A 115,343-nucleotide genomic window follows, 5' to 3' on the forward strand; every position below is an offset into this window, starting at 1 on the left:
GCTGATAATTCATGGTAGTACTGCTTGTTTCTTTGGCGAGAAGAGCGTACCACTTTCAGCAGTTGGCTTCCTCTTCTACACCTTTCCATGAATGTCGCACTTATTATCTGAAATCGGGAGTTTACACTGACTATAACAAGTTAACCACACAATCAAAGATTTGTTGGTAGCGTTAGGTGGACACTTCAAATTATTGCGTAGTGTTTTGGTTATAACCATCTCGTAAGGCTTCAAAGTTAATTTCTTGCCACTTTATCCGGCGTTTATCTAACTCCTTCAAAAATGAACGCTTCAGTCGCGATAAATTGGCACTTTGCCACTCAGAGCTTCGCTCAAAACGGCACTTATCAAAATCGATAATCCATACCTTATCTTTGTCGTCGATCAAGATATTGTGGATATTCAAATCGGTATGGTTAACGCCAACCTGATGCATCTTGGCAATTTCTTGCCCTATTTTCTGATACATTTCTACCGATAAAGACTGTTCTTGCAAGATACTAACCAGATCTCTGGCGTTTGGGATTCGCTCACTTAATAAATCAGCTTGATAGAAGAGTCCTGACTTTACGGCTCTTGCTGCAATAGGACAAGGAACGTGCACCCCAGCCTCAATTAGCGCCAACAAAAGCTGAAACTCTTGCGCACAACGGGTATTATCCCAGCCAGAGAACCAATAATAATCGTTAACTAACTTCCCAAACAAACCGCCACGACGGTAATGACGTAGTGCCGCTTGCATGTTCTCTAGTTGGATAAACCATGTCGTACCTCGCCCCGTCGCACTGCCAACCACCTTGTCGGAGGACTGCCAGTATTCCGCATCAAATATCGGTTGGCTAGGGTCTGTAATGACCTCGTCATCAAACCAGATCACTTGGTTGTTGTTTTTATACTGTTGAGTCATACGCTCACCCTCTAGCCTAAATACCGGCTGGCTAATATATACAACCAAGTAAATGCAGCAAACGCCAAAGCAACCATAACGGCAGCAGAGCCTATATCTTTAGCTCGACCACTGAGTTCATGCCGTTCAATACCGATACGATCCACTACCGCCTCAATCGCTGAGTTTACAAGCTCTACAATCAAGACTAATACCACGACTCCGATCATTAAGATACGCTCAACTATGCCGACATCCATTAGCCAAGCCAAAATCACGGCGATACTCAACAAAGCCAACTCTTGTCGAATGGCAGCTTCATGCTTAAAAGCCGCTTTTAATCCTTGGATCGAATAACCCGTCGCTTTAACGATGCGCTTTAGTCCGGTATTACCCGGCTTACCAGATTCTTGCGATTGATGTGGTGTTGTCTTTGACATTGCAGAACACTTATCAGTACTTAGCTATATTCGAGCCGTGTATTTTACATTTATTGGGGATGTCTGCATAATTTACCTGCCTCTATTCATCGAATCAGACAATAATTATGTTCACTTCTGCCCCATCGTCACTATGCGTCTTGCGTTTGTCCGCTATTGGAGACGTTTGCAACACTATCGCCACCGTTCAAGCTATTCAGAAACACTGGCCTTCGACCCAGATTACTTGGATAACGGGTAAACTTGAAGCCCAGTTATTAGCCGCCATCGATGGTGTAGAAGTGATTGTTTTTGATAAAAAAGCGGGACTTGATGGCTACAAGTCGCTTTGGCGACAGCTGAAAGGCAGAGAGTTTGATGCGCTATTGCATATGCAGTACGCGATTCGAGCTAGTGTCGCAACGTTAGGTATTAAAGCAAAATACAAACTTGGTTTCTCTTCTGATAGAAGCCAGGACTTTCAAACGCTATTTACCAATGTCAAAGTGCCTTCCCCACAATCTCTGCATGTTGCAGATGGCTTAATGGCCTTTGCCCATCAAATTGGGATACCAAAGGCTAAACTAGACTGGGTACTTTCTTATTCAGACCACGACCAAGCTTGGGCAGAGTCTCATATTTCTCGTAGTAAACCTAACCTGCTGATTGTGCCTGGTGCGAGCAAAGCTTATAAAAACTGGAACGCGGAAGGTTATGTGGATGTGATTCATCACGCCAGAGCAAAAGGCTGGAACGTGATTCTGGCAGGCAGCCCTGCTCAGGTAGAATTGGATCTGGCAGAGGCCATTCAATCTCGCTTGGAAGAACCGTGCCTAAATTTAGTGGGACAAAGTTCAATTCTGCAAATGCTTGCGTTAATAGATAAGGTTGAAATGGTCATCGCCCCCGATACCGGACCAGCACACATGGCGAATGCAATGAAAACGCCAATCATCGGGCTCTATGCACACCATAATCCGCTGCGAGTGGGACCTTACCGTTATCTAAAATACGTTGTCTCGGTGTATGAAGAAACGATCTTTGCGGAAACAGGTAAAAACAGTAACGAGTTAAGCTGGCGAACTCGCGCTAAAGATGAAACGGCAATGAACCGCATTACTAACACTCAAGTAATGAGCATGTTCGATCAAGTCTTAGAAGATTTGTATCCTCAATACCAGTAAACTTACTGTCTTGATTTGTTAAGAAGGAAATGACCTTGTCCAAACCAACCTTAGCCGTTGCCTTAATTGTAAAAAATGAAGAGAAGCACTTACAAGCTTGTCTAGACACAGTAAAAGATTGGGTCGATGAGATTGTCCTTCTAGACTCGGGCAGCACTGATCGCACTGAAGAAATCGCCCGACAATACACAGATAAGTTTTACACCAACCTAGATTGGCCAGGATTCGGTAAACAGCGCCAACTGGCGCAGCAATACGTTACGGCAGACTACGTTTTGTGGCTTGATGCGGACGAACAAGTCACTCCAGAGCTAAAAGAAAGTATCTTACACGCGGTATCAGCCAATAAGCCGAACGTTTTATACAAACTTAATCGACTAAGCTCAGCGTTTGGTAAGTTCATCTACCATTCTGGTTGGTCTCCAGACTGGATTGTGCGCTTATATCGCACCGAATATACACAATATAATGATTCGCTCGTTCATGAAAAAGTTGATGAGAAAAACTATCAAACTGAAAAACTGGATGGTCGACTGCATCACTACACTTACGAGCACCTTCATCATTACATCAATAAAACCACTGGCTACCTCAAGGCCTGGACGGATGAACGTGAAGGTAAAAAGAAAGCGGGTTTAACGACCGCTATCGTTCACGCTCTTGCTAGCTTTTTGAAGATGTATGTTCTCAAACGAGGCTTCCTTGATGGCAAACATGGCTTCATTCTAGCTTGGCTAAGCATGCACTCTACTTTTGTAAAATATATCGATCTCTACTTACGTGAACAGGCAAGAAAATCATGAAAACGACTTTAATTATCACCACTTACAACTGGAAAGAAGCATTAAAAGCGGTGTTAGAAAGCGTGAAACGTCAAACCGTTTTGCCTGACGAAGTCATTGTTGCAGATGACGGTTCTCGAGACGATACCAAAGCAATGATCGACCAACTGCGTGACGGCTTTCCAGTACCACTTATTCATAGCTGGCACGAAGATAATGGCTTTCAACTTTCAATGAGCCGCAACCGTGCGATCGCAAAAGCATCAGGTGACTACCTCATCATGATTGATGGCGACATGGTGTTGTCTCAAACGTTTATTGAATCACATAAGCAAGTCGCAAAGCCAAATTGGTTTGTGCAGGGTGGACGTGTGTTAACGGATGAAAACTGCAGCAAGGCCATCATGGAAAACGGCTTAGTGCCTTCCATTTTCAGCAAAGGCATTCGCAATCGTAAAAACTGCATCACCAACGCCTTGCTATCGAAATGGTTCTCTTACGAGCGGAATAACGATAAAGCCACTCGCGGTTGCAACATGGCATTTTGGCGACAAGATGTCATCGAGGTGAATGGCTTCAACCAAGATTTTGTTGGATGGGGACGCGAAGACAGCGAGTTTGTTCATCGCATGTTGAATGCGGGTAAGTCACGTCTTTACCTAAAATTTGCAGGTGTAGGCTACCACTTGTACCACGTAGAAAACTCTCGCGCGTCACTCGGAAAAAATGACGAGATTTTAGAAAACACCATTAAAAACAAGCTTAAACGCTGTGAGAATGGTGTTGATCAATTTCTAGAAGCTTAAGATTATAAAAAGGGGCGTTTCGCCCCTTTTTTATTGTTGCTGAGATAAAGCGAAGTACTTATCGGCAACCATCAATGAGATCAAACGCTCTTTACGTTTATCTTTGAACTGCTCAACCCACTGGTGCGCATTTTCAATGATCGCTAATGCTTCTTGCTCATTCGCTAGGTAATAATCCATCTTTTCGGGCAAATCCGAATAGTCATCCTTCACTTCAACATAGTGGACGCCTGCCTTTAACTTACCTTCCATAAACCAAGTCTCATATTTTGGCTTTGACATAATAACCAAGGAGTTAGACGACATAGCCCACTTAAGGTTGGTGGCTACATCATTGCCTTCTATACAGAGCAAAAACTTATACTGCAGTTGCTCTTCAATACTCATAAAGCCCTTTTCCCATGGTTTCCCTTCTACCGGGCGGGTCTGGCCAATATTGCATAGCGGATGGTTATAAAACGCATGAATCACCTTTTTACGATGCGGCTGAAAACCCACGCCGCGCCACGCTACCATGTCCTTTTTATCTTGATAGCGAACAGGATCATCAATAAATTTAAAATGACGAACTTGATTAAGTTTCAACACCACTGAATTTTGGTTGTTACCAAAAATAGGGCGGCTTTTTATAAAGCTCGGTACATTGGGGATGTGTGTAACATCGCCGTTGATGTAGTTAAACGCAAAACTGGAAGGGAAATAGCGTACAACTTGGCGAAGATCGAAAAAATACGTCCAACCTTTCGTTTTTTTGAATGTATCGACAGTACCGTAACTTTGTTCTCGGCTATCGACTGAAAACGGCGTTTCACACTTGTTGTAATAGTTCACCCGCTCAAGGCAGCGTTGCTTCTCGGCTTCAGTTAAATTCGAAAGTAAACGCTTTGCTTGTGCTCGATATACAAAACGAGGGATAAGTATCGAGAGAGCGTTTGAGAAATAATAAGGGAACTTACTGTCTTTCATTCAGTTTTTCCCCAATCGCGATGGCTACTGGCTTGGGAACGAACTGATCGATACTTCCGCCATGAATCGCTACTTCTCTCACGATAGTCGACGATAGAAATGCAAACTCTTCTTCAGGAGTCAAAAATACACTTTCGATACCTGGTAATAGCTTTCGGTACATGTTGGTTAGTCCAAACTCGTATTCAAAGTCTACCGTTGTTCGTAAACCACGAATAAGAACCTTAGCTTTCTCATTTCTCGCGAAATCCACTAATAACCCGGAGAACCCCTTTACCGTCACACCAGGTAAATGCGCTACAACGTCCTGCATCAGCGCAACGCGCTCTTCCAATGAAAACATGGTGTTCTTCGATGGGCTTGCGGCTACGCCAATTACTACCTCATCAAACATTTCGTGAGTACGCTCTATTAGATTGAGGTGACCATTAGTCACTGGATCAAAAGTGCCCGGATAAATGACTTTCATATAATTTACTAAGTTATTCGAAACTGATTGAATTATTGAGGCTCGAGCGCAAGATTACAACAACTTAAGCTCGATAATAGCTCGACTTACTTCTGACACTCACCACAAAAGAAGGTATTACGTTGGCCAATCTTTAGCTCTTGAAGTCGTTCACCGCACTCTGGGCATGGCTCTCCGGCTTTTCCGTAAACCAATAACTCTTGTGCAAAGTAACCCGGCTTTCCATCGGCTTGCGCAAAGTCTTTCAGCGTAGTCCCACCTTGCTGAATCGCGATTTCTAACGTGGCTTTGATGTTCTCCACCAGTAATCGCCACTCTTTCTTAGTTAGTTTTCCTGCTGGGCGAGTTGGGTGAATGCGGGTTTTGAACAAAGACTCATTGGCGTAGATATTCCCAACGCCAACCACCACTTTATTGTCCATAATGAACTGTTTAACCGCAACACGCTTACCTTTGGCTTTGTCTGCCATATATACAGCGTTGAACTCCTCGGTTAAAGGCTCAGGTCCCATATGATCTAACACGGTGTGAGACTCATTAGGAGCGCTCCAAAGCCAAGCACCAAAACGACGCGGGTCGTTGTAGCGTAACACTTTGCCATTGGTGAGTTTAAGGTCAACATGATCGTGCTTTGCCGCAGGGAAGTCAGCGTCGAGTACACGCAATGATCCAGACATGCCAAGGTGAACAATCGCTGTACCTTGGTCAGTATCAATCAATAAGTACTTGGCACGACGACGAATATTACGAATAACCTGCCCTTCCAAAAGCTTAAGCTCTTGAGGAATATCCCAACGTAGCTTCGGAGTACGAAAAACAAATGCCTTGATCGTCTGCCCAATCATATGAGGGCTGATCCCCATTCTGCTTACTTCAACTTCTGGTAATTCAGGCATTTGACTCTCCTTAACAGCGTCAGAAACAACATTAGTGAGCGCTTAGCATAATTGAAAAGCAGTATGACAAACACAGTTTCAGCGAAAGGTTATTACGCAACTTTTACTTAGGCATGATGTAGTTACCATCAACAGAAATCGCGATCCACTTGTCTTGCCAATTTTTAAATAGCCAAAAATCGTCAAGGCGGTAAAAAGTGATACGTTGTGGCTCTTCCAAACCTTGATACCAGACTTCGATGCTTTCCGGCGGTGAAAGGCGAGGCTTTAACTGTTCATACTGCTGAGAGTTCAGTTCTGTGCCTTCAAGTGATTGCCAGCGAGTCACTATTTCTTGTACGGGGATATTGGCTTTAATGTTGGATTGCCACTGTCCATTTTGCTTGTCTAATTCCCAACCAGCATAGTAAATGGCACTGACATTATGATCGGAGCGTAACAAGTTTGGATACGGATCCACTTGTTCATCGATAAGATAGTTTTTGATCCAAGTTGGCGCATTAAGGATCACCATGAACACGATGATGCCTAAGATTAGAATATTGTTCCAACGGCGGCGGTGCACCTTTTTAGACATAATTCACCTCATCGCTTAAATCAGCAGCAGCTTAACCAAGCTGCTGCTGATTTAGAAAATCTACATTAAATTATGATTGAATCGGATCATCTTTTAACGTATTTAGCGGAACCAATTTACCTTCTCCATTATTCACTTCCGGCACATCCGCATGTGAAGAGAAGAAAGAAGGTAATGCATCCAACCTCTGACTAGAGACACCCATCAATTCAGAGATTGCTTTGATCATTGTGAAGCCATTACGTGGATAATCAACTACTTTTCGTTCATTGAAATCCGAACCAATGACAAACAAAGGCACTTCGTAGGATTGTTTTACCGATGGATCATGACGCAAGTTTTCACCACTATTACGATGCCCAAGTCCGTGATCGGAAACATAAATCAAGTTGTATGGAAGCGACTGCTTCCCTGCAAGTTGGGTAATTTTCTCTAGCATTGTGTCTGTTTGCTTTATCGACTCAATGTAACAAGAGATCTTGCTGCCATTGAAGTTAAACTCAACATCACCTTCCACACGATCACAGAAACCTGGGTGTGAGCCAATTAAGTGGATCACAATCAATTTTGATTTATCGTCACTCGACAGCGCTTTTTGAATGCTTGGCAGCAGTGTGCTGTCATAAACGTTCGAGTCTCTAAAGCTACCGCTGCGTGTAAAGGAAACATGCTCAGCATAGTTAGCAATTGAACTGATTCCGGTATCGAATTCTCCCATTCGACCTTGGTTAGAAACCCAATAGGTTTCCACACCAGCCATTTGCGCTAAGGTGTTGATGTTGTTATTCAGCTCAATATCAATACCATCATTCATTGTGACGTAGCGCATTACCGAGGTGAACGTGTTCGGACCTGGGGACAAAAAGTTTGTCCAAAGTTGCCCTTTGGCCGTCGACATAAACGGCGTATTTTCCATCGGCAGACCATACGCATTCATGTAGTCTTTTCGTACGCTTTCACCAATCACAAAAATGGTGTTCTTAGCCTCGCTTGGTGTTTTAGTGATTTTCCAAGAGGCTGGGATTTTACGCTGAGCCATGATCTCTGCGTTGTACTGATAGTACATGTTGTACGAATCAAACCAATCAAAAATAAATCGAATCGGCGGATAACGCATGTAAGAGAGCAATGCATGTATGTAGTCACTATTAACATTGCGATCTTTAATGGTGCGAATAGGTTTGTCCAGGAGTAAAAACGAAAACAAGATCAAACAGAATACTGATGCTTTACGACCTTTAAGTTGTGGCACATATTTGAACAGATAAAAGGACACTACAGCGAAAAGTGCCGCGACTGCCAACGTTCTGAGCTCCAAATCATTAAAGAACTCAAGCGCTTCTGAAGGGTTGGTCTCAATCAATGAAGAAATGATGGTCAAATTAGGATGACCATAATTCCAAGAAATAGGAATATAGAAAGTCGCAATCACAGCTAACAGGGCATATACCCAGTGACCAATACGATGAGCTTTAAGAAAAGCGAGCGTAATCGACATTAAGATAAGACAGTCCGCTTTTATTTCATAACCCAACGCGGCACTAAACATCACAGCTAAGATAATTAATGCAACAAACTTTAAGGCTTGTAACCCTAAATGCATCCTTTTTTGGCTCCTATAACTAAAGCAAATAATAAAAAACCCAACTCGAAAGTTGGGTTTTTCAATTCATCAAAGAGACTGAAACCAATTATTTGATTTTTGCTTCTTTGTACATAACGTGCTGGCGAACTACTGGATCAAACTTTTTGATCTCAAATTTGCCTGGCATGTTACGCTTGTTCTTATCAGTTGTGTAGAAGTGGCCTGTACCTGCAGAAGATACTAGACGGATTTTCTCACGAACGCCTTTCTTTGCCATTGCTTATTTCCTCTTAAACGTTTTCGCCACGTGCACGCATGTCTGCAAGAACAGTATCAATACCTTTCTTGTCGATGATGCGCATACCTTTAGCAGATAGACGTAGTTTAACAAAACGTTTTTCGCTCTCTACCCAGAAACGATGAGTTTGTAGGTTCGGCAGAAAACGACGCTTAGTAGCATTTCGTGCGTGTGAACGGTTGTTACCCGTTACTGGACGCTTACCAGTTACTTGGCATACTCGTGACATGAATGTCTTCTCCAAAATCGTTTCAGCTCGATATCAACCTTGGTGGCCGAACCTCTCTATCTCTCGAAAAGAAGTTAGAGGTTAAGAACCGCTATGGAAAATCCATACAAGGCTATCAAAGGTCGCGCATTATACTAACTTGATATGCATTGCTCAAGACCCGAACAGATCCTTTTTACAGGTTTTCGTGATCTTTTTTTAGACAGCAGATTTTTTTAGCAGTCCAAGCTGAATTCAGTTAAAAATTTAGTGGCGTGGATGATAGCAGATTTTTAGCAACTAACAACCTAAAAAACGCACAGTTATATCCAGCCTCTTTCAGCAAAAGAGACACTTTCCCCATCTCCGATGACGAAATGGTCCAAAATACGAATATCCACCAATGCTAATGCGTCGGTGAGACGCCTTGTAATCCTTCTGTCAGCTTGGCTCGGCTCAGCGACGCCTGAAGGATGATTGTGCGCTAGAATCAAAGCCGCCGCGTTATGATGCAGAGCACGCTTGACGACTTCTCTCGGATACACCGACGCTGCATCCAACGTTCCTTCAAATAAAATTTCATCTTTTATCACTCGGTGCTGGTTATCGAGAAAAAGAATATAAAAAGCCTCTCTTTGCCGATCCCTTAAAATAGAAGACAGATATAACTTAGTTTGGTCGGGGCTGGTTAAGGCATCACCACGCTTTAGCGTCTCCGCCAAGTAACGTTGTGTCATTTCTAGTACCGCTTGCAACTGAACATACTTGGCTTGCCCCAATCCTTTGTGATGACAAAACTCTTGCTCTGATGCTGAAAATAGTTGTCTGAGCGAACCAAAGTCTTGAATAAGGAAGTCTGCAAGCTCAATCACGTTCATTCCGCGGGTGCCTGTGCGCAAGAAGATGGCCAGTAGCTCAGCATCGGTCAAAGCTTGCGGCCCTCGTTGCAGTAGCTTCTCTCTGGGCATGGACTCATTTGGCAAAGCTTTCAGTATCATCTGATGTCTCTTTATATGGAAAGTGTCCCTATTCCACAAAACAAAAAGCGAAAGTCGAGTATGACTTTCGCTTTCTTCGTACTATCAGTGTTTTCCATGCAACTTAACAGTTCATCAGAGTTTAAAGTTGCCAACCAAGCCGTGAATTTCTGTTCCAGACTGTGATAGCTGCGTGCTGATTGACTCGGCATGCTGCAACGTCTCATTAATGTTGTTCACGATCTGTTGAATAGCCACTAAGTTTTGGTTGATGTCTTCTGCAACCGCGCTTTGTTCTTCTGCGGCAGACGCGGTTTGAATACCCATATCTCGAATTGTTCCGATAGAATGATGAACACCAGAAAGAGATTGCTGAATGAGCGCAGATTCTTCCGCCGTTTTGACACCTCGTTTTTGGCTCACCGACATTGTACTGACCGCTCTTGATACACCATTTTGTAGCTGCTTGAGCATGTCGCCAATTTCATGAGTACTATTTTGCGTACGACTGGCTAACGAACGCACTTCATCCGCAACGACGGCAAACCCTCGACCTTGCTCACCGGCTCTAGCCGCTTCAATCGCCGCATTTAGGGCCAACAAATTCGTTTGCTCGGCTATCTCGCCAATCACATCCAGCACTTTGGTTATTTTTTCGGTCTGTAAACTCAACTCAGAAATTGCATCTGACGTGCTGTCTATCTCCGTCACGAGTTCGGTAATGCCTTCTATTGCTTGCTCGACCTCATGCTGAGCGGCGGTGACTTGACTGTTGGCATCGTCAATTGCCTGCGCGGTCGCATTAGTATTGCTGGCTACTTCTTTGGCAGTCATGCTCATTTGCGTCACTGCCGTCACGACTTTGTCCGTCTCTAAACAGTGATCCTGCATTTGACCGCTCGCTTGGCTGGTCTGAGTGTTCAGGCTTTGAGAAACGGTCTGTACTGTCGTCGCAGAGCGATGAATGTCCTGCATCAGTGGATGCAGCTTATCCATAAACTCATTAAACGCGGCCGCCACTTCACCGACTTCATCCTGACTTTCGACTTTTAAACGAGCCGTTAAGTCACCGCCGCCTGCAGCAACATCTTTTAATGAAGCCGCGACATGTTGTAATGGCTGAATGCCTTTAGACACCACGATACTGGTGAGAACACTGGTAATGATCAATCCAATAACGGAAATCAACACGGCAGATAACGTATGCTCTTTTAGCTCTTGAGTCTTTAACTCTCTGTGCATCGCAACTTGCTGGTCGATGTCATCAATATAAACGCCAGTACCTAAAACCCAGTCCCATTTCGATAGATATTCTGCATAGCCCAACTTAGGCGCTTGTGCATCAATGGTCGGTTTGTGCCACGAGAAATAGAGGAACCCATCCCCTTTTTGAGAAGCATCAATCAAGCCCGCAATAACTGCGACCCCATTTTCATCTTTTAAGTCGTAAAGGTTTTTACCCTCTAATGCAGGTTTGATGGCGTGCAACGTATTCACACCTTGAGAGTCGTAGGCAAAAAAGTAGCCATCGCTTTCAAAGCGCATGGCTTTCAGAATTTCTTTTGCTGCCTCTTTATTACTTCCATTTACATCCGTGTCGTATAGCGGTTTTATCGCCGTCACACCCATCATCATGTAGGCTTGTAGCTCTTTCTTCTTCGTTTCGATGAGCTCTTGTCTGTCTCTTGCTAGCTCCGCTTCCAAACTTTTACTGCTGTTGATGTAATACACCGCTGAGATCAACGTGGTGATCAACAACAGCGGAATTAGGGTTATCAGCAGCAATTTGTTTCGACTTTTCAACACCATGGTTTCCACTACCTCTTTTTCTTTTCAGACTTGCAAACTCCGCGCAACTTGTCTGTGAGGTAGGCGAGAATTTTCCCTTCCTCGGTCAGATTAATACTCTGGAGTTTGATGTGAATTATCTTCTCGTTATATATGCTCGGGCGGTCAGACTTTGAATTGTGTTAAAATCCGGCCATCAAATTGGAGATCTCACATGCAAACACTAGCAGGAAAGAAAATTCTACTCGGCATCAGTGGCGGTATTGCCGCGTATAAATGTGCGGAGCTAACCCGTCGCCTCATAGAGAGAGGAGCGCAAGTTCAAGTTGTAATGACGAAAGCCGCAAAAGAGTTCATTACCCCTTTAACCATGCAAGCCGTTTCGGGCCGTCCTGTCTCGGACAGTTTACTAGACCCAGCAGCGGAAGCCTCTATGGGCCATATTGAATTGGCCAAATGGGCAGATTTAGTGCTATTAGCGCCCGCGACCGCGGACTTAATCGCGCGCATGTCCGCAGGCATGGGGAACGATTTACTTACCACGCTCGTGCTCGCGACGGATTCCCCTGTTGCTGTTTCTCCTGCGATGAATCAACAGATGTATCGCAATATCGCAACCCAAGAGAACATCGCTACGTTAGCGCGTCGTGGTATGCACATCTGGGGCCCTGCGGCAGGAGAGCAAGCCTGTGGTGATGTGGGACCAGGTCGAATGCTGGAACCAATGCAGCTAGTACATCTATGTGAACAGTTCTTTCAACCAAAATTGCTAGAAGGTAGGTCGATACTCATTACCGCCGGACCAACTCGCGAAGCGATTGATCCAGTGCGCTACATTACGAACCATAGCTCCGGGAAAATGGGCTATGCATTGGCGAGCGCCGCAGCGCAGATGGGAGCAAAAGTCACCCTCGTGAGCGGTCCTGTCAGTTTAAATACGCCCGTAGGTGTTGAGCGCATAAATGTTTCCAGCGCACAAGAGATGCACGAAGCCGTTATGACACATGCAAACCAGCATGATGCCTTTATTAGCTGCGCTGCCGTTGCCGACTACCGCCCACAAACGATCGCGTCTCAAAAGTTGAAAAAGACAGAAGACAACGACGAAATGGTCATTAATATGGTTAAAAATCCTGATATTGTTGCATCTGTGGCAGCAATGACGGAGAAGCGTCCGTTTACCGTCGGTTTTGCGGCTGAAACCAATGATGTAGAGACCTACGCTCGAGGCAAGTTAACAAAGAAAAACCTCGATATGATCTGTGCAAACGACGTTTCGGTTGCAGGGCAAGGATTTAACAGCAACGACAACGCAATTACCCTTTACTGGCCTGAAGGTGAACTTGCGCTCGCTTTAGAATCAAAAGAAGCATTGAGCTTTAAAATTCTCGAAAAAATTCATCAATTGATGTAACTAACGTTTGAAAACCCTGCCAATTTTTTACAAAAGCTGGCATAAATTTGGTAAAAAAATGACAACTAAGGGTGTTAAATCTCCCATTCCACCCTTAGTGATCTAGTTTGAGGCGAAATAGCGTCTTATAATCCCCTCCGCTCAACTTTGTATTTTGAAAGGAAGTAACTAATGGCCGGCAGTAAAAAATCCAACCGTCGTGAAGAGATCTTACAAGCATTGGCAGAAATGCTTGAATCAACAGATGGCGCTTCACGCATTACTACGGCAAAACTGGCCAAGCAAGTCGGCGTTTCAGAAGCCGCGCTGTATCGTCATTTCCCAAGTAAAGCGCGCATGTTCGAAGGGTTGATTGAGTTCATTGAAGAAGCCTTGATGACACGTATCAACCGTATTCTAGACGACGAAAAAGATACACTAGAGCGTATTCGTATGGTGATGCACCTTATTTTGGCGTTCTCTGAGCGTAACCCAGGTCTGACACGCATTTTGTCGGGTCATGCTCTAATGTTTGAAAATGAACGCCTACGTGAACGCATCAATCAACTCTTTGAGCGTATAGAAACACAATTGCGCCAAATCCTGCGTGAACGTAAGATTCGTGAAGGGAAGTCTTTCCCTGTCGAAGAGCGCATCCTAGCCGCGCAAATTCTGGGACAAGTTGAGGGGAGCCTAAACCGCTTTGTGCGTAGCGACTTTAAATACCAGCCGACTGCAAACTTTGACGAGTACTGGGCGCTTTTGAGTGCACAAATAAAGTAAAAGACTATGAGTAAAGACAAATACACGCAGCCCGAGTTTTCTCTTTCACTTCTTCACCCTCGTAACTGGGGCGTATGGCTTGGTTTTGGTCTGTTGGCCATCCTCGTCAATATTCTTCCTTATCGGCTGCTGCTTTCATTAGGTCGTTCACTCGGTAAACTTGGCATGCGCTACGGTAAAAAGCGTGTCCACGTTGCTCAGCGTAACTTAGAATTGGCCTTTCCAGACAAAACAACTGAAGAGATTCAACATATTGTTGAAGAGAACTTCAAAAATACCGGTATGGCACTGATAGAAACCGGAATCACTTGGTTCTGGCCGACTTGGCGCTTTAAAAACCTGATCGTCGAGAAAGATCTCGGCGCACTGCGTGAAAAAGCCAAAGAAGGTAAAGGCGTCCTACTTTGTTGTGTCCATGCTCTAAATCTAGAGATCACTGCGCGTGCTTTCGCCGTGTTAGGCGTGGCCGGGTACGGCGCGTTTCGTCCGCATAATAATCCTGCTTATAACTTTATCCAGTATTGGGGACGAACACATAACGGCAATAAACTGATTGATCGTAAAGATGTAAAAAAGATGATTCGTGTATTACGCAGTGGTGAGCGTCTGTTCTATTTACCGGATCACGATTACGGTCGCAAAAAATCAGTATTTGTGCCCTTCTTTGCCGTAGACGATGCGTGTACAACAACAGGCACGAGCATTCTGGCGTATACCTCAAAATGTGCGATCATCCCAGGCTCAGGGTTTCGCAATGACGAAGGAAAATACGACATCATCGCCGATAAGTGCATTGAAGCCGACTATCCACAAAAAGACGAAGTCGCCGCTGCCGCTTATATGAACAAGTATGTGGAAGAAGTCATTCTACGCGCTCCAGAGCAATGGATGTGGCTCCATAAACGCTATAAAACCATGCAAGATGAGCATGTCGAGAAAGGCATTCGCTATAAGTAAGTGGTCAAGGCGATGAATCCAAAAACAAAAAAGGGCAGATGAATATCCATCTGCCCTTTTTACTTTTTCAGAAAAAGTAACCAATTAAATGCCGTATTCTGCGCGGTATGCTTTGACTGCTTCTAGATGCTCTTTGTCTGTGCCTTTCTCTTCAAGGAAAGTCACAAGGTCAGTCAGGCTAACGATTGAGATGATTGCACAACCAAAGTCACGCTCCACTTCTTGGATCGCAGACAACTCACCTTTGCCTTTTTCTTGGCGGTCAATCGCAACCAACACACCAGCAAGGTCTGCGCCATTTGCTTGAATGATTTCCATCGATTCACGAATCGCAGTACCTGCTGTGATTACGTCATCCACTAGCATGATGCGACCTTCAAGCGCAGAGCCTACAAGGTTACCGCCTTCGCCGTGATCTTTCGCTTCTTTACGGTTGAAGCAGTAAGGCGTGTCGACGTCATGATGATCCGCCAGCGCGACTGCTGTTGTCGTCGCGATTGGAATCCCTTTGTACGCCGGGCCAAACAGCACATCAAACTCAATGCCTGAATCAGCGAGCGCGGCTGCGTAAAAACGACCAAGACGCGCTAGGTCACGACCAGTATTGAAAAGACCAGCGTTAAAGAAGTACGGGCTTTTACGGCCAGATTTCAAAGTAAACTCACCAAACTTAAGAACTTCTTTCTCAAGTGCAAACTCAATAAATTCACGCTGGTATGCTTTCATTATTTTCTCTCTATGTCCTTGGTTTCTTGTGTCTCTTCTCGACAATCATTCATTTCTCTATTGTCGAGATAAAAAAATAGCCCCCATAATGGGAGCTATCTAAATCAATTGGCTAACGCCGCCTTCTGCGCTGCGACAATTTCCGTAATGCCGACTTTCGCCGACTCGAGCAATGCCATCAGCTGTTCGTGACTGAACGGTTCACCTTCTGCGGTGCCCTGAATTTCAATCATCTTGCCTTCTTCGGTCATTACCACGTTCATGTCTGTGTCTGCCGCTGAATCTTCAACGTATTCAAGATCACACAATACTTCGTCGCCTAGTAAGCCGACAGAAACTGCCGCTACGTGGCCTTTCATTGGGTTTGCTTTTAGCTTGCCGCTATCCACTAGGTGTTGGAATGCATCGGCCATTGCAACACTTGCGCCGCTGATAGATGCAGTGCGCGTACCACCGTCAGCTTGGATAACATCACAGTCAACGGTGATCATGAACTCACCCATGGCTTTTAGATCGACAACAGCACGTAGGCTTCGCGCGATAAGACGCTGAATTTCCATCGTACGGCCGCCTTGTTTGCCACTTGCCGCTTCACGACGAGTACGAGAATGTGTTGCTCGAGGTAGCATGCCGTATTCAGCTGTAACCCAGCCTTTACCTTGACCTTTTAGCCAACGTGGCACAGATTCTTCGACGGTCGCATTACACAACACTTTGGTGTTACCGAACTCAACTAGCACTGACCCTTCAGCGTAAGCTGTGTAGTTACGAGTAATTTTGATAGGGCGAACTTGATCCGCCTTGCGATCGTTTGGACGCATGGGCATCTACCTTAAATATGAGGAGAAGACGATTTGGTTGGGCGAAGATTATAACGGAATCGATTCCGGATTCATAGGTTACGCATCTGGTACAACATAAACAATCCATACATCCCGCGCACCTATCGACGCAGCGTGATACACTCTTGAAGTAATTTTCAAAAAATGAAGACAGGAAAATTCGATGATTTACAGTATGACAGCGTATGCACGCAAAGAAGTAAAAGGCGATTGGGGTTCTGCGGTATGGGAAATCCGCAGCGTGAACCAGCGTTATTTAGAAACATACTTCCGCATGCCAGAACAATTTCGCGGATTAGAACCCGTTTTACGCGAGCGTTTTCGTAAGCGCTTAGCGCGAGGCAAAGTAGAATGTAATCTACGTTTTGAAGCAAACCCTGCCGCAAAAGGTGAGCTTAGCATCAATGAAGCGCTTGCTAGTCAGGTAATTAAAGCCGCTGAACAAGTCATGCACATGACTGGTGAACTGAGCCGAATCAATCCATTTCAAGTCATGCAATGGCCGGGGGTAATGGAAACGCCAGAGCAAGACATGGATGCAGTAAATAAAGTGCTACTAGAAGCGTTTGATGGCGCAATGGATGAATTTATTGAAGCGCGCGCTCGTGAAGGCGAGAACATGAAAGCGCTGATTGAACAGCGTTTAGACGCCATCTCTGCAGAAGTCGTAAAAGTGCGTGCCCGCATGCCAGAAATTTTAGAATGGCAACGTGAGCGACTATTCTCGAAGTTCGAAGACGCTAAAGTGGAACTGGATCCATCTCGTATCGAGCAAGAGTTGATTTTGCTAGCGCAAAAATCGGATGTTGCTGAAGAGCTCGATCGCTTGGACTCTCACGTAAAAGAAACCACAAACATTCTGAAAAAAGGTGGCGCAGTGGGTCGCCGTCTAGATTTTATGATGCAAGAGTTCAACCGTGAATCAAACACGCTAGCGTCGAAATCCATCAGCACCGACATCACCGCATCGGGCGTTGAACTGAAAGTTCTAATTGAACAGATGCGTGAGCAGATCCAAAACATTGAATGATCTAAAAGTCATCGAGTATTGAAACAAAAAAGCCCCGCTAGTGCGGGGCTTTCTTTTACTCATCTTTTTCCAAGGTTCTGTTATCAACGTAGGGCCAATAATGGTGTCCAATTCTGATCAGCAAAGTAGCCGCAGCCAAAATAAACGCAGCCAGAGATAACCACACAACCAAAACCGCATCCAGCTCTTTCATTCCGAGAGTGATATAGCGGGCGATCGCCATCATCGCGATGTAGATAGGATAGCGTACCGGAATTTTACCGTTCATCACGAACTGCTGCACCATGGCGAGCACTTCCAGATAGATAAACATCAACAGAATATCTGTGAGTAAGACACGCTTCTCTACAAATACGTGCACAAACTCTTGCATCATGGCGTACAACGTCGCCAAGGTAATAGAGACTAATAATACCGCCTCCAAAATATGGAAGATTCTCAGGAAAGGTCGACTAAAGGATTTCGGTAAATTCGACGGCATGGTCCATTATCCAAACAAAGAAAATAGGCCTTGAGTTTAGCATGCAACGATCTTCAATCAATCAGAATAAACATCAGTGTAAATCGACTCCAAGTCCTGGCATTTGCTTATAAAAACGCTCCGCTTATTTGGCGGAGCGCTTTTGTGTTATAGGACCTGTGGCATCACTTACGCCACTTGCTGCTTTTTTTCAGCTACGCGCTTTTTCTTCCGATATTTAGGGTGAGTGATCGGAATCGCAGATAGGAGTTTTTTGGTGTATTCGTTTTGCGGGTTTGCATAAATTTCTTTAGCACTGCCTGCTTCTACCACTTTGCCAAAATACATCACGGCAACTTTGTCAGAAACATGTTTCACCACCGAGAGATCGTGAGAGATAAATATGATCGCCAAGTTCATTTCTTGTTGCAGTTGTAGCAATAGGTTCAAGATTTGCGCCTGTACCGACACATCTAACGCAGATACCGATTCATCACAAATCAGCAGTTTAGGCTTCAATGCAATCGCGCGAGCGATACCGATACGCTGCCGTTGCCCGCCTGAAAATTCATGTGGATAACGGTTTACTGCCGTTTCTGGTAATCCCACTTTGATTAAAAGCTCTTTTACCCATTGTTTACGCTCTGTTGGCGTGCCAATTTTATGAATAACAAACGGTTCTTCCAGAATCATACCGATGGTATGACGCTGATTGAGTGACTCCATTGGGTCTTGAAAGACGATTTGCATGTCTTTACGCAGCGAGCGCATCTCTTTAACAGACAGTTTAGTGATGTCTTTACCTTCAAAGAAAATCTTACCTTCTGTTGGCTCGTATAACTTTAAGATCGTGCGACCAAGGGTGCTTTTACCACAACCTGACTCACCAACTAGCCCCAGTGTTTCACCTTCAGAAACAGACAGTGAAACCCCGTCTACCGCTTTGATGGTGTAGCCTTTCTTGAACAGCCCTTTACCAGAAACAAAGTGCTGCTTAAGATTTTCAACTCTTAATACTTCTTTTGCCATAACATCCTCTTTTATGACTGGTTCACTTTGCCCAGTTAACTGGCAAACATACTGGCATCAATAGGCTTGATATCGATCATCTGCTTCGGCTCATTATCTAAGCTCGGCATCAATCCCATTAAACGCTCTGTGTAGGGGTGCTGCGGGTTATCAAACAACTCAAAAATTTCTGCTTTTTCGACAATACGCCCACCATACATCACGGCAACATCATCACACACTTCTGCCACAACTCCGAGGTCGTGAGTGATGAAGATCATTGCCATGCCTGTTTCTTCCTGAAGCTCATTCATCAGTTCAAGGATAGACGCCTGAACCGTAACATCCAACGCTGTAGTCGGTTCATCACAAATCAGAATATCCGGCTTACAGGCCAATGCCATCGCGATCATGACACGCTGGCGCATACCACCAGATAGGTTATGGGGATACTCATTCAATCGCTTCTCTGGCATTGGAATTTTTACTTTTGCCAGCATTTCAATCGAGTACGCCTCCCGCTCCTTTTTGTCGAGCTCAGGTCGATGGAGCTCAAGCACTTCACATATTTGACGACCAATGGTATGCACTGGGTTAAGCGCCGTCATTGGGTCTTGGAAGATGATCGAAATGCGATCGCCACGCATGGCGTACATCTCTTCCGCAGGCAAATCAACTAGGTTGGTGCCGCGATAATTCACTTCACCTTTAATGATGTTGCCATATGGCTTAGGTAATAGCCCCATGATCGACATTGAGGTTACGCTCTTACCACTACCTGACTCTCCCACCAGACCGAGTGTACGTCCAGCTCTCACATCAAAGTTCACACCATGCAGAACCTTCACTGGCCCATCATCGGTGGTAAATTCAACTTCGAGATCTTTAACACTTAGGATTACATCGTTTTCCATAACCAATCCTTACAGCTTATAAGTGTCATCTACGACAACAACAGGTTCAAAAGCTTTGCCTGACTTCATCGCTTGTTTCGTTTCTTTTTTGATATCACTATCAATCCAGTAAGTGCCATCGCCTATGATTGCACCACTGAACAGCGCCTCTGTCATGCGATTCATTGGCTTATCTGGAAACTTTAACCAGCGCCAGTGACCATAGCGGACATAAGGAACCATGTAGCCTGGGACGATAACGTGAGCATCAATGATGTCACGCTGAATCTCATGACCTAGCTGGATCTTTTTATCCATATCCATGCCAAAACGATACTCGATGATCTTTTCATCCAGTTCAGGCGTGCTGTAGTTTGTGAAAGAGTTAGTTTGCGGCTTGTTCGCATTGACTGAATGGAAATACTCCCAATACGTTGGGATCTCAGACGTACCCATATCTAAGAAAGCCAAATCGTGCTTTTTCTCACGTACGTATTTGAACATGGATGAGCCATCAACTAACTTGAGCTCAATATCCAGCCCTGCTAGCTTGGCTTGCTCACGCAAAAAGGCAATACGAGGAGTATGAACAGGTGTTCCGTAGGTCAGCTCGAAGCTTAAGCGCTCACCTTTATCATTGACACGAATACCATCAGAACCAATTTTGTTAAAGCCTGCGGCTTCGAATGCCTCGGCCGCTTTTGCGGGATCAAACTTCGGTGCCTTAGCATCTGGTAGGGTGTATTTACCATGACCATAGCCGGTCGGGTTCGGTTTACGGGAGTAGTCGCCACGCATGACATTCTCTATCATGCCATCAAAGTCAATCGCGTAAGTAATGCCCTTGCGAATGTTTAAATCATCCAGCAAAGGCATCGCGGTGTTCATCCATACACCACCAGCCCCAACTGGGAATTGGTTGTAACCCCAGAACTTTTGAATGTATCCCTTTTGGTAAGGTTCCGTATTCGATTTATCATGCCATAAGCTTGGTAAAACAAGACCAAATGCGTCCAGCTTCCCTTTCTCAAAGTGCTTCATCGCGATATCACTGTCGCGAATCACTGTGATGCGGATTTTGTCGACATTATAGCGATGTTGATAATACTTATTGCTGTAACCCCACCAGTCTTCACCGACATGTTTGAAGGTAACACTTTTACCTTTTTTAATGTCATCTAGGTAGTATGCACTGGTCGTTGGTTCACTTTTAAAATTGTAGTAGCGGACAAAGTTGTCATGTATACCGTCACCATTTTCATCTTTTGAAGGATTAGCATAAAAATGTGCGGGACGTGGGCGCAGCGCCCCCATTCGTAACAGCAATTCTTCCGGATTGAACTCTTTCGCCGCCTTAACAGCAAACGTATGAGTGTCGTACTTGATAACATCCGCAATCGTTTTGTTGTAGTAATCGTTGTACCAAGGTTCCAAGATGTCTTTGGAACGATAAAATTTCAGCATGAAAACGAAATCGTCGGCAGTGACAGGTTTGCCGTCCGACCATTTGGCTTCAGGGTTGAGTTTGAAATAGACCGTTTTGTTGTCACCTGCTAACGCCCACTCGTTAGCAAGCTCAGGGATAAACTCTAAAGTATCTGGGTGGCGGACCACCAAGCCTGGTGTTTCATCTAAGATAAAAGAACGTAGCCCTGCATTAGCATCTGGGCCAACACTACGTAACGTCTGCGGGAAACTTGACATAAAGGTGCGATAAGTCCCTCCACGTTTCGCTTCTGGCGAACCATATTGAGGCTCATCCCAGTTTGTTTGCCAGTTTAAGTCGGTCGGAAGCGTTGCTGACATTGCACCAAAACTCAGGGCGCTCAGCGTGGACGCTAAAAATAATTTCTTCATAAAACTTCCCTTTTTATGTTTTGCTCACAATGCTCGCTTAAACATAGCGTGTGAATTTTTTCGGGTCGAAAGCCGCTCGAATGGCTTCACCAATAAAGGTCACCATTACCAGAACCAGAACAATAGAAGTCACTACTGACGCAACAATCCATGGCGAATCTAAGTTTGACTTACCTTGTTGCAGTAGTTCACCCCAACTTGGCGTTGGTGGCATCAAGCCTAAGCCTAGGTAATCGAGAGCAGTCAGTGCTGTGATGTTAGCTGCAATAGTGAAAGGCGCTAGGGTTACAATCATCACCATCGTATTTGGCAAGATGTGATTAAACAAGATACGTCCAGTCGATGCCCCTAAAGCACGTGCCGCCATTACGTATTCTCGTGCCGCTTCTTTATAGGTCATGGTCCGCATGTACCATGTCATCCCCATCCAAGTGAAAAGCACGTTAATAGCGACAAAGAGAGCAAACGTCGGTTGAACGATTGAAACAAGAATCATAATGACGTACAAAAACGGGACCATTGACCAGATTTCGATAAGTCGCTGTACAAACAAGTCAAATTTACCGCCCCAAAAACCCATAGCACAACCGACTGCAGTACCGATCGCGTAAGAAATTGCCATCGTAAGCAACGCAAATCCCATCGCCGTTCTGAATCCGTAGACGAGTCGCGCCAAAATATCGCGACCTATCACATCTGTACCTAAATAATGCTTATTTTCGGCACTAGGTGCTGTTGGCGGGAAATCACCACTAAAATCTTGTTCGTATGGGTTCCACGGCACAAGCGGCAAAATAACAAAGTTGTCGCCCCCTTCAGCCTCAAACGCTTTTTGCAGTACACGATAATCGGCTTCACTGGATGACTCTTGGCCGAATTCGCTACCTAAACGTACGTCACTGACAACAGGAAAATAGTAGCTACCATCGTACTTGACGACTAGCGCTTTACTGTTGATCAAAAGTTCGGCGAATAGAGAAAGGATCAACATGATAGAAAGAGCAACAAACGACCAATAGCCTCGTTTGATCTCTTTAAAGTGACGAATTTTCTTTTGAGTTAATGGACTAACTTTAATCATGTTACGCTCCAAACTTCACACGTGGGTCGACTAAAGCAACACAAATATCTGAAATGATGTTACCAATGAGCAGTAACAACGCATTAATGGCGACAATACCCATAACAACAGGGTAATCACGCTCCATGATTGATTCGTAACCCAATAAGCCAATGCCATCAATATTGAAGATAACTTCAATCAGGAAGGCACCGGTCATGAAGAACAACAAAGAGTTACCAAAGTGACTCGCGATTGGAATTAAGCTGTTACGCAACGCGTGCTTACGAACTGCTTTTTTGAAAGGTAATCCTTTCGCAATTGCGGTGCGGATGTAATCTGAGGAAAGGTTTTCCATCAGGTTATTTTTCATTGTCATCGTCAGCGTGGCAAAATCACCAATGAGGTAACAGATCAAAGGCAACACCGCATGCCACATAATGTCTTTAGCGCGTTCAAAGAAGGTTTCGTAATCGTCGAAGTCATCGCCGACAAAGCCTCCCATCGGAAACCATTCCAAGTGATAACTAAATAACGTGATCAGCAATACACCCACCACATAACCTGGTAGCGCGTAGCCTACGAAAATGAGTACTGAAGAAGCGGAATCAAACACAGAACCGTGCTTGAGCGCCTTATAGTAACCAAGAGGAATCGAGATAAAATAACTAATAAAGAAGGTCATGCCGCCATAAAACAACGACACTGGCAAACGCTCTGCGATCATGTCCGAGACAGGCTCGTAGTAACGCGTCGACTCGCCAAGATCTAGCATTACCAAACGACTTAACCACTCGACGTACGCTTCCGTTACAGGTTTATCCAGGCCATAAAACGCATTCAGCTCCGCGATTTGATCGTCAGAAAGGGCCGTATTACCACCCGCAGACGTCATTGATGCGGCGCCATCTCCCTGAGACTGCATTTGTGACAACATGCGTTCAACAGGTCCGCCAGGCACGAAACGAGTGATAGCAAAGATGAGAATAGTTATCCCGAGAAACGTTGGGATAACCAACGCCAAACGGCGTAAAAAGTACGACAGCATATACAACTTGCTCCTTGTCTACTGTCCAGTTCAAACGGAGTGAAAGAGGATATTTTCCGCCCAAAATGGTGCATATTTATCTCGTAGTAACTAAAACTGTTGAAGCACACTCCCTGCGGCTCAAGAGCTAGACTTTTCTACTACTGCAATAATTTCAGCGTCATATTTATCTTGAATCCACATCAGCTTCAAGTGTTTGAAACCAAAACATGACAAACTTCCTTCGATGTCGAAAAACAGAAATGTTTTTGTAAAAAATTATAAAAAACCACAAAAATAATTCATACAGAATATCAATCTAGGCTGTTTAGAGCCAAAACCCTACATAAAAATGCACCCTACACACATAAATAGACACATAATCCAAGGTTATATTTGACCTAAAAATACGAGTGAGCCCTTTAACCGCAATGGGTATCATATTTTGATACCACCTAATAAGTTCGAGCTAACAAAGTATGGATTCGATATAAAACTCATCTCAGAACAATTCACTGGAAAAATATCTTTTTCCAGATTCAATTACCCACTAAAAAACCATAGGCAAGATAAGTCATTAAAGTTTATAAGAAACACAAAATACGGTGTTTTATTGAAATTTAATCTCGATTCATAAACCTTATTCGGTTTTTTATTCCGCCTTTTAAATAAAGCCTGGTTATTTACATCTTTTTTACATTTAAGCATCCCCGTTTACCACTGGTTTGACTTCCTTTTTTCATCTCGGTTATACATTGGCCGAACGTTAACGAAATATTAACGTCACATTTGGCCGCTATGCGGCCAGACATAGGAAATAATAATAATCGGAGCAACAAGGATGTATAAAAACACAACCGCTTTATCTGTTGCGATAAGCCTTGCTTTGGGGACAGCAGCAGTTGCAGCCCCAGCAACAGCACTGGCAGAAGAGCAGCAAGTTGAAAAACTTCAAAAGATGAAAGTTACTGGTTCGCGTATCTCCACGACGGATATGGAAGGTCCTTCACCAGTTACTGTTATTAATAGTAAAGACATTGAGTCTAAAGGCTTTAACAGCGCGCAAGACGTATTGAACAGTTTGACCCAAAACACAGGTGGTGTAATGGCTCAAACAGACTCTTTCTCGTTTACACCAGCAGCGCAGTCAGTCAACTTACGTGGCCTTGGCGCGTCACGCACATTGATTCTTATTGATGGCCGTCGTCTTCCTCAATACCCGCTAGCACAAGATGGTACATCTAACTTCCAAGATATCGGCCAAATCCCTGTCGCCGCTATTGAGCGTGTTGAAGTAATGACCGACTCAGGTTCTGCTATCTACGGCTCCGACGCAATCGGTGGTGTCGTAAACTTCATTTTAAAGAAAGACTTTGATGGCGTTTCTGTAAAAGTACGCGCGGGTGACGCGACGGATGGTGGTTACCAAAATGGTCGTTTAGACGTTGTAGCTGGCAAAAACTTTGACGACAAACGTATTCTCTTCGTTGGCCAATTTGCGGGCAACGAAATGCTAAAGCAATCTGACCGAGATGATTGGGCTGGCGATGACGGTTCTAGCCGTTCTCAGCTAAGTGGCTACTCTAGCTACGGTGCAAACTTTGAAGGCGCCAACGGAACACTTCTAACACCAGCTGATGCTGGTTCTTCCTGTAAAGAAGTCGTTGGTGATGCCGCGATTGAACGAGCGGATGGAAAGTGTGGTGTTAACCGCTCTGCATACCGAACATTAAAACCAGAAAACAAACAAGTAGACCTACTTTTACGTGGTGAAATGGACATTAACGACAATGTCACTGCCATGGCAGAAGCCCGTTTTGGCTACAAGTCTACAGAATCTGAATTCGAACCTAACCCTTACAGCGTTGAAGTTGATGCCACTCACTTCCGCGGCGAAGGCGAATACACTCGCCGTATGGTCGAATTTGGACCACGCGAAAGTAACACTGAAGCCGATTCTTTTGGCTTAACCTTAGGCTTGAACGGCCTGCTTGCTGATACGTATGATTGGGACCTATCCGCTGGTTACTCTGAGCAAAGCGTTGAAACAAGCAACCCAGCAATCTTCCTAACTCTCGACCAAGCTGTACAAAATGGTGATGTCGATCTTCTAGGGCCTATCTCTCAAGACGTTGTAGACAAATACAGCGGCACTTCAAGCAAAGAAGCTTACTCAAAGCTTTACTCTGTTAACGGCTCACTGGCTGGTGATTTGGTTGAACTTCCTGCAGGTATGTCTGGCTTTGCTGTTTATGGTGAATGGAACCGTACTGACTACAATGAGACGATTGATGCGACAACAGCAGCTGGTGGTTTCTCTGGTCTAGGTGGAACATCAGGCGGCGGTGACCGCGATCAGATTGGTCTTGGTGTTGAAGCTCTTATTCCTATCATTGAAGATTTAGAAATGACTGTCGCTGGTCGTTACGACCACTACTTCGACGACTCGGCAACTGGCGGCGCATTCACTCCTAAAGTAGCCCTAGCATACCGTCCTACTGACACCCTATTGCTACGTGGTAGCTACGGTCTAGGCTTCCGAGCTCCAGACTTGAAGCGACTATTTGGTGATCAAACTCGAGGCTTTGGTTCTGGTTTTGACCCTGTGCTTTGTGCCAACGCTGGTGGTAGCGGCCCACAAGATAAAGACAAGTACCCAGAGTGTGATACTCAGTACTTCGATACGCTTAATGGCCCTAACTCTGAGCTGAAAGAAGAAACAAGTACAAACATTAACTTGGGCCTAGCGTGGGAGCCTGTGGATGATCTTGGTGTAACTGTTGACTGGTACCACATCAAGATGGAAGACGTCGTAACAGCACCAACTTACCAAGACGTAATTAACGATCCAGGTAAATACCCAGGTACTGAAGTCGTTCGTAACCCAGATGGCACCATCAAGTCGGTATCCTATGGTCCAGTGAACCAGTCGTATGAAGAGCGTTCTGGTATTGACCTAGCGATCAAATACGCATACGACACTAATGAGTTCGGTTCATTTAACACGCGTGTTGCTGTAACGAAGATCTTGATTGCTGAATATCAAGAAAACGACAGCGAGCCTGTAACGGATGAAAGAGATTTCATGCCTGAATACACCGCAACGTTAAATCTTGGCTGGGCATATGAAGATGTCGCTATCAACCTATTTGGTAAATACCGCGACCGTATGTGTTCAAGCTACGCAAACCGTTACTACTTTGATGACTGTGATTCTGCTAAAAAAGCGGGTTACAAAGCAGAAATCGCTAGTATGACAACGTGGAACCTAACGGCTTCTTACCAATTCAACGAGAGTGGTCGTGTAACTCTTGGTGCTATCAACATGTTTGACAAAGTACCGCCTGCAGATCCTCTAAGCGATACCTCTCCATTCTATGCAACTGGGTATGACGATCCAATCGGACGTCAGCTATACGTCGAGGCATCATACGACTTCTAAAAAATATTTGGCGCGGGTTTTCCGCGCCCTTTTCGACTGACTAAAACACTGACAAGGATGCAACCATGAAATTCAAGGAATTTGGTCTCAGTGCCATAGCTGCAGCATTGCTTACTATCAGTAGTAGCTCTATAGCGGCCAACTCTGGTGCTGTCGTTTCCACACAAGCAAAAGCAAATCAATCTTCAGAAGCTTCGCAACAAAAAATCGACAATTATGCCGAAAGTACTGAAGGCATGTTGGCAGAATACAAAGGCTTACTACGTCAAATCGACAGCATGAAAGTCTACAACGAGCAAATTAATCGTATGGTTCAATCACAGCAAGGTGAATTGGACTCATTAAATAACCAAATTGCTCAGATCGATCAAACGGCAACAGAAGTAGTGCCACTAACACTTAAAATGATCGATGCACTCGATGAGTTTGTGACTCTCGATCTGCCTTTCCAGAAAAAAGAACGTAATAAACGTGTCCAAGAACTGCGTCGTCTCATGGATCGCGCCGACGTAACGACTTCTGAGAAATTCCGTAAAGTGATGGAAGCCTACCAAATTGAAGAAGGCTTCTCTCGCTCAATTGAATCTTACAAAGCTAGCCTAGATAGAAATGGGGAAACCGTGACTTACGATTTCCTACGTATTGGTCGCACGGCGCTTTTATTCCAATCTCCAGACGGTGGTGAGACAGGTATGTGGAACCAACAAACACGTCAATGGGAAACATTACCGGAAAGCTACCGCATAGCGGTACAGCAAGGCCTTCGTATCGCGAAGAAGCAAGCGCCACCAGCGCTAATCAAATTGCCTGTATATGCTGGGGAGGAATAAGAGATGAAAGGATTCAAAACTCTAGCCGCTGGTCTACTAGCGAGCTTATTTATGGCTTCAGGCGTACAAGCAGAAACGCCTAAAAACCTATCTGAACTACTCAAAAACGTAAAATCAGAAAGCATCGTTGAGTCAAAAGAGAATAAAGCCCGTGAAGCTGAGTTCAAGAACAACCGAGATAAGCAAGCGGCATTATTGCAACAGGCTCGTGAAGAGCTAGCTTCACAGCAAGCACTGGGCGATCAACTTAAAGCGACATTTGATGAAAACGATAAGCAGCTGACTGAACTAACAGAAACCTTACGTGTTCGCTCTGGTACTTTGGGCGAAATGTTTGGTGTGGTCCGCCAATATGCGGGCGAGTTTAAAGGCTTATTTGCAGCCTCTCAAAACGCAGTTCAGTTCCCAGAGCGTGACGCGCTACTAACGAAACTGGCTGAAAGCAAAGAACTGCCATCAACACAAGAGCTAGAAGCATTCTGGCATACCATTCTTCAACAAGTGGTTGCCTCAGGCGAGACAGCAACAACCCAAGCCACGGTTGTTTATGGCGAAGGTAAAGAAGCGGTTCGCGATGTTACTCTTGTCGGTGAATTTAACGCGATTGCCGATGGTAAGTACGTTACTTATGTACCTCAAACAGGTAAGTTCGAAGAACTCTCTCGACAGCCTCGCACCAATATTACGCGTCATGTTGCAGGCTTTGAGTCAGCGTCAAACAGCTATGAGCCACTGTTTATTGACCCATCCCGTGGTGTAATTCTGTCTCTACTTGTACAAAGCCCTACCGTTCAAGAACGTATTGATCAAGGTGGCATTGTAGGTTACGTCATCCTTGGTATGGGTGCAGTTGGCGCTATCATTGCTCTAGTTTGCTTCCTACGCCTTCAAGTGATTGGCGGTAAAATGCGTAAGCAAGCGAAATCAGAAACCGTGATTCCTGGTAACCCTCTGGGTGAAGTTATCCAAGCTTACCAAGAGCACAAAGGTGACAACCTTGAAGATCTGGAAGCGAAACTGGACGAAATCATCCTACGTAACGCACCGAGCATTGAACGCTTTATCAGCTCAATCAAACTGTTCGCTTCTGTAGCACCACTTCTAGGTCTACTGGGTACGGTTATGGGTATGATCGGTACGTTCCAAGCAATCACACTATTTGGTACAGGTGATCCTAAGCTAATGGCTGGCGGTATCTCTGAAGCACTTGTTACTACGATGCTTGGTCTGGTTGTCGCAATTCCTCTACTGTTCCTGTACACCATCGTACACAGTAAAGGTCGTCGTTTGGTTCAAACTCTTGAAGAACAGAGTGCAGGCTTCATCGCTCGCTATCAGGAAAAACTACATAAAGCCGAAAGCTAAGGAGGCATTATGTGGTGGTTAGTTGGAGAACTTGAATCAATTAGGCGCTTCTTGGGAATGGGTGGCGATGTACTCGTCGCCATCTTCATCCTCAGCTTTATGCTTTGGGCAGTATTGTTAGAACGTTGGTTCTATTTTGCTGCCGTCGCTCCAAAAGCCATGAAAAAAGCCGTTGGCTCATGGCAGGGGCGATCAGAGCACCAGAGCTGGAACGCTAAGATGATCCGACAAGAAATTGTTTCTCGTCAGGACATTGAGAATAAAAAGGGCCTGCCAATCGTGAAAGTGTTGATTGCGCTTTGTCCCTTACTGGGTTTGCTCGGCACCGTTGTTGGCATGATCCAAGTATTCGACATCTTAGCGGTAACAGGAACAGGAAGCCCTCGAGCAATGGCCTCGGGGATCTCAAAGGCAACAATCCCAACGTTAGCCGGGATGGTGGCTTCTCTATCAGGACTGTTCTTTAGTTCACGTCTTGATCATTTAGCCAAAGTCACAACGCAAAAGCTGGAAGATAAGCTAAAGCATATTGCCTGAGTAAATGGAATTAGAGGTATAGGTCATGAAAAGACGCTATAGCAGTGATAGCAGTGATGAAACCGCTATCGATATGACACCGATGCTCGACATCGTATTCATCATGTTGATCTTCTTTATCGTAACAACATCGTTCGTAAAAGAAGCTGGTCTAGAAGTAAACCGCCCGACGGCAAGCTCTGCGCAAACCGTGAAAAAAGGTAACATCATGGTCGCAGTTGGTGCGGCGGGTGATGTTTGGGTTGATAAACGCCGCATCGAAGTGGACGCGGTTCGCGCGAATATTGAACGTCTTCGTGCAGAAAGCCCTGATGGCGCAGTTGTTATCCAAGCCGACACAGAAGCAAATGCTGGCGTAGTCGTGAAGGTTATGGACCAGATCAAAATGGCAGGTGTAGAAAGCATCTCCATTGCCGCAACCAATAAGGATTAAGCTTATGCGGTATCTGGCCTCAATTGCACTGGCGCTCATTGTCTCCCTCGGGTTGTTCTGGGGGATGGACAAGCTAGTAAACAAAGAGCGCCACGAGTTAGTGTCGAATGATGACCTGCGTATGGTCGAGTTTATTCGCATTAAACCAGACGAAAAAATACAGGAGAAAAAACGCGAACTTCCAAAGCCACCACCGCCTAAGCGTCCGCCGCCGCCGCCAGAAATGAAAGTGACAGCGACAGTAAAACCGGTGATGGAGCAGACCCCAATGGATATGCCAAAGCTTGACCTACCCGTAAATGTTACAGGTGGTTCGGTGCTTGGACATTATAGCCAGGGTGGAGGTGCGCAACTCGCGGGTAGCGGAGGTCCAACACCTCTAGCGACATTCCAACCTCAAATGCCTAGGAAAGCTGCGAAAGCAGGAATAGAAAAAGGGGTCGTCTTATTAGAGTTTACTGTCAACGCACGTGGTGCCGTAGAGGACATCAAAGTTCTTAAAGAGCAACCACGACGCTTAGGCCTCGGTCGAGCGGCAAGAAAAACAGTCTCTAAATGGACATTTAAACCAAAATTGGTTGACGGGAAACCTGTTAGCTCGCGCCTATCGCAAGAAATAGAGTTCTCAACCAATTAAGGAGTCACGATGAAAAGTTTATGGAAAAGCAAAGTGGCTTCTTTAATTCTCTTCGTAGGAGTGGCAATGGCCGCTCCTACGATGGCAAAAGAAGCTCCTCAGTTATCAGATCGGACATTTCGAACCGTTAACAAAGTGCAAGAGTTGATCGCAACTGAAAAATATTCAGCAGCGAAAGAAAAACTAGCAAGCGCTTTAGAAAGCACAAGTTCGAAAAAATACGACCGAGCAGTTTTACTTCAGCAGACTGGCTTTTTGTATTCGCTACAAGACAATTATGTGCAAGCAGCAAAATACTTTGCCGAAGCATTACAGCTCGACGCACTTCCCGTTCCTGTTGCTCAACAAGTTCGCTACAGCTTGGCTCAGCTTTACCTAGCTGAAGAAAAGTATACGTTGTCTGTAAAAACGATGAAGGAATGGTTCAAGGTTGCAGAAACAACCAAAGAGAAGCCTCAAGCTCATGCTTATATCACGTTAGCGAGCGCTTATGTTCAGTTGGAAGATTACAAAAATGCAATCCCGCCAACCAAAAAAGCCATCGCGATGAGCAAGAGCCCAAGTGAGTCTTGGTACTTAATTCTCGTTGCATCTCACTACGAGTTAGGCCAGCTGAAAAGCGTTGCCAGTGTACTCAAAACTCTGACTTCAAAGTACCCTCAGAAAAAGCGTTACTGGATGCAACTTTCTGGTGTCTACATGGAGCTAGGTCAAGAACGCAACTCTCTAGCCACCCTAGAAATGGTTTACAAAATGGGGAAACTAGAAGGAGAGAAGGAATATTTACGCTTTGTAAACTTCTTGGCTTATCAAGGTATTCCATATAAAGCAGCCAAAACTCTTGACAAGGAAATGGCAGCTGGAAACATTGAAAAGACGAAGGAAAACTATGACCGCCTAGCCAGTTTCTGGCAGCAAGCTAAAGAGCTAGATAAATCAATTCTCGCTTATAAAAAGTCATATAACCTCGCTCCTTCTGCTAAAACGCAAATTCAGATTGCTCGCTTAATGATACAAGACAAGCAGTATTCTGAAGCAACTCGTTTTGTAGAAAGCGCGGCATCCAGTGCCTCTAAAGAGCAAAAGGCAGAACTTGAATACATTCGCGGGATGGCCTATTTCGAGCTTAAGCAACCACAAAAGGCCTTGCAGGCGATGAAAGGCGCTGCTCAATCGCCAAAATTCAGGTCAACCGTTAGCCCTTGGATAAATTTCCTAGAGTCTCAAGGATAATTCGAAGATTAAGTGTGAGTCAGTCGCACGCCTGGGGAAGTGAAAGCTTCCCCTTTTTTCCGTTTTATCTTTATTAACCCCTATTTTTAACCAGAGTCACTCACGCAAGCCAAATCGGGACTCTAAACCTAAAATCAGCACACTAAACGGTTGTAGAAATGGTTTTAATAACAGAGTGCGCGGATGGTAAGTCCTGTATCACGCTCCTTCTTCGCTGTTTAGGAACACTCTGGCGTAAGTAACTATTTCATCTGAGACGATCACAGACAGAAAGATCAACTGGTAACAAAATAGAGATCATGATACTCTTCGCCTCCATTTTTCTGGCGGGATTATCACCAATATCCACCCCTTTGGTGGTTGATTTCTCAATGCCAGTGCTATCGTTATAAGAATGTCGAACTTTCCTTCGGCACTCAATCAATCCAATCAAAAGTGGAACAGTACAATGGGCAAAGGTACTCTCTATATCGTATCTGCACCTAGCGGCGCAGGTAAATCTAGCTTGATCTCAGCGATGTTGGAACGCAACCCAACCTACGCAATGAAAGTGTCTGTGTCTCACACCACGCGCAACATGCGACCTGGTGAAGAAAATGGTGTCCACTACCATTTTGTAGCGAAAGATGAGTTTGAAGCCCTGATCGCTAAAGGTGACTTCCTAGAATACGCAGAAGTGTTTGGTAATTATTACGGCACATCTCGTGTATGGATTGAAGAAACACTAAATAAAGGTATCGACGTTTTTCTAGATATCGACTGGCAAGGCGCACGCCAAATCCGTGAACAAATGCCAGAAGCCAAAAGCATCTTCATCCTGCCACCATCAAACGGTGAGTTAGAGCGTCGCTTGAACACTCGTGGTCAAGATAGCGATGAAGTGATCGCAAAGCGTATGGCTGAAGCCAAGTCGGAAATCTCTCATTACAACGAGTACGACTACGTGATCGTAAACGACGATTTTGATACCGCTTTGATGGATTTTAAAGCTATCTTGCGTGCTGAAAGATTGAAGGAAGAAAAGCAAGCTGCTAAATATAAAGGTATGCTTGACGCGTTGTTAGCAGAGTAACTTCAAAAAAGTCACGCTGTAAAACATAAAGAATTTCCCGTTTTTTGCCCAGTGCGAAAAACACAATAAACTACCTGAGAAAGTCCACAAACGGTGGCTTGTCTAATTGCTAGTAAATAAAGTAGTTAGGTTGTATACTTTCTCGTCATTCTAAAATTTTAGTTAACTATTTGGAGTCCTCATGGCACGCGTAACTGTTCAAGACGCTGTTGAAAAAGTTGGCAACCGTTTCGACCTAGTACTGATTGCGGCTCGCCGCGCTCGTCAAATGCAAACTGGCGGTAAAGATGCACTAGTGCCAGAAGAGAACGATAAGCCAACGGTTATCGCTCTACGCGAAATCGAAGAAGGTTTAATTACTAAAGAAGTTCTAGACGCTCGTGAACGTCAAGAACAGCAAGAGCAAGAAGCGGCAGAGCTAGCGGCAGTAAGCAGCATCGCTCACAACCGTTAATTCTGACTTTAGAATTCAACAACCTCCCGGGCCTATAATTTGTATCTATTCGATAGCCTCAAAGACGTTGCCCAAGAATACCTAACAGAGCCTCAGATTGAGGCTCTGCGTCAATCTTATGTGGTAGCGAGAGATGCCCATGAAGGGCAAACCCGCTCTAGCGGTGAACCATACATCATCCACCCTGTCGCAGTGGCTCGTATCTTGGCCGAAATGCGCCTTGATATCGAAACCCTCCAAGCTGCTTTGCTGCATGACGTCATTGAAGACTGTGATGTAACTAAAGAAGATCTCGAAGAGAAATTCGGCAACACTGTCGCAGAATTGGTTGATGGTGTATCTAAACTGGACAAACTCAAATTCCGCGATAGGAAAGAGGCTCAGGCTGAGAACTTTCGTAAGATGGTTCTGGCCATGGTGCAAGATATCCGCGTCATTCTGATCAAACTGGCTGACCGCACGCACAACATGCGTACGCTTGGCGCGCTTCGACCAGATAAAAAGCGTCGTATCGCTCGTGAAACGTTAGAAATTTACGCACCCCTCGCTCATCGTCTTGGTATTCACAATATCAAAACCGAACTCGAAGAGTTGGGCTTTGAGGCGCTATATCCCAACCGCTACCGCGTACTGAAAGAAGTGGTTAAAGCCGCACGTGGTAACCGTAAAGAGATGATTCAACGCATTCACAGCGAAATAGAAGGCCGTCTGCAAGACTTCGGCTTGAATGCTCGCGTCGTTGGTCGTGAGAAAAACCTGTTCTCTATCTACAACAAGATGAAAACCAAAGAACAGCGCTTTCACACCATCATGGATATCTATGCGTTCCGAGTCGTTGTTGATACCGCTGATACTTGTTATCGCGTTTTAGGCCAAGTACACAGCTTGTATAAGCCACGTCCTGGTCGCATGAAAGATTACATCGCGGTACCAAAGGCGAACGGCTACCAATCGCTACACACTTCCATGGTTGGCCCACACGGCGTACCTGTTGAAGTTCAGATCCGTACTGAAGATATGGATCAAATGGCGGACAAAGGTGTCGCGGCGCACTGGTCTTATAAAGACAAAGGCGACAAGTCTGGCACCACTGCGCAAGTGAAAGCTCAGCGTTGGATGCAAAGCCTGTTAGAGCTACAACAAAGCGCGGGTAACTCATTCGAATTCATTGAAAACGTAAAATCCGATCTTTTCCCAGATGAGATTTACGTCTTCACACCAAAAGGTCGTATCGTTGAATTACCTTTAGGCGCAACGGCTGTCGACTTTGCCTATGCCGTACATACCGATGTAGGCAACTCTTGTGTTGGTGCTCGTGTTGATCGTAACCCTTACCCATTGAGTAAGGCATTGAAAAACGGTCAGACGGTGGAAATTATCAGTGCCCCTGGTGCGCGTCCGAATGCGGCATGGCTAAACTATGTCGTGACTTCTCGTGCCCGCACTAAGATTCGACAAGTACTGAAAACGATGCGTCGTGAAGAGTCGATTACTTTAGGTCGTCGCCTACTTAATCACGCACTTGGCCGCCACTCGATTGATTCAATTTATCCAGAAAATATCCAAGAAGTCTTGAATGATCTTCGCCTAGAAAGCATCGATGATTTATTGGCAGCTATTGGATTGGGTGAGTTGATGAGCATTGTGATCGCACGTCGTCTCCTTGGTGATACCGAAGAACTCACGACAACAAGCTCAATCCCAACGGACTCGAAGAAGAAGCTTCCGATTCGTGGCGCAGAAGGCTTATTGCTGACGTTTGCAAATTGTTGTCATCCTATCCCAGATGATCACATTATTGCTCACGTATCGCCTGGTCGTGGTTTGGTTGTTCACCGAGAAACATGTCCGAACGTTCGTGGTTATCAGAAAGAGCCAGACCGTTATATGGCTGTCGCTTGGTCTGACGACTACGACAAAGAGTTTATTGCTGAACTTAAAGTCGACATGCTGAACAACCAAGGTGCTCTTGCAGAACTGACCAACGTGATCTCGAAAACAGGGTCAAACATTCATGGTCTTTCAACGGAAGAACGTGATGGTCGTTTGTACACTGTGACTGTGCTGTTGACGACGAAAGATCGCGTCCACCTTGCAGGCATCATGCGTAAGATTAAGGCAATGCCTCAAGCAACCCGAGTCAGACGCAGAAAGAACTAACCTCTATCGCCACCTACCCTGTTAGGTGGCGATTTTTTATACCTCAATAAATATGAACCTAGAACGTTACAACCGCATTCACCAAGTCCTAAAAACTCGCCAAACTGATCTGACACTTTGTCTCGAAGAAGTACATAAGCCAAACAACGTCTCTGCCGTGATCCGTACCGCTGACGCGACAGGTTTACACAAAGTTCATGCCATTTGGCCTGACAAAATGCGTACGCTGAGCCATACCTCAGCTGGCGCGCGGAACTGGGTTGAAGTTGATACTCACGATTCCATTGAAACTGCGATTACCGAACTCAAAGCGCAAGGTATGCAGGTTTTGGTGACCAATCTTTCAGATACCGCCGTCGATTTTCGCGAGATCGACTACACCAAGCCAACGGCCATTATTTTAGGCAGCGAAAAGGTTGGCGCTTCGGAGCAAGCCAAACAGCTTGCCGATCAAGACATTATTATCCCGATGGTGGGCATGGTGCAGTCACTAAACGTATCGGTTGCCAGTGCCGTGATTTTGTATGAAGCGCAACGTCAACGTGAAGCCGCAGGCATGTACGAACGAGAAGAAAGCGCTCTGCCTAAAGAGACAATCAACCGTATTCTCTTTGAACGTGGTCACCCAGTGCTGGCAAAAGTCGCGAAACGAAAAGGACTCGCTTACCCACCACTCGATGACGAAGGCCAAATCATCGCCGATGATGCGTGGTGGCAAGAGATGCAAAGCAAGTAACAGGCTTTCGTCATCCTGAACAGCGACGAAGGAGCGTGATTCAGGATCTAATTCCCGAGTATGCTGATGCTGGTAGTGTTAACTTCAGCGACATACTTGTTGGAAATAGATTCCTGATGTCGCTAGGCTCCTCGGAATGACAGGTTATCAGTCAGATCATGACACTAACTAAAGCATGACTATTTTTTCCTGTACAAAAACACAGCTCCATGGTTAACATACTGCTATGTTAACCATTTTCTTGAGCCCTCTATGTCCGCCCAAATGTTATCTGCCGTCCCATTAACCTCCCTTTCTGGGGTTGGCGCGAAAGTCGCAGAAAAACTCGCCAAAGTTGGCTTACATAGCGTTCAAGATTTGCTGTTTCATCTTCCACTGCGCTACGAAGATCGTACCCGTATTTACCCTATTGCCAAACTGCATGCTGGCCTTTGGGCGGCCGTGCAAGGCAAGGTCATGGCAGTCGACACCATCTTCGGTAAGCGCAAAATGTTAACGGTAAAAATCAGCGACGGTAATGGCACTATTACGCTGCGCTTTTTCAACTTTACCGCGGCCATGAAGAACAATTTCACACAAGGTAAGTTAGTACATGCTTACGGTGAAATTAAGCGCGGTGGCATGGGCTTGGAAATTGTTCATCCTGACTACAAGTTTTACGTCAGCGATCAAAAGCCCGATGTAGAACAGAGCTTAACCCCTGTTTATCCCACTACAGATGGTTTACGCCAAATCACATTGCGCAACCTTACCGAACAAGCTTTAGCGCTGCTTGATAAAACCGCAGTGCAGGAATTACTTCCAGCCGGGCTGTATAACCATCAAATCACGATGTCGCAAGCGCTGCACACCATTCATCGCCCACCACCAACCATTAATTTAGATGAGTTTGACGAAGGCAAACATCCTGCTCAAATCCGCTTGATCATGGAAGAGTTGCTCGCACAAAACTTATCGATGCTGGCGGTGCGTAGCAAAGGCCAGAAGGATTCAGCGTTACCTCTCGGTCCTTGCAATAAACTAAAAACGCAGCTTTTAGCCCAACTGCCTTTCTCTCCTACGAACGCTCAAACCCGAGTAGTACAAGAGATTGAAGCCGATTTAGAAAAACCCCACCCAATGATGCGCCTAGTGCAAGGTGATGTGGGTTCGGGGAAGACGTTGGTTGCCGCTCTGGCCGCCGTTCGTGCCATTGAGCACGGCTATCAGGTGGCACTCATGGCACCAACCGAACTATTGGCTGAGCAACACGCGATCAACTTCGCCAACTGGTTTGAAACAATGGGCATTCAAGTCGGTTGGTTAGCGGGCAAACTCAAAGGTAAGGCAAAGGAAGCCGAGCTGGCTCGCATTGCCAGTGGTGAAGCACAAATGGTAGTGGGTACTCACGCGCTATTCCAAGAGCACGTTGAATTTCATCACCTTGCTTTGGTCATCATTGATGAACAGCACCGCTTCGGTGTCCATCAGCGATTAGAGTTACGTGAAAAAGGCGCAAAACAAGGCGCCTACCCACATCAGTTGATCATGACGGCAACGCCTATTCCTCGCACGTTAGCGATGACCGCATACGCTGACCTGGAAACTTCCGTGATTGACGAACTGCCTCCGGGTCGAACGCCGATTCAAACCGTCGCCATTCCTGACACAAAACGTGACGACATCGTCGAGCGTGTCCGAAATGCCTGTTTAAACGAAGGTAAGCAGGCATATTGGGTGTGTACTCTGATTGATGAGTCGGAAGTATTAGAAGCGCAAGCCGCGGCAGATACCGCTGAAGAGCTTCAACGTAAGCTACCGGACGTAAAAATTGGTCTAGTACACGGCCGAATGAAGCCGACAGAGAAACAAGCGGTGATGCAAGACTTCAAAGACAATAAACTACATTTGCTGGTCGCAACGACGGTGATTGAAGTTGGCGTGGATGTGCCAAACTCTAGCTTGATGATCATCGAGAACCCCGAACGTCTTGGTTTGGCACAATTACACCAGCTAAGAGGTCGTGTGGGCCGAGGCTCCGTTGCTAGCCATTGTGTGCTGCTGTACCACTCTCCACTGTCAAAAACCGCGCAAAAACGTCTCGGAGTACTACGTGAAAGTAACGATGGCTTCGTCATTGCACAGAAAGACCTAGAAATTCGTGGCCCGGGCGAACTCTTGGGTACAAAACAGACTGGTCTTGCTGATTTCAAAATTGCAGACTTAGTTCGAGATCAACGCCTGATTCCCGAAGTTCAGCGTATTGCGCGTCATATTCATGACAATTACCCGACTAACGCAACAGCGATTATCGATCGCTGGTTGGGTGAGCGGGATATTTACTCCAAAGCGTAATGATTGAAAGCGAGCCAAATGGCTCGTTTTTTAATACGCCAAAACTCAAGCAATCGTTTGCTTTTTAGGTAAATCTCTCTATAATCGCGCACAAATTTTTTAAGTGTGTTGCATCACACTCCACCAACCTGAGTTGACTCTGATTAACAGCAATCACAGGTAACGACGTCAACTCCACCCTGCTCTCCCATTCAGCGAGATCTGGGAATATATTGCGACTAGCGAGACAAACAATGACAACTTCAAACCGATCTTCGGAACTGGTTTATCAACTCAATGATCGACCACCTTTGCCTCAAACCATTTTTGCCGCACTTCAGCACTTATTGGCGATGTTCGTCGCGGTTATCACTCCGTCACTGATCATCTGTCAGTCTTTGGGTGTACCAGCAGACCAAACGAATACCATCATCAGCATGTCTTTATTTGCGTCAGGCGTGTCTTCGTTTATTCAAATTCGCACCTTTGGCCCAATTGGCTCTGGTTTACTCTCTGTTCAAGGCACCAGCTTTAACTTTTTAGGTCCTATTATTGGTGCAGGCCTATCGCTGAAAGCCGGTGGAGCAGACATCAGCACCATGATGGCTGCCATTTTTGGTACGATTTTAGTCGCATCATTTGCAGAAATTTTCCTATCTCGCGTATTGGAGCATGCCCGCCGAATCATCACTCCGCTCGTTTCAGGCATCGTCGTCACTCTTATCGGCCTCACACTGATTCAAGTCGGCTTAGTATCAATGGGCGGTGGCTACGCAGCATTAAATGAAGGAACCTTCGGCAGCTTAGACAAACTTGCTCTGGCTGGGACGGTACTTGGATTAATTGTGATTTTAAACCGCTCGAAAAACCCATACATCCGTGTGGCTTCAATCGTGATTGCGATGCTAGTGGGTTACATCATGGCGTATTTTATGGGGATGGTAGATACTTCTCAGCTAGGCGCAACCGAGATCGTAGCACTGCCCGTACCAATGCAATATGGCTTATCGTTTGACTGGTCTCTGTTCATTCCGCTGGTGCTGATTTTCTTTATTACCGCACTAGAAGCCATCGGCGATATTACCGCCACATCCGAAGTGTCTGGCGAGCCAGTCAAAGGCCCAGTGTACATGAAACGCATTAAGGGTGGTGTGTTAGCAGACGGCTTAAACTCTGCAATCGCAGCCGTGTTTAACAGTTTCCCGAACTCCACCTTTAGCCAGAATAACGGCATCATTATGCTAACAGGGGTTGCGAGCCGTTACGTGGGTTACTTTATTTCTGGCATGTTAGTGATTCTTGGCTTGTTTCCTGGTGTCGCTAGCTTTGTTCAGCTGATTCCTGAGCCAGTACTTGGCGGCGCAACGATTGTCATGTTTGGTACGATTGCAGCCGCTGGTGTGCGTATTATCTCTCGTGTTGAGCTCGATCGCCGCGCAATTCTGATCATGGCCTTATCCTTCTCAATGGGGCTTGGTATCGCGCAAAAACCAGAGATCCTGCAATTCATGCCAGAATTTATTAAGAGTATTTTCTCCACTGGCGTTGCTGCAGGTGGTATCACAGCGATCATTTTAAACCTACTTCTGCCAGAGAAACTGGAAGACGAAGATGAACTTCCTCAAGAAGTGAAAGAGTCTTAATAAGATTGTAGAGAAAAGCAAAGCCCAACCTGTTTAGGTTGGGCTTTTTGTTTTAAATGGTACAGTCATCGACTTACTTGGTAGGAAAGCTGATTTGAGCGATTAAACCGCCTTCACTGCGATTACGCATCACCACAGAGCCTGAGTGCTGGCTGATTATACGCTTCACTATCGCCAGCCCAAGCCCTGTACCTTCACTGCCGCGAGCTGTATCACCACGCGTAAAGGGTTCAAATAATTTTGCGATTTGAGAATGCTCGATACCCGGTCCGTTGTCTTCTACCGATATCCACACTAGCTGCTTATCTGCCGTCACACCGGTACTGATTTTGACCCAGCCATTGCCGTAACGCAGTGCATTGACAACTAAATTACTGATCGCCCGTTTAATCGCAATAGCGCTTCCTTTGGCTGGTGGCAGGTTAGGATTAAGATCCGTTTCAATTTCAGCCTCATAACCACCTTCCGAACTGGCGACATCACTGGCAATCGTACTGATATCCACAGGTTCAAACGATTCTTTGTTCACCGGTTTGAGGTAGTCCATAAACTGACTAATGATCTCATTACATTCTTCCGTATCGCTAATGATCCCTTCAGCAAGGTAGCTATCCTCGGGAGACATCATTTCTGTCGCTAAGCGAATGCGCGTCAGCGGTGTTCGCAAGTCATGGCTAATCCCCGCCATTAATAGGGCGCGATCTTCTTCGAGCTCCTGAATGCCTTTGGACATTTGATTAAACGCTCGGGTGACAGAGCGAATTTCCGATGCGCCTTTTTCTGCCAACGGTGGCGGGATTTCACCTCGACCGACGTCTTTCGCGGCTCTCTCTAAAGCCAAAAGTGGGCGGTTTTGTAAACGAATAAACAACCAACCACCAGCAATGATCAGCAGCGCCATAATCAAGCTGTTACGAAACAGCGGTGCAAAATCTTCTTCTTGCAACTCAGATAAAGGAATACGAATGATGGAGTTCGGCAACTTTTCGATGTGCATCCACAAGATGTAACTTTCATCGCCAAGCAATAAGCGCACTTCGGTGGGCGAACCTAACTCTTGGCTCATTTCTTCAGACATCAAATCAATCGACATCGCGTGATGAAATTCAACCGCTTTATCGCTGTCGAGGCTGTGAACCGTCACCCCCAGCCTTTCTAATAACTGACGTCTCAGCGGTGCATCAGATTTTAATGGCCCTTCATCATCAAGCACCAAATTAAGCTCATGGGCGAGAATTTTATTGAACTGCTGCAAACTCGGCATCAACGCGTAGTTAAAAACGGCGTAGTAAGAGAAAACTTGGCTAGCGAGAAGCAAAGAGATGAACAGCAGAATAGATTGTGTCAGTGAACTTCGGATGCGCATGGAACGTTCCTGGTGGTCCTAATCGCGAAATTTCAGCCTTCGAAGGGAAGGACTTGAAGGCTGAAGTTGCTATAGCCAAGTGCTGGCTATGGAGTGAGGAGATTACACCTCTTTGCCGTCTGGGACGAAAACGTAACCTAACCCCCACACGGTTTGAATGTAGCGTGGCTTGCTCGGATCGTCTTCTAACATGCGACGCAAACGTGAGATTTGCACGTCAATAGAACGTTCCATCGCAGAATATTCACGGCCACGTGCCATGTTCATCAATTTGTCTCGTGACATCGGCTCTCGCGCATTCGTCACGAGCGCTTTCAGGACAGCAAACTCTCCTGAGGTCAGTGGCATTGCCTCGTCACCGCGGAACATCTCGCGTGTGCCTAGATTGAGTCGGAACTCACCAAACTCCACTACTTTTTCTTCGGTGCTTGGCGCACCCGGCAACTCTACGGTTTGACGGCGTAGTACGGCTTTAATGCGAGCGAGTAATTCACGTGGGTTAAATGGTTTTGGCAAATAATCATCCGCCCCCACTTCCAGACCCACAATGCGGTCCACTTCATCACCTTTCGCGGTGAGCATTAAGATTGGCAGCATGTTGTTCGCATGGCGTAGACGACGACAAATCGACAAACCGTCTTCACCTGGCAACATTAGGTCTAGCACCATTAAATGAAAGTTTTCGCGCGTTAGTAGGCGATCCATCTGTTCACCATTGGCGACACTTCGGACCTGAAAACCTTGCTCAGAAAGGTAACGCTCCAATAGAGCACGTAAACGAGCATCGTCATCAACCACTAAAATTTTATGATTTTCTTGCATTGAAACATCCTTTCAGAAGCATCTATTGTCGAAAATGTATCACTGTTTTTCCTAACGTGCTCAAGCAAATTGTTACTCTTTTTATCTTAAGCGCTTTATTCTCTCTCTAGCAGGTATTTTCAGCACCTACTATTGGCCATAATTCCATTCCAGTTCACGTTTGGCCTCAAGTAACTCTTGTTGTGCTTCTGCCAATTTGTGACGTTTTTTCTCGATTTTGTCTGCTTTCCCTGAACGCTGCGCTTCCGCTAATTCTTGCTCACGCTCCTCAACGTCTCGCGCCTTTTCGTCCACTTCAGCTTGCAGTTCTTGACGCAGTTCACCTTCCGAACATTCATTCTGGATAGCGGTAAGTGCCTGTTCTAAGCCTTTAATTCGATGTTCATTACCTTGTGCTTTCGCATACTCAAGCTGCTGTTCTACCGCTAACTCTTTGGCGTCACAGCCTTTCACTTCATCTTGAGCAAAAACTGAGAGTGAGAATCCTATTGTTAGTGCAGCGCTACACATGACTGCTTTGTTCATTTTACTTCTCCGATAAAGGCACCATGCCTTTGTATCCAATAAGCTGACGTTGAGACTCAAGTCACTTCTAGTGAACTTCAAGAGACTTGAATCAGTGATAAAGCCTCAGTCTTCCAAGGCTGGTTTGTTGTATTCAATCGAGTTAATGAACCACTCTTTTTCACCTTCTGGGGTGCGTACCGTGAATTCTTCATCCACTTGCTTTTTCAACATCGCTCGCGCCATAGGTGAATCGATAGAGATGTAGTCTTTCGCATCTCCATAAATCTCTTCAGGCCCAACTATGCGGAACTTCTTCACCTCTCCTGCCTCATTTTCTATTTCAACCCAAGCACCAAAAAAGACTTTGCCTTCTTGCTGCGGAGAATAGTCAACGATCGTGACTTCAGGCAGAAACTTGCGAAGAAATCGAACACGACGGTCGATCTGACGAAGCAGACGTTTATTGAAGGTGTAATCCGCATTTTCTGAGCGATCGCCCAGGCTCGCCGCCCAAGTGACGATTTTGGTGATTTCAGGACGCTTTTCATTCCAAAGGTAATCATGCTCTTGTTTGAGTTTGTTATAACCTTCACGGGTAATCAGCTTAGTTTTCAAGTTAACTCCTATCTCAACTAAAAAATGCCGCTCTTGAGCAGCATTAAGGAGATGATATACCCAAAGCACTGGCTTCGTTCGGGCTTTGGGTATCAAGATAATAAGGCGGCCAGAGTGCTACTTTTCGTAATCTGGTTTTTGCGTCACAATGTAATTCGTATCACTCGAAACAACCGCGCCATGTTTTAGGAAGTTTTTACCTAAAATCATGCTGTAATGGAAGCGACCTCGGTCTTGCAAATTGACTCGGATCTTCTTCTCTAACTCGCCAAGTTTAACGTGCATTTCTACTACCGGCCGTTCGTTGGCCTTTTCTCCTTTTTTGGCCGTTATACGCATGACATCCACCACCTCACGGGTAAACGCCTTGGTCATGCCTAGATCGTTTTCATAAGTAAAGCTCACCATATCTTTACCGTCTTTTTGAAAGCGCTTGATGTCCTTGGCATTAATCGAGCTCACGTCAGCACCAGTGTCCAATTTAACAGGGAAAGACATCCCTTCCACTTCAGCCACTTCGATATGACCGGCTTTGAAAAGCGGTCTTGCATCTAGTAAATGGTCGGCGCGAGTATTCAGCAGCACACCGCCTTTGGCGATGTCATGACCAAAAACGAAAAATGGTTGCGTCTCGTCTTCATCTAGCACATCGAGTGCAAATTCCATTGATGTCTCTTTGCTACCGAAAAGGAAATCGCCATCAACAACGGGACGCACAGTGCTACCCACTTTGAGCTTTTTCACCACGGGCTTGGTAATTTTTTCTTCTTTACCCTCATCGTTCATTAAATAAAACGTGACGGATTCATCCTTACCTTTTTCTGTTACTTCAAAGCCATTTACACGCAGTAATGGCGTTTTCACCGTAAACGTGGGGTAAGCAGGAACGGTATAACCATCAATGGTGACTTGTTCTTCCGGTGAAATCACAAGGGGCTTTGACTTGAGTGCGCTCTTGAACGTTTTTTCAACACCGCCCAATAGGTTTTCTCTGTCGGTATCAATCACAAAGTGTTGGCTCGCGACATCCTGACCCAAACGAATTTGTGAACTGAACTTACTGCGGTCACGCAAATAGACTAACCAACGTTGAGTTTCGTTTTCGTCGATTTTCACTGGTAAGTAGACCAACGGACGCTCGCTTTTGGTGGTTTTCAGCATGCGTACCAAAGGTAACGTCATTGGATGGCGCTTGCCGTTTTCACCTTCTAGCGTGAAAGAAACTTCATTGTTCTTTTTATCAACCTTGATATCCAGTGCGTGAACGTTGGTGTAGCGGCTGGTGGTTGAGATGCTGATCTTGTATGGCACGCCCTCGACTTCAACCGTCTCTTTTTTGCCGATCATTTTTGCGCTTGGTTGCTCTTGAAGATAGTCGTAGCCAGCGAATACCCACGCATTGTTATCGAGATAGGTTTTACCAATCAAGATAGGAGAAGAGAATTGCGTGCGCTTGGTCAGATTCACTTCTGTATCAACGGTATGGCCTGCAATCGTCATCGGCATTTTTATCGTCGGGCGTAAAATAGGCTTTTTGCTTGTTCGACTACGAATGGCGCTCACTCGCTCCAGATCATCGGTAATCTGTATTTCTTTTCCTGTGTAAGGATGAGGAACCGTAAAGCTCACCTTCACTTGATATGGTTTAAAAGTATCGGCATCCCACTTCGCCTTCGTCCCACCTAAATCATCGACAATCGCCCACAACAACTCGTTGTCTTTCAAGTTCTGGTAGTCAGGATGAGAGCTACTGACATGGATGTTCTCTGCATGCATAGACGTGGTGTCAGCACCAGTATCAATCTTGCCAATAAATGGTACCGCTTTTAGCTCTGGAATATCACTGTAGTAAACGCTCTCCACTCGTCCAAGCACCAACTTGTCATCAAGCTGATATACAGGGTCTTGTGTGGTTGCTGATATGGATTGTGCCCAACTAAGCGGGGCGACAAGTAAGGCACTCGTTAGCGCTAACGCCAAAGACATTTTTTTCATCATGATTATCCGTATAAGCCGAGGTACATTTAGTTATATCAATAACCGTGGATATAGGTTAGTCGATAGTTGCGGATATAAGTTCTCAATTTAATTACAGTTTTGACACAAATCTGACTGATGTCCACCAGCGCCCGGTAAATTTTTGTCTCGTTAATTTAAAACATTGCAAATTCTTCGAACGACCCCAATGTTCTATACAACCCAAACCGAATTGAAAGAGAAAACACGGATGAGCCAAGCTATCTGTCGTATGATTGCTCAAGAACTGAATGTTCGCCCAGAGCAAGTCAACGCCGCTGTCACCCTAATTGATGACGGTAACACCGTCCCTTTTATTGCACGTTACCGCAAAGAGGTGACGGGTGGCCTTGATGATACCCAACTGCGTACTCTGGACAGTCGTCTGTCTTACCTTCGTGAAATGGATGACCGCCGTCAAACCATTCTCAAATCGATCCAAGAGCAAGGCAAAATGACGCCTGAGCTTGAGCAAGAAATTATTCAAGCCGATAGCAAGACTCGTCTTGAAGACCTTTACTTACCTTACAAACCTAAACGCCGCACTAAAGGCCAAATCGCCATTGAAGCTGGCTTAGAGCCTCTCGCGGATACACTTTGGAACCAGCCACAAACAGAACCAGAAAGCGAAGCGACGAAATATCTTGATGCCGACAAAGGCATCACAGATACCAAAGCCGCCCTAGACGGTGCCCGTGCGATCATCATGGAACGCATTGCTGAAGACGCAAACTTACTGGAAAAAATCCGTAACCACTTAAATCGTAATGCGGAACTTGTCTCACGCGTCGTTGAAGGAAAAGAGCAAGAGGGTGAGAAGTTCAAAGATTACTTCAATCACAACGAACCGCTGAGCAAAGTCCCTTCTCACCGTGCACTTGCGATGTTGCGCGGCCGCAATGAAGGCTTCCTGACTTTAGCCATGAACGCTGATCCAGAGCAGGAAGAAGGTGCTCGCCAATCTTACTGTGAAACCATCATTGCCGACCATTATGGCGTGACGTTAAGTAGCGCACCAGCAGATGCATGGCGCAAACAAGTGATCAGCTGGGCATGGCGCATCAAAGTATCGATGCACATGGAAACCGAGCTAATGGGCGCAATGAAAGAGCGTGCTGAAATTGAAGCGATTGAAGTATTTGCGACCAACCTAAAAGATTTGTTGATGGCGGCGCCGGCAGGTCCTCGTGCAACACTTGGTCTCGATCCTGGTCTGCGTACCGGTTCAAAAATCGCGGTTGTCGATTCAACGGGTAAAGTTCTGGCTACGGAAACCATCTACCCTCACCCTCCGCAAAAACAATACGACAAATCAGCGCAAATCGTTGACCAGTTAGTGCGTAAGTACAACGTGGATTTAATTGCGATTGGTAACGGCACGGCTTCTCGTGAAACCGATAGCTTTGTCGCAGACGTAATCAAACGCGGCAACCTAAAAGTTCAGAAAATCATCGTCAGCGAAGCAGGCGCATCGGTGTACTCGGCCTCTGAACTCGCAGCGAAAGAGTTCCCGAATATGGACGTATCACTGCGTGGTGCAGTGTCGATTGCGCGTCGTTTGCAAGATCCATTGGCTGAGCTCGTGAAAATCGATCCGAAATCGATCGGTGTGGGTCAATACCAGCACGATGTAAGCCAATCTATGTTGGCAAAACGCCTAGATGCGATTGTGGAAGACTGTGTAAACGCGGTTGGCGTTGATGTGAACACGGCTTCTGCCGCACTATTAACGCGCGTAGCAGGCTTATCAAGCACCATCGCGCAGAACATTGTCGACTTCCGCGACGAAAATGGCCGCTTCGAAGCACGTACGACGTTGAAGAAAGTACCTCGCTTGGGTCCTAAAGCGTTCGAACAGTGTGCGGGCTTCCTACGTATTATGGACGGCAAGAACCCACTTGATGCTTCAGCAGTCCACCCGGAAGCATACCCAGTAGTCAAAGCAATTGCTGAGAAAAACAGCAAAGACATCAAGGCACTGATTGGTGACTCAGCATTCCTCAAAGGCTTACACGCTGTGGACTATACCGATGAACACTTTGGTGTCCCAACGGTTACCGATATCATCAAAGAGCTGGATAAACCGGGTCGTGACCCACGTCCTGAATTCAAGACCGCTACGTTTGCAGAAGGCGTAAACTCAGTTTCTGATCTAGAACCGGGCATGATCCTAGAAGGCGTGGTCTCGAACGTAGCCAACTTTGGTGCCTTCGTCGATATCGGTGTTCACCAAGATGGTCTGGTCCACATTTCTGCGCTGACTGACCGCTATGTTTCTGATCCACGTGAAGTCGTGAAAGCAGGTGACATCGTCAAAGTAAAAGTGATGGAAGTGGACGTACAGCGTAAGCGTATTGGTCTATCGATGCGTATGAAAGACGAACCGGGTCAAGATAACCGAAGCCAACGCTCTTCAGCCGCACCGCGTCGTAATGACCAAGCACAACGTCGTCAGCCTCGCCGCGATGAGTCTTCATCGAACAGTGCAATGGGCGGTGCTTTTGCGGCAGCGTTTGCTAAAGCGAAAAAGTAATCTCGCCTAGGCTCACCGCTAACGAGCTTTCATAGCTAAAAAGAAAACGCTCCAATCAGTTCAATCTGCTTGGAGCGTTTTTGTTTGAGTAGGATATTGAGTCGTCATAATACTGCTATCACTTCTGACGGGGTATGGGGAGCGACTGCATGACCATAATGAAACTTGATCACCTTCCTGCGCTTTTCCATTAATCCTTCATTGATCGCAGCATCCAAAGTGCGCTTTGGTAAGCGAAAACGAATTGCGTAGCCCTTACCTTGGTCTTCACTGTACGACTTGAGCGCAAGCAAACTAAAAAGCCGTTCTAGTGTATCTTCCGGCTCTTCTTGATAACGCGTGTCGACTTCTGTTTCCATGTCATAATCAGGATGCTCTGAAGGATCCCAAGAAGACTGACGTCGGCGCTTGTCATCGCCTTTTACTTTTCGCTCTGCATTGGTTTTGGCCAATGCGACCGTTGGCGTCACAGGCTCTCGGACTTTATTGTCGCGAGCTGCTTGTTCCGTCTGCACATTCACGGATGGGGCGATCAGTGGCACACTTACGTTGGTCGGTGACACAATCATTGCGAACCCTCCTCAGAGTCGCCCAACTCGTCAATATGGCTTAGCTTTATTGGCTAATAAAACCTCACCAACCTTTATATCGACCACTTTTTAAACAGCTTGAGCTTTTTCCGCTTGTATTTGATTAATCGTGAGCAAACTCTCGAATTTGGGCACAAAACTCGTCATGTTCGGTCATAAAGGGCGCATGAGAGGACTGATTGAAAACAAACTGCTGAGTATGAGGTAACTGTTCACTTAAATCATTCGCCACTTTAATCGGCACCAATCCATCCAAACGACCATAAAGACGCAGCATTGGTACAGAAAGAGACGTCAATGCATCGCGCAGATCCACATCAGCAAGGATGTTTAGCCCAACCAACAGCGACTCAGGGTTTGGCTGAGGGCGCGACAGTACCGCTTGCTTGAGTTGTTTCACATCTTTGCGTGCAGATGGACTACCCATCGCTTGCAACGCCATAAAGCGCTCAATGGTCAGTGAAAAATCTTCTAACAACTGAGAGGTGAATGCGCTCAGTACATTCGGTTGAATACCGCGCCAAGGCTTCTCTGCGGCAAATTTTGGTGAACTGGCGACGGTGATCAACTTAGTCACACGCTCGGGCATGTTTAATGCGACATGCGTCGCCACTAAGCCTCCGAGGGACCAGCCAAGCCAAATCGCTTTCTTTGGCGCACTTTGCGCGACCAAGTTAGCAATATGGTCTAAATCTTCACCATGATGCTCGGCACTGTGTCCGTAGCCCGGAAGGTCAACAACATGAACACGGAAATCGGTTTGAAGTGATTCGACGGTTTGCTGCCAAACCGCGCCATTCATACCCCAACCATGTAACAACACCAGATCAGGTCCTTCACCAAACGACTGCCAATGTAATTTCGTGCTCATGCTCTCAATCTCTCCCACTAATTTTATTCCCTACGCCATCAGCCAAGCGTTAGGCTGAGTAAAATATCACCATGAATAAGCGCTATGTTATCTCATCACTGGCAAAACATCATGCATCGTGTGTTGAGCAGTCAATGCGGTCTGTGTCGATTCCCTATTCAAACACCAAGCCACACAAATACTCTGCGCTGGTGCGAGCACTGTTTAAAATACCTAACTCCGGTAAAACGATGTCAACGCTGCGGTTTATCATTACAGAAAGAAGAAATGAGTACGGATAGTATTTGTGGTGAATGTCTTTCAGAGCCACCGCCATGGCAAAGGCTATACACGTTAGGCGATTACGACTTTCCCCTTTCACGGGAAGTACAACGCTTTAAAGATCACGGAGAGTCTTGGCATGTAAAAGCATTAACCGAGCAACTGGCACAGCGCATCACCACGCCAGCTCCAATCATTACCAGTGTGCCATTGCACTGGCAGCGTTACCTGCGCCGGGGCTTTAATCAAAGTGATGTTTTAGCCCGACACCTCGCCAAGCAATTGCAGACCAATTTCGACGCGAAGGTCTTTCGCCGGGTCAGAGTCGCCCAATCACAGCGCGGCAATACCAAAGCGAGCCGTGAACAAAACCTAAAAGACGCGTTTGTTCTCAATAAGCGACCGCCATCTTCCCACGTTGCCATCGTCGATGATGTGGTCACCACAGGCAGTACCGTCCGACAATTATGTCATTTACTACTTGAAGTTGGCGTAGAAAGCATCGATATTTACTGCATCTGCAGAACACCTGCTCCTCGTTCTCTCTAGATCGCTTCGCCATGCCTTAGCATCAAAAAGACTAGACCCATACGTCAACAAGAGTAGAATAGCAGCAGTAACCTACAAATTTACTCGGGTATTCGTCGTGTCAAATATTACTATTACAGAAACTGCGCAAACGCATTTCGCTAACCTTTTAGGTCAACAGCCTGAAGGGACTAACATTCGTATTTTCGTTGTGAACCCAGGTACACAAAACGCTGAGTGTGGCGTGTCTTACTGCCCACCAGAAGCAGTAGAAGCGACCGACACTGAAATCCCTTACAGCGGTTTTTCAGCTTACGTGGATGAGCTAAGCCTGCCATTCCTTGAAGACGCTGAAATCGATTTTGTTACCGATAAAATGGGCTCTCAGCTAACGCTAAAAGCTCCGAACGCTAAAATGCGTAAAGTTGCGGACGACGCGCCACTGGTTGAGCGCGTTGAATACGTTATCCAAACTCAAGTCAACCCACAGCTTGCTGGCCACGGTGGTCACGTAAACTTGGTTGAGATCACTGAAGACGGCATTGCTATTGTTGCATTTGGTGGCGGCTGTAATGGCTGTTCTATGGTTGACGTAACACTAAAAGAAGGCATCGAGAAAGAACTGCTAAACCAGTTCATTGGTGAACTCACCGCAGTTCGTGATGCTACAGAACATGACCGTGGTGATCACTCTTACTACTAAGAGTAAATACGGTCAGAAAATGGGAGGCTTCGGTCTCCCATTTTTGTATCGATACTGAGGTGATGCTGAGATGCTTAGCTCGACTCGTAAAATCCGCTAGAAACTCAGGCGGAGTTCTCATATATTAAGAATCTTACGCATCTCGTAAACGCCAACGACACCAAGGAGCCAGCGCCATGTCGAAACGGACCCCACCAGAGATACTCTCATGCCAAACGGTCGCAAAATCCAAACTGTTTGCCGTGGAAGCGCTCGACCTTCGTTTTTCCAATGGTGAACACCGTACTTATGAACGCATGAAGCCAAGTGGACGCGATGCGGTGATGGTGGTTCCTGTGACTGAGCAAGGCGATTTATTACTGGTACGTGAATACGCCGCTGGGACTGAACGCTACGAGTTGGGCTTCCCGAAGGGGTTGATTGATCCAGGTGAAACCCCACACCAAGCTGCGGATCGAGAGTTAAAAGAAGAAATCGGCTTTGGCTGCAATCAGCTGACTCCGTTGAAACAAGTTATCCTCGCGCCGTCTTACTTTTCGAGCAAAATGACTCTATTTTTAGGACAGGCGCTTTATCCAGAGAAGCAAGAAGGCGATGAGCCTGAGCCACTGGAAATTGTGCGTTGGCCACTTGCGCAAGCCGAAGAGTTATTAACTCACATGGACTTCTGTGAAGCACGAAGCATCACCGCGCTAATGTTGGCACTGAAACACTTACCAAACACCACTCACAGACATAACCAATAACGGTCATGAGAACCGAATAATACTGTGAGTAAGGACTATCACTTATGCCAATGACAAAAGATCTATCTCACCTGCTTCCTCAAGTCATCGAAATTGCCCGTAGTGCCGGGCAAATGATCCTCGAAATATATGAAAAAAAACAGTACGAGGCCTACACAAAAAGTGACGAGACTCCGGTAACGAGCGCAGATATCGCAGCTCACAAGCTCATCACAGAACGCTTGAGTGAACTCACACCCGATATTCCCGTATTGTCAGAAGAAGACGCAGACATCAGCCTCGAGCAACGAGCTCAGTGGGAACGGTATTGGTTAGTCGACCCTCTCGATGGTACTCAAGAATTCATCGCTCGCAGCGGCGACTTTGCGACTATTATTGCACTGGTCGACAACAACAAACCAACCATGGGGGTCGTTTATGGCCCTGTCTCTGGCGTGACTTATTACGCTTATAGTGGCAAAGGTGCTTGGAAAATTCCCGACATGTCGGACAGCGTAAAAATCCATACGCACAAACACGAGCAGCCAGGGCAAAGCATCGCGATTGCTATTAGCCGCCGTCAAGATATCAATCGCATCACTAGCCGCATGAGCAGTGCTTGGAATTACGATTTAATTCCGCTCGGCTCTGCGGCATTAAAAGCGTGTCTTGTTGCAGAAGGCGCTGTGGATTGCTATCTCAGACTAGGCCCAACAGGTGAGTGGGACACCGCCGCGACACAGTGCATTGTTGAAGAAGCGGGCGGACGCATTCTCAGCACGCAATTGGAGCCGCTGTCATATAACGAGCGTGAAACGCTAGAAAACCCAAACTTTATTGTGCTTGGTGATGCGGATTTACCTTGGAATGAGATTTTACAACGCAAAGATTAAGCGCTCTATCCGTAAAGTTAGCGCCTAAGTACTAGCAATTGAAAGGCCACGAATATGTTCGTGGCCTTTTCTTTTTGACCTGTTTGTACAGCGTTAGGAGCATTTAGCCTACTATGTTCCAATCGCTTAAAGTGCTGAACACAAGAAAACAAACCCCTTAGAATCATAAGCTTATAATTAAATCTCATTATCACCACGATCTTTGTACAGCGAATAGAGGGTTTCGCCTACTATGATCCAAAAGCAAAAAGAGCTGCACAATCGCAGCTCTTTGAGAATTTTGGTTTTTGTCACGATAGGTTAGAAGCGACCTTGGTAATTAAACTCGTATTGACCTTGAGGGTTCGGCTTGCCCAACCATTTCAGTTGCTCACTCATGCTGGATGGGAACTCAGCTCCTGGCTTAAACCAAGCTTTGGTTGAGTATCGCTGATTAGGCATCAGCTCTGCCGAAAACGCCGCTGAGACTTGTTTGCTGCTTTGCTCACCAGTCGCTGTCAACACACTGTCCTGACAGTTTAGATCGGCAATCACAGGACCGAGTTCAAGGCTACCAACAGGGCTTTGAATACCACTGGCATTCCATACCAAAGTGCCTTCACCATTCTTACACCAAGGCGCGGCATAAGTCGCATGACGAATATTTAACTCAAGTTGCCCATCAACGCCGACGGGCACAGGGAGACGTGCTTGCTCAACAACTTTTACTGCTGGGATCGAGGCAACTAAGTTTTTGGCATAAGGGCCATTACTCAAGCTATAGCCAACAAAACCGCGACCACGAACGTCCATTTCACTACCACGACCAAAGCGTACGGCAAACTCAGCTTTACCAGTTAGTAGACTCGACCACTGGAAATCCCAATTAACTTCTCCAAGGTTCTGGCGCTGCCAACGAACACTAGAAGCTTGCCCTTGCCATACAGAGCCATTGGCACCCTGAATGTCTAGTCCTCTCACGGTTGGTGCTTGCTGTAACACCCAAGAAACGGGTAATCCCATTAAAAGACTGACTGAAAAAAAGACGATAAAGATAACAACGTAAAGTACTGCTCGCTTCACCTTAACCTCGCTTAAACTGTAGGCGGTTCACATCAATCATGCCCGCTTGATCCGTTCGGTCGATATCTAAAAACTCGACGTCAATACCCTGCTGCTCTTTCAAGTAACGTAACCAATCCACCAGCTGATTAAACGCGAGTGGTTTGATCCACACCTGAACACTCTCATTGCGAGGTTGTACTCGAATCAACTCAACTTTATAACGACGGGCTGAAGAAGAAACCAGTTGATTCAACGGTTGGCTAGAGTAGCTCACACCGCTGCTTTTGCGCAGTGCAGTAATGCCATCCGCTTTATCTTGTACCCAAGCCAGCAACTGTTTTTCACTTTGAATGCGTGATTGAGCTAGCTCCGCACGTTGGCTCATTGGCTGTAGCAATCCCCAATAAATAATGCCGATAACGGCAATAGCGCCACATCCCATGACCAAACGCTGCTCACGCTGAGAGATGCTGCTCCACCAAACCTGAGCTTGAGAAATTAAGTTTTTCATCATCACCTCACAAACGCTTCAAAACAAAGCTGCCAACCACAACGTTATCGCTACGGTTCAGCTGTCCTTGCTCAACATTAAACTTCTCTGCCAATTTCACACGAGCCTGCTCAAAAGGTTGGAAGTCTGAACTGCGAGCTTGAATTCGCACTTCGCCACGTTGACCATCATATTTAAAGCTGGTGATTTCCAAATCGCTGACCTGACCCAGTGTCGCTGGCAGTGCCGCCAACCAAGACAACATCGCCTGCTGACCGCCACCACCAGATAAGCGGCGCTCTTCATCATCCATTTGTCGTTTGAGATAACTAACGGTAGGAATTCGTCGTTTATTCGGGAACACCTGGCGGAAAATGCGCTCACTCTCCTCACGATACGCTTGTGCTTGTGCTTCGTACTTGTGGACGACGAGCAACTGCTGCGCAACCATAACAACGATAAGCACGCCCGCAGCAATGGTGGCTTTTTGCCAGAGCTTCCAGTATTTACCCCAAGAAGATTTAGGCTTGAAGATCCCGGTCAGCAAATTGACTTTGCTTTCTGTAACCCCCTTCGCCAGTAACCCCATGGTCATTTCCTCTGGCTGCGGCTCCCATACTTCAGGTAACGCAGATTCAGGGACTGAGCTATAGCAATCGAGCTTCCAACCTTCATGATTTTGTAGATAAGAAGAGAGGTAAAGGTCTAACCAAGAAGCATCGACAACCGCGCCCTCTGTCGCTGAGTGACGAATCAACCATTGATCACCAAGCATCGCGGCACTGCTATGCTCTCCCTGAACAGGTAACGCAAGCACATCTGGCAAGATGCGTTTGATGGTGATGCCTTGGCTTGAAAAACGCTGCAATACGGTCTGAATCCAAGCGCGTTCAACAGCGCACACTTGCGCTTTATCCGCTTGTTTACCTAACACGGTAAAGTGAAGGCCATCAACGTCCTGCGCGACTTCATCTTCCACGAGGTACGGTAACATCGCGTCGAACTGACGTGTTGCGCCTGGCGGTATATCCACTTGCGTCAAGACCACATCATTACTCGCCAATAGCGCCACAACTTGGCGCTGACCTGCATAAGAGATCAACTCATCTAAATGTTCCCATCCGGCGATTTCACCGCTGGCAATCACTTCCTGTTGATCTGTCGACCATACCACCCAAGGAATGGTACTTTGTTGTTCGCTACTCAGCCGAACGGTCAGAAACTCGCTCACTGATCCCTCCAAAACGACGGCGAACTACGGTCACCGTCTCTCTATTTGTACTTTGCAAAAGGCTTCGGATACGTACACGTGATTCATCCACCAACACTTGTGCATCCAATTCAAAAAAGGCGCTATCCACACCCAAATAGCCTTTGGCGTTTTTCTTTACATCTTCGCTCAAGCCAGCGATCTCTGACTCTGCTAAAAATTCATCAATGCTATCCCACCCATCAAATGGGCGTTTTTCAATTAGCTGAATCGCATCACTACTGCTTAAGTTTGGTGAGAACATTGCCACCAAAATCGGAGCTTGCTCGACTTCAATCGTATTTACGTTTAAACGCCAATCATCACTAGGCAATGCGCAGATTAGCGGTTCCAATTTTTGGAAAATCTCACCACTCACCTGATAAACCGCTCGCAACTCGGTGGCATCTGCCATCCAGCCATTTGACGCTAAATACGCGGGTTTCATCGCTTCATATGTGCTGTCTTCGACCCCGGTTGTGGAGCGCACGGTGTCATCAGCATCAATGTATTCCCAGGTAGAGTCTGCAATAATTTCTGCCTGATACGATTCAACATCCGATTCTTCCAATAAACGCTGCAATACATTGACTAAATACGGTCTTGCGATTTGCTGTCCCGTCGGTTGCACACGGCTCAATACATTGAGGTTAAAGCACGCTTGTTTGTCTCTAATTCGTCCCGCCGCTTGACCATAATCTAGCGGATAGACTTGTTCTTTTATTGCCCACGGCTGACTCATATTGATCGTATCGGTGTCTTTGTAGCTTTGCTCGATACCGACTTTTGCCAACGCCTCTACCCCAAGGCTATACCAATACGCTTGCTGGTAGTTAACTTGATTGGCGCCCCGCTGAAACTGCAAAAACAAACGCTCCGACATACTGGCGGCAACTGTCGCCATAATCGCCAGTAACATCAGCACAATAATCAAAGCGACACCGCGCTGACGATTAACCATTATTGCTGCCTCCTGAACTTCCTTCTTTCTGACTCAATGTGCCATCAGGAGTCAGATAGGTGCGGGCAATCTCTCCATAATCTTTTAGAGTAAGGATTACAGAAACCGCTTTCGGTAGCGATTTTTCATCATCCCACTCTTTTTTCCATTGTTTACCATCGTAAAAACGCATATCAAACGATTCGACCTGCGTCAGCAATGGGGTAACGATGCCTTGTTGACCCACTGGCGTGTCAGGGTAGCGCCACCATACTCGTTGTAATGTTTCTTCTTTTAAACGATAGCCAACCTTAGTGACCTCCCCTCGGGGAAACTGCTGTTGAGGGTTGTGCCATCCTAAGCGAGCAAACATTAGCCCTTTAGTGTCGGAGTCGAGCAAGTAATCTGACCAAAAAATCAGTTGGCTCGCGGGCTCTTCACCATTTGTCCGCGTTTGGCGCATCGCCATTTGACGAAAGTCATTATCCATCATCACCATGGCGCGCTGAATTTCATTTAAGCGCTGAGTTCGCTCTTGTGATAGTGCATTGCTGCGCTGCACTTGCGATACCACTTGATACGCGGCGACACTTAAACTGGCAAAAATGGCAATCGAGACCAGCACTTCAATAAGTGTAAAACCTTTTGCCAGTTGGCGCTTACTTGCGCGTGGATTCTTATTGCGCCACATAACTTCGTACCGTCACGACTGGGCTCGCGTTTTTCTCGAGCGCGACACTCACATCAAATGCTTTCAGCAATGGCTGCGTGGTGGCAACAGGCGTGATTTTCCAGTACCAAGTGCGCCCAGCCAGCTCTTCTGTGCCGTTCTTTACTTTAAGTTCACTGGTACTCAACATTACGTTGGCCATCTGATTATCCACAACCATGGCTGCAAACATTTTTTCTTCTAAATAACTGATCGTATTAATATGCTGGCTCACCGAGCGAATGACGCTGATGGCAGCGGTGGCGAAAATAGCCAGTGCGACCAATACTTCCAGTAGTGTCATGCCTCTCGTCCGGCGAGGACTCCAATGTGGGCGAGCTTGCTTAGAATTGCGCATTCTCATCCTCTTTCACTTCTTCACCCGGCGCTAGTAACAAGATTTGTCCACTTTCTTTTCCGATGACTCGCCACCCGTCATTAAAGGCGTCACCATTTTGAGGAAAAAAAGACAGAGTAAATGGCGTAACCTCTGCACTGGAAAAGATAAACACTTGCGGTGGCTTAACTTTCTTTTCGTCGTCTTCTTCTTCAGCAAACATGTCTTCATCAAAAAGAGAGCCCGGTTTGAATAGGCGATCATCATTATCCCAAGCACCGCCACCTAGCTCGAGCAGTAGCGTAATGTCATCTTCCAACTTGGTTTTGCTCGGAATCTGCTTTAACTCCAGAGGCTGCCAACCTTCCGCGGTCAAACTCAGTAGAGCGTACGTTGATTTAGCGTCATCCACTCGAACGCCAAAGTCTTTACCGCTTAGTACTGCCTCTTCGTTAAGCAGCTGTAAACGCTGAAAAAAGCTTTGAGCATACTGTTTGGAAAGATCTTTTTGGCTGGTCGGTAATGTCGTAATCACGGCCACTGCCGTGAGGGATAGCAAAACCAGCACCAATAGAATTTCTATCAATGTAAAACCGTTGTGTTTTCGCATTTGCTTCATTAGTGCTGGCTTAGGCTCTATTTATTGGAAATCTTGCATGTTCCAGTTGCCAATATCTGCAGCTGGACCTTCTCCACCCTCTTGTCCATCTGCGCCTAGAGTGAAGATGTCAATCGTACCGTTATCGCCTGGGCTTAGGTACTGGTACTGGTTACCCCAAGGGTCATTAGGAAGACGTTTGATGTAACCGCCATCACGATAGTTGCGAGGCTCTGGGTTAGAAGGCTTGCTAACTAATGCTTCCAGGCCTTGGTCTGTCGTTGGGTAAACGCTGTTATCCAACTTGTACATATCTAGGGCATTTTCCAGCGCTACGATGTCCGTAATCGCTTTTTGTTGGTCAGCCTTCTCTTTGTTACCCAATAGGTTTGGAACAACGAAACTTGCCAAAATACCAAGGATAACGACAACAACCATCACTTCTAAAAGTGTGAAACCGTGTTGTTTACTACGCTTAAATTTCATTTTTTTCTCCGAAAGTTAGATTCAAGCCATGCCGTAAGTAGACACGTCTTAATTCGAATTTATCCGCTCATCAAGTTATTCATTTCTAGCATTGGCATCAAGGTCGCCATCACAATAAACAACACTAATCCAGCCATTAAGGCAATTAATGCCGGAGTGAATACGCCTAACGCAATATTGACTGTAGATTCAAAGTTTTGATCTTGGTTATCGGCAGCACGCGTCAACATGCTCTCCAATTCACCACTTTGCTCACCACTGGCGATCATGTGTAGCATCATTGGTGGAAACAGACGAGTTTGATCTAACGCCTTACGCAGGCTGGCACCTTCTCGAACGTTATCTGCAGCAAGTAACACTTGCTGCTTCACATAGCGATTAGACATAACATCCACCGCGACACGCATGCCTTCTAGAATTGGAATCGCACTGGAAGTACAAATCGAAAGTGTTCGTGCGAATCGTGCGGTATTCAAACCTCGAGAGATTTTGCCCAATAGCGGTAGACTCAAGATTTTTCTATCCCAAGCTAAGCGAAAGTCTGGTTTTTGCAACGCCAGTTTGAGCCCATAGAAAAACACCACCAGCACGACGAAGATGATAAGCCCCCAATCTTGCACAAACTCACTGGCTGCCAATAAGAACTGTGTTGACTGAGGTAACTCTTGTCCCATCTGAATGATTGGCTCAATGATTTTGGGTACCACTGTGGCTAATAAGAAAGAAACAATAACAACCGCAAACACCACTAAAACCACCGGGTAAATCATGGCTTGAAGCAGTTTGGAACGCATCTTCTGACGGTTTTCGACGTAGTCCGCCAAACGCTCTAATACCGTATCAAGATGGCCTGACTTTTCACCCGCCGCAACCATGGAGCGATAGAGCTCATCAAACACGTGTGGGTAATCAGCAAAGCTGTCGGCGAGCGGATAACCCTCGGTTACTTTCGAGCGAACCGCAGCCAGCATAGAACGAATTCTCGGCTTTTCAGCCTGCTCAGAGACCGCGCGCAAACATTCTTCCAGAGGCATACCTGATTGGACTAACGTGGACAATTGACGTGTGATTAGTGCCAGCTCAGATGTTGAGATGCCGCGCTTAAAGCTGACTGAGCCTGAAGACTTAGCCGATTTAGCTTTCGTCTCAACCACTTCAATCGGAATCATCCCTTGCTCTTTGAGTCGCTGGCGCACTTGTCGGGCGTTGTCCCCTTCTATCGTGCCTTTTTTATGCTTGCCTTTTGCATCTAGCGCTTTGTACTCAAATGCCGCCATTAGGTTTCCTTCGTCACTCGCATCACTTCTTCAAGTGACGTAATACCACGACGTACTTTGCTTAGACCATCACTGCGAATACTTGGCGTATGGGCGCGAACAGCTCTCTCAATTTCTTGCTCACCAGACTCTCGGTGAATCAATTCTTGCACTTGCTCATCGACCATAATGAGCTCGTGGATACCTGTTCGACCTCGGTAGCCTTTTTGGTTACACGCTTCGCAGCCTTTAGCACGGTGTAGCTCTAGTGGTTCATGCGCTTCCATACCAAACAGTTTCTTCTGTTCAGCATCGGCTTCATACGGTTCTTTGCAACTCGGGCAAAGCGTACGAACCAAGCGCTGTGCTAACACACCCAATAACGATGAAGAAATAAGGAATGGTTCAATGCCCATATCGCGTAGACGCGTGATCGCACCAACAGCGGTGTTGGTGTGAAGGGTCGACATTACTAAGTGACCCGTTAAGGACGCTTGCACTGCAATTTGTGCGGTTTCTAAGTCACGGATCTCACCGACCATCACCACATCAGGGTCCTGACGCAGAATAGCACGCAAGCCACGCGCAAAAGTCATGTCGACCTTCGGGTTCACCTGAGTCTGACCGATGCCATCAATGTCAAATTCAATCGGGTCTTCAACCGTTAAGATATTGCGTTCGTTACTGTTGATCTCTTGCAAGCCAGCGTACAAAGTCGTCGACTTACCAGAACCCGTCGGGCCGGTGACCAAGATAATACCGTGAGGACGCTGAATAAGATGACGGAAATTGTCGTGCACGGAAGGCGTCATACCTAAGCTATGCAAATCGAGACGCGTCGCGTTTTTATCCAACAGACGCATAACTACTCGCTCACCATGTGACGACGGCATTGTAGAAACACGCACATCAACCGCACGACCACCAATACGCAGCGAGATACGACCATCTTGAGGTACACGCTTTTCTGCAATATCCAGCTTCGCCATGACCTTTACTCGCGACACTAACAGTGGTGCAAGCTTACGACTTGGGGTGAGCACTTCACGCAATACGCCATCGACACGGAAACGAATCGAAAGGGTTTTCTCGAAAGTTTCGATGTGAATATCCGACGCCCCTTCTTTGATCGCTTCACCCAACATCGCATTGATCAACTTAATGATTGGTGCATCGTCTTCTGACTCTAGTAAGTCTTCATCATGCGGCAGCTCTTCAGCCAATGAGAAAAAGTCGTCGCTATCGGCACCGATGTCTTCCATCAATTGACGCGCTTCAGACGAGTCACGCTGATAAGCTTCGGTTAACTTTTTATCGAAGGCTTCTTTATCGATAGGTTGCGGCACGAAGCTTTTCTTCAGCACACGACGGACTTCGACCAGAGCCGCTGGGTTGAGCGGCTCGACATAGTAAAGAATGGGCGGACGCTCAGGATGCTCTGTCTCCAGCACCAGTTTAAAGCGATTGGCAAAACTGAATGGCAGACGACGCATACTTGGCGCTGTGTCTAACATATCAACCATTAGTTGTTTTCCATTTGATCAATAAACGCTTGGATCTCGGTAGGGTGCTGACGCTCCTGGCCAAAGGCAGGCATGACAGGGATCTTCTCGTCAGCCATCAACTTCAATCCTTGATCCGCTTTGTAGAGTTGCTCTGCGCGAATAAAGTTGTATTTGCGCTGTGTAATGCCGTCTGCGGTCATACCATCACGAATAATCGTCGGCTTGATGAACACCATCAAGTTACGCTTTTCTGTTTGCGTGCTGGTTGATTTGAACAAATGACCAAGCACTGGGATGTCACCCAGTAGCGGTACTTTTGACTCACTTTCGAGTGCACGTTCATCAACCAAGCCACCAAGAACCAGCATCTGACCATCTTGGATCATGACTGAGGTATTTAACTGACGCTTAGCAAAGCGAACATCAACCGCACCGTTTGCACCTAATACATTGGACACTTCTTGCTCGATATTTAACTGAACAGAGTCACCTTCGTTAATTTGTGGCACAACCTTAAGCTTGATGCCCACTTCTTTACGATCAACCGTTTGGAATGGATTGTCGTTGTTTGAGCCAGCCGTAGAGCCTGTGATAACAGGCACTTCTTCACCAACAATAAATGATGCTTCACCATTATCCATTACGGTGATACTTGGAGAAGATAGAATGTTTGAGTTGGAGTCAGTCGCTACGGCACTGACTAAGGCAGTCCAGTCCCCCATCACGATGCTCATCGCAGCACCGTTAACACCGCTCAGTGCCGATGCAAGAGTAGAATAGTCACCAGATTCAGTAACATCATATGGCGTTCGTTCGCCATTCGCATTTGTGTAGTATTCAGTTCGAGTTTGATCTTTTGCTTCTTCTAGACCAACCATCACCTGACCAATCGGTGCACCAGAGTTACCGTACTGAATCACCGCACCGGTTTCCAGTGAGCCCCACTGAACACCTAAGTTAATGCCGTCACCTTCTGACATTTCAACGATCAGCGCCTCAATCAAGACTTGAGCACGACGAATATCAAGCTGAGCAATAACATCTTGTAGCGCATTCATGATATCTGGTGGAGCCGTTAATACTAAGGCGTTGGTCGCTGCGTGCGCAGCAATCACCACTTCACCACGCTGGGCACCTGACGCTTTCTGGCCGACTTGCTTTTCAGCTTGTAGGTTATCGGAGACACCTTTTAGTACATCCACCAAATCTTCAGCTTTCGCGTTCTTCAGGTAAACCACGCGGTTGTTACCTTTGGTCGCCATTTCAACGTCAAGTTGACGAATCAATCGCTTCAGACGCGCACGTACTTTAGGATCGCCAGAAATCAAAATCGCGTTGGTGCGTTCATCGGCAACAATTTTAGGCTCAAGGAACTCAGGCGTGCTCTTCTGATTGGTGCTTTTATTCAGTGCTTCAACAATACGCACCATTTCGGCAGCAGAAGCATTGCGCAGTTCCACCAGCTCAATTTCTTTATCACCCGCTTGGTCAACACGCTTAATGATTTCTGCTAAGCGATTTACGACCGCCGCACGACCTGTGATTAAGATGATGTTCGCAGGATCGTAGTGAACTACGTTACCAGCACCAGCATTATCAATCAGTTGACGAAGTAGAGGAGACAACTCACGAACCGACACATTACGCACCGCAACAACTCGAGTGATAACGCTGTCGCCTTGCGCGCTGCCATCACCTAATACAGGGATTGCTGACGTTTTTGAGTCTTTCGCTTTGATAACCTTAAGTACACCGTTGTCCATTTCTACGACGGCGTAGCCGTATACTTCGAGTACGTTAAGGAAAAAGCTGTAGTATTGCTCTTCGTTAAGCACATCATAGCTGCGGACATCGATTTTACCGCGCACTGAAGGGTCAACAATGATGGTCTTTTCGAGATTACGACCCACTATGTTGATGAATTCTTGAATATCAGTGCCTTTAAAGCTGGCACTAAATTCGTTTGCTATTGCACCTGGGACGCAGAGTAAACTTCCTGCTAGTAGCCAGGCACTTTTGCTGAACCAATGTTTCACGTATGTCTCCCTGAACTTACGCCGGTTGCCTAAGTCTTACAATTGGATATAGATATCGTACTGTTGGCCGTCGCGCTCAACAGTTAAATTTAATTCTTGCGGATCGCTCATCACTTGCATCAGTTGTACTGAAGAAGACGGGTCACTTAAATCGATCCCATTAAGCTGCACCGCAATATCACCAGGTTCTAGACCCACATCATTAAACAGCGCGGCATCACGACCAGGTGACACTCGGTAACCAACAATGCCTCCGTCTCTTTTGACGGGTGAAATGGTGATGTATTTGAAAACGCTTTGCGGATCTTTCGCAATTTCCTCTCGGATTTGCTCTAATTTTTCTCCAACGTCAGACGCTGCTTCTGCTCGTTGAGATTGGGCTCTGGCTATCTGCGGCGATTCAGATAGCTTCTTATATTCTATACCCTGCATCATTAAGGTCTCGTCTCGACCTTGGTTATCAATGATGACGCGATCCACTAATACGGCTTTTAGTGTCGCACGCGTACCTTCAATTTCTTCACCTAAACCATACGTTGCTTGCTTGCCACGGTTGGCAATGACAGCAAGGCTGGTATTCGCATCACTGCTTGCAACCGCGCCAACCAGTGTAAGGTTAAGGCGCGTCTTAGGAGCGTCTTTAACAACAGGTTGTTCTACAACTGCAGGCTTTTGTTCAGTGAATTTACCGAATAGGTTGGCATTCTGAAGGGCATTAAAATCTATCGCGTCGCCTTTATTGCTCGCAACAACGCTGCTCGTCGATGGACGCCATTGCGGCACTTCCGACGATTGAGGTATGGCTAACCATACAATTTTGCCAAGTATCCATCCGGTTATCGCAATAAACAGACAGGTGAGCAACAAGCTAAGTTTGGCTTGAATTGTATAATTATTGGACTTGATCTGAGCCAGTAGCGGTCTGCTTGATAATCCTGCACTTAGCTCTAAACGTTTCACTGAATGGATTCCTTTATTCTAACGTTCGTCATTTAAGCTATAACAATAGCTATCGACTTTAAATTGCTAAATTTGCAATAAAATTATTACTCAACAAAGAGCAGTGAACTATATCACAAGTTGTCTTTCATACCTTTTTCTTATGCAGTTTTTGCCAACTCCCTTGAAAAAAATACGCCTTGACTCCATCTGTAGGTGAATAATCCATCACTCATTGCCATATTCGGGCAGTGATTAGATAGCGTAGTGTTCTATGAGTTCCCTAAATGAAGCCGTTAGGCTAGATAAATGGCTATGGGCCGCAAGATTTTATAAAACCCGCTCTATCGCTCGTAACATGGTCGATGGTGGTAAAGTCCACTATAATGGCCAACGAAGCAAACCGAGTAAAATCGTTGAAGTGGGCGCCGAAGTAAGACTTCGTCAAGGCAACGAAGAAAAAACGGTGATCATCGAAAAAATTTCTGATCAACGCCGAGGCGCTCCCATCGCACAGACCTTGTATCGCGAAACTAATGAAAGTATAGCGAAACGTGAGGAACACGCGACTCAACGTAAGCTTAATGCCCACAACCCAAGTCCAGAACGCCGCCCAGATAAAAAGCAGCGCAGAGACATCATTAAGTTCAAACACCAATAAAAGCCGGAATTACCAACGAGGAAAGCACTCCATGGCAAATAATGTTTTAAACCGCTACCTATTCGAAGATCTTTCAGTACGTGGCGAGTTGGTACAATTGGATGAAGCGTACCAACGTGTTATCTCCAGCAAGGAATATCCGGCAGCAATAGAGAAACTGCTGGGTGAGCTACTCGTTTCAACCACTCTTTTAACTGCCACTCTTAAGTTCGAAGGCTCAATCACCATTCAGCTACAAGGCGATGGCCCTGTATCTCTTGCCGTTATCAACGGTGACCACAAGCAACGCGTTCGTGGCGTGGCTCGCTGGGAAGGCGATATTGCCGATGATGCAAGCCTCCACGATCTCATGGGCAAAGGTTACCTCGTTATCACTATCGAACCGAAAAACGGTGAGCGTTACCAAGGTGTCGTTGGATTAGAAGGTGATACTCTAGCCGACGTACTAGAAGGCTACTTCGCAAACTCAGAGCAGCTAAAAACGCGCCTATGGATCCGCACGGGCGAGCACGAAGGTAAAGCCCACGCAGCAGGCATGTTGATTCAAGTAATCCCTGATGGCACTGGTTCACCAGATGATTTCGAGCATCTAGAGCAACTGACTGACACGGTAAAAGATGAAGAGCTATTTGGTTTAGAAGCTAACGAACTACTATACCGCCTATATAACCAAGACAAAGTGCGCCTTTACGAACCGCAACCTGTCGAATTCCATTGTGGCTGTTCTCGTGATCGTAGTGGTGCCGCTATCATCACCGTTGAGAAAGCTGAAATTTATGACATTTTGGCTGAAGTAGGATCCGTTTCTTTACATTGTGATTACTGTGGCACGACCTATACGTTCGACGAAGCAGAAGTCACCGAGCTATATGCACAAGCTTCTGCGGACAAGAAAACCCTTCATTAATTTACATAGCTTATCAAGCACGTAATTTACCCTACAAAATGCCAGCTTAATGCTGGCATTTTTGTGATCAACCCCTCGTAATACCTCGCTTCAAGCGTAATAAAACAACTGCTTAATTTTAAACAATTAATAATGATTTTGCCCTAGCGCAAAGGATTGCGTGCACGATAAACTATTCCCACCAATATGTGACGGGTTACCTAAAACCTTATTGAAATCATGGATAAATTTTGAGCTATCTCCCTGTTTTCTCCCCGCCCCGTTGCTAGCATGGTGAGCAGATTAAAATTAAAACATTCTTACAAAATCCCTACAAAAATCCTTATAAGGAGCACCTATGACCGTTATGGAACATACTAAGGCTGCAACACTTGATCTAACCAAGCACGGACTGCATAACGTTAAAGAGGTTATTCGCAACCCTAGCTACGAAATGTTGTTTGAGGAAGAAACGCGTGAAGACCTAACTGGTTATGAGCGTGGCGTGGTTACTGAACTAGGTGCGGTTGCCGTTGACACTGGCATCTTTACTGGTCGCTCACCAAAAGATAAATACATCGTCAAAGACGCTACGACAGAAGAGCATATGTGGTGGACGTCTGATCAAGTAAAAAATGACAACAAACCAATCACTCCAGAAGTGTGGGACGAGCTGAAAGAACTGGTCACAAACCAGCTTTCTAACAAACGTTTGTTTGTTGTTGACGGTTACTGTGGTGCAAACCCAGATACGCGTTTGAGCATTCGTGTTATCACGGAAGTCGCATGGCAAGCGCACTTCGTTAAAAACATGTTTATCCGCCCAACGGAAGAAGAATTGGCAACATTTGAACCAGACTTCGTGGTAATGAATGGCGCAAAATGCACTAACCCAAAATGGGAAGAGCAAGGTCTGAACTCAGAAAACTTCACCGTATTTAACCTAACCGAGCGCATGCAACTTATCGGTGGTACTTGGTACGGCGGTGAGATGAAGAAAGGCATGTTCGCAATGATGAACTACTTCCTTCCATTAAAAGACATCGCATCAATGCACTGTAGCGCTAACATGGGCAAAGACGGCGACGTAGCGGTATTCTTTGGTCTCTCTGGTACCGGTAAAACCACACTATCAACTGACCCTAAACGTGCGCTAATTGGTGATGATGAGCACGGTTGGGATGATGACGGCGTCTTCAACTTCGAAGGTGGTTGTTACGCGAAAACCATCAAGCTATCGAAAGAAGCGGAGCCGGACATCTACAACGCGATTCGCCGTGATGCACTGCTAGAAAACGTAACGGTACGTAGCGATGGCTCTATCGACTTTGATGATGGTTCGAAAACAGAAAACACTCGTGTTTCTTACCCTATCTACCATATCGACAACATCGTTAAGCCAGTATCAAAAGGCGGTCACGCGAATAAAGTGATCTTCCTATCGGCGGACGCATTTGGTGTGCTACCTCCAGTGTCTAAATTGACACCTGAGCAAACGAAGTACCACTTCCTATCTGGCTTTACTGCAAAACTGGCAGGAACAGAGCGTGGTATTACTGAGCCAACGCCAACCTTCTCTGCATGTTTTGGCGCAGCGTTCCTAACGCTTCACCCAACTAAATACGCAGAAGTACTGGTTAAACGTATGGAAGCAGCAGGCGCTGAGGCTTACCTAGTGAATACAGGTTGGAACGGCACTGGCAAACGTATCTCGATTCAAGATACGCGCGGAATTATTGATGCGATTCTTGATGGTTCGATTGAAGATGCACCAACTAAGCACATTCCTATCTTCAATCTTGAGGTACCGACTTCACTACCAGGTGTGGATCCAAGCATTCTAGACCCTCGTGACACGTACGTTGATCCACTTCAGTGGGAAAGCAAAGCGAAAGACTTGGCTGAACGCTTTATCAATAACTTTGATAAATACACGGACAATGCGGAAGGTAAATCTCTGGTTGCCGCTGGCCCTCAGATTGATTAAATCGAGTAACAACGACGTCGCGTAAACCACAATGGTAAGTGGTCAGCCACTTATCACTTTTACGTAGACCAAGTTACAAAAAAAACCGCTTCAAGCCCCTCTTTTGAGGGGCTTTTTATTGAATACCGCAGAATATTGATACAAGCTAAAGCCTATCTAGTTTTATTTAATAGCAAACGTAGGTTCTAGCAGGGATGAAAACAGCGCGTCGAGTTCTAATTCTGTTACTGGTTATCTTAGTTGCCATTCCGGCCACTATGATTGCGCTGTTAACAACATCTTACGCCGATGCAACTTGGCGTCTGCTATCAAACAGCATTTCCTTGCCCTTTCAAGCAGAAAGCGTGCGTTACGATTTTCCCTACCACCTAACTTTACAGGGTGTGAACACAAACGTAGACGACGCTTCTTATATCGAGCAAGTCGATTTATGGATGAATCCCGATGTTTATCGCGATGGTAAATGGATCGTTGATAGCTTATTGATTGATGGACTTAATTTGCAGTATGGCGCGCCAAAGCTCCCGCCTTTAGATAACGTTTTGTTCCATCAAATCGCGCTCAAAAATATTGATTACGCCGACGAGCAGTTTTCTGGTAATGGCATTGACCTTCAAATTCAATCACCACAGTGGAATGGCCAGTTAATACCATATGGCGAGGTTCAACTTGCAGCCGACCAGATCTATTGGAATGGCGAAGCCTTTAATCAGGTCTTGGTCGACATGGACTACAAACCGCAAGACAGTACGCTCTATGGCACTTCATTTAACTGGCGTAACAGTCAAATTTCAGGGCAAGGCGAGCAGTATCCACAAGGCTGGTCTTTAGTGAATGTGACCATCAATAAGTTGCAACTCAATCATATCCAGCTCCAATCACTGCTTGCTAAGCCTTGGCAAGCAATACCATTCAAGATTAATCACATTAATAGCTTAGACTTACTGAACGCCGATATTGAATGGGGCGATTGGCACTGGCAAAACTTAGAGCTCTCCGTAGAAAACGCCACACTGCCACTGTCTCTCTGGGAGACAACGGCTCAAGTTTCATTGCAGGCGGATAGCGTCCGATTCCAACAGCAAACCGCAATAGAGCCACGTTTAAGTGCTGTTATCAAGCCTGGAAAAATCCAACTCAACGAGCTCAGCTTAGATTGGCAGCAAGGTCGTGTGCAGGTCTCTGGGGTGTTCACTCCAACGCAATGGCAACTCGAAGAAGCCTCCATTCAAGGCCTCAAGTGGGCAATACAACCTGAAGATAACCAAAACTGGTGGCACGCCGCCATCAGTAAGTTAGATCATGTCACAGTCCAACGACTCGACATCGAGCGCAGCCAAATCATTCAGCTATCTCACGAACCTTATTGGCAGTTCTCCGGTTTAAACATCGAAGGGCAACAGCTTGATCTTAAACAGGTCAATCAACGTTGGGGCCTTTGGCATGGGGAGCTGGAAGCTAGCGTAGTCAACGCCAGTTATAACCAAGTGCTCACGTCTCATGCTGCACTTGCCATGCAAAGTGAGAATGGCTTTTGGCAACTGACACGCCTTTTTGCACCACTCGAGCAAGGCTACGTAGAAGGCGTCGGACAGATAGACCTAAGTACTCCGAGCCAGCCTTGGGCACTCAACCTCAATGCCGATGGCATTCCCTTATCACTCTTCCACGATTATTTACCCAACACACTGGCCATTGATGGTTTTTCCGATCTCAGCCTCGATCTACAAGGGTTATCAGGTGATCGCAACATGCTGGCCTACAGCTTATCGGGTGAAGTGGAAGCCAACCTACGAGATACCCGTTTAAAATCCCAAGCGGATCATTCGCTCAAAGCCATTACCTTAAGTCCGCTGCGTTTAAGCGCGCAACGAGGGGAAGTCGCCATAGAACCAGTCACCATTTCTGGGAAAGCCATGAGTGGTAAGGTTTGGGGCGAGTTTGATATGGCCAACAACCCGCTAAGTGGCATTGCTTATCAATTGAAAGAGTCGTGCGGGAGCGTTGAAGGTGATCTACTCAATGGCGAAACCCATCATAACGAGTGTTTAAAAGCACTAGCATCAAAAGCACCGGCTGATGTTGAAAGCACTCCACAAACAAGTGAATCAGCCATGGAGCTGCCAACTGCGATTGATAACATCAATGTGGAGATTCAAGAGGAAGAATTTTCCGAAGAAATTGTCGAAGAAGACGAAGCATCTGTCACTGATCCCACCACAGAGGAACAAATCCTCCCACCGACAGAGCGAGAAAACGAAACAGATAAGCGCCCTACAGATCAGTAAGGCGCCCTCTCAATTAACAGCTGAGTAATTGCGAATAGTTCGGTATCAGCATATAGGTACCAACAAAATCTACGGCTGGCGTGTCGCCACTATAAATCACCACGTGAATGACGATGCGTGCTTTACGCCCTGACTCCAATCGATCTAGGTCACCACTGATCCCATCCAACGAAGTACTCGCCACGGGGTTTTGTTCGACTGGTTGACGATAACGAATCGAGCTGTCGGCCAATACAATATCACCATGCAAACCGCGCTCTTTAAGCAGCAGCCACGTCATACCCCACCCCGTCAAGGTGGCTAAAGTAAAAGCCGACCCCGCAAACATGGTGTTATGCGGATTAAGGTTTGGATTAAGTTGCGCGCAACATTCAAACTGGTAACCCGTGTACTGGTTAATTTTTATCCCCATTTTGTCGCTAATTGGGATCTGTTGCTCCCAGCGCTGCTGAAGTTCAGTGCACCATTCTGGGCGACGCAACACATTCGCCATCGGATCCAATGGTTTCACCATTTGCTGGTGACGCACAGGACCGCGCTCGTCGGTCAGTTCACCGCGACGCTCAAAGCCATTTTTCTCGTAAAAGGCGATGGCATCTTCACGGGCATTACACACCAAGCGCTTCGCCCCTTCTTGGCGTGCTAACGACTCTAGCGCGACCAGAACCAGCGAGCCCATACCTTTACTGCGGCGATTATTTTTAACCGCCATATAGCGGATTTGGCCATCATTATCCGGCGTAATGTATAAACGACCGATCGCCATAGGACGACCTCGGCCATCAACAATCATACGGTGATGGCTCATTTCATCGTATTCATCGCGTTCAGAGCCAATTGGCATACGCCATGGCTCACGAAGCAGTTGCCAGCGAAACTGATAATACTTGTTTATCTGATTATCGGTTTTGGGAGTAATGAGTTTGAACATATCAATCCTTTGAAAGCACAACACTAATAAATGTCGGGAAAATCACTCCAAGCCAATTCCATGAGCTTGGAGTTAAAGCTTAGACCATGGCGCTTGTGTTACCAGACTAGATCTGCAACCAAAACGTCACCGGACCGTCATTCACTAAGGACACTTTCATATCGGCAGCGAAGCGGCCACGCTGTGTGGGTAAAACTTGTTCACACAAATCAGAAAAGTAATCATACAAGCGCTCAGCATCAGCAGGATGCGCACCGCGAGAAAAGCCAGCACGAGTGCCTTTTTTTGTATCCGCAGGTAACGTAAATTGAGAAACCACCAGCACTTTGCCTTCTACCTGTTTGACGTTCAGGTTCATCTTACCTTCATCATCTTCGAACACGCGGTAGGTCGTAACACGCTCCATCAAGCGTTTTGCTTTGGCCTCATCGTCGTCTTTCTCTACTCCTAATAAGACCAGCAGACCACGATCAATTTCCCCTACGACTTCACCATCCACACGGACGGCAGCTTCACTGACTCGTTGAATTAGCGCTATCACTACTCTCGCTTCCTTCATCTGTTAACTGAGATTCAGCGGTCGAGTGTATCATGTCTAAATCTTCACTCCAGTGCTCTCGCTCACCAAGCGCAGCTGTGACTTCCGCACCCAATAACACGATCATCCAGCATAAATACACCCAAACAAACAAGATAGGAATCGCGGCTAACGCGCCGTAAATGAGCTGATAAGACGGAAACTGCGTGATGTAGAGTGCAAAGCCCTTTTTACTTAATTCGAACAGTATCGCAGCGACTGCTGCCCCCATCGCGCCATGAGCCAGGTGCACTTTTTTATTCGGCACCAGAATATATAAGCCAAGGAAAGCGAAAAAAGACAACAACAGCGGTAACCAACGTAAAAACAGATTGAACGCACCAGATAATGTCTCGTTCTCTAAAATTTGCAGTGAGGTCACGTACGATGTAGCCGCGATACTCGCACCGACCATGATCGGCCCTAACGTGAGTACCATCCAATACATAGAGAATGAAAATACTAAACGGCGCTTATCTTTAACTCGCCAAATGTAGTTTAAGTTCTTATCAATGTTCGAAATCAGCATGACTGCAGCAATGAATAAAAACCCACCGCCAACCGCGCTCATTTTGCCCGTATTCGCCACAAATTCCTGCAATGCCGTATGTACAGCTTCCCCAGATGCCGGAACAAAATTCTCAATAATGTAGCCTTGCAACACCTCACCGACGTTCGCAAAAACGGGAAATTTCGACAATATTGATAACAATACCGTCAGCATTGGCACGATGGATAACAAGGTAATGTAGGCAAGATAGCCCGCGTTCACATTGACGCGATCATGCGTTAATCGCTTAAGAAGATACTTAAAAAACGCGACGCAACTTGGCAGTAGATTGATTAATCTTGCCTTGTAACTCTCTGATAACTGGTTCATAGTTCATCCCATAATAAGGGTCTGTTGACCTTTTGAGCTGATTTTTGCAGCAGTTTGTGGGTTCTTTATACAAGGCAGAGGCTTTGAATTGTAGTTAACCTACCAGAGAAGCCGATAACGCAGTAGAAAGAAACCACAAGCGCTGCCCGAAGGGTTCGTCTAGAAGCGTTTTACTCTTTGTTGAGAGGCGTTTTGCTTAGAATGACTATGCTACAACCCTCTCGCCGCGATTAAAACGCTTTTATATCGAACAAAAAAACAACCACAAAAGGTCGGCAGACCCTATTGTCGAGGACATAAGAATGCCTTATTTATTAGCAATTGTACTATCAATTTTCACTTTAACAGGGTGTCAATCTGCTTATTACTCCGCGATGGAGCAAGTTGGGTACCATAAACGAGATATTATGGTCGACCGCGTTGAAGATGCCAAAGAATCTCAACAAGATGCACAAGAAGAATTCACCAGTGCGCTCGAAGCCTTATCTGCGATCACTAATTTTGATGGTGGTGAGCTAGAAAGTGTCTACAACAAAATCAATGACAAGTACGAAGACAGCGAAAAAGCGGCGCAAGACGTTCGTGACCGCATAGCTGCGATTGAAGACGTTTCCGGCGCACTGTTTGATGAATGGCAAGACGAACTAGAGCTGTACTCGAGCGCGAAATTGCGCCGTTCAAGCGAGCAAAAGCTACGTGAAACCAAAGCCTCGTACAAAACCATGCTTAGCGCAATGAAGCGTGCAGAGAAAAAGATGACGCCGGTACTAAATACACTGCGCGACAACACGTTGTACTTGAAACACAACCTTAACGCGAGTGCGATTGGCTCTCTACAAGGTGAATTTTCTAGTCTAGAGAAAGACATTCAGTTTGCCATCAAACAGATGAACGAAGCGATTGCAGAGTCTGATAAATTCCTGCAAAAGCTCAATCAAAAGTAAATGATTCAAACCTCCTCCTAGCGAGGAGGTTTTAGTCTGCGACCTCATCAACTAAACCGATGACTCTTCGAACAAAGCCTACTCGTTCTAGCACACTGCCCCATGGCACTTCGACCACTTCGTAACCCAACTCAGCATAGATATCCACTAAGGATTGATGAATCTCCAATGCTTCTTCAAAGATGTGTGGACGCACTTCATCTTGCACATAAATGGATGCATCAGGTCGACAAGTAAACACCTGACTATGGTACCCAGCACTTTCGGTTAAGAAAGCTTGGTCAACCTTACAACCGCCCACTTGTAGGTATGCAATGATGTCAGGGATGGCGCGATCAACAAACGCAACGTCATGACAACGCGCATCACTCTTTTGCTTGCTCATCAAGTCGAGACACAATTGAGCAAACTCAGGCAGGTTCGTCCACGGCAAGATACCGTCGTCTAACTGGTTTTGCTGTTCAATCAGCGTACGAGAGCTCTCTGCAAACGTCGCATACCCTTGCCGCTCTAATGCATTCAGTAGGGTGGTTTTCCCCGCACCTGGGCCACCAGTAATCACAATTGGCTTCATGCTGATATGTTCATTCTCTAGATACAAAAAACCCTGAGCATAACTCAGGGCTTCTTCTTAATTGAATCTCTTAACGAAAATTATTTCGCGCCACGAGAAGCACGTTTACGATCGCTTTCCGTTAGGAATTTCTTACGGATACGGATGCTTTCAGGTGTTACTTCTACTAGCTCGTCGTCATCGATGAACTCAAGCGCTTGCTCTAGCGTCATGATGATTGGCGGAGTTAGAACCTGTGCGTCATCGGTACCAGATGCACGAACGTTGGTTAGCTGCTTACCTTTCAGTGCGTTTACTGTTAGGTCGTTGTCGCGGCTGTGAATACCGATGACCATGCCTTCGTAAACTTCCACACCGTGACCGATAAATAGACGACCACGTTCTTGAAGGTTGAACAGTGCGTTAGTTAGCGCTTTACCCGCAGCGTTAGCAATCAGAACACCGTTGATACGCTGACCGATGTTACCGCCTTTGTGTGGGCCGTAGTGGTCAAACGTATGGTATAGAAGACCAGAACCAGAAGTCAGTGTCATGAATTCCGTTTGGAAGCCGATCAGACCACGAGATGGCATGATGAAGTCCATACGTACACGGCCTTTACCGTCTGGAGCCATATCTTTCAGCTCACCTTTACGTAGGCCGATATTCTCCATGATACCGCCTTGGTGCTCTTCCATTACGTCGATAGTTACCGTTTCAAACGGTTCCATTAGCTGACCATCTTCTTCTTTGATGATTACTTCTGGACGAGATACGGCAAGCTCGAAGCCTTCACGACGCATGTTTTCGATCAGGATAGACAGGTGAAGCTCACCACGGCCTGATACGCGGAATTTGTCTGGATCGTCTGTTTGTTCAACGCGCAGTGCAACGTTGTGTACCAGTTCCTTCTCTAGACGCTCAAGGATGTTACGTGAAGTGACGAACTTACCTTCTTTACCAGCGAATGGAGACGTGTTTACTTGGAACGTCATGGTTACTGTTGGTTCATCAACAGACAGTGCTGGTAGTGCTTCTACTGCGTTTTGTGCACAGATAGTGTCAGAGATTTTAAGCTCGCCAAGACCAGTGATTGCAATGATATCACCCGCGTTCGCTTGCTCAACTTCGTGACGCTCTAGGCCTAGGTAGCCCATTACTGTGCCCACTTTACCGTTGCGAGTTTTGCCGTCTGCACCAACAACCGTTACTTGCTGGTTTGGCTTAACGCTACCACGAGTTACACGGCCAACGCCGATAACGCCAACGTAAGAGCTGTAATCCAACTGAGAGATTTGCATCTGTAGTGGACCATCTAGGTCAACTTCTGGCGCAGCTACTTCGCCAACGATAGTTTCGAATAGCGGTTCCATGTTCTCGCCAGTTTCGCCTTCTTCTAGAGAAGCCCAACCGTTAAGAGCAGAAGCGTAAACCACTTTAAAGTCTAACTGTTCGTCAGAAGCACCTAGGTTGTCGAATAGGTCGAACACTTGGTCCATAACCCACTCAGGACGTGCGCCCGGGCGGTCAATCTTGTTGATAACAACGATTGGTTTTAGACCATGAGCAAACGCTTTTTGTGTTACGAAACGCGTTTGAGGCATTGGACCATCAACCGCGTCAACGATAAGTAGTACAGAGTCTACCATCGACATGATACGTTCAACTTCGCCACCGAAGTCCGCGTGTCCCGGAGTATCTACGATGTTGATACGGTAATCGTTCCAGTCGATTGCTGTGTTTTTAGCAAGAATGGTAATACCGCGCTCTTTCTCGATGTCGTTCGAGTCCATGACTCGCTCTTCAGCTTCACCGCGAGACTCAAGCGTGCCTGATTGTTGTAGCAGCTTGTCAACCAACGTGGTTTTACCGTGGTCAACGTGCGCGATGATCGCGATATTTCTTAATTTATCAATCTGTGGAGTAGCCATGGATATTGATTCACTTAGATAGATGAAATGCCCCCACGCTGAGAACGGGTGCTCTCTGGCGACATTTGCTGATTAAAAAAACGGCCATAATGTACCAGATTTTAGCAAAAAGCCTAGAAATATGTGATCTACTCCCGAGCATTTCTGCGATTTTTACGCTTAATGCCCATTTTCTTCCTCAGAACGAATTGATTAAACGCAACTTTATTCCAATCGATGCATAATTCAAATTGACTCTTGCTCAAAAACTGGGCTGAATAAGCAATGCGCCTGTCACATTATGGTGCAACAATGATTTTCCGCACCACAACAGTGCAAGTAAAGATCATTTTGGTGCAATCATCTGCACCAAGCTAGCGCCAAAAAACACACTTGCTTGAAATTAATGGAATATTTTTTTTGGCACGGTTTTGGCTTTAGTTAAAACAGCATCGATTAATGAAAAGTCAAATTGATTAATCAATGCCAGGTTTCATGAATAATTCATAAATCGAGCTTTTACCGCTTATTAACACTGGAGGTTATCCAAGATGTCAGTAGAAAACGTTCTATCGCTGATCCAAGAAAACGAAGTTAAGTTTGTTGACCTACGCTTCACTGATACAAAAGGTAAAGAGCAGCACATTTCGATCCCTGCTCACCAAATCGACGCAGACTTCTTCGAAGAAGGTAAAATGTTCGATGGTTCATCAGTTGCTGGCTGGAAAGGTATCAACGAATCAGACATGGTAATGATGCCTGACGCATCTTCTGCTGTGCTTGACCCATTCACGGAAGACGCAACACTAAACATCCGTTGTGACATCTTAGAGCCGGCAACAATGCAAGGCTACGACCGTGACCCACGTTCTATCGCAAAACGCGCTGAAGACTTCATGCGCTCTACTGGCGTTGCAGATACTGTACTTATCGGTCCTGAGCCAGAATTCTTCCTATTTGACGACGTGAAGTTCGCGACTGACATGTCAGGCTCTTTCTTCAAGATCGATGACGTAGAAGCAGCATGGAACACAGGTTCTGATTACGAAGAAGGTAACAAAGGTCACCGTCCAGGCGTTAAAGGTGGTTACTTCCCTGTAGCTCCAGTGGATTCATCTCAAGATATCCGTTCTGCTATGTGTCTAGTAATGGAAGAGATGGGTCTTGTTGTTGAAGCACACCACCACGAAGTGGCAACAGCGGGTCAAAACGAAATCGCAACTCGTTTCAACACGCTAACAACCAAAGCTGACGAAATCCAAATCTACAAGTACGTTGTACACAACGTTGCTCACGCGTTTGGTAAAACAGCGACGTTCATGCCTAAACCACTTGTTGGTGACAACGGTAGCGGTATGCACGTTCACCAATCTCTAGCGAAAGATGGTGTAAACCTATTTGCTGGTGACAAGTACGGCGGTCTATCTGAAATGGCGCTTTACTACATTGGCGGTATCATCAAACACGCTCGTGCAATCAACGCATTTGCTAACCCATCAACAAACTCGTACAAACGTCTTGTACCAGGCTTCGAAGCGCCAGTTATGCTTGCTTACTCTGCACGTAACCGCTCTGCTTCAATCCGTATCCCTGTGGTACCAAGCCCGAAAGCACGTCGTATCGAAGTTCGCTTTGGTGACCCAGCGGCTAACCCATACCTATGCTTTGCATCAATGCTAATGGCTGGTCTTGACGGTATTAAGAACAAGATCCACCCAGGCGAAGCAATGGATAAAGACCTTTACGATCTACCAGCAGAAGAAGCAGCAGAAATCCCAACGGTTGCATACTCACTGAAAGACGCACTAGCAGAGCTAGATGCTGACCGTGAATTCCTAACAGCAGGTGGTGTATTCTCTGACGACTTCATCGACTCTTACATCGAGCTGAAATCTCAGGACGTAGAGCGCGTGAACATGACAACTCACCCAGTTGAGTTCGAACTTTACTACTCTGTATAAGGTCGACACTGTGTAAAATGTAAACACAGCAACAAAATATTAGGCTCGCCTCGCAGGCGGGCCTTTTTTGTATTCGTCAGTCAAGATTCGACGTTTAACATGAGGGGATAATAAAAATACGCTTGGACTTTTTACCTTGTAGGTCAAAGAGCTAAGCCATTGAAACGTGAAATCATCGATCAAAAGAAGGTGAGCAATGAAAGTTCAGCTTATTCCATCGCTATGTGCTCTCAGCGGATTGTTAATCGCCTCCATCGCATCAGCGCAGGTTGCTTATACATGGGTAGATAAAAATGGCGTGGTTCATTTTAGTGATACGCCAAACCAAGGTGCAAAAGCCATCGCGCTGCCAAACCTTGAAGCCAGCGCACCCGCTCCTAAGGTAGAAAGCACGGAATCACTCGCCCCTCAGGCCAAGCCATCGAAAGAGCCACAAGACAAGCCGGAAAAGAAAACCGATAAACCTCTCCCATTAAAGCTCTCGATGCTGACTCCTCAACATAACGAAACCATCCGCAGCAACCGAGGCATCATCAATATTCAACTGGAAACCAATCGCAAGCTTGGTATCGGCGAACAGTTGCAACTGCTGCTCGACGGAAAACCTTATGGTGCGCCACAAAGCCATATGACGTGGCAGTTAAACAATATTGACCGAGGCACACACACACTGGCCGTGCACGCGAAAAGAAGCGGCAAGCTTATTGCATCTACTAGCCCTATAACGGTGCATTTACATAGAGCAAGTGTTAAGCCGACCGTAAAAGGGGCAAAATAGAATATCTGGTGAAAAAAATAGCATCACTGCGGTGCTTTTCACTTTTTCTTCTGAGATTTATTCGCCATACTTAACGTTCAATTGCACCATTATTGTGCAACGCACAATCTTAAAGCAAAACAAGGACGTAATGTGGATACCAGTCTTCCTAGTGCCATTCTCAACAACATGGTGACAGCAACACTGATTCTTGATGATGGATTGGCTATCCGTTATGCCAATCCGGCTGCCGAGTTGCTGTTTTCTCAAAGCGCGAAACGTATTGTTGAACAATCGCTTTCTCAATTGATTCAACATGCGTCGCTGGATCTCGCGCTGCTCACTCAACCATTGCAAAGTGGCCAAAGCATCACCGACAGTGACGTCACTTTCGTTGTTGATGGCCGCCCCTTAATGCTAGAGGTGACAGTTAGCCCAATCACTTGGCAAAAACAACTGATGTTACTCGTCGAGATGCGCAAAATTGATCAACAGCGCCGACTCTCTCAAGAACTGAACCAGCACGCCCAACAACAAGCGGCGAAACTGTTAGTCCGAGGGCTTGCACATGAGATCAAAAACCCGCTAGGTGGATTACGTGGTGCAGCGCAATTGCTAGAAAAAATGCTGCCAGAGCCTTCTCTCACCGAGTATACGCACATCATTATTGAGCAAGCCGACCGTTTAAGAGCGCTCGTTGATCGATTACTCGGGCCACAAAAGCCAGGTAAGAAGACACAAGAAAACTTGCATCAAATTCTGGAAAAGGTCCGCCAGTTGGTTGAATTAGAATCGCAACGTTCAATCGTGATTGAACGCGATTACGACCCGAGCTTGCCAGAAATTTTGATGGATGCGGACCAAATCGAACAGGCGATGCTTAATATCGTCAGTAATGCAGCGCAAATTCTTAGCCATCAAGAACACGGTAAAATCACCATTCGCACCAGAACGGTGCATCAAGCTAATATTCACGGCAAACGCTGTAAACTCGCTGCGCGTGTCGAAATCACAGACAACGGCCCAGGCATTCCACCGGAATTACAAGACACGCTGTTCTATCCCATGGTCAGTGGCCGCGAGGGAGGAACTGGCTTAGGGCTGTCTATTTCACAAAATTTGATCGACCAGCACAATGGAAAAATAGACGTAGAAAGCTGGCCTGGTCACACAACATTTACTATTTATTTGCCGATCTGATTGCGCTAATGGACTTCAAGTCGCATCAGTTTTTCGGTTTGCTGCAAGGATTACTACATGAGTAAAGGATATGTTTGGGTCGTTGATGACGACAGTTCCATTCGCTGGGTGATGGAGAAAACGCTCTCCTCTGCCAACATAAAATGCGAAACCTATGCCGATGGGGAAAGCGTTTTGATGGCGCTCGAACGCGAAGTACCAGATGTGCTGGTATCGGACATTCGCATGCCGGGCATTGATGGATTAGAGCTGCTAAAACAAGTACAGCGCGATTACCCAGACCTTCCCGTGATTATCATGACCGCCCACTCAGATTTGGATGCGGCAGTGAATGCGTACCAAAAAGGCGCCTTTGAATACTTACCAAAACCTTTTGATATCGATGAAACCTTAACGTTAGTTGAGCGAGCGATTGCACACAGTCACGAAAATAAACGTGAGCAACTCTCTCCAGAAGACATTCCAGCAGAAACGCCAGAAATCATCGGTGAAGCGCCAGCCATGCAAGAAGTATTTCGCGCCATTGGCCGTCTTTCTCGCTCCTCAATTTCAGTATTGATTAACGGTGAATCGGGCACGGGTAAAGAGCTCGTTGCTCATGCGTTGCACCGCCATAGTCCTCGCGCCAACAAACCTTTTATTGCACTCAATATGGCGGCGATTCCCAAAGATCTGATTGAGTCAGAGTTGTTTGGTCATGAAAAAGGGGCATTTACCGGGGCGAACAATGTTCGTCAGGGTCGATTCGAACAAGCCAATGGCGGCACCCTATTTTTAGACGAAATCGGTGACATGCCGTTAGATATTCAAACCCGTTTGCTGCGTGTTCTGGCCGATGGACAGTTTTATCGAGTGGGCGGTCACTCCCCAATCAGCGTCGACGTAAGGATTGTCGCGGCAACACACCAGAATTTAGAAAAGCTGGTGCATGAAGGCGATTTCCGTGAAGATTTATTCCATCGCTTGAACGTGATTCGAGTGCAGATTCCGGCATTGCGTGAACGTAAGCAGGACATCGAAAAACTTACGCAGCATTTTCTTATCCGAGCGGCTGATGAGCTGGGGGTCGAAACCAAAACTCTGCATCCGTCGACCGTTGAAATTCTTAACCGCCTTGATTGGCCGGGCAACGTGCGTCAATTAGAGAATATTTGCCGTTGGTTAACCGTCATGGCCAGTGGTAGCGAGGTATTGCCAAACGACTTACCAAGCGAACTGCTCGAAGAGAAAAAATCCATTTCGGACTCTGAGCATGGCAGCTGGCAAGAACAATTGGCGGATTGGGCACGTCAATCACTCGCAGCAGGAGATAAAGAACTGCTTTCTTATGCTTTACCAGAATTTGAGCGCATTTTATTAGAGGCCGCTTTGGAGCACACTAAAGGTCACAAGCAAGATGCCGCTAAAGTATTAGGCTGGGGGCGAAACACGCTTACCAGAAAATTAAAAGAATTGTACTGACAATCACTTACGTGGTGCGTTAACAACGAGAGTCGTTTGTCACTCGATATTAACAAAAATATCAGTACAATTGTTGCGCACCACCATCTATGTGATTAGGCAATGTCTACTGCTACGACTCAAATTACACTGCGTACCGCTGTTCTCATTCCATTTGTCATGATCTTCTTACTGGCGATCGGTGTCATTGTCTACGTCCAAAAACAAAGCTACGAAGAAGTGGTCACAGATATCAGCGACAAACAACTTTCCGTGTTAACCGAAAGTGTCCACGACCACCTTAATAGCTATCTGCGCAAGCCGTTTACTGCAGTTATGGCTCTCGCACATAACGTCAGCTATCACAACCTTTATCACCCTCACGACACCTCAGATATTCAAAGCTACCTGCTGAGTGCATTCAAAAACCTTTACCAATCGATACCGCAGTTGGATGTCATCGCATTTGGTTCAGAAAGCGGTGACTTTGCCGGGTTCCGCCGCGAGCTTTCCGACGATTACACCTTAATGGTTCAAGATCGATATACCGATGGTGATCTGATTATTTATGGCACCAACCATGTGAGTAATAGCATTCGAACGGTTATCTCTCCATACGATCCTCGCACTCGCCCATGGTATACGCCCGTCGCAGAGACTCAAACCTCGATGTGGTCTGAGATTTATACGAATGCCGATGAACGCCAGGATATTACGCTGTCAGCCATGACACCGGTGTATAAACACGACCAATTTGCTGGCGTGTTGGTGACAGACATTCGCATCAACACATTTAACGAATTTCTACGTGAGTTAAAATACAACACCAAAGCTTCGGTCTACATCATGGACCCAGAGCATCGTTTAATCGCTCACTCAGGCCCGGGAAGCGTTATCTCAGGGGGCACAAAGTTTTCTGATAAAGGGCAGCGTTTGTTTGCGGCTGAAAACGCAGATCCGATCATCAAAATCAGTGCGAGCCGCGTTCGGTCGTTTGATCTCAACAATACTAAGCAACCTTACACCTTTTCATTTGAGCATGACGGCCAACGTATTTTCAGCCGACTAACCCCATACCGAGATCAAAACGGTTTAACATGGTTTATTGGCACCTCTATATCTGAATCCGAGTTGCTGGGTACATTGCCGAAAAGCCAACAAAAGAGTTGGCTGGTCGGGTTTATCGTCAGCTTATTTGGTATCGCCATCAGTTGGATCATTTTCAACCGAGTCACCAGACCGATTAACGCGACGGCCGACGCCGCCCAACACCTTGCGAATGGCGATTGGGACAGCAGTATGCCAAAACCTGGTTATGTGTATGAGACAACGGTACTTGTGCATGCCTTTAATGAGATGACGAGTAACCTCAGAGCCTCATTTAAAGCGTTGCGTGAGCAGTTGGTTTATGACTCTCTGACACGCTTATACAGTCGTCAGGGCTTGGTCGAAATCTGTGAGAACCAATCTCACCTGTGCCACGGCAGTTTATTTTTACTTGGTATCAACAAATTTAGAGATATCAACGACAGTGTGGGTCATCATAACGGTGATCAACTGTTGGTCAGCATCGCAGAAAGGCTAAAACAAGAGTTTAGTGATAACGCGTTACTGGCTCGGATTGGCGGTGATGAGTTCGCAGTGTTTCTCTCAAACGCCGATACTGAAGCCAAAGTTAAACAAACCGAGCGTCGATTACAGCAACTCTTTTCCACCCCATTTATGGTGGAAGGTGAGAATGTAGTGATGAAGATTTCACTTGGCATTGTGCAAACCCAACCAAATGAAACCATGCCGCTGTGGCTTCGCAACGCCAGCATCGCATTAAGCTACGCCAAGCAAGACTCACTGACCGGTGTCTGTCATTACAGCCCTGAACTGGCAAGCGCTTCAAAGTTCCGCACCCAAATGCTGACTAAGATTCAAACTGGCATCGAAAACCAAGAGTTTGTCCCTCATTATCAACCTATTGTGGATCTCGCTAGTGGTAATGTGTGTGGCGCAGAAGCGCTGGCGCGCTGGCACAGTGACTCAGGAATGGTGTCACCATTAGATTTTATTCCAATCGCAGAAGAAAGCGGCATGATCAAAGCCATTGGCCAACAAATTCTGTTACAAGCTTGCCGCGATACATACCAAGCCATTCAAAGTAATCAGTGGCCATCAGACTTCCAACTGCATGTGAACATCTCCGTTAATCAACTGTCCTGCCCTGATTTTGTCGATACGGTGACCAACGTATTGGATATCACAAAATTATCCGCCAGTAACCTAACACTGGAGATCACCGAGTCGCGCATTATTGATAGCGCACCAACCACACTGGAAAATATGACCAAACTGCGTGATATGGGGATTGGTATCGCGATCGATGATTTCGGTACCGGTTACTCATCACTGGGTTATCTTCACTCACTGCCATTTACTTGTTTAAAGATTGATCGCACCTTCATCAATCAACTCACGCAAGAAAACTTAGACAGTTCGGTCGTTGCTGCGGTCATCAATATCACCGCGGGCCTCAAAACCAATGTCGTCGCAGAAGGCGTAGAGGATAGCAATCAAGCACAATTACTACGCTCTTTAGGCTGCAACCAAGTGCAAGGCTTCTATTACAGCCGGCCAATGCCACTAGAAGAGTGGCCAACACATTTGGTTAACATGAAGTAGAAAAGAGCGAGAATCGTTGATTTCCTAGTCATCCTCTACTGACAATCTACCTAACTGTTATTTATACTTAACTGCAAATCTTACCCATGTATTGTCACAGATGATGTTTGGGCCCTGTTCCAGTTCATAACTATCCGGATCGACATAATGATAACGAAGAACCTTCCTCTTACTGATTTGCACCGCCACCTTGACGGTAACATTCGTACTAAAACGATTCTTGAGCTTGGCCAAAAATTTGGTATTGCTCTACCAGCGTACGATATTGAGTCTCTAACTCCTCACGTTCAAATTGTCGAAGCGGAACCCTCTCTTGTTGCTTTCCTTTCTAAGCTCGACTGGGGTGTTGCGGTACTGGGCGACCTAGATGCGTGTCGTCGTGTGGCGTACGAAAACGTAGAAGACGCACTAAACGCTCAAATCGATTACGCTGAACTGCGTTTCTCACCATACTACATGGCAATGAAACACAAGTTACCAGTAGCGGGTGTTGTTGAAGCAGTCGTGGACGGTGTGCAAGCGGGTATGCGTGATTTTGGCGTGAAAGCCAACCTGATCGGCATCATGAGCCGCACATTTGGCACCGACGCGTGCCAACAAGAACTGGACGGCATTCTGAGCCAAAAAGATCACATCGTTGCCGTCGACTTGGCGGGTGACGAACTGGGCCAACCGGGTGATCGCTTTGTGTCTCACTTCAAGCAAGTACGCGATGCTGGCCTCGGGGTAACGGTTCACGCTGGTGAAGCAGCAGGTGCAGAGAGCATGTGGCAAGCAATCAATGAGCTGGGCGCAACTCGTATCGGTCACGGCGTAAAAGCGATCCACGATCCAAAACTGATGGATTACCTAGCAGAAAAGCGCATTGGTATTGAGTCTTGCCTAACATCAAACTACCAAACAAGCACGGTAGAAACGTTAGAAAACCACCCTCTCAAACAGTTCCTAGAGCATGGCGTTCTTGCGTGTCTGAACACTGACGATCCAGCGGTAGAAGGCATCGAACTGCCATACGAATACGAAGTAGCGGCACCAGCAGCTGGTCTGAGCCAAGACCAGATTCGCCAAGCACAAATCAATGGTCTTGAGATTGCATTCCTTTCAGAAGCAGAAAAAGCGGAACTGAAAGCAAAAGTAAAAGATCGCGCTTAAATCCAGCGAAAACATAAAAAAATGCCAGCATCTGCTGGCATTTTTTATATCTTGAATCGGCGTCTATGATTAGATAACACGAGAGAATTGTTGCTGACGCGCCTTCGCTCGCAGGTACTTATCGAAGCTCATACAAATATTACGGATCAGCAAACGACCTCGCAGCGTCACACGAATTTCATTGTCATCCACTTCCACCAGCTCATCGTTGATGAAGGTCTGAAGTAACTGCAAGTCTTCTTTAAAGTACTGATCAAACTTCACTTTAAACTCAGACTCGATCGCTTTCTTGTCTAGTTTAAAATTACAAATCAGCTGCTTGATCACTTCGCGACGGAGCAAGTCATCAGAATCCAGCGAAACCCCTTTCCACAGTGCGTGACGAAGTTCGTTGACTTGAGCGTAGTATTTCTTCAGCTCTTTCTGGTTTTGCGCGTATGCATCGCCGATCATCGAGATTGCAGAGACACCAAAGCCAACCAAATCACATTCACCTTGTGTGGTGTAGCCTTGGAAGTTGCGATGCAAAATACCTTCGCGCTGAGCAACGGCAAGTTCGTCATCAGGCAATGCAAAATGGTCCATACCGATGAACTGGTAGCCAGCACCAGTCAGTGTCGCGATGGTATCTTGCAGAATCGCCATCTTCTCTTCTGCTTTAGGCAGATCTTCGTCTTTAATCTTACGCTGCGCTGCAAATAGCTGTGGCATGTGCGCGTAGTTAAACACGGACAGACGGCCCGGCTGCATTTCCAGTACTTGTTCTAACGTCTTGGCAAAAGAGTCTTTGGTTTGCTTTGGCAAGCCGTAGATCAAATCTAGGTTTGTCGAACGGAAACCCAACTCTTTTGCGCGCGCAACCATCGCAAAGATGAACTCTTCATCTTGCTCACGGTTCACCAGCTTTTGCACTTCTTTGTTGAAGTCCTGAACACCGATGCTCAAGCGGTTAAAGCCTTCGCTACGCAGGTGATCCAACATGGTGATCTGAATTTCACGCGGGTCAACTTCGATACTGATTTCAGCATCACTGCTAAAGGTAAACTCTTGGCGCAACAGGCTCATTACGCGTGTAATTTGCTTTTCAGAAAGGAACGTTGGCGTACCACCACCAAAGTGCAATTGCGTTACCGTTCTGCCCACCAATAAAGCTGCACGTTGACGAATCTCATGCTCAAGCACATCGAGGTATTCGTCCGCTTTGTGCGAGTGGCGCGTGATGACTTTATTACAACCACAGTAGTAACAAAGCTTGTGACAGAACGGAATGTGCACGTACAGCGATAATGGGCGGTCTGGGTACTGAGTGCATGCCATATCATAATCAGAAATGGTGAACGCTTCATGGAACTCCAGCGCCGTTGGGTACGACGTGTAGCGAGGACCGGAATAGTTGTACTTATCCAATACCGCTTGATCCCAGACGATTTGCTGCTTCGATTCAGTGTGTTGATTCGACATGGTGGTACTTTCCGTTAAATGCTAGGGCAACGAAAACCGTCACCCGATATTCAGAGCCGCTATTTTGCCATACGACGATGACAAGCGTGGCAACGCCGACTGGCTTTTTAATTATAAAACTAAAGAAGTGCTAGCGTGATCACGATACCCCCAGCAGTCATAAGGAAACCATTGGGGGTAACTATTAAATCATCTGAATATTGATTTGATTATTCAGTGGCTGGACGTTTTTCTGCAACACTTTGAGCTCTTCAATGATCGCGTCAGTAAGGCGGCTTTCCGCTTTATGACGCGTCAAGTTCTGTTGCATACGCTCTTTCTTGGCAAGTTGTTGGCGTTCTTCACCACGCGCCATATCTTTCACGATATGGTAAAGCTCAGAAATTGCAGGGTACGTTTTATCAAAATCGACACGGTCTTCACCTTGTACATAATCCATGATGTTATACACACGAATACTGATTTCAGACAAATCGCATTGGCCTTGAATACCCGCCTGACACAAGGTATGCACATTCTCAAAAATGTTGGCGTTACGTTTATCTATCGCCAATTTTTGATGCTTTAGCTGCAATTCCTTTTGCTTTTTCAATTGAAGCAGAAGGTAACCTGCATAAGAAGCAAGTGCGATGATAATCACAACACCAGCAATAGCTAATAAGGTTACATTCATAGCTTAATTATCCTTTGTAGTCGTCGAAGTTAATGTCGTCGAAATCTGCCAGCAAGTCATCATCATTGCGCGTGCTTTTCTCAGCAGGAGCAGTGAAGTCTTCCTCTTCTTCAGGTTCCAACAAACCTAGTTGGTCCATTAGCTTCTCAATGCGATCGAGCTTCTCATCGACGTATTTCTGTAGACCTGTGCCTAGGTTTTCACCCGCTTCAATACGGTCTAGCAACACGTTCAATTGCGCGTCATTTTCTAGCATCTCTAGTTCTTGCTCTGCCGACAAACGACGCTCTTGCTTCGTCATTTTCTTCGCAGGCTCAACAACCAGAGGAATTTTCTTTTTACTGCCTAAACGCGGGTCGCGGTTTTGTGCAGCAGCTTGCTTTTTCTGCTCGTTAACTTCTGAGTTACGGTTACCCGTTTTCAAGCCTTTGCGCTTTTTAGCACGCTTGCGTAGGCGGCCTTCCACATCAGATTCTGTACGGTTACGAGTTACAACAAACTCAGGTGCGCCAGCGGCACCTGGCTTTCTAGATTTTTTACTACGGCTCATTACTGGGGTTTCCTCAGTAAAATTACATCATTACCAATAAATTCGAGTTCGAGCTTATCCCGCTCTGCTAGGAACTGGAACGTGTCACGACTAAAGAACACTACATGAGTGAGATCGTTCTTATAATGCCATGATTTGAAAGCCTCCACGTCGATAACCATTTTCGTCATCAGGCCTATCCAGCCCCCTGGCTTAACTAAATTCAACCATTGCTTCCACACCAAATCTGGGTGGTAGAGGTGCTCTATCACCTCTGTTGCTGTCATGAAGTCATACGTTTTTTCTAAAACCGACGTATCAGGGTGGTAGTAGAGATCGTACAACGCCATGTTGTGCCCCGCCTCTTCCAGCATCAAGGAGAGCGTTGGGCCAGGACCACAACCAAAGTCGATACCATTTGATTGTGGAGAAATTCGCTCTGTTATCGGGTCAGCAATACGCGACAAAAAGCGTCGGTAACCTAAATCTTCAGGGTTGTTCTCATGCAAATCATAGTGAGCTTTTTCGGTTTCCGCATCCAAACGTTGGTCTGGATTCACAAACACCAAACTGCACTGCTCACATTGAAGATATTCACGTCGCTTATCTTCAAAATAGTGGTGAGTACGCTGATTTTGGCATAAAGGACAGGTATGCATGCTGACTTCCTCAAACAGGGATGCGAAACATACCAGAAAGTGAACTCAGATTGGAGTGTTACTGAGCATTTTTTCAGCAATTTTTGTTAAAAAACTTTGTTTACAACCCATCGAAGTAAATAAGTGCAGTAATCGTAATTCAGATTGCGACTTACCAAGAGAAAAGAATATAAAAAAAGCGACAGTCAGACTGTCGCTTTCTAAGTGCCATCAATTGGCGAAACTGTGTTGCACACATTTGGTGCACCAATGATCCCTTTGTTTTTCGAGCTTTCCCTGCCAAAAAGAGTTGTTTTTCATCTTCCTGATGAGTTTTGGCTATCCGTTTACTTCCTGTCTACTGAGCAACTTCCTGTGCCTGATCCGTTTCACTGTCTTAACCGTCAGACGAGATGACCATCCTTATCAGATAGGCTCCCTACCTATCTAAACCCCTTTCTAAATCACCAAGCATCCGAGCTACATCCTTGGAGACCTAAACCGTGGTCTAAAATCCTTACATTCACCCCCTGTGAACGACTTCTACTTTACGCCATCCCGCGATGCTCACAAGTAATGGGTTGAAAAAATAATCCGCCTATTTTCTAAAAATATCAAAATTGTCATTTAATCAAAAACTTAAAAACACTAACAAGAAAAAGCCAACATCAAGTATGGCAAATGTCTCACAAACTGCCGAGCCAACTATCGCTTTCGCATCCAAACTCGACTGTGATATCTGTCACGAACAAAAATGCCCTAGTGGATTCACTAGGGCATTTTTGTACAAGTTGCTCGAACGATGTAGGGACATCTACCCAACCAGCTCAAGATGCAGGATCTTGAGCGATTTAGGTATATTAGTGCAGACCGCCAACGTATTTAGACAGTACTTCGATATCTTCGTCTGTCATTTTCTTCGCGATGTCGCGCATCATGGCATTCATATCATTACCACGGTCGCCATCACGGAATTTTTCTAGCTGAGCTTTGATGTAGTCAGCATGCTGACCAGAAATTTTCGGGAAACCTGAAAGCTCAGTACCATTGCCACGAGGACCATGACATGCAATACATGCGGTTAGGCCACGCTCGGCATCACCGGCGGTATAAAGCGTTTTGCCTTTTGCTACCACATCTTCAGGTGTTGAGTTTTCTGAAACTGGTAGCGAAGCGTAGTAAGCAGATAGGTCTGCGATATCTTCATCGCTCAGTGGCATTGCCATACCACTCATTACAGGATCGTAACGACCTTGTTTACCACCACTTGTCATGCCTAGCTTAAGTTCTTTTAACTGCTTCTCAAGATACTTAGCGTGTTGGCCTGCGAGTTTCGGGTACGTTGTTATTGCACTGTTGCCATCTGCTCCGTGACAGGCGACACAGGTTTGTGATTTTGCTTTACCAGCCTCAATATTACCTTGGGCCCATACTGAGCAACTGGCTAAAAGACTCAAAATTAGCGCTAATTTCTTCATGACATTCCATTATAATTATCAAGCTTCCAGTACCACGGAATGTGAACATACCGCGTACACTCATGGTACAATAGGCGACCTTATGCCGAGCACGGTTATTTTACACATTTTCACAAAAAAGTAATCAATCGACTACACAAAGTCGAGATGGAGTTAACAGTGAGCGTAAAAATTCATTACCAAAATACGCATTTCATCACCAGCGCACCCGATATTCGTCACCTACCGGAAGACGAAGGTGTCGAAATTGCGTTTGCAGGACGCTCAAACGCTGGTAAATCGAGTGCACTTAACCGTCTAACTAATCAAAAAAGCTTAGCCAAGACATCAAAGACACCTGGTCGTACGCAATTAATCAACCTTTTCAAAGTAGAAGAAGGTTGTCACATTGTCGATCTACCTGGGTACGGTTTTGCTCAAGTACCGGTAGAGATGAAAAACAAATGGCAGAAATCTTTGGGTGAATACCTACAGAAACGCGAGTGCCTAAAAGGCTTAGTGGTTCTGATGGACATTCGTCATCCAATGAAAGATCTCGACCAGCAAATGATTTTCTGGGCCATCGATAGCCACATTCCTGTGCAAGTTTTGCTAACCAAAGCAGATAAACTAAAAAGTGGCGCACGCAAACAAACCCTGCTGAAAGTTCGCAAACAAGTGGAAACTTTCGGTGGCGACGTTTCCGTTGATGTGTTCTCTTCCCTTAAAGGATTAGGCGTTGATCAACTGCGCGCAAAACTGGATACCTGGTTTGCACCGGCGCTCGCGCACCTGATAGAAGAAGACGAACTGGATACCCCAACAAGCGACGAAGAATAATTAACAATATTTGTTAAATTTTTTCGACACGGCCCTACCATTTGGTGGGGCTTTTGTTTATCTGAGCTAAATAACAGGCAATAAAAATCCCCACCTTCCTGGCAGGGATAACGGGAGAGAAAAATTGGTAATTATTGTTATGTGACGAAGCATTGCTGAACTATCGGATGATTTCAATAGCTTAAAAAGCCGCCTAACTTTAGCTTTCGCTTAATCAACTCACAGCCATAACCAATAAAGAAAATACAATTCAACAAGTTATACAGAAATCTGCCCATTTTCCCTTCAACTTAGTTTCCTTCAAGAAAAAATCATAGTGTGATTGGCATAAATTTACAGACTGAATAGTTTGCGAGTTTTTGAAGAAAATTGGAGTGTAGACAATAGGTTAAAGGTGGGAGAAATATAAAGACAAGTCGTTACCAACCCAACACATTGAACAAAAAGAAAAAATTTCTTTCGCCCAATAAAAAACGCCCCAGTCAAAAGCTGACTGGGGCGGCTGAATCAGCCTAATCCAATAACGTGAAACAAAAGGTCTGAAAGATAGAACATCTTACCTCTGTACCCTACGAGTATTAATGTACAACAATTGGTCAGAATTGCAAAGAATTTTTGTAGTTTTTTTTCATGAAATTTTTATTAAGCAACATCAAAGTTAACTTTGCGCTAGCTTTTTTAATCGCAAAAAAAAGCCAGCGTTTGTGCGCTGGCTCATAATTAATTGGTTATTTTGGTCTAAAAGTGACTAATGAGCTTGATCCCAGTTGTCACCGTGCCCTGCTTCTGCAACCAACGGTACTTTTAGCTCTGCTGCAGATTCCATCAATTTCTGTACTTTACTTTCAATTTCGGACAATGATGACTCTTCAACTTCAAAGACCAATTCATCGTGTACTTGCATTAACAACTTCACACGGCCATTGCCTTCTTCCTGAATCCACTGATCAACCAACAGCATCGCTTTCTTAATGATGTCCGCAGCCGTACCTTGCATCGGTGCGTTGATTGCCGCACGTTCAGCAGCTTTACGACGCATCCCGTTGCGCGATTTGATTTCTGGTAAATGCAAACGTCGACCAAAAATCGTTTCGACATAGCCCTTATCTGCAGCCGTGCTGCGCGTGTCTTCCATGTACTGCATAACGCCAGGGTAACGCTCAAAGTATTTATCCATGTAGGCTTGTGCTTCGCCGCGAGGGATACCAAGCTGCTTCGCCAAACCAAATGCACTCATGCCATAGATAAGCCCGAAGTTAACGGCTTTAGCACGACGACGCTGCTCGCTCGATACTTGTTCAATATCCAGACCCATAATTTCTGCCGCAGTTGCCGCGTGAATGTCTTTACCATCACGGAAGGCATCTAATAACGCTTGGTCGCCAGAAAGGTGCGCCATGATGCGCAGTTCGATTTGCGAGTAGTCGACCGCTAAGATCTTATGCCCAGATGGTGCGACAAACGCTTGGCGAATACGACGGCCGGCTTCGTTACGAATTGGAATATTTTGTAAGTTCGGATCGGTAGAAGATAGACGACCTGTTGCGGTTACTGCTTGATGGTAAGAAGTATGCACACGCCCTGTTGTTGGGTTGATCATCTTCGGCAGCTTATCCGTGTACGTCGATTTAAGCTTCGCCAAACCGCGATATTCCAAAATCAATTTTGGCAGTGGGTAATCTAGCGCGAGTTCTTGCAGAACTTCTTCATTCGTCGATGGTGTACCTGATGGCGTTTTCTTCACCACCGGTAAACCCATTTTTTCAAATAGGATGGCTTGTAATTGCTTTGGCGAGTTCATGTTGAACTCTTGCTCTGCAATTTCATACGCTTTCTTTTCAAGCTCATCAAGGCGAGCGGTAATCTCGACCGACTGCGCACTCAGCTTCATTTCGTCAATAAAGACCCCGGTGCGTTCAATGCGCGAAAGAACTGGCACCAACGGCATTTCAATCTCTTCGTACACTGTCTTCAGGCTTTCATCCTGCTCGATATTCGCAAACAAGCGATTGTGCAGACGAAGGGTCACATCCGCATCTTCTGCCGCGTATGGCGATGCTTGTTCCAACTCGATTTGGTTAAACGTAAGCTGATTTTTGCCTTTACCTGCAATTTGCTCAAAAGAAATGCAACTATGTTGTAGGAAGCGAAGCGCCAAGCTGTCCATATCGTGTTTACCGCCGACACTGTTGTAAATGTACGATTCCAACATCGTGTCGTGCTTGATACCTTTTAGCTCAATGTCATAACGAGCCAATACAGACGCATCATACTTTAAGTTTTGACCAACTTTTGCTTTCGCTGCATCTTCAAGAATTGGCTTAAGCTGTTCTAGAACCCAATCACGATCAAGCTGTTCAGGTGCATCTAGGTAGTCATGTGCAACAGGCACATAAGCGGCAATACCTTCATCGACAGCGAATGACAAACCAACTAAGTTCGCTAGCATGTAATCTAGGTTGTCGGTTTCCGTATCAAACGCAAACAACTCGGCCGTTTGAAGTTTGTCTAGCCACGCATTGAAGGTTTCTTCATCCAGAATCGTTTCATATTGGCTACGGTCGATTGTCACTGCGGAAGTTTCCATCTCGGCATGAGAAGCAGAGGCTTGAGCAGAGCCTGCAAGCTCAACAGCTTCTACCGACCCAGAACCACCTTCAAGTAGCTCGTTCAACCAAGATTTAAACGTCAGTTGACCATACAACTTCACTAGTTCGTCTTTATTTGGTTCCGCTTTCAGCAGTGATTCTGGCGTTTCTTCAAGTTCAACATCCAATTTAATGGTTGCGAGCTCGTACGACAGCATGGCATTTTCTTTGTTATCGATGAGCTTCTTCGCCATGGTTTTAGAACCACGGAAGCCAAGCGCAGCAATGTCATCGAGATTTTCATACAGCTTAGTCAGACCGCCAATACCTTGCAGTAGTGCGGTCGCTGTTTTGTCACCCACGCCTGGTACACCAGGGATGTTATCTACTTTATCGCCCATCAGCGCTAGGTAGTCGATGATTAACTCAGGTGGAATGCCAAACTTTTCAACCACACCTTCACGATCCATCACGACGTTCGTCATGGTGTTGATCAAGGTAATATTATCATCCACCAACTGCGCCATGTCTTTATCACCAGTACTGATCAATACAGGCATGCCCTTTTGTGATGCTTGATACGCCAACGTACCAATGACGTCATCTGCTTCGACACCAGGAACGCAGATCAGTGGTAAACCCATCGCGCGAATAACATTGTGCAATGGTTCAATTTGGCAACGCAGATCATCCGGCATTGGCGGACGATTAGCTTTGTATTCTGCATACATATCATCACGGAAGGTTTTTCCCTTCGCATCGAAAACCACCGCGATGCGCTCAGACGCAAACTGACGCATCATGCTGCGTAACATGTTCACGACACCGTAAACGGCATTAGTTGGAATTTCACCATTGCTCATGGTGCCCGGGTAGGCGTGAAAAGCGCGATATAGGTAAGAAGAGCCGTCGATAAGGATCAACGGATTTTCAGGAATACTTGCCATAATTGTCTGTATCCAATTCAGTACTTGAGAGATCTGCCTAGGATGCCATGACTGCTGAGCCGAATCTATCTTGTTCGCTCGATCTAGGTCGCGTAAATTTTTCGATTTTATTCACGAAGATAACCTCACCCTGTGGATAACTCTGTTTATAGAAATTATCCACTGGTTATCCAATGATAGAAAACACACAAAACACGCGCGTTAAGTTATTGTTTTTAAATGTTTATTTTATAAAACGGCGAGAAGATCAACGATCCTTAAATGATCATCGTGTGTGGAAAAAATACGAATAGTGACGTCAAATAGAAATCGTAGAAAAGAAAAAAGCGACCCGAATGGGGTCGCCTAGCAGAAGTGGTAAAGCAAATTCTGTAAATAGAGCAGCTTAACCAAGAAGCTATAAATTACACTGGAAGCAATGTGAGCAATGTCGTGTCAAAAAGAATTCGTGCAAGTTCTCGGAAAAATGTTTCATCACTTCTCAACTTTCAGTTAATCAACTTCTGTTAATAAGTCATTCAACGTCCTTGTGAACTCTTCCTCATTCCCTAAGACAGGTTTAATAATAATGATTCTCATTTCGTAGTCAACAGTTAAATGAGAAAAAATCTCATTTATTTTCACATCGCTTTAATGAAATGAACTCGAGATTCACGAAGATTAATTTTTTCTTCAAATTTTTCAATGATATAGCCATTCCTCAATAACAATCGAAGCATAGCAGGAAACTGATTTCGAGATTTCACTTTTAACGTGTTATAGCCTTGCTCAGCCGCCCAATCTTCTTGTGCTTCCAAAAGCAATTGTGCCACGCCTTCATTTCGAGCCTCAGGAACAACACCACCCAACCAGCTATAGAAAACACCATCCTCTAATTCGTAACCTATTTTGAAGCCGACAATCGTGCCATTTTTTTCTGCAACGAGGATTAAACTGTTTTTCTCTTCTAAACGTTGAGTCATGGAGTCTACCGTTTCTCCTTTCGAAAATTCGGTAACACGTGCCACAACTTGAAGTGCTTCTTCCAATGTACCTTCACGAATCAGCATTGTCATTGTTCTCTTCTCCAAAATAAAAATACCCAAGCACCTTGGATTGTTACTGTTGTAATCCGCCTGAGGTTACTTGGGTATATACAGACGAACAACTCTTGTTGGTCTGGTGTTTCTCACTGAGCGATAATTACTCTTCAGTCGCTTCCGGAGTACGATTTAGGTGTTGAGCAGTTTGTGCATTCTCTTCTGCCAACCACTCAGCCACGTCTTTCGCAAAGTACGTTAAGATGCCGTCAGCACCTGCACGTTTGAAGCACAGTAGTGATTCCATCACAATTTCGCGCTCTTTGAGCCAGCCATTCATGATCGCCGCTTTATGCATCGCGTACTCACCAGACACCTGATAAGCAAACGTCGGTACCTGAAGTTCGGTTTTAACTCGGCGAACTACATCTAAGTATGGCATACCAGGTTTAACCATCACCATGTCCGCACCTTCATTGATGTCTAGCGCCACTTCATGGATCGCTTCGTCAATGTTTGCTGGGTCCATTTGGTAGTTTTTCTTGTTGCCGCCTTTTAGATTTGAAGAAGAGCCAACCGCATCACGGAATGGTCCGTAGTAGTTCGACGCGTACTTAGCCGAGTAAGCCATGATTTGTGTATGAATGTAGCCCGCATTTTCTAATGCTTCGCGGATCTTACCAATACGGCCATCCATCATGTCTGAAGGCGCGACTACGTCAGCACCCGCTTCTGCATGAGACAAAGCCTGCTTAACCAGTACTTCCGTGGTTTCATCATTCATTACGTAGCCATCTTCATCGATGATGCCGTCTTGGCCGTGCGTCGTGAATGGGTCAAGTGCCACGTCTGTGATCACACCGATTTGAGGAATATGTTCTTTAAGCGCACGTACTGCTCGCTGAACCAAACCTTCTGGGTTGTAGGCTTCAGTAGCACATAAGCTTTTAGCGTCTTGGTTTACGACAGGGAAAAGCGCGATTGCTGGTACGCCTAGATTTGCAAGGTATTGCGCTTCTTCTAGCATTAAATCAATCGACAAACGCTCTACACCCGGCATGGACTCCACGCTCTCACGACGATCTTTACCCATTAGGATGAACATTGGGTAAATCAGATCATTAACAGAAAGTTGGTTCTCAGCCATCAAACGACGACTAAAATCGTGCTTACGTAAACGACGCATACGGCGTGCAGGGAATGGACCTTGAATTGATACAGACACCATTTTCTCCTTGTCTGGACGGTTATGATGATCAAATCATCTGGTGAACAAAATCATATCACTCTTGATGCATGTTGCGAGTGACAATCTGGAAAAAGGTAATGAAAAAAACTGAAAATGACCCAGCACTCACACTCAAGTATACTTCGAATACGAAACCAACCATGAAGCACAGAGAGTAACGATGATCGATACCCACGCGCACATCTATGCCAGCGAATTTGATAACGACCGCGATGAAGTAGTACAACGCGCCTTAGCGCAAGGCATTAATAAGATCCTGTTGCCAAACATCGATCTGGACTCTATTGAGCCCATGCTACAAACCGAAGCGGCATATCCTGACGTGTGCCACTCAATGATGGGACTCCACCCTTGCTATGTGGATAACAACGTTGAGCAAACGTTGGAAATCATCCGCGGCTGGTTTGAGAAACACAAGTTTATTGCGGTGGGCGAAATTGGTATCGACCTGTATTGGGACAAAACCTATCGCGCCGAGCAAGAGATGGCGTTCGTAGCTCAACTTAACTGGGCAAAAGAGATGGATTTACCAGTCGTTATCCACACTCGTGATTCGATTGAAGAAACACTCACTTTGCTAAGACAAGAGCAAGATGGTCTTCTGCGTGGTGTATTCCACTGTTTTGGAGGCAGCTTAGAAGAAGCGCAAGCAATCAATGAGCTAGGCTTCCACTTAGGCTTGGGTGGCGTATCGACCTTTAAGAATGGCGGGATGGATAAAGTCATTCCACATTTGGATATGCAGTGGGTCATTTTAGAAACCGATTGTCCATACTTAGCGCCTGTACCGCACCGTGGTAAGCGTAATGAACCAGCCTACACTTCTCTCGTTGCACAACGTGTTGCCGACTTGCGTGATGTCGATGTCGCAACTATCGATGCAATAACGACTGAAAATGCCAAAAAGCTGTTTAATATTTAATTCACGAAAATTGAAAAAAGCGACGAAATCAACGTCGCTTTTTTATTACCTAAACTATTGAATGAATGATTCAACCTATTGAAATAATAGAACAACCCACACAAAGTTATTGATAAACATAATAATTAACTAGCAACTCTACTTACCTCTCATATCACCACTTTACTTCGTCTGTTTTGCAAAACTGTCGACAATTAGACATATTCTTTTTCTATACTGCTTTATGCCCATTAATTAGCACAAATGTAAAACAGCATGAATATGGAAGTTGAAGTGTGTACACATGGTGCTTACTTACAACGCGTACCGCGCAGTTTTTTTCAAAAGCTGCTGGGCATCAAGGAAGTATACGTATGCACAAAGTGTGGTTACGTCATGAAAGTTAAGTAGTTAGCCCAAGAAACAAACCAACCGCAAAAAAAGCGGCTCAATTGAGCCGCTTTTCACATCTAGATTAGCCTTATTCTTCGGTTTCCGCTTCTACCTCTTCGCTTCGACGAGTATAAAAGCGCGCGAAGAACAAACCGACTTCAAACAGTAAACACATCGGAATAGCGAGTAAGGTTTGCGAGATCATGTCTGGTGGCGTTAACACCATACCTACGACAAACGCCGCCACAATGATATAAGGCCGTTTCTGTCTTAGATCTTCTGGAGTGGTGGCACCAGTCCAACACAACAAAATGATCGCAACAGGCACCTCAAACGCGATGCCAAACGCCATAAATAGTGCTAGGACAAAATCGAGATAGCTAGAAATGTCGGTCGCAAACTCTACACCACCCAATGAGATAGCAGTAAAGAAGCCAAACACTAGTGGAAACACCACAAAATACGCAAATGCCACACCGCAATAAAACAGCAGTGAGCTGGAAAACAGCAACGGCATAATCAAACGACGCTCATGTTTGTATAAGCCAGGAGCAACAAAGGCCCAAACTTGATACAAAATAAACGGCACCGCAATAAATACCGAAGCGATTAACGTCAACTTCAGTGGCGTGAAAAAGGGTGAAGCCACATCCGTAGCAATCATGGTCGCGCCTTCAGGTAGACGCTCTACTAAAGGTGCGGAAACAAACTCGTAAATGTGGTTAGAGAAATAAATTAGTCCGACAAACACCACCAACACTGCCAAAATTGAGCGCAGTAGTCGGTTGCGAAGCTCCAACAAATGACTAATTAAAGGTTGTGTCTGCTCGACGGTAGACATGGCAAACCTCTTATTAAAAACCAGATCAAAAAGGAGCTACCAATCACTAGTAGCTCCTCCTAATGAGACTATTCGGCTTTCTTATCTGCCGCTGTAACCTTGCTCTCTTCCGCTTTCTCTACCTTTTCTGCTGCTGGCTCTGTTTTTACAGGCTCAGCCTCTGAATCGGTGTTCTTTGCGTAAGGACGATTTACAGATTGCGCTGCCTTCTTCAATTCTTCGACTGAAGATTTCAACTCAGGGGACAAATCATCCATCCCCATTTGCTCTGCTTTGCGCAAGTTTTCTTGCAGCTCTTGGACTTTCAGCTCGTGTGACAATTCGTCTTTGACGCTATTTGCCATACTCTTAGCGGCACCGATAAAGCGAGACACGCTGCGAATAGCATGAGGCAAACGCTCCGGCCCAAGAACGACCAGACCAACAACAGATATTAATACCAGTTCCCAAAAACCGATATCAAACACGTTTTACGCCTGCTCTTTGTCTTTTTTCGTTTCAGGAGCAGCTTCTTTTTTCTGCTGCTCTTCTAGACTTTTTGGTTCGAAGTCTGCGTCTTTGTCATTTTTCGCAGGTTCATCTTCGCTCATCGCTTTTTTGAAGCCCTTAACGGCACCACCCAGATCGCCACCGATACCGCGTAGTTTCTTAGTTCCGAATAGCAATACAACAATTACAGCAATGATTAGAAGTTGCCAAACACTGATACCACCCATTCTCTTTACCTCGGGTCTTTAAATAAACAAAAATATTTCAAGAGTTTAACGTCTATTGACGATAAGCTCGCCAACTAAGCAGCCAAAATGTGACACCTGCGATACCGCTGGCCAACGAAAGCTGCTCAAAAGCATTGTTCACCAATATTGCCGAGCATACGACTAAAGTGGCGCCAACGCCAAATAAAAACTTTCCTGTCGCCTGCTGGCGCTTGCTCTGACGATACCCTTGATAAAGCTGATCCATGCGTTGGTTCATCGCTTTACCTTGTTTCAGGCTATCGTAAAGCAGCTCTGGCAGTTCCGGTAACTTCTCCGCCCAAAATGGTGCGCGATCTTTAATTGCATTCACCAAAGCTTGCGGGCCCACTTGATTCATCATCCATTCTTCAAGGAATGGCTTTGCGGTCTCCCACAAATCGAGCTGCGGATATAATTGTCTACCAAGCCCCTCAACGTACAGCAGCGTTTTTTGCAGCAGCACTAATTGAGGTTGCACTTCCATATTAAAGCGACGTGCGGTGTTGAACAGGTTCAACAGCACATGTCCAAAGGAGATTTCACACAGTGGCTTAGCAAAAATTGGCTCACACACAATGCGAATCGCGAACTCAAATTCATCGACATTGGTATCTGCCGGAACCCAGCCTGAATCAACGTGCAACTCCGCCACTCGGCGATAGTCACGATTGAAAAACGCGAGGAAGTTTTCCGCCAGATAACGCTTGTCTTCACTATTAAGTGTACCAACGATTCCGCAATCTAGCCCGATCCACATTGGGTTCTCTGGATGTTCGGGTTTGACGAACACGTTCCCCGGATGCATATCGGCATGGAAGAAGCTGTCTCGGAACACCTGAGTGAAGAACACACTCACGCCGCGCTCAGCGAGCAATTTCATATTGGTGCCATTTGCTTTCAAGCCATCAATATCAGAGACTTGAATGCCATATATTCGCTCAGAAACCATGACAGTTTCATTACTGAAGTCAGGAAAAACTTCAGGAACATACAATTCTTCGCTGCCTTCAAAGTTGCGGCGCAACTGAATGGCATTCGCCGCTTCACGTCGTAAGTCGAGTTCATCAAGCAATGTTTTCTCGTACTCACGTACAACTTCAACCGGTTTCAAACGACGTGCTTCAGGCATCGCTCCGGCGACTATACGCGCCATTCGGTGCATCAGTTTTAGATCTGAATCAATGACCGGGCGAATATCTGGGCGGATAACCTTTAATACCACTTCTTGGTTAGAGTCTTTTAAACGCGCAGTATGCACCTGAGCAATCGACGCAGACGCCAGTGGTTTGATATCAAACTCGGTAAACCAGTTTTCTAACGGGCCACCTAATGCTTGCTCCATCTGCTTTTTTGCTAGCTCACCATCAAATGGCGCCACTTGGTCTTGAAGCAAAGCCAGGGGATCAGCAATGTGCGGAGGAAATAAGTCACGGCGCGTTGACATCATCTGACCGAACTTAATCCAAACTGGCCCCAGCTCTTGCAACGCTAAACGCAGGCGCTCACCAAGTGGTTTTTCTGGATGCTTGTTCTTAATCCAGAACAAGCTTTTGCGCAGTAATAACGGAGCTTTGGTCAGTTGGTGATCGGGAAGCAGCTCATCTAAGCCGTATTCCAATTGTACTTTGGCGATGTGGTATAAGCGCTTTAGTTCTGCTGGCGTCATGGTTTCTCCAATGCCGACTTATCTGCATCCAGCTTATTCAGCAAAGCAGTCAAGCGTGCTTCAACGCGAGAAGCCTGGCTGCGAACCTCATCAACTTGGTCGCAGAAATAGGCCACTTCTAACGGAGCGGGAGCCAGTTTCCATTCTTCAGTCACTACTTGCGCAAGATGACGCTGGTGTTTTTCTGCTTGAGACGCAAGAAAGTTGCCGATGTTTTTTGAACCTTGCACAAAGGTATGTGCGGCGACATCGCCAGTCACGCGAGACAACCACTCTTCAACATCTGGTTTGCAATCCACCATCAACTGAGAGAATTTCTGCGCCAATTGAATATCGCCTTCAAGCTCAAGTTTATCTTGTTTAATAAGGCGAGTGATGTTGGCCTGATCACGCAGCTCTGGCAACACGCTCAAGTTGAGCGATAAGTAGCAGTTTGGCTGTCCTTCATAATGACCGAGCACATCAATTTGCTGACTAAAAACAAACGTCAGTGTTTTATTGATCTCTTTCAGGTGAACTTGAATAACTTGACCCTTTAGACGCGCTAAACGACGGCCCAATGCAGGGTCGTCTTTGATCAGAGTATTCAGTGACGTTTCAATCACAGCGGTGATAAGTGGTTCAAATGGCATGCCGTTAACCCTTAGAATTTATAACCGCGATGCAAAGCCACAATACCACCAGTTAAGTTGTAGTATTTGGTGTTTTCAAAACCTGCGTCTTGCATCATGCCTTCCAGCGTTTCTTGGTCTGGATGCATACGGATTGACTCCGCTAGGTAGCGGTAACTCTCTGAGTCATTCGCAACTAGCTCACCGATTCTCGGCAATAAGTGGAATGAATATGCGTCGTATACTTTCGATAACGGCTCTAGCACTGGTTTCGAAAATTCTAGCACCAATAGACGGCCGCCTGGCTTCAATACGCGGAACATTGAACGAAGCGCTTTGTCTTTGTCAGTCACATTACGCAAACAAAAACTGATGGTGATGACATCAAAATAATCATCTGGGAACGGCAGTTCTTCTGCGTTGGCTTGAACGTAATGCACGTTACCCACAATTCCGTTATCGCGCAGTTTATCGCGACCAACGTTAAGCATTGAATTATTGATATCAGCAAGGATGACATGGCCTTCATCGCCAACAATGCGCGAGAATTTCGCCGTTAAATCACCCGTACCACCACCTAGGTCAAGAATACGTTGGCCAGGGCGAGCACCACTACAATCGATAGTGAAGCGCTTCCAAAGGCGGTGAATACCACCAGACATCAGGTCATTCATGATGTCGTATTTTGTTGCCACGGAGTGGAATACTTCGGCAACCTTAGTCACTTTTTCGTCTTTTGCCACTGTAGAGAAACCAAAGTGAGTGGTTTCATTCTCTAACGCTGTATTGGATTGCAAACTTGTGTCCGTCATTCTAATTCCTCTTAGGCAGCGCTTTCTCTCTGCGGGGCGTTTGCTGACAAATAAAATCGCCCACTGCACTGCGGGCGATTAGTTTACTTTATCCTCAGCCGGATGTCTTTCTACTAACGGGTCATTTTCTGAAAATGAATCACTCTGCGCTAACTGTGCGAGGTCAGAAGAAATTGGTCGTTTGATTTCAACCCCAAGGTGCTTAAAGCTTTCGGCTTGACGAATCACATTCCCGCGCCCTGTGGCAAGCTTGTTCATTGCGCCTTGATAGCTTTGATTCGCCTTATCCAGCGCACCGCCGAGCCCTTCCATGTCGTCCACAAACAATCGTAATTTGTCGTAGAGTTTTGTCGCGCGCTGCGCAATCATTTTGGCGTTTTCATTCTGGCGTTCATTGCGCCATAGATTATCAATGGTGCGCAGTGCCACCAGCAACGTTGTTGGGCTCACCAAAATGATGTTTTGCTCCATCGCGTCTTTGATCAAACTTGGATCGGCTTGAATCGCGACTTGGAACGCAGGCTCAACCGGAATAAACATCAGCACATAGTCCAAACTCTGAATACCTTTGAGTTTGTGGTAGTCCTTCATGCTTAAACCCTTAATGTGAGCACGCAGTGCGGCTAAGTGCGCACTCAAAGCCTGGTCTCGATCGGCATCAGTTTCGGCGTTGAAATAGCGCTCATAGGCGACCAGCGCCATTTTGGAATCCACAACCACTTGTTTGTTTTGTGGGAGATGAACAATCACATCAGGTTGGTAGCGCTTGCCTGCTTCATTTTGCAAATTCACCTGAGTCTGATATTCGTGCCCTTCACGCAGTCCCGACTCGGCAAGCACCCTAGCGAGCACCACTTCGCCCCAATTACCTTGCTGCTTGTTGTCCCCTTTCAGCGCTTGGGTCAAATTAACCGCTTCTCGCGTCATTTGCTCATTCAAACGTTGAAGGTTTTTGAGCTCATGCACTAAGGTATGGCGCTCTTTAGCTTCTTGGCTAAAGCTGTCATTAACGTGCTTTTTGAATCCTTCTAGCTGCTCTCGGAGCGGTGACAACAAACCTTCCAAACTCTGACGGTTTTGCAAGTCGACCTTCGCGGTTTTTTCTTCAAACAGTTGGTTGGCCAAGTGCTCAAATTGCTGTTTCAGGCGCGCTTCCGCTTGCTCTAGAATTTGCAGTTTTTCGGCATTGGCTTGGTTGATTTGCTCATGACGTGCTTGCTGCTCACGCAGTTGCGTTTCTAGACGTGATTTGTGCTCACGCATCTGACCAAGCTCATCAAAGTATTGCTGGCGCTCTTGCTTTACGGCCTCGAAGTAACGCAGTTTTTCCATTGCTGCCATCAGCTTTCCATGTGTTTGGCGTACTTCAAACGCGGCTTTATCGCGCTCATCATCTAATTCATCCAACTCTTGCTGGGCATCGGCAAGGCTTTGTTTAACCTGTTCAAGCTGCTGTTGGTGAAGCTGCTTTTCTGAAACAAGTTGTTGTTCGAGAAGCTGAGTTTGGGTGATAAAACGCTGTTTCACCCACCAACCGACGGCGACACCACTAAGCGTGGCAGCACAAAGAGAAGAGAGAATGAGAGATTGGTACTCAAGAATCCATTGCATAATAGCGAGTTAGCCTGTGTTTTGTATCTATAACAATGGTATTTAGACACTGGATAAATGTCCAGTTTGTTGGATGAAAAATCCTCGCATACACTAGGCCTTCCTATAATATTCTTTCTTCCGCTCAAATTAACTGAACCGAGCGGCACATCATCACGCAGAGGCATCATGAACGAGCGTCGCGCCCTAGGATTTGGGCTCTCAGCAGTATTACTTTGGTCTACCGTTGCAACCGCATTTAAACTCACGTTGGCAGAATTTACGCCAATCCAAATGCTGTGCATTGCCAGTATCGTCTCTGCGATTGCGCTGACGATAATCTGTGGTGTGCAAGGCAAGTTGGGCAAATTAAGTGCCACCTTCCTCTCAAACCCTTGGTATTACCTACTGCTTGGGTTGATTAACCCCTTGGCGTATTACGTCATTCTCTTTAAAGCGTATGACTTGCTTCCTGCATCTCAAGCCCAAGCAATTAACTACAGCTGGGCCATTACCTTGACGCTAATGGCTGCTGTTTTCTTAGGGCAGAAGATCCGAGCTAAGGATTGGCTCGCTTGCGGTTTTAGCTATGTAGGCGTGATTGTGATTGCCACACAGGGCAATGTTCTCGGCATGCAATTCGAGAGCCCGTTGGGCGTGGGGCTGGCGCTGCTATCGACACTGTTGTGGGCTGGTTACTGGATTTTAAACACCAAAAATAAGGCCGACCCTGTGGTTGGTGTATTACTTGGTTTTTTGGTCGCTATTCCATTTGCCATTGGTTTAAGTCTTTATGAAGGAGCGAGCTGGCAGGCAATCTCAATTAAAGGCTGGGCAGCGGTGACGTATGTCGGGCTATTTGAAATGGGGATCACTTTCGTCCTATGGCTAAGCGCCCTCAAATCGACGCAAAACACAGCCCGCATCAGTAATCTGATCTTTGCTTCGCCATTCATCTCACTGATGCTATTGGCAACCATCATTGGTGAAGAAATTCATCCATCAACCTTGATTGGTTTAATACTAATCATCAGTGGATTAGTGGTCCAACAAGTATCGTGGGGTAAAAAAACCAAAGCCATGAGCACTTCTCAATGATGAACAAAAAACCTCAATAAACGATGCAATGAGTTGGATAAAAAAGAGATATAGCTAACAGTTTAATGATAGAAAGCGCCTTACGCTGCTGGGAATTACCTAAGCGTTGGATACGATACCAACACGGCCCAATAGCTTAAGCTAGATTCTAATACCACTATCTTTGGGCGCTTCAGGACACGTTATTAATTATGTTTCGCTTCGCTATTCCTTCGCCTTTGATGGCAGACTGGCAACAGGCTCTGCAACAATGCTGTGATGCTACTCAAGCTCAGGGACAACTTTATACTCTGAGCGATACCCAGCAGTGGCTATCAACTGAGGTGTCCACCTCGGCTCAAAATCATCGCGCTATCGTCGAAGTGGTAGTGCAAGTTGCCGCTCAATTTACACCGACAGACTTGACGATAAGCCACACATCCTTTGGACAGCAAACCTTGAGCATAGGTCCGATTTGGCTACCAAATGGCGATCTGTTTGCCGTATTAGCGCTGACTCACCCTGACGATCAAATCACGGTAGTCTCTGCTTGGCTGAGTGCATTAGTGGGAAGAATGAGCTTTGATATCAGCTCACACTACCAGCAAGAACGAACACGCCATCAAACTGCAGCGACCACACCATTACCGACGCTGCAAGAGTTTATCGACTGCCTTGAAGACCATATTTGGATAAAAGGCATGGATGGTCTTTATTCGATGACCAACCGAAGCGTAGAAAATGCGTGGCAAAAGACCAACAGTGAGATCATCGGCAAAGACGATTTCGCACTGTTTAGCCACGAGCGAGCAGAGAAGTTCATTGAGGCCGATAACTTGGTCGTGGCGACAGGCACGCTGAACATCGTCGAAGAATGCCGCCAAATTGATGAAAACAATAACCCAACTTGGCTAGAAACCATTAAGTCTCCTGTTCGTGATAATGACGGAAACTTAATTGGTATTCTGGGCATGACGCGCAACATCACACGCCGGAAAATGGTCGAAACGCAACTCTCATTGGCGTCCAAAATTTTTAATAACTCACAAGAAGGCATGGTCATTACTGATCGCAATGCCAACATCATTGATGTAAACACAGCCTTTACTCAAATCACCGGCTATCGCTCTGAAGAGGTGATTGGAAAGAACCCCAGAATTCTGCGCTCTGGTCATCATGACCAAGGCTTCTATAAACAGTTGTGGCATCAGCTCGAAACCAAAGGTCAATGGAAAGGCGAGTTCATCAACCGAAAGAAAGATGGCAGCATTTACCCGCAGTTAGCGACCATTAGTGCCGTAATGGACGATAAAAATCATCTCATTAACTACATCTGTGTATTTGAAGATATTTCCGTGCGTAAAGCGCACGAAGAAAAACTGCAGCGCATGGCCTTTTATGATCCGTTAACGAATCTGCCTAATCGCACCCATTTACTTAGCTTGCTTGAACAACACATTGAAACCGGGCAGAAGAACCAACAGACGTTTGCCACCCTATTTCTGGATATCGACCATTTCAAGCACATCAACGATAGCATGGGTCACTTTTGTGGTGATCAGTTGCTGTCTAAGTTGGCTATCCGTCTGCAAGATATTCTTCACTTAAATGCGCATGTGGCTCGTATTGGCGGCGATGAGTTCGTGATCATTTTGCCGGACGTCCACAGTGATGTGGCTTTGCTGGAAACCGTCAGCGATATTCTCAGCGTTTTCCAACAACCGTTCGACTTGGCAAATCACGACTCACTGCGCGTCTCGACCAGTATTGGCATAGCCTTATACCCAAGAGACGGCCAAGACAGCGAAACCTTACTCAAAAACGCAGATACGGCGATGTACTTAGCGAAGAAAAATGGGCGCAACGGCTACGCATTTTACTCACCAGATTTAACCGATAAATCGGTATCCCATGTGCGCATTCAATCTGCTTTACATCAAGCGATAGAAAAGCAGCAACTTCGATTAGAGTTCCAGCCACAATATAACTTGGAGCAACATGCGATTGTTGGCGTTGAAACCTTATTACGCTGGCAGCACCCCGAATTTGGCCTTGTACCACCAGCCGACTTTATTCCAATTGCAGAAAAAACGGGGCTTATCCAAAGCATTGGCGAGTGGGTCTTGCTACACGCTTGTCAGCAAGGAAATGCTTGGCTGGAACAAGGCGTTGAGTTTGGCAGAATTGCGGTTAATGTGTCGGCATTACAGCTTCAGCAATCGAATTTCATTCAGAGATTGAGCGATATCCTCAATCAAACTGGTTTCCCTGCTCAACGGCTGGATTTGGAGATCACCGAGAGCTTTTTACTGATCGACCCTCAACAAGCCATTGCGTCGTTAAATCAACTAAGAGGGTTAGGCATCGAGATTTCTCTGGATGATTTCGGCACAGGCTATTCGTCTTTGTCTTATTTGAAAGGTTTACCCATCAATAAGCTGAAAATTGATCGTTCGTTTGTCAGTGATGTACCCAGCAATAGCGATAGCAATGCGATTGTGAATGCGATTATCGCCATGGGCAAAACACTGTCATTGAAAGTCGTAGCGGAAGGAATAGAAACTCAGGAGCAAGCCGATTACTTGTTCGAAAAAGGCTGTGTTTACGGTCAAGGGTATCTTTTTAGCCGACCAGTAAGTGCGGAAAAACTTTTTCGTTGAGCCAGCTTGTCGCCCAAGTCATTCTCGTGGAGCCACATCCTCGGGGATGGTTTGGCTTGGTTGACTTTGAGTTGATTGACACAGCTCCAGACGCTCAACCAAAATATTAATGCAGACCAATAGCGGTACACCGATTAAGAGCCCCATACCGCCCCAAAGCCAACCCCAGAACACGAGCCAAACGAAGATCACTAACGGATTTAAATTGAATCTTTTCCCTAATAACGTTGGCGTGACAAACTGACTTTCAATCAAGTTGATCAACAAATAGATAGACACCACAGTGAGCATAAAACTGACCGACTCCAACTGCAGATAAGCCACAAAACCGAAACTCACCATGGAGATGACTGGGCCGAGATACGGCGCAAAATTCATCACGCCAGCAAACGCCCCCCACAAGAACGGGTCCTCAAGGCCTAAAACAAAAAACACCGCCCCAACACTCAACCCAAGTCCCGCATTCACCAACGTGATAGTGCCAATGTATCGAGATAGGTCTTTCTGTAGTGCTTTGACCAGTTCAATCGCTTGGCGCTGCTTGGCAAACCCATGCAAGTACGACACTGACTTTCGAAATAAGCTGCGTCCATGATTGAGCATAAAATACACCATAAACAGCACGATCATCGCTTGTGTCAAAATGGTCGGCGTCGTGGTCGCGAGTGTCTTCACCAAAGAAAATACGGTGTTGTTCCCGACTTCATCCATACCCATATCGCTGGCAATATTCAGCGGCGTATTAAGGTGATCCGCCGAGGCTTGAGTCACTTCACTCACTTCTTGCGACACATTTTTCACGATACTGGGTAGTTCAGACCACCACTGCTTAGCAGGCTCCGACATGGCAGCAAGGCCAATAATTGAAGCACCAACCAAGAATGACAGAGTCACCACGACGGTAATCGCGCGCGGTAAACCTTTGTCTTCAAGATAGTTAATGAAAGGACTGCATAACAGCGAAATAAAGGTACTAAGCACAATAGGTAACAAGATTGGCTTAGCAAAATACAGCCCAGGAACGAGCAATAAGACAAGAAGGGTTGCACCAATCGCGGTGTTGGCAGGCATGTTCAATTTCGCTGTCATAAAAAGGCTCAAGGTCGGTAGGAATAATTATCGGCGAAAGCCGTTATTGGGGTTGCTCGGCTTCTGTTTCTGTCGCGGTCTCTTCTGTCGAAGCAGTATTGCTTGCTTGTGGTTCAGCATTTTGACCTTGTTCTACGCCCGACTGGTTAGAAGACGCTGCCATAACTGGCTTGGCAAGCGAATCCGCTAGTTCGGAGACACTACTCGCCAATAGCCCCATGGAAGAGATAGAGGAAGTCAGTCGAGACAATCGACCCGCTTTGGCAGCGGTAACGGCAACGACAGCACTAATACCTAGCGTCGTCCAAGGATTTTCTTTCACAAACTTCTTAGTGGTAAACGTGAACATTTCCATCGATAAGCAGCATTGCTCTAAAGATGCTTTACCTTCCATCCGCTTGATTCGAATGGCTCGATTGAGCTTTTGTAGCGAGCGCATCCCACCCCTCCTGCAACTGTTCTGTCGTATTTTTGAATCCAAGGAAACCAACTAAACGCTTCTGCCACCAAGCTAAAGACAACAATGCCAAACCTAAGGACGCAATAAATACGCCCACGGCAACATATACGTTAGCGGTCAGCTGATAAGCCACCACACCAGAAGCAAGGCACAAACTGAACACGAACAATACCGACAATAAGGTAAAAACAATGGTGCATAGCAAAATCTGTCGCGCTGCGGACGCATTAATCTTCACCTCCAAGAGGAACAAATCCAACGTTGAACCCGACCACGCTTTCAGCGATTGAGTCAATTGGTCCAGTTGTGAAAGAATACTGCTCAAACCATTGATGGTTTGTTGGATATCCTGCTCTTCTTCCCCACTTGGGGCTCGACCGCTGTCTGCTGCGGCCGAGCCTGGTTGCTGGTTAGTGACTTGTCCGGAGTTATTCATTGGAACCCTCGCCTTCTGTTATGTGGCTTAATCCGTTGGACCGTGATTATTTGATCAGCTTCGAAACCGCCCAACCCGCAAGGAAGGCACAACCAATGCTCAGCAATGGACGCTCCTTGATAACGTTCTCTGCCGACTTGGTCGCCTGCTGAACGTGTTCCGCGCCCACATCAAATTTCTCTTTAGCTTGGTCTTTCATTGCGCCGACGGCTTCCGTCGTGGCTTGCTCCGCTAAGTGATATGCTTCTTCTAACTGCTCTTGAGGTTTTACTGTGCTTTCTTTTGTTGTAGCCATAACTAGCCTCCGTTGATGAGTTGAGTAGTAAATCAAGTGAAACAACTTTTGAACTCACTTACTCACTACTAAGCCATATCCGTGCCAAAATTATAAGCATTTGTTTTTATTTTATTTTTGTTTTGTTTCACGACAAATCCTTATCTGTACGTGTAATTCTTTCCAGACTTCCCCAACATTCTTGTAATTTTTTCTTAGCGCCTCATCTGCAACCCTCCAATTCTTGCGCAATAAACTCATAACCAATTGATTAATAGAAAAATAACATTCCTTGGCATACAACCTGCAACTAAAGATGAAACATCTGTGTTTGTTCCCCATACGTACAAACACTCCCATCACCAACCAAATCAGGAGTGAGATATGAAAAATGAAAATATCGCCTCAATCATTGAGCTTATCGAGAGCGGAAATGACATTTACAACAAGGCCATTGAGAACATTGACAACACTTCTTTGAATAATGTGTTGGTAGAACTGCTTAGAGTACGTGAGCGAGCGGTGCTTGAGCTTACTCCCTACACATTGGCAAATAACCAGGAAGACTCTGCCGACGACACTCCGGTTTCCTACACCATTAAAGCGCGTGAGGTATACAGCGATGTGATGAAGGAGGTGTCTTCTGACAAAGAGTCCATGTATTTGGAACAGCTCGAAGGTGTTGAAAGCAAGGTGCTCAAAGAGATCGAAAACCTAATTACTAGCCACCCAGAGCAAGCGGATAATTCGGTTCTACTGAAAGTTCGCAGTGATATCAAAAGCTGTAAAGAAAAGCTCAGCAGCATCAGCCTTATCAGCTGATCCTTAGTGGTCGCCTTTGCAATCAAGCGCTGGCAGAGAAAATGGCCAACTCGTTTTGGCCATTTCTGATAAGACCACAGGCACCTCAATACAACCAAAACTAGAAAACACTAAACCGAGTAATCAACACGGTAGTCATAAATAAAGAGGTCAGTATGACATTGGATAATAATCGAGTAAGGGAGCTACTCGTAAAAATGACACACCATCGCCAAACGTGTTTGCCTCTCGTTAATCCGCAATCGCATATGACACTCGCAAGAGCGGCGTATCGATTCGTTAAAATAGAAAAAGTGATGATCAAAAAGATGGCGAAGTTGTTCTTCGACCAAGATGGTGAACAATTCATTGCGGAAAATGCCACCGAATACGGCGTTGCCGAACTAGGTAATTACAAAGAAATGCATTTCATGAACAAGTTGTTGTTAGATGATTTAAAAGCGCTACTCAGAGCCATTGACGACACAAACTTAACGGCGCTTGTTTCTTACTGGTTAGCTGCTTTACAAGTCGAAAACGATGAAATTGAAAAGCACTTACCCCAGGGTGAGTAGTCATACTCACCCCCCTTCTTCCTTTCACTTCGAGAACGATAAATAGACGCTCTCTCAGATACAAAAAATGCCGATATAAAAAAGCCGCTGCACCTACGCAGCGACCTTATTGGTTCCTTCAAAACTACGACTAAACCGGTAAACAAAGGCACGCTATAAAGCACTAGGCAAATGGTGCATTATCCACTGCTTATCTGTTTTAAAGCTAAGCCGATTTACTTCTCCCGCTTGGGACAAATACGTTCAACGATTTTGGACGAAGCTTGATCGCTAATTGCTCATCAGAATAAAGCTCACCATCAATCACATACTCAATCGGTTTGTTCGCAGAAATAGTGACATTCTGAGCCGTCGCGTATTGAAAATGAGTCGATTCCTCCTGCGCACCTACGCTGGTTAATGTCAGATCAGACAATGCGATGAGGCGTCCACCTAAAGATTCGGTGTTATCTAAATACGTGATATGCAGCTTGCCATCGTCAGGCTGCGGAGCACCACCACCTTGCGCGAGCAACGTACTAAAAGGAGCGATGTTCGCAACGACAAAGCTATGAACTTCTAGCGTTTGTGATCCATTTTCGCGGTTTCCATCTTCAAATGGCGCATCCATCGCAACAGTCAACGTCTGCGTCTCTTCCGCCACCACCGCGTTAAAAAAGCCCGTTAAGTAGGCCAATTGTCCAAAGGTGTTTTTCTCTTCTCGCTGCGCATGCTCGATCATTTTCTGCTCTAGGCCAATACCTAGGACTAACAATATAAGCCTCTGATTACACTCAGCCGTATCAATACGTTGGCAGTGACCTGCTAGCAATGCTTCACACGCTTTTTCGACTGGTGAGAATTTTGCGCCAACTCCATAGAGCACATGACATAACGCATTGGCGGTTCCGAGCGGAACAATACCGAGTTTGATATCGGTACCTACCAGCTGGCTCGCCACTTCCGTCACTGTGCCATCGCCACCCGCTACGATAATTTGCTTAGCACCACTTTCTTTTGCCTGCAGCGTGAGCTGCTCAGCGCTGAGATTTGTGGTGGTTTGATGAATACTCAAGCGATATTTTTTGGTTAGTTCACGAATCAAGTGCTGTTCGTTTTCCTCCCATTTGCCGCCACCTGCAACAGGGTTAACCACCATCCAAGTGGACTGATCCAGACCCAGTACGCCTTTTTCACTTATCGCTCGTAACGTTTTGATCTGCAATTTATTCAATCTCGCGGTACTGCGCACGTCATTGATTTTTTTCATCACAGATTCAACCGTCAGCGACGGATCTTTGCTCAGTAGATACGCCGCAACAACAAACACCGATCGACCACGCCCTAACGCACAATGCACAACCACAGCTCGCGAGCACGAGATTTGCGTATCAATCCAGTTAATCGCATGGCGAAGGCGCTCTAGCGTTGGGGCTTTGTGGTCGAGTACCGGAATCGAAAGGTAATGAAACTGCTTGTCGGTCATCGCACTTTCAAGCCCAGCAAATTCTGCGGTGACATCGACAATACAAGAGATGTCATTGGATTCGAGAAAATCTAAGTCACTCTGAAATAGCCGACGGGAGAGGTATAAATTATCGCTGACTTTTTGGATCGGAGGCACAGTATCGCGCCGTCTTTCCCAGGCATTATATGCTCTAGCGCCCAGTAAAAAGGGGATGAATGCCCAGCGGATCCACCTGACAATCTTGCCGTCTTGGTTTTTTCTAAAAATGGAGGGAATGTCGAAAACGTAGGCTACGCTGACTAATGCTAAAGAAAGAGATACCCATAAGAACAACAGGCTAACCATGATTTGGGGAATATAAATAGCGGCCAATAAACTGATCAGAGCGCCAAGAATATAATATTTGATGATAAACATTCGCTCTCCTTGCCTTCAGCGAGTGCGCTTTTTTAGTGAAAGTGAGAATAAGCTGGTTTTAGTTTAGGCTAATTAGCTTGGTAAACGCTTTGATTGGGCCCCTTCCCGTGCCGAAATGGCACGAAAAGGACCAATACTCCACCTAACTAGCCATTTCTTCGACGTAGCTATCCGCTAGTTTCATTTTCTGCTGATCGGTCATCACCTTACCGGCCAATTGGAAAAAACGCTGCTCTTCTTCTTCGAGGTGGTGCAATACTTTGTGACGCAAAGTTTTCATGAGGTTGAGCCATCCTGGCGAGCTCATGTCGGTTGCATCAAGCTGTGCAATCACTTTATCAATCTCGTGGTGCTCTGCGATGCCATGACGAGTAAGATCGATGGTTTTATCACTCTCGATTAAAGGCGCGTAGAAAAAGCGCTCTTCTGCGGCGGCGTGCTGTTCGAGTTCATCCTTAAGATTGTGATAAAACTCTTCGCGTGCAGGGGAATCTCCAGACGTTTCCATCAGAGCATCGAGTAAAAGGCGTTGCTTTTCATGACTCTCTTTTAGTACATCAAATATGTTTTTCATCTTTGACTCCTCATCTGATTGTAAACACTTGGGATAAAAGGAAGGGCGGTGATTGACCGCCCTTCTCTTACATTGCTGTGAACAAAAAGCTGACCTGACTCGACTAACAATCTTGGTCTTCTGCGTTCAAGTTCTCTTTAATATTTTCACACTCATCTTCAATCGCATTTTGAGTTTCTTCGGCGGCTTCATCTATCTTCTTGCCTGCCTGTTCCATTGGCCCTTCTTCACTACAAGCAGCCAGTGCGAACACCAAACCAAATACTGCGGCGATACGGTAAATTAATGACGTAAGTCGCATGAAATCTCCTATCTATTTACGTTTTTTCTTCCTAGCAGAACAATCACTATTGATACAATTAATGACAATAGGAATAGGTAAAATATCACTTGCGCGATAGAGGCCGCCGCCCCTGCAATACCAGTAAAACCTAGTAGTGCAGAAACCAGTGCCAAAGCCAGAAAAATAAACATCCAACGAACCATAGTGTTACCTCCTAATAAAAGTGGGTTAGGTCACTCGGCTCGTTATTATTGAACCACTTCTAGCTTATCAATCACCTTATTTACATCATTGGTATTATTTGCAATTGAAAGTGCAAGATCATGCTCCGCATCTGAATTAACCTTACCTGCCAACGTTACCGTTTTACGTTCCGTCGTTACATCAATGTCCGTACCACTTACATTGGTATCCATCAGTAGGCGCGTTTTAACTATAGTCGTGATTTTAGAGTCGGTCAGTGTGGCTAATGCCTCTGAATCGGTTTCTTTCTTACCTTCATTCACCACTGACAATTCGTTATTTACTTCTTTCACACCATCAAGACCTGTTACAAGCTCTTCGGCAAGCGATTTTTCAAGGTCATTGTTTACCGAACCAGAAAGGGTAACTACCTGATTTTCAACATCGGTGTTGATATCAAAAGAGTTAAGGTTACTGTTTAGCAGCAGCGTCGTTTCAGCTTTACCATCTAGCCAAGCGTCCATGGATTCTTTTTCCCATTTATCACTCGCTAAGACTGCTGTAGAT

109 protein-coding genes (1 of these 109 running past the window's edge) are annotated in these 115,343 nt (G+C 45.9%); 42 read left to right on the forward strand and 67 right to left on the reverse strand.

Annotated features, from left to right (window positions below):
* Nucleotides 1–190 precede the first annotated feature (190 nt).
* Nucleotides 191–907 (reverse strand): 3-deoxy-D-manno-octulosonic acid kinase, encoded by a 717-nt coding sequence (locus NL645_RS16985; RefSeq protein ID WP_253652094.1) that lies wholly within the window; start codon nt 905–907, stop codon nt 191–193.
* A gap of 11 nt (nt 908–918) precedes the next feature.
* Nucleotides 919–1,326 carry a diacylglycerol kinase gene (locus NL645_RS16990; protein WP_206953557.1) on the reverse strand — a complete coding sequence of 136 codons (408 nt, stop codon included), beginning with the start codon at nt 1,324–1,326 and terminating at the stop codon, nt 919–921.
* 107 nt (nt 1,327–1,433) lie between these two features.
* On the opposite strand from NL645_RS16990, the gene NL645_RS16995 reads away from it, so the two are divergent.
* Genes NL645_RS16995 through NL645_RS17005 form a run of 3 tightly spaced genes read left to right on the forward strand, consistent with a single transcriptional unit; the run spans nt 1,434 to nt 4,077 of the window.
* Nucleotides 1,434–2,489, forward strand: coding sequence for a glycosyltransferase family 9 protein (locus NL645_RS16995; RefSeq protein ID WP_253652095.1), 1,056 nt, complete (start codon nt 1,434–1,436; stop codon nt 2,487–2,489).
* 35 nt (nt 2,490–2,524) lie between these two features.
* The gene (locus NL645_RS17000; protein WP_047103887.1) at nt 2,525–3,292 is read left to right on the forward strand and encodes a glycosyltransferase family 2 protein; all 768 of its coding nucleotides are present in this window, start codon (nt 2,525–2,527) and stop codon (nt 3,290–3,292) included.
* Nucleotides 3,289–4,077, forward strand: coding sequence for a glycosyltransferase family 2 protein (locus NL645_RS17005; RefSeq protein WP_064377027.1), 789 nt, complete (start codon nt 3,289–3,291; stop codon nt 4,075–4,077). The genes NL645_RS17000 and NL645_RS17005 overlap by 4 nt, the downstream gene beginning before the upstream one ends.
* A gap of 30 nt (nt 4,078–4,107) precedes the next feature.
* Here NL645_RS17005 and NL645_RS17010 read toward each other — a convergent pair whose 3' ends face one another.
* The 9 genes from NL645_RS17010 to NL645_RS17050 form a co-directional block, all read right to left on the reverse strand.
* The gene (locus NL645_RS17010; RefSeq protein WP_253652096.1) at nt 4,108–5,043 is read right to left on the reverse strand and encodes a glycosyl transferase family 90; all 936 of its coding nucleotides are present in this window, start codon (nt 5,041–5,043) and stop codon (nt 4,108–4,110) included.
* Nucleotides 5,030–5,512, reverse strand: a complete 483-nt coding sequence (coaD, locus tag NL645_RS17015) for a pantetheine-phosphate adenylyltransferase (protein WP_064377025.1) — start codon at nt 5,510–5,512, stop codon at nt 5,030–5,032. Before coaD ends, NL645_RS17010 begins: the two co-directional genes overlap by 14 nt.
* An 86-nt stretch (nt 5,513–5,598) precedes the next feature.
* Nucleotides 5,599–6,408 carry a bifunctional DNA-formamidopyrimidine glycosylase/DNA-(apurinic or apyrimidinic site) lyase gene (gene mutM, locus NL645_RS17020; RefSeq protein WP_046874104.1) on the reverse strand — a complete coding sequence of 270 codons (810 nt, stop codon included), beginning with the start codon at nt 6,406–6,408 and terminating at the stop codon, nt 5,599–5,601.
* A 103-nt stretch (nt 6,409–6,511) separates the two neighbouring features.
* Nucleotides 6,512–6,985, reverse strand: coding sequence for a hypothetical protein (locus NL645_RS17025; RefSeq protein WP_064377024.1), 474 nt, complete (start codon nt 6,983–6,985; stop codon nt 6,512–6,514).
* A 70-nt stretch (nt 6,986–7,055) separates the two neighbouring features.
* Nucleotides 7,056–8,588 (reverse strand): phosphoethanolamine transferase, encoded by a 1,533-nt coding sequence (locus tag NL645_RS17030; RefSeq protein ID WP_046874106.1) that lies wholly within the window; start codon nt 8,586–8,588, stop codon nt 7,056–7,058.
* 88 nt (nt 8,589–8,676) lie between these two features.
* A complete protein-coding gene (rpmG, locus tag NL645_RS17035) occupies nt 8,677–8,847 on the reverse strand; it encodes a 50S ribosomal protein L33 (protein WP_004410866.1) in 171 nt (56 codons plus the stop codon).
* Between the two features lie 13 nt (nt 8,848–8,860).
* Nucleotides 8,861–9,097, reverse strand: coding sequence for a 50S ribosomal protein L28 (rpmB, locus tag NL645_RS17040; RefSeq protein WP_005384783.1), 237 nt, complete (start codon nt 9,095–9,097; stop codon nt 8,861–8,863).
* Nucleotides 9,098–9,399: 302 nt separating this feature from the next.
* Complete coding sequence (radC, locus tag NL645_RS17045) at nt 9,400–10,074, reverse strand: DNA repair protein RadC (RefSeq protein ID WP_213972354.1); 675 nt, start codon at nt 10,072–10,074, stop codon at nt 9,400–9,402.
* Between the two features lie 114 nt (nt 10,075–10,188).
* A complete protein-coding gene (locus NL645_RS17050) occupies nt 10,189–11,862 on the reverse strand; it encodes a methyl-accepting chemotaxis protein (protein WP_253652097.1) in 1,674 nt (557 codons plus the stop codon).
* Nucleotides 11,863–12,055: 193 nt separating this feature from the next.
* On the opposite strand from NL645_RS17050, the gene coaBC reads away from it, so the two are divergent.
* From coaBC to NL645_RS17065, 3 genes are all read left to right on the forward strand, one after another.
* Nucleotides 12,056–13,255, forward strand: coding sequence for a bifunctional phosphopantothenoylcysteine decarboxylase/phosphopantothenate--cysteine ligase CoaBC (gene coaBC, locus NL645_RS17055; protein ID WP_253652098.1), 1,200 nt, complete (start codon nt 12,056–12,058; stop codon nt 13,253–13,255).
* Between the two features lie 171 nt (nt 13,256–13,426).
* Entirely contained in the window at nt 13,427–14,017 is a 591-nt protein-coding gene (gene slmA, locus NL645_RS17060) for a nucleoid occlusion factor SlmA (RefSeq protein WP_005379386.1), read from the forward strand.
* A gap of 6 nt (nt 14,018–14,023) precedes the next feature.
* Nucleotides 14,024–14,974 (forward strand): Kdo(2)-lipid IV(A) acyltransferase, encoded by a 951-nt coding sequence (locus NL645_RS17065; RefSeq protein ID WP_253652099.1) that lies wholly within the window; start codon nt 14,024–14,026, stop codon nt 14,972–14,974.
* Nucleotides 14,975–15,058: 84 nt separating this feature from the next.
* Here the strand turns inward: NL645_RS17065 and pyrE are convergent, their stop codons facing one another.
* Together pyrE and rph are read right to left on the reverse strand one after the other, a co-directional pair.
* Nucleotides 15,059–15,700 (reverse strand): orotate phosphoribosyltransferase, encoded by a 642-nt coding sequence (pyrE, locus tag NL645_RS17070; protein ID WP_026000307.1) that lies wholly within the window; start codon nt 15,698–15,700, stop codon nt 15,059–15,061.
* A gap of 104 nt (nt 15,701–15,804) precedes the next feature.
* Entirely contained in the window at nt 15,805–16,521 is a 717-nt protein-coding gene (gene rph, locus NL645_RS17075) for a ribonuclease PH (RefSeq protein ID WP_031780917.1), read from the reverse strand.
* Nucleotides 16,522–16,705: 184 nt separating this feature from the next.
* Here rph and NL645_RS17080 point away from each other — a divergent pair, with 184 nt between their 5' ends.
* Complete coding sequence (locus NL645_RS17080; RefSeq protein ID WP_005395766.1) at nt 16,706–17,572, forward strand: YicC/YloC family endoribonuclease; 867 nt, start codon at nt 16,706–16,708, stop codon at nt 17,570–17,572.
* A 55-nt stretch (nt 17,573–17,627) separates the two neighbouring features.
* Here the strand turns inward: NL645_RS17080 and NL645_RS17085 are convergent, their stop codons facing one another.
* The 6 genes from NL645_RS17085 to NL645_RS17110 form a co-directional block, all read right to left on the reverse strand.
* Nucleotides 17,628–18,053 carry a phosphate-starvation-inducible protein PsiE gene (locus NL645_RS17085; RefSeq protein WP_017820704.1) on the reverse strand — a complete coding sequence of 142 codons (426 nt, stop codon included), beginning with the start codon at nt 18,051–18,053 and terminating at the stop codon, nt 17,628–17,630.
* Nucleotides 18,054–18,221: 168 nt separating this feature from the next.
* Nucleotides 18,222–19,061, reverse strand: a complete 840-nt coding sequence (locus NL645_RS17090; protein ID WP_104975751.1) for an ABC transporter ATP-binding protein — start codon at nt 19,059–19,061, stop codon at nt 18,222–18,224.
* 35 nt (nt 19,062–19,096) lie between these two features.
* Nucleotides 19,097–19,954, reverse strand: a complete 858-nt coding sequence (locus NL645_RS17095) for an ABC transporter ATP-binding protein (RefSeq protein ID WP_005379371.1) — start codon at nt 19,952–19,954, stop codon at nt 19,097–19,099.
* Nucleotides 19,955–19,963: 9 nt separating this feature from the next.
* Nucleotides 19,964–21,790: an extracellular solute-binding protein gene (locus NL645_RS17100; RefSeq protein WP_017634997.1), complete on the reverse strand. Its 1,827-nt coding sequence runs from the start codon at nt 21,788–21,790 to the stop codon at nt 19,964–19,966.
* A 37-nt stretch (nt 21,791–21,827) separates the two neighbouring features.
* Nucleotides 21,828–22,871 carry an ABC transporter permease gene (locus NL645_RS17105; RefSeq protein WP_005379369.1) on the reverse strand — a complete coding sequence of 348 codons (1,044 nt, stop codon included), beginning with the start codon at nt 22,869–22,871 and terminating at the stop codon, nt 21,828–21,830.
* A gap of 1 nt (nt 22,872) precedes the next feature.
* Nucleotides 22,873–23,898: an ABC transporter permease subunit gene (locus NL645_RS17110; RefSeq protein WP_005384771.1), complete on the reverse strand. Its 1,026-nt coding sequence runs from the start codon at nt 23,896–23,898 to the stop codon at nt 22,873–22,875.
* An 820-nt stretch (nt 23,899–24,718) separates the two neighbouring features.
* On the opposite strand from NL645_RS17110, the gene NL645_RS17115 reads away from it, so the two are divergent.
* The 13 genes from NL645_RS17115 (at nt 24,719) to NL645_RS17175 (ending at nt 40,732) form a co-directional block, all read left to right on the forward strand.
* Nucleotides 24,719–27,319 carry a TonB-dependent siderophore receptor gene (locus NL645_RS17115; RefSeq protein WP_017634998.1) on the forward strand — a complete coding sequence of 867 codons (2,601 nt, stop codon included), beginning with the start codon at nt 24,719–24,721 and terminating at the stop codon, nt 27,317–27,319.
* A gap of 65 nt (nt 27,320–27,384) precedes the next feature.
* Nucleotides 27,385–28,149, forward strand: a complete 765-nt coding sequence (locus NL645_RS17120; protein WP_005379365.1) for a DUF3450 domain-containing protein — start codon at nt 27,385–27,387, stop codon at nt 28,147–28,149.
* 3 nt (nt 28,150–28,152) lie between these two features.
* Nucleotides 28,153–29,514: a MotA/TolQ/ExbB proton channel family protein gene (locus NL645_RS17125; RefSeq protein WP_017634999.1), complete on the forward strand. Its 1,362-nt coding sequence runs from the start codon at nt 28,153–28,155 to the stop codon at nt 29,512–29,514.
* 9 nt (nt 29,515–29,523) lie between these two features.
* Entirely contained in the window at nt 29,524–30,051 is a 528-nt protein-coding gene (locus tag NL645_RS17130) for a MotA/TolQ/ExbB proton channel family protein (protein WP_005379363.1), read from the forward strand.
* 25 nt (nt 30,052–30,076) lie between these two features.
* On the forward strand, nt 30,077–30,484 hold the full coding sequence (locus NL645_RS17135) for a biopolymer transporter ExbD (protein ID WP_005379359.1): 408 nt from the start codon (nt 30,077–30,079) through the stop codon (nt 30,482–30,484).
* Nucleotides 30,485–30,488: 4 nt separating this feature from the next.
* The gene (locus tag NL645_RS17140; RefSeq protein WP_005379353.1) at nt 30,489–31,121 is read left to right on the forward strand and encodes an energy transducer TonB; all 633 of its coding nucleotides are present in this window, start codon (nt 30,489–30,491) and stop codon (nt 31,119–31,121) included.
* Nucleotides 31,122–31,130: 9 nt separating this feature from the next.
* Nucleotides 31,131–32,354 carry a lipopolysaccharide assembly protein LapB gene (locus NL645_RS17145; RefSeq protein WP_064376868.1) on the forward strand — a complete coding sequence of 408 codons (1,224 nt, stop codon included), beginning with the start codon at nt 31,131–31,133 and terminating at the stop codon, nt 32,352–32,354.
* A 448-nt stretch (nt 32,355–32,802) separates the two neighbouring features.
* Nucleotides 32,803–33,426, forward strand: coding sequence for a guanylate kinase (gene gmk / locus NL645_RS17150; protein ID WP_005379347.1), 624 nt, complete (start codon nt 32,803–32,805; stop codon nt 33,424–33,426).
* A gap of 181 nt (nt 33,427–33,607) precedes the next feature.
* Nucleotides 33,608–33,880, forward strand: a complete 273-nt coding sequence (gene rpoZ, locus NL645_RS17155) for a DNA-directed RNA polymerase subunit omega (protein WP_005379346.1) — start codon at nt 33,608–33,610, stop codon at nt 33,878–33,880.
* 39 nt (nt 33,881–33,919) lie between these two features.
* Entirely contained in the window at nt 33,920–36,040 is a 2,121-nt protein-coding gene (spoT, locus tag NL645_RS17160; protein WP_005394948.1) for a bifunctional GTP diphosphokinase/guanosine-3',5'-bis pyrophosphate 3'-pyrophosphohydrolase, read from the forward strand.
* A 52-nt stretch (nt 36,041–36,092) separates the two neighbouring features.
* A complete protein-coding gene (trmH, locus tag NL645_RS17165) occupies nt 36,093–36,776 on the forward strand; it encodes a tRNA (guanosine(18)-2'-O)-methyltransferase TrmH (RefSeq protein WP_104974601.1) in 684 nt (227 codons plus the stop codon).
* A 252-nt stretch (nt 36,777–37,028) separates the two neighbouring features.
* A complete protein-coding gene (gene recG / locus NL645_RS17170; RefSeq protein WP_253652100.1) occupies nt 37,029–39,110 on the forward strand; it encodes an ATP-dependent DNA helicase RecG in 2,082 nt (693 codons plus the stop codon).
* 233 nt (nt 39,111–39,343) lie between these two features.
* Nucleotides 39,344–40,732, forward strand: a complete 1,389-nt coding sequence (locus NL645_RS17175; RefSeq protein WP_170892254.1) for a uracil-xanthine permease family protein — start codon at nt 39,344–39,346, stop codon at nt 40,730–40,732.
* A gap of 73 nt (nt 40,733–40,805) precedes the next feature.
* Here the strand turns inward: NL645_RS17175 and envZ are convergent, their stop codons facing one another.
* From envZ to NL645_RS17200, 5 genes are all read right to left on the reverse strand, one after another.
* Complete coding sequence (gene envZ / locus NL645_RS17180) at nt 40,806–42,098, reverse strand: two-component system sensor histidine kinase EnvZ (protein WP_047009400.1); 1,293 nt, start codon at nt 42,096–42,098, stop codon at nt 40,806–40,808.
* Between the two features lie 102 nt (nt 42,099–42,200).
* Entirely contained in the window at nt 42,201–42,920 is a 720-nt protein-coding gene (gene ompR, locus NL645_RS17185) for a two-component system response regulator OmpR (RefSeq protein WP_005394960.1), read from the reverse strand.
* Between the two features lie 129 nt (nt 42,921–43,049).
* On the reverse strand, nt 43,050–43,445 hold the full coding sequence (locus NL645_RS17190; protein ID WP_005394961.1) for a DUF1090 domain-containing protein: 396 nt from the start codon (nt 43,443–43,445) through the stop codon (nt 43,050–43,052).
* Nucleotides 43,446–43,550: 105 nt separating this feature from the next.
* Complete coding sequence (gene greB / locus NL645_RS17195; protein WP_005394962.1) at nt 43,551–44,042, reverse strand: transcription elongation factor GreB; 492 nt, start codon at nt 44,040–44,042, stop codon at nt 43,551–43,553.
* A 117-nt stretch (nt 44,043–44,159) separates the two neighbouring features.
* Nucleotides 44,160–46,040 (reverse strand): RimK/LysX family protein, encoded by a 1,881-nt coding sequence (locus tag NL645_RS17200; RefSeq protein WP_124007334.1) that lies wholly within the window; start codon nt 46,038–46,040, stop codon nt 44,160–44,162.
* A gap of 229 nt (nt 46,041–46,269) precedes the next feature.
* Between NL645_RS17200 and NL645_RS17205 the strand changes: the two genes are divergently transcribed.
* Nucleotides 46,270–48,591, forward strand: coding sequence for a Tex family protein (locus tag NL645_RS17205; protein WP_253652101.1), 2,322 nt, complete (start codon nt 46,270–46,272; stop codon nt 48,589–48,591).
* A 104-nt stretch (nt 48,592–48,695) separates the two neighbouring features.
* Here NL645_RS17205 and NL645_RS17210 read toward each other — a convergent pair whose 3' ends face one another.
* On the reverse strand, nt 48,696–49,160 hold the full coding sequence (locus tag NL645_RS17210) for an ATP-dependent Lon protease (protein WP_253652102.1): 465 nt from the start codon (nt 49,158–49,160) through the stop codon (nt 48,696–48,698).
* A gap of 124 nt (nt 49,161–49,284) precedes the next feature.
* On the reverse strand, nt 49,285–50,052 hold the full coding sequence (gene bioH, locus NL645_RS17215; RefSeq protein WP_006741796.1) for a pimeloyl-ACP methyl ester esterase BioH: 768 nt from the start codon (nt 50,050–50,052) through the stop codon (nt 49,285–49,287).
* 84 nt (nt 50,053–50,136) lie between these two features.
* Between bioH and NL645_RS17220 the strand changes: the two genes are divergently transcribed.
* From NL645_RS17220 to cysQ, 4 genes are all read left to right on the forward strand, one after another.
* Nucleotides 50,137–50,862: a ComF family protein gene (locus tag NL645_RS17220; RefSeq protein WP_213970612.1), complete on the forward strand. Its 726-nt coding sequence runs from the start codon at nt 50,137–50,139 to the stop codon at nt 50,860–50,862.
* Between the two features lie 97 nt (nt 50,863–50,959).
* Entirely contained in the window at nt 50,960–51,544 is a 585-nt protein-coding gene (gene nfuA, locus NL645_RS17225; RefSeq protein WP_006741794.1) for a Fe-S biogenesis protein NfuA, read from the forward strand.
* Between the two features lie 176 nt (nt 51,545–51,720).
* Nucleotides 51,721–52,290 carry an ADP compounds hydrolase NudE gene (gene nudE, locus NL645_RS17230; protein WP_253652103.1) on the forward strand — a complete coding sequence of 190 codons (570 nt, stop codon included), beginning with the start codon at nt 51,721–51,723 and terminating at the stop codon, nt 52,288–52,290.
* A gap of 44 nt (nt 52,291–52,334) precedes the next feature.
* Nucleotides 52,335–53,162 (forward strand): 3'(2'),5'-bisphosphate nucleotidase CysQ, encoded by an 828-nt coding sequence (cysQ, locus tag NL645_RS17235; protein WP_005394972.1) that lies wholly within the window; start codon nt 52,335–52,337, stop codon nt 53,160–53,162.
* Between the two features lie 300 nt (nt 53,163–53,462).
* On the opposite strand, the gene NL645_RS17240 is transcribed toward cysQ, so the two are convergent.
* The 12 genes from NL645_RS17240 to gspC are packed head-to-tail and all read right to left on the reverse strand — an operon-like array spanning nt 53,463 to nt 64,772.
* The gene (locus NL645_RS17240) at nt 53,463–54,224 is read right to left on the reverse strand and encodes a type II secretion system protein N (RefSeq protein ID WP_182019143.1); all 762 of its coding nucleotides are present in this window, start codon (nt 54,222–54,224) and stop codon (nt 53,463–53,465) included.
* Nucleotide 54,225: 1 nt separating this feature from the next.
* Complete coding sequence (locus NL645_RS17245; protein ID WP_048624614.1) at nt 54,226–54,717, reverse strand: type II secretion system protein M; 492 nt, start codon at nt 54,715–54,717, stop codon at nt 54,226–54,228.
* Between the two features lie 7 nt (nt 54,718–54,724).
* Nucleotides 54,725–55,927, reverse strand: coding sequence for a type II secretion system protein GspL (gspL, locus tag NL645_RS17250; RefSeq protein WP_005394975.1), 1,203 nt, complete (start codon nt 55,925–55,927; stop codon nt 54,725–54,727).
* Nucleotides 55,896–56,906: a type II secretion system minor pseudopilin GspK gene (gspK, locus tag NL645_RS17255; RefSeq protein WP_104971138.1), complete on the reverse strand. Its 1,011-nt coding sequence runs from the start codon at nt 56,904–56,906 to the stop codon at nt 55,896–55,898. The genes gspL and gspK overlap by 32 nt, the downstream gene beginning before the upstream one ends.
* Nucleotides 56,899–57,576, reverse strand: coding sequence for a type II secretion system minor pseudopilin GspJ (gene gspJ, locus NL645_RS17260; protein WP_006741790.1), 678 nt, complete (start codon nt 57,574–57,576; stop codon nt 56,899–56,901). The genes gspK and gspJ overlap by 8 nt, the downstream gene beginning before the upstream one ends.
* Nucleotides 57,563–57,952: a type II secretion system minor pseudopilin GspI gene (gspI, locus tag NL645_RS17265; protein WP_170902468.1), complete on the reverse strand. Its 390-nt coding sequence runs from the start codon at nt 57,950–57,952 to the stop codon at nt 57,563–57,565. The genes gspJ and gspI overlap by 14 nt, the downstream gene beginning before the upstream one ends.
* Nucleotides 57,939–58,541: a type II secretion system minor pseudopilin GspH gene (gene gspH / locus NL645_RS17270; RefSeq protein WP_124007329.1), complete on the reverse strand. Its 603-nt coding sequence runs from the start codon at nt 58,539–58,541 to the stop codon at nt 57,939–57,941. The genes gspI and gspH overlap by 14 nt, the downstream gene beginning before the upstream one ends.
* Before the next feature lie 30 nt (nt 58,542–58,571).
* The gene (gene gspG / locus NL645_RS17275; protein ID WP_005394985.1) at nt 58,572–59,015 is read right to left on the reverse strand and encodes a type II secretion system major pseudopilin GspG; all 444 of its coding nucleotides are present in this window, start codon (nt 59,013–59,015) and stop codon (nt 58,572–58,574) included.
* Nucleotides 59,016–59,074: 59 nt separating this feature from the next.
* Complete coding sequence (gene gspF / locus NL645_RS17280) at nt 59,075–60,292, reverse strand: type II secretion system inner membrane protein GspF (protein WP_005394987.1); 1,218 nt, start codon at nt 60,290–60,292, stop codon at nt 59,075–59,077.
* Nucleotides 60,292–61,794 (reverse strand): type II secretion system ATPase GspE, encoded by a 1,503-nt coding sequence (gspE, locus tag NL645_RS17285; RefSeq protein WP_005394994.1) that lies wholly within the window; start codon nt 61,792–61,794, stop codon nt 60,292–60,294. The genes gspF and gspE overlap by 1 nt, the downstream gene beginning before the upstream one ends.
* Nucleotides 61,794–63,812: a type II secretion system secretin GspD gene (gene gspD, locus NL645_RS17290; protein ID WP_005394995.1), complete on the reverse strand. Its 2,019-nt coding sequence runs from the start codon at nt 63,810–63,812 to the stop codon at nt 61,794–61,796. Before gspD ends, gspE begins: the two co-directional genes overlap by 1 nt.
* A gap of 36 nt (nt 63,813–63,848) precedes the next feature.
* Nucleotides 63,849–64,772, reverse strand: a complete 924-nt coding sequence (gene gspC / locus NL645_RS17295) for a type II secretion system protein GspC (RefSeq protein ID WP_006741787.1) — start codon at nt 64,770–64,772, stop codon at nt 63,849–63,851.
* Nucleotides 64,773–65,025: 253 nt separating this feature from the next.
* Here gspC and hslR point away from each other — a divergent pair, with 253 nt between their 5' ends.
* The 4 genes from hslR (at nt 65,026) to NL645_RS17315 (ending at nt 70,573) form a co-directional block, all read left to right on the forward strand.
* Complete coding sequence (gene hslR, locus NL645_RS17300; protein WP_031780440.1) at nt 65,026–65,412, forward strand: ribosome-associated heat shock protein Hsp15; 387 nt, start codon at nt 65,026–65,028, stop codon at nt 65,410–65,412.
* Nucleotides 65,413–65,443: 31 nt separating this feature from the next.
* Complete coding sequence (gene hslO / locus NL645_RS17305) at nt 65,444–66,319, forward strand: Hsp33 family molecular chaperone HslO (RefSeq protein ID WP_046874147.1); 876 nt, start codon at nt 65,444–65,446, stop codon at nt 66,317–66,319.
* Nucleotides 66,320–66,656: 337 nt separating this feature from the next.
* The gene (gene pckA, locus NL645_RS17310) at nt 66,657–68,285 is read left to right on the forward strand and encodes a phosphoenolpyruvate carboxykinase (ATP) (RefSeq protein ID WP_005395000.1); all 1,629 of its coding nucleotides are present in this window, start codon (nt 66,657–66,659) and stop codon (nt 68,283–68,285) included.
* A gap of 194 nt (nt 68,286–68,479) precedes the next feature.
* On the forward strand, nt 68,480–70,573 hold the full coding sequence (locus NL645_RS17315) for an AsmA family protein (RefSeq protein WP_253652104.1): 2,094 nt from the start codon (nt 68,480–68,482) through the stop codon (nt 70,571–70,573).
* A 13-nt stretch (nt 70,574–70,586) separates the two neighbouring features.
* Here the strand turns inward: NL645_RS17315 and NL645_RS17320 are convergent, their stop codons facing one another.
* The 3 genes from NL645_RS17320 to NL645_RS17330 form a co-directional block, all read right to left on the reverse strand.
* A complete protein-coding gene (locus tag NL645_RS17320) occupies nt 70,587–71,504 on the reverse strand; it encodes a bifunctional GNAT family N-acetyltransferase/hotdog fold thioesterase (RefSeq protein WP_005395003.1) in 918 nt (305 codons plus the stop codon).
* A gap of 106 nt (nt 71,505–71,610) precedes the next feature.
* Nucleotides 71,611–72,045, reverse strand: a complete 435-nt coding sequence (gene dtd, locus NL645_RS17325) for a D-aminoacyl-tRNA deacylase (protein ID WP_253652105.1) — start codon at nt 72,043–72,045, stop codon at nt 71,611–71,613.
* On the reverse strand, nt 72,017–72,961 hold the full coding sequence (locus NL645_RS17330; RefSeq protein WP_005379281.1) for a virulence factor BrkB family protein: 945 nt from the start codon (nt 72,959–72,961) through the stop codon (nt 72,017–72,019). The genes dtd and NL645_RS17330 overlap by 29 nt, the downstream gene beginning before the upstream one ends.
* A 302-nt stretch (nt 72,962–73,263) precedes the next feature.
* Between NL645_RS17330 and NL645_RS17335 the strand changes: the two genes are divergently transcribed.
* Nucleotides 73,264–73,905: a DUF2959 domain-containing protein gene (locus NL645_RS17335; protein ID WP_031780441.1), complete on the forward strand. Its 642-nt coding sequence runs from the start codon at nt 73,264–73,266 to the stop codon at nt 73,903–73,905.
* A gap of 31 nt (nt 73,906–73,936) precedes the next feature.
* Here NL645_RS17335 and NL645_RS17340 read toward each other — a convergent pair whose 3' ends face one another.
* Both NL645_RS17340 and typA read right to left on the reverse strand, forming a co-directional pair.
* A complete protein-coding gene (locus NL645_RS17340; protein WP_253652106.1) occupies nt 73,937–74,479 on the reverse strand; it encodes an AAA family ATPase in 543 nt (180 codons plus the stop codon).
* Between the two features lie 80 nt (nt 74,480–74,559).
* The gene (gene typA, locus NL645_RS17345) at nt 74,560–76,389 is read right to left on the reverse strand and encodes a translational GTPase TypA (RefSeq protein WP_253652107.1); all 1,830 of its coding nucleotides are present in this window, start codon (nt 76,387–76,389) and stop codon (nt 74,560–74,562) included.
* Between the two features lie 530 nt (nt 76,390–76,919).
* Here typA and glnA point away from each other — a divergent pair.
* From glnA to add, 6 genes are all read left to right on the forward strand, one after another.
* Nucleotides 76,920–78,329, forward strand: coding sequence for a glutamate--ammonia ligase (glnA, locus tag NL645_RS17350; RefSeq protein ID WP_005395023.1), 1,410 nt, complete (start codon nt 76,920–76,922; stop codon nt 78,327–78,329).
* A gap of 196 nt (nt 78,330–78,525) precedes the next feature.
* Nucleotides 78,526–79,107, forward strand: a complete 582-nt coding sequence (locus NL645_RS17355) for a DUF4124 domain-containing protein (protein WP_104971134.1) — start codon at nt 78,526–78,528, stop codon at nt 79,105–79,107.
* 132 nt (nt 79,108–79,239) lie between these two features.
* Entirely contained in the window at nt 79,240–80,286 is a 1,047-nt protein-coding gene (gene glnL, locus NL645_RS17360) for a nitrogen regulation protein NR(II) (RefSeq protein WP_005395035.1), read from the forward strand.
* 57 nt (nt 80,287–80,343) lie between these two features.
* Nucleotides 80,344–81,747, forward strand: a complete 1,404-nt coding sequence (gene glnG, locus NL645_RS17365; RefSeq protein WP_005395036.1) for a nitrogen regulation protein NR(I) — start codon at nt 80,344–80,346, stop codon at nt 81,745–81,747.
* 102 nt (nt 81,748–81,849) lie between these two features.
* The gene (locus NL645_RS17370) at nt 81,850–84,396 is read left to right on the forward strand and encodes an EAL domain-containing protein (RefSeq protein ID WP_253652108.1); all 2,547 of its coding nucleotides are present in this window, start codon (nt 81,850–81,852) and stop codon (nt 84,394–84,396) included.
* A 147-nt stretch (nt 84,397–84,543) separates the two neighbouring features.
* Nucleotides 84,544–85,548, forward strand: a complete 1,005-nt coding sequence (add, locus tag NL645_RS17375) for an adenosine deaminase (protein WP_253652109.1) — start codon at nt 84,544–84,546, stop codon at nt 85,546–85,548.
* A gap of 69 nt (nt 85,549–85,617) precedes the next feature.
* Here add and hemN read toward each other — a convergent pair whose 3' ends face one another.
* The 5 genes from hemN to NL645_RS17400 form a co-directional block, all read right to left on the reverse strand.
* Nucleotides 85,618–87,009, reverse strand: a complete 1,392-nt coding sequence (hemN, locus tag NL645_RS17380; protein WP_048624602.1) for an oxygen-independent coproporphyrinogen III oxidase — start codon at nt 87,007–87,009, stop codon at nt 85,618–85,620.
* A 184-nt stretch (nt 87,010–87,193) separates the two neighbouring features.
* Nucleotides 87,194–87,682, reverse strand: coding sequence for a DUF2489 domain-containing protein (locus NL645_RS17385; protein ID WP_005379254.1), 489 nt, complete (start codon nt 87,680–87,682; stop codon nt 87,194–87,196).
* Between the two features lie 7 nt (nt 87,683–87,689).
* Entirely contained in the window at nt 87,690–88,232 is a 543-nt protein-coding gene (gene yihI / locus NL645_RS17390) for a Der GTPase-activating protein YihI (protein WP_005394455.1), read from the reverse strand.
* Nucleotides 88,232–88,870, reverse strand: a complete 639-nt coding sequence (locus tag NL645_RS17395) for a class I SAM-dependent methyltransferase (protein ID WP_005394454.1) — start codon at nt 88,868–88,870, stop codon at nt 88,232–88,234. The genes yihI and NL645_RS17395 overlap by 1 nt, the downstream gene beginning before the upstream one ends.
* Nucleotides 88,871–89,709: 839 nt before the next feature.
* On the reverse strand, nt 89,710–90,327 hold the full coding sequence (locus NL645_RS17400; RefSeq protein ID WP_005379248.1) for a cytochrome c: 618 nt from the start codon (nt 90,325–90,327) through the stop codon (nt 89,710–89,712).
* A 159-nt stretch (nt 90,328–90,486) separates the two neighbouring features.
* Between NL645_RS17400 and yihA the strand changes: the two genes are divergently transcribed.
* Nucleotides 90,487–91,146 carry a ribosome biogenesis GTP-binding protein YihA/YsxC gene (yihA, locus tag NL645_RS17405; RefSeq protein ID WP_104971129.1) on the forward strand — a complete coding sequence of 220 codons (660 nt, stop codon included), beginning with the start codon at nt 90,487–90,489 and terminating at the stop codon, nt 91,144–91,146.
* A gap of 748 nt (nt 91,147–91,894) precedes the next feature.
* On the opposite strand, the gene polA is transcribed toward yihA, so the two are convergent.
* From polA to hemB, 3 genes are all read right to left on the reverse strand, one after another.
* Nucleotides 91,895–94,681, reverse strand: coding sequence for a DNA polymerase I (polA, locus tag NL645_RS17410; protein WP_253652110.1), 2,787 nt, complete (start codon nt 94,679–94,681; stop codon nt 91,895–91,897).
* A gap of 620 nt (nt 94,682–95,301) precedes the next feature.
* Nucleotides 95,302–95,736, reverse strand: a complete 435-nt coding sequence (locus tag NL645_RS17415) for a GNAT family N-acetyltransferase (protein WP_012841227.1) — start codon at nt 95,734–95,736, stop codon at nt 95,302–95,304.
* Between the two features lie 127 nt (nt 95,737–95,863).
* Nucleotides 95,864–96,925 carry a porphobilinogen synthase gene (gene hemB / locus NL645_RS17420; RefSeq protein ID WP_031777176.1) on the reverse strand — a complete coding sequence of 354 codons (1,062 nt, stop codon included), beginning with the start codon at nt 96,923–96,925 and terminating at the stop codon, nt 95,864–95,866.
* A gap of 184 nt (nt 96,926–97,109) precedes the next feature.
* On the opposite strand from hemB, the gene NL645_RS17425 reads away from it, so the two are divergent.
* Nucleotides 97,110–97,871, forward strand: a complete 762-nt coding sequence (locus NL645_RS17425; RefSeq protein WP_253652111.1) for a TatD family hydrolase — start codon at nt 97,110–97,112, stop codon at nt 97,869–97,871.
* 460 nt (nt 97,872–98,331) lie between these two features.
* On the opposite strand, the gene tatC is transcribed toward NL645_RS17425, so the two are convergent.
* The 7 genes from tatC to rmuC form a co-directional block, all read right to left on the reverse strand.
* Complete coding sequence (gene tatC, locus NL645_RS17430; RefSeq protein ID WP_005379234.1) at nt 98,332–99,084, reverse strand: twin-arginine translocase subunit TatC; 753 nt, start codon at nt 99,082–99,084, stop codon at nt 98,332–98,334.
* A gap of 68 nt (nt 99,085–99,152) precedes the next feature.
* Complete coding sequence (tatB, locus tag NL645_RS17435; protein WP_005382959.1) at nt 99,153–99,551, reverse strand: Sec-independent protein translocase protein TatB; 399 nt, start codon at nt 99,549–99,551, stop codon at nt 99,153–99,155.
* A gap of 3 nt (nt 99,552–99,554) precedes the next feature.
* Complete coding sequence (tatA, locus tag NL645_RS17440; protein WP_005382958.1) at nt 99,555–99,800, reverse strand: Sec-independent protein translocase subunit TatA; 246 nt, start codon at nt 99,798–99,800, stop codon at nt 99,555–99,557.
* A gap of 52 nt (nt 99,801–99,852) precedes the next feature.
* Nucleotides 99,853–101,487 (reverse strand): ubiquinone biosynthesis regulatory protein kinase UbiB, encoded by a 1,635-nt coding sequence (gene ubiB, locus NL645_RS17445; protein WP_006741774.1) that lies wholly within the window; start codon nt 101,485–101,487, stop codon nt 99,853–99,855.
* On the reverse strand, nt 101,484–102,119 hold the full coding sequence (locus NL645_RS17450) for an SCP2 domain-containing protein (protein WP_253652112.1): 636 nt from the start codon (nt 102,117–102,119) through the stop codon (nt 101,484–101,486). The genes ubiB and NL645_RS17450 overlap by 4 nt, the downstream gene beginning before the upstream one ends.
* A gap of 11 nt (nt 102,120–102,130) precedes the next feature.
* Nucleotides 102,131–102,910, reverse strand: coding sequence for a bifunctional demethylmenaquinone methyltransferase/2-methoxy-6-polyprenyl-1,4-benzoquinol methylase UbiE (gene ubiE / locus NL645_RS17455; RefSeq protein ID WP_005379210.1), 780 nt, complete (start codon nt 102,908–102,910; stop codon nt 102,131–102,133).
* 78 nt (nt 102,911–102,988) lie between these two features.
* Nucleotides 102,989–104,521 carry a DNA recombination protein RmuC gene (gene rmuC / locus NL645_RS17460; RefSeq protein ID WP_006741771.1) on the reverse strand — a complete coding sequence of 511 codons (1,533 nt, stop codon included), beginning with the start codon at nt 104,519–104,521 and terminating at the stop codon, nt 102,989–102,991.
* Nucleotides 104,522–104,689: 168 nt separating this feature from the next.
* On the opposite strand from rmuC, the gene NL645_RS17465 reads away from it, so the two are divergent.
* Nucleotides 104,690–105,598 carry a DMT family transporter gene (locus tag NL645_RS17465; protein ID WP_253652113.1) on the forward strand — a complete coding sequence of 303 codons (909 nt, stop codon included), beginning with the start codon at nt 104,690–104,692 and terminating at the stop codon, nt 105,596–105,598.
* A gap of 191 nt (nt 105,599–105,789) precedes the next feature.
* Nucleotides 105,790–108,237, forward strand: a complete 2,448-nt coding sequence (locus tag NL645_RS17470; RefSeq protein WP_253652114.1) for a bifunctional diguanylate cyclase/phosphodiesterase — start codon at nt 105,790–105,792, stop codon at nt 108,235–108,237.
* A gap of 18 nt (nt 108,238–108,255) precedes the next feature.
* Here the strand turns inward: NL645_RS17470 and NL645_RS17475 are convergent, their stop codons facing one another.
* The 4 genes from NL645_RS17475 to NL645_RS17490 are packed head-to-tail and all read right to left on the reverse strand — an operon-like array spanning nt 108,256 to nt 110,517.
* Nucleotides 108,256–109,326, reverse strand: a complete 1,071-nt coding sequence (locus NL645_RS17475) for an AI-2E family transporter (RefSeq protein ID WP_253652115.1) — start codon at nt 109,324–109,326, stop codon at nt 108,256–108,258.
* A gap of 43 nt (nt 109,327–109,369) precedes the next feature.
* A complete protein-coding gene (locus NL645_RS17480; RefSeq protein ID WP_253652116.1) occupies nt 109,370–109,765 on the reverse strand; it encodes a hypothetical protein in 396 nt (131 codons plus the stop codon).
* Nucleotides 109,710–110,222 carry a hypothetical protein gene (locus tag NL645_RS17485; RefSeq protein ID WP_253652117.1) on the reverse strand — a complete coding sequence of 171 codons (513 nt, stop codon included), beginning with the start codon at nt 110,220–110,222 and terminating at the stop codon, nt 109,710–109,712. The genes NL645_RS17480 and NL645_RS17485 overlap by 56 nt, the downstream gene beginning before the upstream one ends.
* A gap of 46 nt (nt 110,223–110,268) precedes the next feature.
* A complete protein-coding gene (locus tag NL645_RS17490) occupies nt 110,269–110,517 on the reverse strand; it encodes a hypothetical protein (protein ID WP_005394426.1) in 249 nt (82 codons plus the stop codon).
* A 363-nt stretch (nt 110,518–110,880) separates the two neighbouring features.
* On the opposite strand from NL645_RS17490, the gene NL645_RS17495 reads away from it, so the two are divergent.
* Together NL645_RS17495 and NL645_RS17500 are read left to right on the forward strand one after the other, a co-directional pair.
* Nucleotides 110,881–111,318, forward strand: coding sequence for a DUF2383 domain-containing protein (locus NL645_RS17495; RefSeq protein ID WP_005394423.1), 438 nt, complete (start codon nt 110,881–110,883; stop codon nt 111,316–111,318).
* Nucleotides 111,319–111,473: 155 nt separating this feature from the next.
* The gene (locus NL645_RS17500) at nt 111,474–111,872 is read left to right on the forward strand and encodes a hypothetical protein (RefSeq protein WP_005379193.1); all 399 of its coding nucleotides are present in this window, start codon (nt 111,474–111,476) and stop codon (nt 111,870–111,872) included.
* A 205-nt stretch (nt 111,873–112,077) separates the two neighbouring features.
* Here NL645_RS17500 and NL645_RS17505 read toward each other — a convergent pair whose 3' ends face one another.
* The 5 genes from NL645_RS17505 to NL645_RS17525 all read right to left on the reverse strand — a co-directional run.
* Nucleotides 112,078–113,736, reverse strand: coding sequence for a diacylglycerol kinase family protein (locus tag NL645_RS17505; protein WP_085343363.1), 1,659 nt, complete (start codon nt 113,734–113,736; stop codon nt 112,078–112,080).
* A gap of 142 nt (nt 113,737–113,878) precedes the next feature.
* A complete protein-coding gene (locus NL645_RS17510; protein WP_253652118.1) occupies nt 113,879–114,310 on the reverse strand; it encodes a hemerythrin domain-containing protein in 432 nt (143 codons plus the stop codon).
* A gap of 103 nt (nt 114,311–114,413) precedes the next feature.
* On the reverse strand, nt 114,414–114,611 hold the full coding sequence (locus NL645_RS17515) for a hypothetical protein (protein ID WP_048624594.1): 198 nt from the start codon (nt 114,609–114,611) through the stop codon (nt 114,414–114,416).
* Nucleotides 114,612–114,619: 8 nt separating this feature from the next.
* A complete protein-coding gene (locus NL645_RS17520; protein ID WP_012841233.1) occupies nt 114,620–114,796 on the reverse strand; it encodes a DUF1328 family protein in 177 nt (58 codons plus the stop codon).
* Between the two features lie 45 nt (nt 114,797–114,841).
* Nucleotides 114,842–115,343 carry the 3' portion of a BON domain-containing protein gene (locus NL645_RS17525; RefSeq protein WP_047009372.1) on the reverse strand. The gene runs 50 nt beyond the window's last position, so the window shows 502 of its 552 coding nt (coding positions 51–552); its start codon lies off the right edge, out of view; it ends in the stop codon at nt 114,842–114,844.

This window comes from Vibrio sp. Y51_MX_L26 (assembly GCF_024181935.1).
Lineage (GTDB): Bacteria > Pseudomonadota > Gammaproteobacteria > Enterobacterales > Vibrionaceae > Vibrio > Vibrio diabolicus.

Excerpts from the sequence above, each read along its gene's own strand:
- NL645_RS17125 (WP_017634999.1), top strand. The coding sequence starts at position 28,153 with ATGAAAGGATTCAAAACTCTAGCCGCTGGTCTACTAGCGAGCTTATTT.
- NL645_RS17105 (WP_005379369.1), bottom strand. The coding sequence starts at position 22,871 with ATGATTAAAGTTAGTCCATTAACTCAAAAGAAAATTCGTCACTTTAAA.
- NL645_RS17520 (WP_012841233.1), bottom strand. The coding sequence starts at position 114,796 with ATGGTTCGTTGGATGTTTATTTTTCTGGCTTTGGCACTGGTTTCTGCA.
- envZ (WP_047009400.1), bottom strand. The coding sequence starts at position 42,098 with ATGCGCATCCGAAGTTCACTGACACAATCTATTCTGCTGTTCATCTCT.
- NL645_RS17395 (WP_005394454.1), bottom strand. The coding sequence starts at position 88,870 with ATGCATACCTGTCCTTTATGCCAAAATCAGCGTACTCACCACTATTTT.
- gmk (WP_005379347.1), top strand. The coding sequence starts at position 32,803 with ATGGGCAAAGGTACTCTCTATATCGTATCTGCACCTAGCGGCGCAGGT.
- NL645_RS17245 (WP_048624614.1), bottom strand. The coding sequence starts at position 54,717 with ATGAAAAACTTAATTTCTCAAGCTCAGGTTTGGTGGAGCAGCATCTCT.
- hemN (WP_048624602.1), bottom strand. The coding sequence starts at position 87,009 with ATGTCGAATCAACACACTGAATCGAAGCAGCAAATCGTCTGGGATCAA.
- NL645_RS17130 (WP_005379363.1), top strand. The coding sequence starts at position 29,524 with ATGTGGTGGTTAGTTGGAGAACTTGAATCAATTAGGCGCTTCTTGGGA.
- NL645_RS17030 (WP_046874106.1), bottom strand. The coding sequence starts at position 8,588 with ATGCATTTAGGGTTACAAGCCTTAAAGTTTGTTGCATTAATTATCTTA.
- gspG (WP_005394985.1), bottom strand. The coding sequence starts at position 59,015 with ATGAAATTTAAGCGTAGTAAACAACACGGTTTCACACTTTTAGAAGTG.
- gspE (WP_005394994.1), bottom strand. The coding sequence starts at position 61,794 with ATGGTTGATATGTTAGACACAGCGCCAAGTATGCGTCGTCTGCCATTC.
- gspJ (WP_006741790.1), bottom strand. The coding sequence starts at position 57,576 with ATGTGGCGCAATAAGAATCCACGCGCAAGTAAGCGCCAACTGGCAAAA.
- NL645_RS17145 (WP_064376868.1), top strand. The coding sequence starts at position 31,131 with ATGAAAAGTTTATGGAAAAGCAAAGTGGCTTCTTTAATTCTCTTCGTA.
- NL645_RS17085 (WP_017820704.1), bottom strand. The coding sequence starts at position 18,053 with ATGCCGTCGAATTTACCGAAATCCTTTAGTCGACCTTTCCTGAGAATC.
- NL645_RS17100 (WP_017634997.1), bottom strand. The coding sequence starts at position 21,790 with ATGAAGAAATTATTTTTAGCGTCCACGCTGAGCGCCCTGAGTTTTGGT.
- coaD (WP_064377025.1), bottom strand. The coding sequence starts at position 5,512 with ATGAAAGTCATTTATCCGGGCACTTTTGATCCAGTGACTAATGGTCAC.
- NL645_RS17330 (WP_005379281.1), bottom strand. The coding sequence starts at position 72,961 with ATGAACCAGTTATCAGAGAGTTACAAGGCAAGATTAATCAATCTACTG.
- NL645_RS17200 (WP_124007334.1), bottom strand. The coding sequence starts at position 46,040 with ATGATGAAAAAAATGTCTTTGGCGTTAGCGCTAACGAGTGCCTTACTT.
- rmuC (WP_006741771.1), bottom strand. The coding sequence starts at position 104,521 with ATGCAATGGATTCTTGAGTACCAATCTCTCATTCTCTCTTCTCTTTGT.
- hslO (WP_046874147.1), top strand. The coding sequence starts at position 65,444 with ATGGCAAATAATGTTTTAAACCGCTACCTATTCGAAGATCTTTCAGTA.
- typA (WP_253652107.1), bottom strand. The coding sequence starts at position 76,389 with ATGGCTACTCCACAGATTGATAAATTAAGAAATATCGCGATCATCGCG.
- NL645_RS17080 (WP_005395766.1), top strand. The coding sequence starts at position 16,706 with ATGATTTACAGTATGACAGCGTATGCACGCAAAGAAGTAAAAGGCGAT.
- coaBC (WP_253652098.1), top strand. The coding sequence starts at position 12,056 with ATGCAAACACTAGCAGGAAAGAAAATTCTACTCGGCATCAGTGGCGGT.
- NL645_RS17065 (WP_253652099.1), top strand. The coding sequence starts at position 14,024 with ATGAGTAAAGACAAATACACGCAGCCCGAGTTTTCTCTTTCACTTCTT.
- NL645_RS17050 (WP_253652097.1), bottom strand. The coding sequence starts at position 11,862 with ATGGTGTTGAAAAGTCGAAACAAATTGCTGCTGATAACCCTAATTCCG.
- NL645_RS17340 (WP_253652106.1), bottom strand. The coding sequence starts at position 74,479 with ATGAAGCCAATTGTGATTACTGGTGGCCCAGGTGCGGGGAAAACCACC.
- ompR (WP_005394960.1), bottom strand. The coding sequence starts at position 42,920 with ATGCAAGAAAATCATAAAATTTTAGTGGTTGATGACGATGCTCGTTTA.
- NL645_RS17465 (WP_253652113.1), top strand. The coding sequence starts at position 104,690 with ATGAACGAGCGTCGCGCCCTAGGATTTGGGCTCTCAGCAGTATTACTT.
- ubiB (WP_006741774.1), bottom strand. The coding sequence starts at position 101,487 with ATGACGCCAGCAGAACTAAAGCGCTTATACCACATCGCCAAAGTACAA.
- gspI (WP_170902468.1), bottom strand. The coding sequence starts at position 57,952 with ATGCGCAATTCTAAGCAAGCTCGCCCACATTGGAGTCCTCGCCGGACG.
- NL645_RS17090 (WP_104975751.1), bottom strand. The coding sequence starts at position 19,061 with ATGGCAAAAGAAGTATTAAGAGTTGAAAATCTTAAGCAGCACTTTGTT.
- NL645_RS17205 (WP_253652101.1), top strand. The coding sequence starts at position 46,270 with ATGAGCCAAGCTATCTGTCGTATGATTGCTCAAGAACTGAATGTTCGC.
- gspH (WP_124007329.1), bottom strand. The coding sequence starts at position 58,541 with ATGCGAAAACACAACGGTTTTACATTGATAGAAATTCTATTGGTGCTG.
- slmA (WP_005379386.1), top strand. The coding sequence starts at position 13,427 with ATGGCCGGCAGTAAAAAATCCAACCGTCGTGAAGAGATCTTACAAGCA.
- rpoZ (WP_005379346.1), top strand. The coding sequence starts at position 33,608 with ATGGCACGCGTAACTGTTCAAGACGCTGTTGAAAAAGTTGGCAACCGT.
- ubiE (WP_005379210.1), bottom strand. The coding sequence starts at position 102,910 with ATGACGGACACAAGTTTGCAATCCAATACAGCGTTAGAGAATGAAACC.
- yihI (WP_005394455.1), bottom strand. The coding sequence starts at position 88,232 with ATGAGCCGTAGTAAAAAATCTAGAAAGCCAGGTGCCGCTGGCGCACCT.
- NL645_RS17425 (WP_253652111.1), top strand. The coding sequence starts at position 97,110 with ATGATCGATACCCACGCGCACATCTATGCCAGCGAATTTGATAACGAC.
- NL645_RS17355 (WP_104971134.1), top strand. The coding sequence starts at position 78,526 with ATGAAAGTTCAGCTTATTCCATCGCTATGTGCTCTCAGCGGATTGTTA.
- rpmG (WP_004410866.1), bottom strand. The coding sequence starts at position 8,847 with ATGGCAAAGAAAGGCGTTCGTGAGAAAATCCGTCTAGTATCTTCTGCA.
- NL645_RS17335 (WP_031780441.1), top strand. The coding sequence starts at position 73,264 with ATGCCTTATTTATTAGCAATTGTACTATCAATTTTCACTTTAACAGGG.
- NL645_RS17400 (WP_005379248.1), bottom strand. The coding sequence starts at position 90,327 with ATGAAGAAATTAGCGCTAATTTTGAGTCTTTTAGCCAGTTGCTCAGTA.
- glnA (WP_005395023.1), top strand. The coding sequence starts at position 76,920 with ATGTCAGTAGAAAACGTTCTATCGCTGATCCAAGAAAACGAAGTTAAG.
- NL645_RS17115 (WP_017634998.1), top strand. The coding sequence starts at position 24,719 with ATGTATAAAAACACAACCGCTTTATCTGTTGCGATAAGCCTTGCTTTG.
- add (WP_253652109.1), top strand. The coding sequence starts at position 84,544 with ATGATAACGAAGAACCTTCCTCTTACTGATTTGCACCGCCACCTTGAC.
- trmH (WP_104974601.1), top strand. The coding sequence starts at position 36,093 with ATGAACCTAGAACGTTACAACCGCATTCACCAAGTCCTAAAAACTCGC.
- NL645_RS17510 (WP_253652118.1), bottom strand. The coding sequence starts at position 114,310 with ATGAAAAACATATTTGATGTACTAAAAGAGAGTCATGAAAAGCAACGC.
- NL645_RS17110 (WP_005384771.1), bottom strand. The coding sequence starts at position 23,898 with ATGCTGTCGTACTTTTTACGCCGTTTGGCGTTGGTTATCCCAACGTTT.
- NL645_RS17190 (WP_005394961.1), bottom strand. The coding sequence starts at position 43,445 with ATGAACAAAGCAGTCATGTGTAGCGCTGCACTAACAATAGGATTCTCA.
- nudE (WP_253652103.1), top strand. The coding sequence starts at position 51,721 with ATGTCGAAACGGACCCCACCAGAGATACTCTCATGCCAAACGGTCGCA.
- NL645_RS17475 (WP_253652115.1), bottom strand. The coding sequence starts at position 109,326 with ATGACAGCGAAATTGAACATGCCTGCCAACACCGCGATTGGTGCAACC.
- radC (WP_213972354.1), bottom strand. The coding sequence starts at position 10,074 with ATGATACTGAAAGCTTTGCCAAATGAGTCCATGCCCAGAGAGAAGCTA.
- glnG (WP_005395036.1), top strand. The coding sequence starts at position 80,344 with ATGAGTAAAGGATATGTTTGGGTCGTTGATGACGACAGTTCCATTCGC.
- bioH (WP_006741796.1), bottom strand. The coding sequence starts at position 50,052 with ATGAGCACGAAATTACATTGGCAGTCGTTTGGTGAAGGACCTGATCTG.
- NL645_RS17515 (WP_048624594.1), bottom strand. The coding sequence starts at position 114,611 with ATGCGACTTACGTCATTAATTTACCGTATCGCCGCAGTATTTGGTTTG.
- NL645_RS17220 (WP_213970612.1), top strand. The coding sequence starts at position 50,137 with ATGTTATCTCATCACTGGCAAAACATCATGCATCGTGTGTTGAGCAGT.
- NL645_RS17505 (WP_085343363.1), bottom strand. The coding sequence starts at position 113,736 with ATGTTTATCATCAAATATTATATTCTTGGCGCTCTGATCAGTTTATTG.
- tatC (WP_005379234.1), bottom strand. The coding sequence starts at position 99,084 with ATGTCTACCGTCGAGCAGACACAACCTTTAATTAGTCATTTGTTGGAG.
- NL645_RS17315 (WP_253652104.1), top strand. The coding sequence starts at position 68,480 with ATGAAAACAGCGCGTCGAGTTCTAATTCTGTTACTGGTTATCTTAGTT.
- NL645_RS17495 (WP_005394423.1), top strand. The coding sequence starts at position 110,881 with ATGAAAAATGAAAATATCGCCTCAATCATTGAGCTTATCGAGAGCGGA.
- gspF (WP_005394987.1), bottom strand. The coding sequence starts at position 60,292 with ATGGCGGCATTTGAGTACAAAGCGCTAGATGCAAAAGGCAAGCATAAA.
- NL645_RS16990 (WP_206953557.1), bottom strand. The coding sequence starts at position 1,326 with ATGTCAAAGACAACACCACATCAATCGCAAGAATCTGGTAAGCCGGGT.
- NL645_RS16985 (WP_253652094.1), bottom strand. The coding sequence starts at position 907 with ATGACTCAACAGTATAAAAACAACAACCAAGTGATCTGGTTTGATGAC.
- cysQ (WP_005394972.1), top strand. The coding sequence starts at position 52,335 with ATGCCAATGACAAAAGATCTATCTCACCTGCTTCCTCAAGTCATCGAA.
- gspK (WP_104971138.1), bottom strand. The coding sequence starts at position 56,906 with ATGGTTAATCGTCAGCGCGGTGTCGCTTTGATTATTGTGCTGATGTTA.
- pckA (WP_005395000.1), top strand. The coding sequence starts at position 66,657 with ATGACCGTTATGGAACATACTAAGGCTGCAACACTTGATCTAACCAAG.
- NL645_RS17010 (WP_253652096.1), bottom strand. The coding sequence starts at position 5,043 with ATGAAAGACAGTAAGTTCCCTTATTATTTCTCAAACGCTCTCTCGATA.
- NL645_RS17490 (WP_005394426.1), bottom strand. The coding sequence starts at position 110,517 with ATGGCTACAACAAAAGAAAGCACAGTAAAACCTCAAGAGCAGTTAGAA.
- NL645_RS17025 (WP_064377024.1), bottom strand. The coding sequence starts at position 6,985 with ATGTCTAAAAAGGTGCACCGCCGCCGTTGGAACAATATTCTAATCTTA.
- NL645_RS17485 (WP_253652117.1), bottom strand. The coding sequence starts at position 110,222 with ATGAATAACTCCGGACAAGTCACTAACCAGCAACCAGGCTCGGCCGCA.
- NL645_RS17135 (WP_005379359.1), top strand. The coding sequence starts at position 30,077 with ATGAAAAGACGCTATAGCAGTGATAGCAGTGATGAAACCGCTATCGAT.
- NL645_RS17140 (WP_005379353.1), top strand. The coding sequence starts at position 30,489 with ATGCGGTATCTGGCCTCAATTGCACTGGCGCTCATTGTCTCCCTCGGG.
- NL645_RS17210 (WP_253652102.1), bottom strand. The coding sequence starts at position 49,160 with ATGATTGTGTCACCGACCAACGTAAGTGTGCCACTGATCGCCCCATCC.
- tatA (WP_005382958.1), bottom strand. The coding sequence starts at position 99,800 with ATGGGTGGTATCAGTGTTTGGCAACTTCTAATCATTGCTGTAATTGTT.
- rph (WP_031780917.1), bottom strand. The coding sequence starts at position 16,521 with ATGCGTCCAAACGATCGCAAGGCGGATCAAGTTCGCCCTATCAAAATT.
- rpmB (WP_005384783.1), bottom strand. The coding sequence starts at position 9,097 with ATGTCACGAGTATGCCAAGTAACTGGTAAGCGTCCAGTAACGGGTAAC.
- NL645_RS16995 (WP_253652095.1), top strand. The coding sequence starts at position 1,434 with ATGTTCACTTCTGCCCCATCGTCACTATGCGTCTTGCGTTTGTCCGCT.
- NL645_RS17385 (WP_005379254.1), bottom strand. The coding sequence starts at position 87,682 with ATGAATGTAACCTTATTAGCTATTGCTGGTGTTGTGATTATCATCGCA.
- NL645_RS17470 (WP_253652114.1), top strand. The coding sequence starts at position 105,790 with ATGTTTCGCTTCGCTATTCCTTCGCCTTTGATGGCAGACTGGCAACAG.
- mutM (WP_046874104.1), bottom strand. The coding sequence starts at position 6,408 with ATGCCTGAATTACCAGAAGTTGAAGTAAGCAGAATGGGGATCAGCCCT.
- NL645_RS17005 (WP_064377027.1), top strand. The coding sequence starts at position 3,289 with ATGAAAACGACTTTAATTATCACCACTTACAACTGGAAAGAAGCATTA.
- NL645_RS17095 (WP_005379371.1), bottom strand. The coding sequence starts at position 19,954 with ATGGAAAACGATGTAATCCTAAGTGTTAAAGATCTCGAAGTTGAATTT.
- NL645_RS17120 (WP_005379365.1), top strand. The coding sequence starts at position 27,385 with ATGAAATTCAAGGAATTTGGTCTCAGTGCCATAGCTGCAGCATTGCTT.
- pyrE (WP_026000307.1), bottom strand. The coding sequence starts at position 15,700 with ATGAAAGCATACCAGCGTGAATTTATTGAGTTTGCACTTGAGAAAGAA.
- NL645_RS17480 (WP_253652116.1), bottom strand. The coding sequence starts at position 109,765 with ATGCGCTCGCTACAAAAGCTCAATCGAGCCATTCGAATCAAGCGGATG.
- NL645_RS17370 (WP_253652108.1), top strand. The coding sequence starts at position 81,850 with ATGTCTACTGCTACGACTCAAATTACACTGCGTACCGCTGTTCTCATT.
- NL645_RS17500 (WP_005379193.1), top strand. The coding sequence starts at position 111,474 with ATGACATTGGATAATAATCGAGTAAGGGAGCTACTCGTAAAAATGACA.
- NL645_RS17320 (WP_005395003.1), bottom strand. The coding sequence starts at position 71,504 with ATGTTCAAACTCATTACTCCCAAAACCGATAATCAGATAAACAAGTAT.
- hslR (WP_031780440.1), top strand. The coding sequence starts at position 65,026 with ATGAGTTCCCTAAATGAAGCCGTTAGGCTAGATAAATGGCTATGGGCC.
- NL645_RS17450 (WP_253652112.1), bottom strand. The coding sequence starts at position 102,119 with ATGCCATTTGAACCACTTATCACCGCTGTGATTGAAACGTCACTGAAT.
- polA (WP_253652110.1), bottom strand. The coding sequence starts at position 94,681 with ATGGCAAGTATTCCTGAAAATCCGTTGATCCTTATCGACGGCTCTTCT.
- NL645_RS17415 (WP_012841227.1), bottom strand. The coding sequence starts at position 95,736 with ATGACAATGCTGATTCGTGAAGGTACATTGGAAGAAGCACTTCAAGTT.
- NL645_RS17175 (WP_170892254.1), top strand. The coding sequence starts at position 39,344 with ATGACAACTTCAAACCGATCTTCGGAACTGGTTTATCAACTCAATGAT.
- recG (WP_253652100.1), top strand. The coding sequence starts at position 37,029 with ATGTCCGCCCAAATGTTATCTGCCGTCCCATTAACCTCCCTTTCTGGG.